120 protein-coding genes, 1 other RNA gene and 3 pseudogenes (1 of these 124 only partly in view) are annotated in these 110,244 nt (G+C 67.0%); 46 read left to right on the plus strand and 78 right to left on the minus strand.

All coding sequences use genetic code 11. The annotated features are described in order from the left end of the window. Positions 1–818 (minus strand): multicopper oxidase domain-containing protein (locus KF783_RS12270; RefSeq protein ID WP_294079775.1); only part of this gene is annotated, 818 nt, incomplete at its 3' end. A 303-nt stretch (positions 819–1,121) separates the two neighbouring features. Between KF783_RS12270 and KF783_RS12275 the strand changes: the two genes are divergently transcribed. Continuing rightward, a complete protein-coding gene (locus KF783_RS12275) occupies positions 1,122–2,243 on the plus strand; it encodes an acyltransferase family protein (protein ID WP_066660446.1) in 1,122 nt (373 codons plus the stop codon). On the opposite strand, the gene KF783_RS12280 is transcribed toward KF783_RS12275, so the two are convergent. Genes KF783_RS12280 through KF783_RS12290 form a run of 3 tightly spaced genes read right to left on the minus strand, consistent with a single transcriptional unit; the run spans position 2,240 to position 3,506 of the window. After that, complete coding sequence (locus KF783_RS12280) at positions 2,240–2,806, minus strand: RNA polymerase sigma factor (protein WP_066660444.1); 567 nt, start codon at positions 2,804–2,806, stop codon at positions 2,240–2,242. The two genes, KF783_RS12275 and KF783_RS12280, sit on opposite strands and share 4 nt — an antisense overlap. Beyond that, positions 2,803–3,240 carry a periplasmic heavy metal sensor gene (locus tag KF783_RS12285; protein WP_066660442.1) on the minus strand — a complete coding sequence of 146 codons (438 nt, stop codon included), beginning with the start codon at positions 3,238–3,240 and terminating at the stop codon, positions 2,803–2,805. Before KF783_RS12285 ends, KF783_RS12280 begins: the two co-directional genes overlap by 4 nt. Further along, positions 3,240–3,506, minus strand: coding sequence for a hypothetical protein (locus KF783_RS12290; RefSeq protein ID WP_066660440.1), 267 nt, complete (start codon positions 3,504–3,506; stop codon positions 3,240–3,242). Before KF783_RS12290 ends, KF783_RS12285 begins: the two co-directional genes overlap by 1 nt. Before the next feature lie 196 nt (positions 3,507–3,702). Here KF783_RS12290 and KF783_RS12295 point away from each other — a divergent pair, with 196 nt between their 5' ends. Beyond that, positions 3,703–6,057 (plus strand): heavy metal translocating P-type ATPase, encoded by a 2,355-nt coding sequence (locus KF783_RS12295; protein WP_294079784.1) that lies wholly within the window; start codon positions 3,703–3,705, stop codon positions 6,055–6,057. A gap of 16 nt (positions 6,058–6,073) precedes the next feature. After that, a complete protein-coding gene (gene cueR, locus KF783_RS12300) occupies positions 6,074–6,469 on the plus strand; it encodes a Cu(I)-responsive transcriptional regulator (RefSeq protein ID WP_066660434.1) in 396 nt (131 codons plus the stop codon). 7 nt (positions 6,470–6,476) lie between these two features. On the opposite strand, the gene KF783_RS12305 is transcribed toward cueR, so the two are convergent. Genes KF783_RS12305 through copC form a run of 3 tightly spaced genes read right to left on the minus strand, consistent with a single transcriptional unit; the run spans position 6,477 to position 8,431 of the window. Then, a complete protein-coding gene (locus tag KF783_RS12305) occupies positions 6,477–7,130 on the minus strand; it encodes a class I SAM-dependent methyltransferase (RefSeq protein WP_066660431.1) in 654 nt (217 codons plus the stop codon). Continuing rightward, positions 7,130–8,065 carry a copper homeostasis membrane protein CopD gene (gene copD, locus KF783_RS12310; RefSeq protein WP_294079788.1) on the minus strand — a complete coding sequence of 312 codons (936 nt, stop codon included), beginning with the start codon at positions 8,063–8,065 and terminating at the stop codon, positions 7,130–7,132. Before copD ends, KF783_RS12305 begins: the two co-directional genes overlap by 1 nt. A gap of 3 nt (positions 8,066–8,068) precedes the next feature. Beyond that, positions 8,069–8,431 carry a copper homeostasis periplasmic binding protein CopC gene (gene copC, locus KF783_RS12315; RefSeq protein ID WP_294079790.1) on the minus strand — a complete coding sequence of 121 codons (363 nt, stop codon included), beginning with the start codon at positions 8,429–8,431 and terminating at the stop codon, positions 8,069–8,071. A gap of 400 nt (positions 8,432–8,831) precedes the next feature. Between copC and KF783_RS12320 the strand changes: the two genes are divergently transcribed. Next, positions 8,832–9,404, plus strand: a complete 573-nt coding sequence (locus KF783_RS12320) for a cytochrome c (RefSeq protein WP_066658498.1) — start codon at positions 8,832–8,834, stop codon at positions 9,402–9,404. A gap of 318 nt (positions 9,405–9,722) precedes the next feature. Continuing rightward, positions 9,723–10,160, plus strand: a complete 438-nt coding sequence (locus tag KF783_RS12325) for an SRPBCC family protein (RefSeq protein ID WP_066658501.1) — start codon at positions 9,723–9,725, stop codon at positions 10,158–10,160. A 63-nt stretch (positions 10,161–10,223) separates the two neighbouring features. On the opposite strand, the gene KF783_RS12330 is transcribed toward KF783_RS12325, so the two are convergent. Beyond that, positions 10,224–11,522: a type II restriction endonuclease gene (locus KF783_RS12330; protein ID WP_294079797.1), complete on the minus strand. Its 1,299-nt coding sequence runs from the start codon at positions 11,520–11,522 to the stop codon at positions 10,224–10,226. A gap of 229 nt (positions 11,523–11,751) precedes the next feature. Between KF783_RS12330 and KF783_RS12335 the strand changes: the two genes are divergently transcribed. After that, a complete protein-coding gene (locus KF783_RS12335; protein ID WP_066658513.1) occupies positions 11,752–12,921 on the plus strand; it encodes an acyltransferase in 1,170 nt (389 codons plus the stop codon). A 20-nt stretch (positions 12,922–12,941) separates the two neighbouring features. Then, the gene (locus KF783_RS12340) at positions 12,942–13,415 is read left to right on the plus strand and encodes an SgcJ/EcaC family oxidoreductase (protein ID WP_066658532.1); all 474 of its coding nucleotides are present in this window, start codon (positions 12,942–12,944) and stop codon (positions 13,413–13,415) included. A gap of 101 nt (positions 13,416–13,516) precedes the next feature. Here the strand turns inward: KF783_RS12340 and KF783_RS12345 are convergent, their stop codons facing one another. Next, positions 13,517–15,040, minus strand: a complete 1,524-nt coding sequence (locus tag KF783_RS12345) for a tyrosine-type recombinase/integrase (RefSeq protein WP_294079801.1) — start codon at positions 15,038–15,040, stop codon at positions 13,517–13,519. 570 nt (positions 15,041–15,610) lie between these two features. On the opposite strand from KF783_RS12345, the gene KF783_RS12350 reads away from it, so the two are divergent. Further along, the gene (locus KF783_RS12350) at positions 15,611–15,985 is read left to right on the plus strand and encodes a helix-turn-helix transcriptional regulator (protein WP_294079803.1); all 375 of its coding nucleotides are present in this window, start codon (positions 15,611–15,613) and stop codon (positions 15,983–15,985) included. Next, the gene (locus KF783_RS12355) at positions 15,985–17,217 is read left to right on the plus strand and encodes a type II toxin-antitoxin system HipA family toxin (RefSeq protein ID WP_294079806.1); all 1,233 of its coding nucleotides are present in this window, start codon (positions 15,985–15,987) and stop codon (positions 17,215–17,217) included. The genes KF783_RS12350 and KF783_RS12355 overlap by 1 nt, the downstream gene beginning before the upstream one ends. On the opposite strand, the gene KF783_RS12360 is transcribed toward KF783_RS12355, so the two are convergent. Continuing rightward, the gene (locus KF783_RS12360) at positions 17,218–17,580 is read right to left on the minus strand and encodes a hypothetical protein (protein WP_294079808.1); all 363 of its coding nucleotides are present in this window, start codon (positions 17,578–17,580) and stop codon (positions 17,218–17,220) included. A 25-nt stretch (positions 17,581–17,605) separates the two neighbouring features. Here KF783_RS12360 and KF783_RS12365 point away from each other — a divergent pair, with 25 nt between their 5' ends. Further along, positions 17,606–17,902: a hypothetical protein gene (locus KF783_RS12365; protein ID WP_294079810.1), complete on the plus strand. Its 297-nt coding sequence runs from the start codon at positions 17,606–17,608 to the stop codon at positions 17,900–17,902. 12 nt (positions 17,903–17,914) lie between these two features. Here KF783_RS12365 and KF783_RS12370 read toward each other — a convergent pair whose 3' ends face one another. Next, on the minus strand, positions 17,915–19,324 hold the full coding sequence (locus KF783_RS12370; protein ID WP_294079811.1) for an L-serine ammonia-lyase: 1,410 nt from the start codon (positions 19,322–19,324) through the stop codon (positions 17,915–17,917). A 163-nt stretch (positions 19,325–19,487) separates the two neighbouring features. Here KF783_RS12370 and KF783_RS12375 point away from each other — a divergent pair, with 163 nt between their 5' ends. Next, entirely contained in the window at positions 19,488–21,029 is a 1,542-nt protein-coding gene (locus KF783_RS12375) for a sodium:solute symporter (protein ID WP_294079812.1), read from the plus strand. 57 nt (positions 21,030–21,086) lie between these two features. Beyond that, complete coding sequence (locus KF783_RS12380) at positions 21,087–21,998, plus strand: TraB/GumN family protein (protein WP_294079813.1); 912 nt, start codon at positions 21,087–21,089, stop codon at positions 21,996–21,998. Here KF783_RS12380 and KF783_RS12385 read toward each other — a convergent pair whose 3' ends face one another. The 5 genes from KF783_RS12385 to KF783_RS12405 are packed head-to-tail and all read right to left on the minus strand — an operon-like array spanning position 21,999 to position 25,787. Beyond that, a complete protein-coding gene (locus KF783_RS12385) occupies positions 21,999–22,757 on the minus strand; it encodes an exonuclease domain-containing protein (protein WP_294079815.1) in 759 nt (252 codons plus the stop codon). 50 nt (positions 22,758–22,807) lie between these two features. After that, positions 22,808–23,248, minus strand: coding sequence for a DUF1801 domain-containing protein (locus tag KF783_RS12390; RefSeq protein WP_294079816.1), 441 nt, complete (start codon positions 23,246–23,248; stop codon positions 22,808–22,810). Between the two features lie 3 nt (positions 23,249–23,251). After that, positions 23,252–24,634 (minus strand): phosphoglucomutase/phosphomannomutase PgmG, encoded by a 1,383-nt coding sequence (pgmG, locus tag KF783_RS12395; RefSeq protein WP_294079818.1) that lies wholly within the window; start codon positions 24,632–24,634, stop codon positions 23,252–23,254. Between the two features lie 51 nt (positions 24,635–24,685). Next, positions 24,686–24,985, minus strand: coding sequence for a DnaJ domain-containing protein (locus KF783_RS12400; RefSeq protein ID WP_294079820.1), 300 nt, complete (start codon positions 24,983–24,985; stop codon positions 24,686–24,688). A gap of 1 nt (position 24,986) precedes the next feature. Continuing rightward, positions 24,987–25,787: a division plane positioning ATPase MipZ gene (locus tag KF783_RS12405; RefSeq protein WP_294079822.1), complete on the minus strand. Its 801-nt coding sequence runs from the start codon at positions 25,785–25,787 to the stop codon at positions 24,987–24,989. A gap of 81 nt (positions 25,788–25,868) precedes the next feature. Between KF783_RS12405 and panC the strand changes: the two genes are divergently transcribed. Together panC and KF783_RS12415 are read left to right on the plus strand one after the other, a co-directional pair. After that, on the plus strand, positions 25,869–26,714 hold the full coding sequence (panC, locus tag KF783_RS12410; protein WP_294079824.1) for a pantoate--beta-alanine ligase: 846 nt from the start codon (positions 25,869–25,871) through the stop codon (positions 26,712–26,714). Positions 26,715–26,818: 104 nt separating this feature from the next. Continuing rightward, a complete protein-coding gene (locus tag KF783_RS12415) occupies positions 26,819–27,115 on the plus strand; it encodes a hypothetical protein (protein WP_294079826.1) in 297 nt (98 codons plus the stop codon). A gap of 24 nt (positions 27,116–27,139) precedes the next feature. Here KF783_RS12415 and KF783_RS12420 read toward each other — a convergent pair whose 3' ends face one another. Then, on the minus strand, positions 27,140–28,948 hold the full coding sequence (locus KF783_RS12420) for an ABC transporter ATP-binding protein/permease (RefSeq protein WP_294079828.1): 1,809 nt from the start codon (positions 28,946–28,948) through the stop codon (positions 27,140–27,142). A 79-nt stretch (positions 28,949–29,027) separates the two neighbouring features. Here KF783_RS12420 and KF783_RS12425 point away from each other — a divergent pair, with 79 nt between their 5' ends. Next, positions 29,028–29,255, plus strand: a complete 228-nt coding sequence (locus KF783_RS12425) for a hypothetical protein (RefSeq protein WP_294079831.1) — start codon at positions 29,028–29,030, stop codon at positions 29,253–29,255. A 26-nt stretch (positions 29,256–29,281) separates the two neighbouring features. On the opposite strand, the gene KF783_RS12430 is transcribed toward KF783_RS12425, so the two are convergent. Genes KF783_RS12430 through crtY form a run of 5 tightly spaced genes read right to left on the minus strand, consistent with a single transcriptional unit; the run spans position 29,282 to position 33,834 of the window. Next, positions 29,282–30,226, minus strand: coding sequence for a phytoene/squalene synthase family protein (locus KF783_RS12430; protein WP_294079832.1), 945 nt, complete (start codon positions 30,224–30,226; stop codon positions 29,282–29,284). Further along, a complete protein-coding gene (locus KF783_RS12435; protein ID WP_294079834.1) occupies positions 30,223–30,804 on the minus strand; it encodes a TIGR00730 family Rossman fold protein in 582 nt (193 codons plus the stop codon). Before KF783_RS12435 ends, KF783_RS12430 begins: the two co-directional genes overlap by 4 nt. After that, on the minus strand, positions 30,801–31,199 hold the full coding sequence (locus tag KF783_RS12440) for a surface-adhesin E family protein (RefSeq protein ID WP_294079836.1): 399 nt from the start codon (positions 31,197–31,199) through the stop codon (positions 30,801–30,803). The genes KF783_RS12435 and KF783_RS12440 overlap by 4 nt, the downstream gene beginning before the upstream one ends. Continuing rightward, positions 31,196–32,677 carry a phytoene desaturase gene (locus KF783_RS12445; protein WP_294079837.1) on the minus strand — a complete coding sequence of 494 codons (1,482 nt, stop codon included), beginning with the start codon at positions 32,675–32,677 and terminating at the stop codon, positions 31,196–31,198. Before KF783_RS12445 ends, KF783_RS12440 begins: the two co-directional genes overlap by 4 nt. After that, a complete protein-coding gene (gene crtY, locus KF783_RS12450) occupies positions 32,674–33,834 on the minus strand; it encodes a lycopene beta-cyclase CrtY (RefSeq protein WP_294079839.1) in 1,161 nt (386 codons plus the stop codon). The genes KF783_RS12445 and crtY overlap by 4 nt, the downstream gene beginning before the upstream one ends. A 101-nt stretch (positions 33,835–33,935) precedes the next feature. Here crtY and KF783_RS12455 point away from each other — a divergent pair, with 101 nt between their 5' ends. Further along, complete coding sequence (locus tag KF783_RS12455) at positions 33,936–34,703, plus strand: SDR family oxidoreductase (RefSeq protein ID WP_294079841.1); 768 nt, start codon at positions 33,936–33,938, stop codon at positions 34,701–34,703. Positions 34,704–34,730: 27 nt separating this feature from the next. On the opposite strand, the gene KF783_RS12460 is transcribed toward KF783_RS12455, so the two are convergent. After that, entirely contained in the window at positions 34,731–35,225 is a 495-nt protein-coding gene (locus KF783_RS12460; protein ID WP_294079843.1) for a TlpA disulfide reductase family protein, read from the minus strand. A 112-nt stretch (positions 35,226–35,337) separates the two neighbouring features. Between KF783_RS12460 and argH the strand changes: the two genes are divergently transcribed. Genes argH through KF783_RS12485 form a run of 5 tightly spaced genes read left to right on the plus strand, consistent with a single transcriptional unit; the run spans position 35,338 to position 39,927 of the window. Then, complete coding sequence (gene argH, locus KF783_RS12465; RefSeq protein WP_294079845.1) at positions 35,338–36,708, plus strand: argininosuccinate lyase; 1,371 nt, start codon at positions 35,338–35,340, stop codon at positions 36,706–36,708. A gap of 4 nt (positions 36,709–36,712) precedes the next feature. Beyond that, entirely contained in the window at positions 36,713–36,952 is a 240-nt protein-coding gene (locus KF783_RS12470) for a hypothetical protein (RefSeq protein ID WP_294079847.1), read from the plus strand. Between the two features lie 10 nt (positions 36,953–36,962). Continuing rightward, a complete protein-coding gene (gene lysA / locus KF783_RS12475; RefSeq protein ID WP_294079849.1) occupies positions 36,963–38,222 on the plus strand; it encodes a diaminopimelate decarboxylase in 1,260 nt (419 codons plus the stop codon). Between the two features lie 47 nt (positions 38,223–38,269). Then, entirely contained in the window at positions 38,270–38,977 is a 708-nt protein-coding gene (locus KF783_RS12480) for an NAD(P)-dependent oxidoreductase (RefSeq protein WP_294080031.1), read from the plus strand. Next, positions 38,974–39,927 (plus strand): CorA family divalent cation transporter, encoded by a 954-nt coding sequence (locus KF783_RS12485; RefSeq protein ID WP_294079851.1) that lies wholly within the window; start codon positions 38,974–38,976, stop codon positions 39,925–39,927. The genes KF783_RS12480 and KF783_RS12485 overlap by 4 nt, the downstream gene beginning before the upstream one ends. Here KF783_RS12485 and KF783_RS12490 read toward each other — a convergent pair. Next, positions 39,899–40,498 carry a response regulator gene (locus tag KF783_RS12490; protein ID WP_294079853.1) on the minus strand — a complete coding sequence of 200 codons (600 nt, stop codon included), beginning with the start codon at positions 40,496–40,498 and terminating at the stop codon, positions 39,899–39,901. The two genes, KF783_RS12485 and KF783_RS12490, sit on opposite strands and share 29 nt — an antisense overlap. Positions 40,499–40,617: 119 nt before the next feature. On the opposite strand from KF783_RS12490, the gene KF783_RS12495 reads away from it, so the two are divergent. Beyond that, the gene (locus KF783_RS12495; RefSeq protein ID WP_294079854.1) at positions 40,618–41,685 is read left to right on the plus strand and encodes a CaiB/BaiF CoA-transferase family protein; all 1,068 of its coding nucleotides are present in this window, start codon (positions 40,618–40,620) and stop codon (positions 41,683–41,685) included. A gap of 4 nt (positions 41,686–41,689) precedes the next feature. Here the strand turns inward: KF783_RS12495 and fliS are convergent, their stop codons facing one another. From fliS to KF783_RS12585, 18 genes are all read right to left on the minus strand, one after another. Then, the gene (fliS, locus tag KF783_RS12500) at positions 41,690–42,076 is read right to left on the minus strand and encodes a flagellar export chaperone FliS (protein WP_294079855.1); all 387 of its coding nucleotides are present in this window, start codon (positions 42,074–42,076) and stop codon (positions 41,690–41,692) included. A 16-nt stretch (positions 42,077–42,092) separates the two neighbouring features. Then, a complete protein-coding gene (fliD, locus tag KF783_RS12505; RefSeq protein WP_294079857.1) occupies positions 42,093–43,535 on the minus strand; it encodes a flagellar filament capping protein FliD in 1,443 nt (480 codons plus the stop codon). 30 nt (positions 43,536–43,565) lie between these two features. Then, on the minus strand, positions 43,566–44,708 hold the full coding sequence (locus KF783_RS12510) for a flagellar type III secretion system protein FlhB (protein WP_294079858.1): 1,143 nt from the start codon (positions 44,706–44,708) through the stop codon (positions 43,566–43,568). Beyond that, the gene (gene fliR / locus KF783_RS12515; protein WP_294079859.1) at positions 44,708–45,481 is read right to left on the minus strand and encodes a flagellar biosynthetic protein FliR; all 774 of its coding nucleotides are present in this window, start codon (positions 45,479–45,481) and stop codon (positions 44,708–44,710) included. The genes KF783_RS12510 and fliR overlap by 1 nt, the downstream gene beginning before the upstream one ends. Before the next feature lie 130 nt (positions 45,482–45,611). Continuing rightward, the gene (gene fliQ, locus KF783_RS12520; RefSeq protein WP_294079861.1) at positions 45,612–45,881 is read right to left on the minus strand and encodes a flagellar biosynthesis protein FliQ; all 270 of its coding nucleotides are present in this window, start codon (positions 45,879–45,881) and stop codon (positions 45,612–45,614) included. Between the two features lie 33 nt (positions 45,882–45,914). Then, on the minus strand, positions 45,915–46,727 hold the full coding sequence (fliP, locus tag KF783_RS12525) for a flagellar type III secretion system pore protein FliP (RefSeq protein ID WP_294079863.1): 813 nt from the start codon (positions 46,725–46,727) through the stop codon (positions 45,915–45,917). After that, positions 46,724–46,975, minus strand: a complete 252-nt coding sequence (locus KF783_RS12530; RefSeq protein WP_294079864.1) for a flagellar biosynthetic protein FliO — start codon at positions 46,973–46,975, stop codon at positions 46,724–46,726. The genes fliP and KF783_RS12530 overlap by 4 nt, the downstream gene beginning before the upstream one ends. Before the next feature lie 13 nt (positions 46,976–46,988). Continuing rightward, positions 46,989–47,279 carry a flagellar motor switch protein FliN gene (gene fliN / locus KF783_RS12535; RefSeq protein WP_294079865.1) on the minus strand — a complete coding sequence of 97 codons (291 nt, stop codon included), beginning with the start codon at positions 47,277–47,279 and terminating at the stop codon, positions 46,989–46,991. Beyond that, positions 47,276–48,238, minus strand: a complete 963-nt coding sequence (locus KF783_RS12540) for a flagellar motor switch protein FliM (RefSeq protein ID WP_294079867.1) — start codon at positions 48,236–48,238, stop codon at positions 47,276–47,278. The genes fliN and KF783_RS12540 overlap by 4 nt, the downstream gene beginning before the upstream one ends. Before the next feature lie 6 nt (positions 48,239–48,244). Then, a complete protein-coding gene (locus KF783_RS12545; protein WP_294079868.1) occupies positions 48,245–48,868 on the minus strand; it encodes a flagellar basal body-associated FliL family protein in 624 nt (207 codons plus the stop codon). A gap of 23 nt (positions 48,869–48,891) precedes the next feature. Next, a complete protein-coding gene (locus tag KF783_RS12550) occupies positions 48,892–50,889 on the minus strand; it encodes a flagellar hook-length control protein FliK (RefSeq protein ID WP_294079869.1) in 1,998 nt (665 codons plus the stop codon). A 28-nt stretch (positions 50,890–50,917) separates the two neighbouring features. Next, positions 50,918–51,349 (minus strand): hypothetical protein, encoded by a 432-nt coding sequence (locus tag KF783_RS12555; RefSeq protein ID WP_294079871.1) that lies wholly within the window; start codon positions 51,347–51,349, stop codon positions 50,918–50,920. Continuing rightward, a complete protein-coding gene (locus KF783_RS12560) occupies positions 51,342–52,670 on the minus strand; it encodes a FliI/YscN family ATPase (protein WP_294079872.1) in 1,329 nt (442 codons plus the stop codon). The genes KF783_RS12555 and KF783_RS12560 overlap by 8 nt, the downstream gene beginning before the upstream one ends. 6 nt (positions 52,671–52,676) lie before the next feature. Continuing rightward, positions 52,677–53,384, minus strand: a complete 708-nt coding sequence (locus KF783_RS12565; protein WP_294079873.1) for a FliH/SctL family protein — start codon at positions 53,382–53,384, stop codon at positions 52,677–52,679. Beyond that, positions 53,377–54,384, minus strand: a complete 1,008-nt coding sequence (gene fliG / locus KF783_RS12570; RefSeq protein ID WP_294079874.1) for a flagellar motor switch protein FliG — start codon at positions 54,382–54,384, stop codon at positions 53,377–53,379. Before fliG ends, KF783_RS12565 begins: the two co-directional genes overlap by 8 nt. Position 54,385: 1 nt before the next feature. Next, positions 54,386–56,050: a flagellar basal-body MS-ring/collar protein FliF gene (fliF, locus tag KF783_RS12575; RefSeq protein ID WP_294079875.1), complete on the minus strand. Its 1,665-nt coding sequence runs from the start codon at positions 56,048–56,050 to the stop codon at positions 54,386–54,388. A gap of 5 nt (positions 56,051–56,055) precedes the next feature. After that, the gene (gene fliE, locus KF783_RS12580) at positions 56,056–56,424 is read right to left on the minus strand and encodes a flagellar hook-basal body complex protein FliE (protein ID WP_294079876.1); all 369 of its coding nucleotides are present in this window, start codon (positions 56,422–56,424) and stop codon (positions 56,056–56,058) included. After that, a complete protein-coding gene (locus KF783_RS12585) occupies positions 56,421–57,665 on the minus strand; it encodes a sigma 54-interacting transcriptional regulator (protein WP_294079878.1) in 1,245 nt (414 codons plus the stop codon). Before KF783_RS12585 ends, fliE begins: the two co-directional genes overlap by 4 nt. 238 nt (positions 57,666–57,903) lie before the next feature. On the opposite strand from KF783_RS12585, the pseudogene KF783_RS12590 reads away from it, so the two are divergent. Together KF783_RS12590 and KF783_RS12595 are read left to right on the plus strand one after the other, a co-directional pair. Continuing rightward, positions 57,904–58,308, plus strand: a pseudogene (locus tag KF783_RS12590) (flagellin protein FlaA); the annotation flags it as partial. A 576-nt stretch (positions 58,309–58,884) separates the two neighbouring features. Beyond that, positions 58,885–59,184, plus strand: a pseudogene (locus KF783_RS12595) (flagellin); the annotation flags it as partial. A gap of 161 nt (positions 59,185–59,345) precedes the next feature. Here KF783_RS12595 and KF783_RS12600 read toward each other — a convergent pair. The 10 genes from KF783_RS12600 to KF783_RS12645 all read right to left on the minus strand — a co-directional run bounded on the left by KF783_RS12600 (position 59,346) and on the right by KF783_RS12645 (position 67,488). Next, positions 59,346–60,734 (minus strand): M28 family peptidase, encoded by a 1,389-nt coding sequence (locus KF783_RS12600; RefSeq protein ID WP_294079880.1) that lies wholly within the window; start codon positions 60,732–60,734, stop codon positions 59,346–59,348. Positions 60,735–60,783: 49 nt separating this feature from the next. Next, positions 60,784–61,137 carry a YbaN family protein gene (locus KF783_RS12605; protein WP_294079881.1) on the minus strand — a complete coding sequence of 118 codons (354 nt, stop codon included), beginning with the start codon at positions 61,135–61,137 and terminating at the stop codon, positions 60,784–60,786. Positions 61,138–61,278: 141 nt separating this feature from the next. Continuing rightward, positions 61,279–62,022 carry a FliA/WhiG family RNA polymerase sigma factor gene (locus tag KF783_RS12610; RefSeq protein WP_294079882.1) on the minus strand — a complete coding sequence of 248 codons (744 nt, stop codon included), beginning with the start codon at positions 62,020–62,022 and terminating at the stop codon, positions 61,279–61,281. Further along, on the minus strand, positions 62,019–64,109 hold the full coding sequence (gene flhA / locus KF783_RS12615; protein WP_294079883.1) for a flagellar biosynthesis protein FlhA: 2,091 nt from the start codon (positions 64,107–64,109) through the stop codon (positions 62,019–62,021). The genes KF783_RS12610 and flhA overlap by 4 nt, the downstream gene beginning before the upstream one ends. A gap of 5 nt (positions 64,110–64,114) precedes the next feature. Next, positions 64,115–64,990: a lytic transglycosylase domain-containing protein gene (locus KF783_RS12620; protein WP_294079884.1), complete on the minus strand. Its 876-nt coding sequence runs from the start codon at positions 64,988–64,990 to the stop codon at positions 64,115–64,117. A 93-nt stretch (positions 64,991–65,083) separates the two neighbouring features. Continuing rightward, positions 65,084–65,404 (minus strand): flagellar protein FlgN, encoded by a 321-nt coding sequence (locus tag KF783_RS12625; protein WP_294079885.1) that lies wholly within the window; start codon positions 65,402–65,404, stop codon positions 65,084–65,086. Continuing rightward, complete coding sequence (flgM, locus tag KF783_RS12630; protein WP_294080033.1) at positions 65,391–65,621, minus strand: flagellar biosynthesis anti-sigma factor FlgM; 231 nt, start codon at positions 65,619–65,621, stop codon at positions 65,391–65,393. The genes KF783_RS12625 and flgM overlap by 14 nt, the downstream gene beginning before the upstream one ends. A gap of 124 nt (positions 65,622–65,745) precedes the next feature. Then, entirely contained in the window at positions 65,746–66,276 is a 531-nt protein-coding gene (locus KF783_RS12635) for a flagella basal body P-ring formation protein FlgA (protein WP_294079886.1), read from the minus strand. Between the two features lie 13 nt (positions 66,277–66,289). Beyond that, complete coding sequence (locus tag KF783_RS12640; protein WP_294079887.1) at positions 66,290–66,796, minus strand: flagellar motor protein MotB; 507 nt, start codon at positions 66,794–66,796, stop codon at positions 66,290–66,292. Beyond that, positions 66,793–67,488, minus strand: a complete 696-nt coding sequence (locus KF783_RS12645) for a MotA/TolQ/ExbB proton channel family protein (protein ID WP_294079888.1) — start codon at positions 67,486–67,488, stop codon at positions 66,793–66,795. The genes KF783_RS12640 and KF783_RS12645 overlap by 4 nt, the downstream gene beginning before the upstream one ends. A gap of 224 nt (positions 67,489–67,712) precedes the next feature. Between KF783_RS12645 and KF783_RS12650 the strand changes: the two genes are divergently transcribed. The 13 genes from KF783_RS12650 (at position 67,713) to KF783_RS12710 (ending at position 78,480) form a co-directional block, all read left to right on the plus strand. After that, positions 67,713–68,066: a flagellar basal body protein gene (locus KF783_RS12650; protein WP_294079889.1), complete on the plus strand. Its 354-nt coding sequence runs from the start codon at positions 67,713–67,715 to the stop codon at positions 68,064–68,066. 2 nt (positions 68,067–68,068) lie between these two features. Next, on the plus strand, positions 68,069–68,482 hold the full coding sequence (gene flgC / locus KF783_RS12655; protein ID WP_294079890.1) for a flagellar basal body rod protein FlgC: 414 nt from the start codon (positions 68,069–68,071) through the stop codon (positions 68,480–68,482). Beyond that, entirely contained in the window at positions 68,482–69,171 is a 690-nt protein-coding gene (locus KF783_RS12660; RefSeq protein ID WP_294079891.1) for a flagellar hook capping FlgD N-terminal domain-containing protein, read from the plus strand. Before flgC ends, KF783_RS12660 begins: the two co-directional genes overlap by 1 nt. A gap of 21 nt (positions 69,172–69,192) precedes the next feature. Then, positions 69,193–70,482 (plus strand): flagellar hook protein FlgE, encoded by a 1,290-nt coding sequence (locus KF783_RS12665; RefSeq protein ID WP_294079892.1) that lies wholly within the window; start codon positions 69,193–69,195, stop codon positions 70,480–70,482. Positions 70,483–70,508: 26 nt separating this feature from the next. Continuing rightward, positions 70,509–71,252, plus strand: a complete 744-nt coding sequence (gene flgF, locus KF783_RS12670; protein ID WP_294079894.1) for a flagellar basal-body rod protein FlgF — start codon at positions 70,509–70,511, stop codon at positions 71,250–71,252. A gap of 56 nt (positions 71,253–71,308) precedes the next feature. Beyond that, on the plus strand, positions 71,309–72,097 hold the full coding sequence (gene flgG, locus KF783_RS12675) for a flagellar basal-body rod protein FlgG (RefSeq protein ID WP_294079896.1): 789 nt from the start codon (positions 71,309–71,311) through the stop codon (positions 72,095–72,097). Further along, complete coding sequence (locus KF783_RS12680; RefSeq protein WP_294079898.1) at positions 72,078–72,791, plus strand: flagellar basal body L-ring protein FlgH; 714 nt, start codon at positions 72,078–72,080, stop codon at positions 72,789–72,791. Before flgG ends, KF783_RS12680 begins: the two co-directional genes overlap by 20 nt. A gap of 11 nt (positions 72,792–72,802) precedes the next feature. Further along, positions 72,803–73,897: a flagellar basal body P-ring protein FlgI gene (locus tag KF783_RS12685; protein ID WP_294079900.1), complete on the plus strand. Its 1,095-nt coding sequence runs from the start codon at positions 72,803–72,805 to the stop codon at positions 73,895–73,897. Then, entirely contained in the window at positions 73,894–74,253 is a 360-nt protein-coding gene (locus KF783_RS12690; RefSeq protein WP_294079902.1) for a rod-binding protein, read from the plus strand. The genes KF783_RS12685 and KF783_RS12690 overlap by 4 nt, the downstream gene beginning before the upstream one ends. Then, entirely contained in the window at positions 74,250–75,584 is a 1,335-nt protein-coding gene (gene flgK / locus KF783_RS12695; protein ID WP_294079903.1) for a flagellar hook-associated protein FlgK, read from the plus strand. Before KF783_RS12690 ends, flgK begins: the two co-directional genes overlap by 4 nt. 5 nt (positions 75,585–75,589) lie before the next feature. Continuing rightward, a complete protein-coding gene (locus tag KF783_RS12700) occupies positions 75,590–76,495 on the plus strand; it encodes a flagellin (RefSeq protein ID WP_294080035.1) in 906 nt (301 codons plus the stop codon). Positions 76,496–76,598: 103 nt separating this feature from the next. Further along, positions 76,599–77,462, plus strand: a complete 864-nt coding sequence (motA, locus tag KF783_RS12705) for a flagellar motor stator protein MotA (protein WP_294079904.1) — start codon at positions 76,599–76,601, stop codon at positions 77,460–77,462. A 112-nt stretch (positions 77,463–77,574) separates the two neighbouring features. After that, the gene (locus KF783_RS12710) at positions 77,575–78,480 is read left to right on the plus strand and encodes a flagellar motor protein MotB (protein WP_294079906.1); all 906 of its coding nucleotides are present in this window, start codon (positions 77,575–77,577) and stop codon (positions 78,478–78,480) included. Positions 78,481–78,508: 28 nt separating this feature from the next. Here the strand turns inward: KF783_RS12710 and KF783_RS12715 are convergent, their stop codons facing one another. The 3 genes from KF783_RS12715 to KF783_RS12725 form a co-directional block, all read right to left on the minus strand. Next, entirely contained in the window at positions 78,509–81,331 is a 2,823-nt protein-coding gene (locus KF783_RS12715; protein WP_294079908.1) for a TonB-dependent receptor, read from the minus strand. Positions 81,332–81,448: 117 nt separating this feature from the next. After that, positions 81,449–82,564 carry a glycosidase gene (locus KF783_RS12720; protein WP_294079910.1) on the minus strand — a complete coding sequence of 372 codons (1,116 nt, stop codon included), beginning with the start codon at positions 82,562–82,564 and terminating at the stop codon, positions 81,449–81,451. Between the two features lie 47 nt (positions 82,565–82,611). Continuing rightward, a complete protein-coding gene (locus KF783_RS12725; protein WP_294079912.1) occupies positions 82,612–82,905 on the minus strand; it encodes a chorismate mutase in 294 nt (97 codons plus the stop codon). 121 nt (positions 82,906–83,026) lie between these two features. Here KF783_RS12725 and KF783_RS12730 point away from each other — a divergent pair, with 121 nt between their 5' ends. After that, positions 83,027–84,040: a polyprenyl synthetase family protein gene (locus KF783_RS12730; protein ID WP_294079914.1), complete on the plus strand. Its 1,014-nt coding sequence runs from the start codon at positions 83,027–83,029 to the stop codon at positions 84,038–84,040. Here the strand turns inward: KF783_RS12730 and KF783_RS12735 are convergent. Next, the gene (locus KF783_RS12735) at positions 84,037–84,249 is read right to left on the minus strand and encodes a hypothetical protein (RefSeq protein WP_294079916.1); all 213 of its coding nucleotides are present in this window, start codon (positions 84,247–84,249) and stop codon (positions 84,037–84,039) included. The genes KF783_RS12730 and KF783_RS12735 overlap by 4 nt on opposite strands. Positions 84,250–84,341: 92 nt before the next feature. On the opposite strand from KF783_RS12735, the gene hrpB reads away from it, so the two are divergent. Next, positions 84,342–86,825 (plus strand): ATP-dependent helicase HrpB, encoded by a 2,484-nt coding sequence (hrpB, locus tag KF783_RS12740; RefSeq protein ID WP_294079918.1) that lies wholly within the window; start codon positions 84,342–84,344, stop codon positions 86,823–86,825. Between the two features lie 11 nt (positions 86,826–86,836). Then, positions 86,837–87,118 carry an ETC complex I subunit gene (locus tag KF783_RS12745; protein WP_294079920.1) on the plus strand — a complete coding sequence of 94 codons (282 nt, stop codon included), beginning with the start codon at positions 86,837–86,839 and terminating at the stop codon, positions 87,116–87,118. Positions 87,119–87,124: 6 nt separating this feature from the next. Here KF783_RS12745 and KF783_RS12750 read toward each other — a convergent pair whose 3' ends face one another. Genes KF783_RS12750 through KF783_RS12770 form a run of 5 tightly spaced genes read right to left on the minus strand, consistent with a single transcriptional unit; the run spans position 87,125 to position 90,272 of the window. After that, entirely contained in the window at positions 87,125–87,661 is a 537-nt protein-coding gene (locus tag KF783_RS12750) for an NUDIX hydrolase (protein ID WP_294079922.1), read from the minus strand. Beyond that, complete coding sequence (locus KF783_RS12755; RefSeq protein WP_294079924.1) at positions 87,658–88,329, minus strand: hypothetical protein; 672 nt, start codon at positions 88,327–88,329, stop codon at positions 87,658–87,660. The genes KF783_RS12750 and KF783_RS12755 overlap by 4 nt, the downstream gene beginning before the upstream one ends. Then, the gene (locus KF783_RS12760; protein WP_294079926.1) at positions 88,329–89,138 is read right to left on the minus strand and encodes a TPM domain-containing protein; all 810 of its coding nucleotides are present in this window, start codon (positions 89,136–89,138) and stop codon (positions 88,329–88,331) included. Before KF783_RS12760 ends, KF783_RS12755 begins: the two co-directional genes overlap by 1 nt. Beyond that, positions 89,135–89,653, minus strand: a complete 519-nt coding sequence (locus KF783_RS12765) for a YgcG family protein (protein WP_294079928.1) — start codon at positions 89,651–89,653, stop codon at positions 89,135–89,137. Before KF783_RS12765 ends, KF783_RS12760 begins: the two co-directional genes overlap by 4 nt. Before the next feature lie 28 nt (positions 89,654–89,681). After that, positions 89,682–90,272, minus strand: a complete 591-nt coding sequence (locus KF783_RS12770) for a LemA family protein (protein ID WP_294079930.1) — start codon at positions 90,270–90,272, stop codon at positions 89,682–89,684. 141 nt (positions 90,273–90,413) lie between these two features. Here KF783_RS12770 and mscL point away from each other — a divergent pair, with 141 nt between their 5' ends. Together mscL and KF783_RS12780 are read left to right on the plus strand one after the other, a co-directional pair. After that, positions 90,414–90,878: a large conductance mechanosensitive channel protein MscL gene (gene mscL, locus KF783_RS12775; RefSeq protein WP_294079931.1), complete on the plus strand. Its 465-nt coding sequence runs from the start codon at positions 90,414–90,416 to the stop codon at positions 90,876–90,878. Continuing rightward, the gene (locus tag KF783_RS12780; RefSeq protein WP_294079932.1) at positions 90,862–91,344 is read left to right on the plus strand and encodes a GNAT family N-acetyltransferase; all 483 of its coding nucleotides are present in this window, start codon (positions 90,862–90,864) and stop codon (positions 91,342–91,344) included. The genes mscL and KF783_RS12780 overlap by 17 nt, the downstream gene beginning before the upstream one ends. A 13-nt stretch (positions 91,345–91,357) precedes the next feature. Here the strand turns inward: KF783_RS12780 and KF783_RS12785 are convergent, their stop codons facing one another. Then, positions 91,358–91,789 carry an Rrf2 family transcriptional regulator gene (locus KF783_RS12785; RefSeq protein ID WP_294079933.1) on the minus strand — a complete coding sequence of 144 codons (432 nt, stop codon included), beginning with the start codon at positions 91,787–91,789 and terminating at the stop codon, positions 91,358–91,360. 47 nt (positions 91,790–91,836) lie between these two features. On the opposite strand from KF783_RS12785, the gene ssrA reads away from it, so the two are divergent. Beyond that, positions 91,837–92,222: a transfer-messenger RNA gene (gene ssrA / locus KF783_RS12790) on the plus strand. Here ssrA and KF783_RS12795 read toward each other — a convergent pair. Further along, entirely contained in the window at positions 92,222–93,391 is a 1,170-nt protein-coding gene (locus KF783_RS12795; protein ID WP_294079935.1) for a serine hydrolase domain-containing protein, read from the minus strand. The two genes, ssrA and KF783_RS12795, sit on opposite strands and share 1 nt — an antisense overlap. A 400-nt stretch (positions 93,392–93,791) precedes the next feature. Between KF783_RS12795 and KF783_RS12800 the strand changes: the two are divergent. Continuing rightward, positions 93,792–93,941, plus strand: a pseudogene (locus KF783_RS12800) (transposase); the annotation flags it as partial. A gap of 55 nt (positions 93,942–93,996) precedes the next feature. Here KF783_RS12800 and KF783_RS12805 read toward each other — a convergent pair. The 13 genes from KF783_RS12805 to rimP all read right to left on the minus strand — a co-directional run bounded on the left by KF783_RS12805 (position 93,997) and on the right by rimP (position 107,891). Then, entirely contained in the window at positions 93,997–95,664 is a 1,668-nt protein-coding gene (locus tag KF783_RS12805) for a hypothetical protein (RefSeq protein ID WP_294079937.1), read from the minus strand. A 381-nt stretch (positions 95,665–96,045) separates the two neighbouring features. Continuing rightward, positions 96,046–98,361 carry a polyribonucleotide nucleotidyltransferase gene (pnp, locus tag KF783_RS12810; RefSeq protein WP_294079938.1) on the minus strand — a complete coding sequence of 772 codons (2,316 nt, stop codon included), beginning with the start codon at positions 98,359–98,361 and terminating at the stop codon, positions 96,046–96,048. Between the two features lie 215 nt (positions 98,362–98,576). Further along, complete coding sequence (rpsO, locus tag KF783_RS12815) at positions 98,577–98,846, minus strand: 30S ribosomal protein S15 (RefSeq protein WP_294079939.1); 270 nt, start codon at positions 98,844–98,846, stop codon at positions 98,577–98,579. 23 nt (positions 98,847–98,869) lie between these two features. Then, complete coding sequence (gene truB / locus KF783_RS12820; protein WP_294079941.1) at positions 98,870–99,778, minus strand: tRNA pseudouridine(55) synthase TruB; 909 nt, start codon at positions 99,776–99,778, stop codon at positions 98,870–98,872. Then, complete coding sequence (locus tag KF783_RS12825) at positions 99,778–100,470, minus strand: site-2 protease family protein (protein ID WP_294079943.1); 693 nt, start codon at positions 100,468–100,470, stop codon at positions 99,778–99,780. Before KF783_RS12825 ends, truB begins: the two co-directional genes overlap by 1 nt. Positions 100,471–100,511: 41 nt before the next feature. Next, complete coding sequence (locus KF783_RS12830; protein ID WP_294079944.1) at positions 100,512–101,096, minus strand: thymidine kinase; 585 nt, start codon at positions 101,094–101,096, stop codon at positions 100,512–100,514. Positions 101,097–101,130: 34 nt separating this feature from the next. Continuing rightward, entirely contained in the window at positions 101,131–101,547 is a 417-nt protein-coding gene (rbfA, locus tag KF783_RS12835; RefSeq protein ID WP_294079945.1) for a 30S ribosome-binding factor RbfA, read from the minus strand. Between the two features lie 2 nt (positions 101,548–101,549). After that, positions 101,550–101,933, minus strand: a complete 384-nt coding sequence (locus KF783_RS12840; protein WP_294079946.1) for a helix-turn-helix domain-containing protein — start codon at positions 101,931–101,933, stop codon at positions 101,550–101,552. Then, positions 101,926–102,168: a type II toxin-antitoxin system RelE/ParE family toxin gene (locus KF783_RS12845; RefSeq protein ID WP_294080037.1), complete on the minus strand. Its 243-nt coding sequence runs from the start codon at positions 102,166–102,168 to the stop codon at positions 101,926–101,928. The genes KF783_RS12840 and KF783_RS12845 overlap by 8 nt, the downstream gene beginning before the upstream one ends. Positions 102,169–102,221: 53 nt before the next feature. After that, complete coding sequence (infB, locus tag KF783_RS12850) at positions 102,222–104,792, minus strand: translation initiation factor IF-2 (protein WP_294080039.1); 2,571 nt, start codon at positions 104,790–104,792, stop codon at positions 102,222–102,224. Positions 104,793–104,832: 40 nt separating this feature from the next. Continuing rightward, complete coding sequence (locus tag KF783_RS12855; RefSeq protein WP_294079947.1) at positions 104,833–105,525, minus strand: DUF448 domain-containing protein; 693 nt, start codon at positions 105,523–105,525, stop codon at positions 104,833–104,835. Positions 105,526–105,705: 180 nt separating this feature from the next. Beyond that, on the minus strand, positions 105,706–107,349 hold the full coding sequence (nusA, locus tag KF783_RS12860) for a transcription termination factor NusA (protein WP_294079948.1): 1,644 nt from the start codon (positions 107,347–107,349) through the stop codon (positions 105,706–105,708). Continuing rightward, a complete protein-coding gene (gene rimP, locus KF783_RS12865) occupies positions 107,349–107,891 on the minus strand; it encodes a ribosome maturation protein RimP (RefSeq protein ID WP_294080040.1) in 543 nt (180 codons plus the stop codon). Before rimP ends, nusA begins: the two co-directional genes overlap by 1 nt. Positions 107,892–108,113: 222 nt before the next feature. On the opposite strand from rimP, the gene KF783_RS12870 reads away from it, so the two are divergent. Then, on the plus strand, positions 108,114–109,244 hold the full coding sequence (locus KF783_RS12870; RefSeq protein ID WP_294079949.1) for a PQQ-dependent sugar dehydrogenase: 1,131 nt from the start codon (positions 108,114–108,116) through the stop codon (positions 109,242–109,244). Between the two features lie 3 nt (positions 109,245–109,247). On the opposite strand, the gene KF783_RS12875 is transcribed toward KF783_RS12870, so the two are convergent. Continuing rightward, positions 109,248–109,628 (minus strand): PaaI family thioesterase, encoded by a 381-nt coding sequence (locus tag KF783_RS12875; protein WP_294079950.1) that lies wholly within the window; start codon positions 109,626–109,628, stop codon positions 109,248–109,250. After that, on the minus strand, positions 109,625–110,062 hold the full coding sequence (locus KF783_RS12880; RefSeq protein ID WP_294079951.1) for a PaaI family thioesterase: 438 nt from the start codon (positions 110,060–110,062) through the stop codon (positions 109,625–109,627). Before KF783_RS12880 ends, KF783_RS12875 begins: the two co-directional genes overlap by 4 nt. A gap of 59 nt (positions 110,063–110,121) precedes the next feature. On the opposite strand from KF783_RS12880, the gene KF783_RS12885 reads away from it, so the two are divergent. Beyond that, positions 110,122–110,244, plus strand: partial view of a winged helix-turn-helix domain-containing protein gene (locus KF783_RS12885; protein WP_294080042.1) — the 5' portion only. Its footprint extends 102 nt past the window's final position; 123 of the gene's 225 nt are visible here — the first part of the coding sequence; the start codon lies at positions 110,122–110,124; its stop codon lies off the right edge, out of view.

Consider the following 110,244-nt stretch of genomic DNA (forward strand, 5'->3'; position numbering starts at 1 on the left):
TTGACGAAGCGCAGGCGCACCCGTTCGCCGGGGCGGAACAGCGCGGTCCAATTGTCCTTCGGGCCGTGCCCGTTGATAAGATAGGTATAGGTCGATCCCGTGACGTCGGAAATGTCGGTCGGGTCCATCCGCATCCCGCCCCAATCGAGCCGGTCCTTGAGCGGCAGGTCCTCGCCCCGCAGCAATCCCGCCAGCGTCTGCTTTTGGCGATTGAAATAGCCGGCTTGCTGCTTGAGCTTCTTGAAGATCGTGTGCGGATGAAGCGGGCTGTGGTCCGACAGCACCACGACATGCTCGCGATCGTAGCCGACCGGGTCTGCGTCCTTCGGGTCGATCACGATCGGACCGTAGTGACCCATCTGCTCCTGCAGGCCGGAGTGACTATGATACCAATAGGTGCCCGCCTGAACGACCGGGAACTCATAGGTAAAGGTCGAGCGCGGCTTGATTCCGGGGAAGGAGATGCCCGGCACACCGTCCATCTGAAATGGCAGGATCAGTCCGTGCCAGTGGATCGAGCTGTCCTCGTCCAGCGTGTTCTCAACATGGAGCCGGACCTTCTGCCCCTCGCGCAAGCGGATAAGCGGCCCGGGAACGGTGCCGTTGATCCCGATCGCATGACTCTCGCGGCCGTCGACCGTCATCATCTGGTGCGCGATGCGCAGGCGGATGTCCTCGCCGGACACCTCGGGCAAGGGCGCCGCGATACCGCTGGAGTTGGTCTGGGCCCAGGCGGGCAGCCAAGCGGCGAGCGCCATCCCGCCCCCCGCCATCATCGAACCGCGCAGCAGCTGGCGGCGATCGAACATCCTTGTCATCTTGCTCCTCTGCGCGAGACCTGCGCTTTCAACTGTTACGCGCCGCTCCGGAAAATCCCTCTTCCACCGAGCCGAGCTTTTTTCACAATGCGGTGCGACCCTGGTCTTTCGGGGCAATGAAAACGCAGCCCGACCGGCCAACGCCGCCTACCCATGATGCGGTCACCTAACCCGAACCCCAAACTGCCCACTCACTCAATGCCTGACGGCGAGGGATGGCGAGCCGCGCAACGTAAGAACCTTGGAGCGGCGGGCGCGAAGGCGACAGGGAAGTCGCCCGCGTCCGCAGGCTTTGGGGGAGTCATGCACGATCAGTCCGAGAACGCCGCACACATCCATATGGATGCGATGCGGACGCTGCTGGCAGTCGCCGTGGCCTTCGGACATATCTGGGCGCTGCTGATCCGCGACTACCAACCCACGGCAAACATCGCCGTGAACTTCCTTTATTTCGCGGCGGGGTTCGGACACTCGAGCGTCATCCTGTTTTTCGTGTTGAGCGGCTATTGGATCACGCGAAGCGTGGTCGCCCGAACCCGCACAGGCTGGAGTTGGCGAGCCTATCTGAGCGACCGTCTGGTACGGCTTCTGCTGGTCCTCGTTCCGGCACTGGCGCTGACCGGCGTGTTCGACGGTATCGCCATTTTGCTGCTCGACTCGCCCACGCATCGGGGAGCGACCGGGACCTATGTCGTTGCCCGCGATATCCGCAGCGACCTGACGCTTGAGGTGCTGGTCGGGAATCTCTTCTTCCTGCAGGAAGTCCTCGTGCGGCCCTTCGGTTCGAACGGTCCCTTGTGGAGCATCGCTTTCGAATTCTGGTATTATCTCTGGTTCCCGGCGCTTTGGCTGCTGGTGTCGGGTCGGCGCGTCTCGCTTGCACTCGTCACCCTCGCCATCGGCCTGCTCAATCCGGAATTGCCGATGGGTTTCGTCTCCTGGCTCTGCGGCGCGCTGCTGGTCTTTGCGGATCGCTATCTTTCCGAGCGGTCCTCACGCCAGTTGCCAGGCGGCTCGCGCGCGACCGGTGCCGCAGCGCTGCTGTTTCTGGCCACATTGCTCTGGGCGCGCAGCGGCGACTACAGGCTGGAGGATCCCGCACTGGCGGCGATGTTCGCGCTCTTCCTGCTCGCGATGCTGCAGCACCCACCTCGCATTCCCGGGCCGGTCAATGCGCTTGCGCGCTACGGCGCAAGCGCCAGCTTCTCGCTTTACGCGACCCACTTCCCCTTGATGGCCCTGTGCACGGCTCTCATCATCACCACCGACCGGATCGCGCCAAGCGTGGGGGCGATCCTGCTGGCGCTGGCGATCCTTGCGTTCAGCATCGGGTTCGGTTGGGTGTTCGCAAGTGGGACCGAGAAACACACCATGATTGCGCGCCGGCACATTCGCCGCTTGATGGGGATCGGCGGAAGACGCTAGGCCTCAAGCTCCTGGGAAAGCTTGATCCGCGCGCGCCGCAGGCGCGTCTCGACCGCCTTCTCGCTGATCCTGAGCGTCGCCGCGGTTTCCGCCTGCGACAGCCCTTCGATGGTCCGTAGCAGGATCACTTCGCGCAATGATGCGGGAAGCGACGCAATCGCCTTGGATGTCCGCGCCAGCGCATCGCGATCCGCAAGCTCGACGTCATGCCCCGGCCGATCCTCGGCCACCCGCTCGGCGATATTGTCGATCGGCAATGCGAAAGCGATCAGCTTGCGAACCGCGCGCCGGCGCGCCCAGTCGCGGCATTTATTCATCGCGATCGCGGTGAGCCAGGCGCGCATCGAGCGCGCCGGATCGTACCGGCGAAGCGCGCCGTGCGCCGCAATGAAAGTCTCCTGAACCAGATCCAGCGCCTCGTCCGGGTCGCCGATCGAGCCCGCGACGATCCGGTAGATGGCATCGCGGTGCCGCTTGAGCAGTTCCGCGAACGCCGCGCTGCGCCCGACGAGGCTCAGCGCGGCCAGTTCGCCGTCTGACAGGCTAGCAAGATCGAAGGTCACCGGCTTTCGGCGGTCAGCGCCTTAACCACCGCTTGGTCGAACTTGGCAGCCTGGTCGGGACGGAGGATCGCGCGCATCGCAAAGACGTGCGCTAGCGTCTCCTTTTGAAGTTCGCCCATCGCGACGTGAATTCGATCGACCGCTTCTCGAACCCTCGGCCCGGCCGAATGCTCGGCCTCGATCGCCGCAGCGAGACGGGCATTGTCTGCGCGAAGCGCCATTTCCAGCGCTTTCTTGCGCAGCCCGAACTGGCGTTCGAGCTGATCGAGTTGTGCCTGCTGGCCAGCGTCGAGATCGAGCCCGTTGTGAAGCAGCGCATGGAGCTCGGCGCCAGGCTGGGGCGCTGCGGGCAGAAAATAGCGGCCAACCGCTACGCCGCCGACCGATGCGACGAATGCGATCAGGGCAATCAGCAGGATATGCTTGAGTTTCATCAACCGCCCCCGAGCAGCGTCGAAGGCGCCAACTGCCAGCTGTCGTCGAACGTCGCGACCTGAGCACGCGCGGCCGGAGACCAGCCGCCCGCCACGCCCATGCTCACTGCCACCACCGCAGCGAGCGCGCCGCTGAGCGCAAAGCCGTCACGTCGTGGCTGCGGCAAGGAAATCTGTTCCAGGACGGCTACCGAAACGGCGGCCAGCCCCGGGTGCGGCGGACGTGCAGCAAGCCGTCCAAGCATATCGTCCAAATCGTCGCGCATATATTGCCTCTATCCCCACCTATCTTACGCGCGCCGCCCGCTTTGCCCTCAAGGCGATGCAGATTCTCGCACGGTCGCAGATCCTGTGCCCGATCTTTCCGCCGAGGGACAATTGTCCCTGCTGCGTACATCGGAATGAGGGCCTTGACCTTGACACGATGTCAAGCCCTACATCGTGCCGCATCGGAGGAACATGATGACGACTCATTCCCATGACGATGCACCGCGGGGCCATGGCTGCTGCGCCGGAACGGACCACGCACCGGCCGCCGTGAAGGATCCGGTCTGCGGGATGATGGTCGATCCCGCGACCACCCCGCACCACGCTCTTCACCAGGGCACTGCGTATCATTTCTGCAGCGCCGGTTGCCGCTCGAAATTTCTGGGCGATCCCGAACGCTACCTCACGCCCGGTGCCCAAGCACCCGAAGCGCCGGCGGGAACGATCTATACCTGCCCGATGCACCCGGAGATCCGCCAGGTCGGTCCCGGCTCCTGCCCGATCTGCGGAATGGCGCTGGAGCCCGAGACGATCACGCTCGACAGCGGCCCCAATCCCGAGCTGGCCGATATGAGCCGGCGGTTCTGGATCGGACTTATCCTCGCTATCCCGGTCTTCGTCCTCGAGATGGGCGGCCATCTCACCGGCCTGACCATGGCAATCGGCCAGCCGCTCTCGAACTGGATCCAGTTCGCGCTGGCGACGCCCGTCGTCCTCTGGGCCGGCTGGCCCTTCTTCGAACGCGGCTGGGCCTCGCTCAAATCGCGCAACCTCAACATGTTCACGCTGATCGCAATGGGGGTGGGCGTGGCGTTCGCCTACAGCGTGGTGGCGGTGGTCATGCCGGAGATCTTCCCTGCGGCGTTTCGCGGCCATGACGGCGCGGTCGCGGTCTATTTCGAGGCCGCCGCCGTCATCACCGTCCTCGTGCTGCTTGGCCAGGTGCTGGAACTCAGGGCCCGTGAAAGAACTTCGGGAGCGATCAAGGCGCTGCTCGATCTCGCGCCGAAGACCGCACGGCGACTAGGCCCGGACGGCAGCGACGAAGAGGTGACGCTCGACCTTATCCAGGTCGGCGACCTCCTACGGGTACGTCCCGGTGAAAAGGTTCCGGTCGATGGCGAACTGACCGAGGGTCATGTCGCGATCGACGAATCTCTCGTGACCGGGGAGTCGATGCCGGTCACCAAGGAGCCGGGCGCCGCGGTGATCGCCGGTTCGCTCAACAGGACCGGAACATTCGTCATGCGCGCCGACAAGGTGGGGGCCGACACACTGCTCGCCCGCATCGTCCAGATGGTTGCCGAGGCGCAGCGCAGCCGCGCGCCGATCCAGCGGATGGCGGACAAAGTCTCCGCCTGGTTCGTTCCCAGCGTGATCGCCGTCGCCTTGACCGCAGCGATTGTCTGGGCGCTGGTCGGTCCCGAGCCGCGCTTCGCCTATGCGCTGGTCGCGGCCGTGTCGGTCCTGATCATCGCTTGCCCCTGCGCGCTCGGTCTCGCTACCCCGATGTCGATCATGGTGGGTGTCGGCCAGGGTGCCCAGGCCGGCGTGTTGATCAAGAATGCCGAGGCGCTGGAGCGGTTCGAGAAAATCGACACGCTGATCGTGGACAAGACCGGCACGCTCACCGAGGGCCGCCCCGCGGTCACGCTCGTCCTTCCGGCGCCCGGCCAGAACGAGGCCGAGCTGCTCCGCCTCGCTGCGAGTGTCGAGCGCGCCAGCGAGCATCCGCTCGGCGAAGCGATCGTCCGCGCCGCCGACGAACGCGGCCTCCGTCTCGCCGAGGTTGCGGCGTTCGACGCGCCCATCGGACGCGGCGTCACCGGCACAGTCGAGGGCCGCAAGCTCCTCCTCGGCGGCCCCCGCCTGATGCGCGAGAACGGCATCGACCTCGCCACGCTTGCCGAGCCGGCCGAGGCGCTGCGCGGCGAAGGCGGCACCGCAATCTTCGTGGTGATCGACGGCGCGCTCGCCGGGCTGATCGGCGTCTCCGATCCGATCAAGGCCAGCACCCCCGAAGCGGTCCGCGCCTTGAAGGCCGAGGGTATCCGCGTCGTGATGATGACCGGCGACAACCGCACCACCGCGCTGGCCGTCGCCGCGCGTATCGGCATCGACGAGGTCGAAGCCGAAGTCCTGCCCGAGGACAAGGCCGCGGTCGTGAAGAAGCTGCGCGCCCAGGGCCGCGCGGTTGCGATGGCCGGCGACGGGGTGAACGACGCGCCCGCACTTGCCGCGGCCGAAGTCGGGGTGGCGATGGGTGCCGGTTCCGACGTCGCCATCGAGAGCGCGGGCGTGACGCTCCTTCAGGGCGATCTGAACGGTCTGGTCCGCGCACGCCGTCTGTCGCGCGCGGTGATGCGCAACATCCGCCAGAACCTTGTATTTGCCTTTGCCTATAATGTCGCCGGCGTGCCGATTGCGGCGGGACTGCTCTACCCGCTCACCGGCATGCTGCTCTCGCCGGCGATCGCGGCGCTGGCGATGGCGCTGTCCTCGGTCAGCGTGATCAGCAATGCGCTTCGCCTGCGGCTGGTGCATTTGTGATCCGGAGATTCGCATCATGAACATCGGCCAGGCTGCGCAGGCGAGCGGCGTGTCGCAGCGTATGATCCGTCACTACGAGAAGATCGGCCTGATCCCGGCGGCGCTTCGCCGGGACAGCGGCTATCGCGACTATGCAGATGCCGACGTCCATCGGCTTCGCTTCATCGCAAACGCTCGCGACCTCGGCTTTCCGATCGGCGAAATCGGAACGCTCCTGGACCTCTGGCACGACCGGGCGCGCTCGAGCGCCGAGGTCAAGGCGCTTGCGACGTCGCGCGCGGAGGAGCTGCGCCAAAAGGCCGAAGCGATCGAGGCGATGCGGCGCGCGTTGCTCGATCTTGCCGGTCGCTGCCATGGTGATATGCGGCCGGACTGTCCGATCCTTGATTCACTTTCCGGAGATGCGAACTGACGGTCGGCTACACGCCGCGCCGCGCGGTGTAGAGCGACAGGGACCCGGTCAATGTCCTGATTACGGCCTGCTCGGCCACCGCCAGAAACCCGACATCGGCGAGGATCTGCGGCAGCACGCCGTCGGCATTGGGTTGGGTGAGCTCGACGCCGTCAAGCCGCTGGATAATGCCGAACAGGCGGCGCATGAGCCACCCGCGCTGCTCGCCATAGTCGAGCAGGACCAGGCGGCCGCCAGGGCGAAGGGCCGCATGCATCGCAGCGGCGATCGAGCGCTTTGCCGAAAGCGGGCATTGGTGCAGAACCAGGCTCGACACCACGATGGTGGCAACCGCCTCGCCAAGCTCGTCGCCCATGGCGCGGCGCCATTCGACCGCGACTGCGGCGCGCTCGGCTTTGGCGCGAGCGATCGCCAGCACCTCCGGATCAGGATCGACACCGATGACCTGCGTCTGTGCGCATGCTTCCTTGACCATCACTGCCAGCGTCCCCGTCCCGCAGCCGACATCCATGACGATGTCATCGGGGCCTGGGGCAAGCTTCCTAAGGACCTGTCCGCGCCAATACCGCTCGCGCGTAAGCAACGCTATCGCAAGGTCGTAGAAGCGCGTGAGTCTGGCGTTGCCGAGCGCGGGAACAAAGGCATCGCCCGCTGGCGCCATCACATCGCTCCAGAAGGATCGAGTGTACCAAGCCAGCCGACAAGCAGGAGGATCGCAACCACGCATCCGGTCTCGACGGCAAGACTTTGGCGCAGCACGGAGAGCGCGCCCGCCTCGTCGTCTGCGGCCATTGCGACTTCGAAGCGCGGCACGAGGCGGAACCGGTTGGAAGCCGCCAGGCCAAGCATGACGATGAACAGTACGAGCTTGGCGAGCAGCAGCTGGCCATAGAGACTGCCGGGAAGCGCAGCGATACCCGGCCAGCCGACGATAACGATCAAGTTGAGCAGGCCCGTCGCGACGAGCAGGCCAACCACGATCGTGCCGGTCACGGAGAAACCGTCGAGGACGCGGTGCGTCAGCTGCAAATGTTCACGATCGATTGTGGCTTGCGGACGCAGCACCAGCAAGAGCATCGCCCCCAGCGCGCCTACCCAGACGCCGGCCGCCAGCAAATGAACGATATCGCCGCCCAGTTGCAGCCAGCCGAGCGGACCTTCACCGATCGCACCGTGCCCGCCCCAGGCGAGGCTCGCCAGGCCGACCCCGCCCGCGAGGGTGACGACGATGGCCGACGCCGTCGCCCATTTGTGCCGGCGCAGCGGCCAGGCCGACAGAAGTGCAACAATCAGCACGGCGATCCGTATCTGCAAGGCGGTGCCGTTGCTCGTATCGAACAACAGCACCCCCAGCGTCTCGCCATCGATGGCTGACAAACCGGTTCCGCCAAGCGTGGCTGCGAGGATCGCCGTACCGAGGACCGATAGCAAAATGCCGCCGCTCGCCGCCGATAAAACCAAAGCGGCAAGCGGCAGCACCGTGCCGGAGACACGCTCCGACCCCCTCAGCGCATAGAGGGCGAATGCGCTGAAGCCGAACAGGGCCATCAGGTCTAGATAGAGCAGGAAGCGGCCTGCGACGGCGAGACTTTCCACGCTTTAGCGAACCTTGAATTCGAAGCTGCCCTCGATCTTGTGCGTGTCGGCGGAAACGACCGTGTAGCTCACCTTGTAGGTCCCAGTGGTGAGCGGCCGGGCGAAGGTCACGACCAGGCTCTTGCCGTCGGCGCCTGCGGCGACGCGGCCCTGGATCGGCATCGGCGCATGGCTGGCCATGCCGGGCATGCCGGTCATCACCACCTGAGCGGTCGAGAGGCGCGCCACCAGGCGCTCCGAGAAGGACAGTTGGACAGTCGCGGTCGGCTTAACGGTCGCATTGGCCGCGGGGGTCGACGAGACCAGCTTGGGGTGAGCCGCTGCGGGCACGGCGACGATAATGGCTGTGGCGGCAAGCGCGGACATGAAAGAACGCATGGAAAGGGAATCTCCAATAGGCCGGCATCAGCGCCGACATTCGCATTACGCAGATTAGCAGGCCGTCCCTCATTTCGAAGACCATGAAGCCAGTCCGGTCGTCAAATAGCGTTTTGGCCCGATGGAAAGACGTACCGCGACCATGCGCCATGCGCGGAAAGTCCGATCGCCGTGGCGATTCAGTGAGCGACGCTGGGGATCGGCATGATGATCCGATTTCCGCCGAAGCGAGGCAGGATCGGCACAGTTCGAGGGAAGCCCGGCCCAGGCGCGTATTCAGCGTGAGAGCCCGCGCTGCGGTCGAACGGCGCTCATCGAGCGCTTGACACGCAAGTGACGATCATCCGGTCGATCCGCAGCGCTGGCCCGCAATACCAGGGAGAGGGTCATGGACAGGGAAGGGATGCGACACCATCTGCCGAGCGTTCCGTTTATCGGCGTGGCGGCAGCGTTGATTTTGCTTCTCGCGGCAGGTTTCGTCTATTTCGGCGCCTATAATATCGCTGCCGATTCTCCTCATACTACGCCGGTTTATGCACTTCTCGAAACCGTGCGCGACCGGTCGATCGCGCTTCGCGCTGGAAACGTCGCGCCACCTCCGGATCTTGCATCTCCGGCGCGCATCGCCTCTGGGGGAGGTCTCTACGGAGAGATGTGCGCATCGTGCCATCTGGGGCCGGGGGTTGAACCTTCCGAGCTTAGCGTGGGCCTGTATCCCCAGGCGCCCCAGCTCGCGCGGAACGTCCATCTCGGCCCCGCGCAGCAATTCTGGGTAATCAAGCATGGGGTCAAGCTGAGTGCGATGCCGTCCTGGGGAAAAACTCACTCGGACGCGCTGATCTGGGACATGGTCGCGTTCGTGCGGGCAATGCCGCGAATGTCGGCCGAGGAGTATCGACGCCTGACCTCAGGCGCGCCGGAGAAGCACGACGCGATGATGGAGATGAACCATAAGCCCTAGGCGCTTCTGCCGCCCCGCCAGACCCGGTCGGCCAACCGGCCTCAAATGGAAGAACTCTGCAACGGCCGGCCGTGTCCGCCGACCGCCATGTCGCGCGGGATCGCCTTGCCCGGCCTCCTTCGCATTTCCGGGGACCCGGCCTCGGGATCGGCGGCCCATTGCCGCAAGCGATAGCAAGCTACCGAAAGAAGCGTTGCGGCTATCGCCTCCGGGACCAAATCGCCTTGTCTTAGATGAAACGTGCGCGCGCGAGCGTCATCGGCACTCACCTTGGTTTTCGTTCGTCCCCCCTTTCTTCGGCTCCGGGAGAGTATCGCGTTGACCCTGGTTGAAAACGAGCTCCTGCTAACCGCGAAGCCTGCACGGGTCTGGCAGACGCTGCTCGATTTCGAGCGCTACTCCCTCTGGCATCCCTATATCCGGCTAACAGGCGAACCGAAGCTTGGCGGCACGCTCGGATTTCACCATGGCAGCCCTCTGCGGCGGGGACGCCAGGTCAGGAACCGGGCCGTGATCAGCCGCCTCGAGGTGAACACTGCTTTCGAATGGCAAACCGGCGTGGCCCGCCTGTTCATCGTGGCTGAGGGCTTTGAGCTCAAAAGTCACCCGTCGGGCACGAGACTTCGCCACTGGCTGGCCTATCAAGGGCCGATAGCCCGGCTGCTCGGACAAGCTCCGGTCGACCATAGCAGCAATCGACTAAGTCTCACCGATGTGGCGCTGCGTGATTATCTGGCGAAGAAGCGGCGAGCCTGAGAGCGGGCTTCCGCGTTCAAGCGCTCGGACCGAACAGAGTGGGCCTGCTGGCATGGCGCATAGTCATGGAAGCTTGTGCGAGATTGCCTTGATCGCCTTCAAGCCGGAGCCAAAGCGGGCGATTGCCTCACGGTGCTTTTCAAGCTCTGCATAGGGCAGATAGGCAAAATCCAGATCGGCGACGCGGCTGAAAGCCGGCCGCCTGAGTTGGGCTCGCACATCGGCTTCGCGCGCGTCAGGGGCGACCAGGAAGAGCCCAGCGGTCGCCTGCAGATCTCCGCCCGACAGCGCCAGATCGAGCATGCGAACGATCCCCGAGTAGATCGATGTCGAATGCTCGACTTCGAACGCAGCCGCGACATGCTGGGTCTGGTCCAGCCACAGCACGTCGATCAACCTGATCGAGTCCGCGCCAGGGCTGACCGCGATCGCATCGGGCAGATGCTGCAGGCAGCCCTGCCCGAGCGGAACCCCAGCGTGGAGCCGTCCCCTATCATTGGCGGCAATCCAAACGTCATAGCCGAGCGCCAGCCCCAGGTCGCGCAGCCAAGCCTGGATCTCTGCATGCGTGCGGTCGCTTTCGCTTTGTTGCGACGCTACCTTGTCGAGCTTGCGGGCCTCGGCGCGCGCCTCTTCGAGCCGGGCCAGCCAGTCCTTGCCGCCCGCCAGGTCGAGCGGTGGCGCGGGATAGCGGCCCGAGCCGATGTCGAACAACAGCCCACCGATCGCGCCCAGGTCGTTCGACAACAGGTCGCGATACCGGTCGTTGAGGTCAAGGATGCCGGCGCGCATCGCCAGGAAATGGTCCCACGATCCGAGCTTCACCTTGGCGCCGGTCAGCGCGTTGTAGCCGTTGACGATCGCGGTGTTGAACGGCGGCACCAGAGTCGGATGCAGGAAATAGAGCAGGTTCGCGACCGCCGGCCCCAGGCCCTTGATCTTGAGCGCGTCGATCGCGCGGATGTGCGCGATGATTTCCTCCGCCGTGTCGCAGCACGAGCAATTGTCGAGCAGCTGACCGAACGCGCGCTGGTTGTCGGGATTCTCGTAGATGTCGGGTATGCGCAGCTTGGGCTTCCACAGGAACGCATGGTCCGCGCCTTTGAAGATCTGCCGCTGTTCGGCAACCGAATGGACGACGGTCTCAAGCGACGACCCACGATAGGCCACCCCGAAGGTTCCGGCCCTGATCTCCGTCACCACCTGACCCAAGCCCCTGCGGATCGACCGGAAGTTCTTGAGCCGCTCGTCCCAGAGGAACCAGCTGCGATAAGTGGCACCCGGGTCGTCCCGCCAGCGGCGGATAAGCTCGCGGGCCAGATCGACGCCAGTATCCGCTACGCCTACGTCCATCGATGCCATCCCCTATAGTATTGGACTATTTTGCCCATACGGTAGCGTGGCCCAGCCCATCGCGCAGCAGACAATATCCGTCGCCAACCGCGCGGGCGGCTTCGAAAACGCCTTGGACCGCAAGGGCTGCCGCCTGGCCGTGCGTATCTCCCGTTGAGCGATCGTCGTCCGGGCGACGCCAGCGGGGGGCAGGCATGCGGGACGTCGACGCGCTCGGATCGAAACATCTTCACACCCGATGGCGCGCGGGCGCGCGCAAACCGCTTTGATGGCGACGGTCCCGATCGATGATAGCAATACCGCCACCGGCCCGGCCCGGAACTATGTCCTCGCGCACAATGCGATAAGGGGGTTCGCCGCGCTTGGGGTCTTTGTCTACCATCTCCAGCTTGAGCGAGGCTATCTTGTGCCGCTGGGACTGTTCGAACCCGCCGTTCGCCGCGGCTATGTCTGGGTCGATCTGTTCTTCATCCTGAGCGGCTTCGTTGTCAGCCTCAGCTATCAGGAACGGCTGGCACGGCTGCACTGGCGCCCGTTCGCACGCTTCATGATCGCACGCATCGGACGGATTTTTCCCGTTCACCTGCTCGCGCTTCTCTACCTGGCCGCGTTGGTCATCGGCATCGAGGGCAGCTATTGGCTGCTCGGCTGGCCGTCCCACTGGCACCCATTGTCCTGGTCCCAGATCGGCGATCTCACATTGCAAGCGGCACTGTTACAAGTCTGGAGCCGGGAGGCGACGCTCAGCTGGAACATCCCCGCCTGGTCGATCAGCGCGGAGATGCACATCTACCTGCTGTTCCCGCTGCTCGCGGCGCTTCTCGCACACAAGCGACAAGCCGCAATCCTGTTGCTCGGCGCGGTTGCCGTCGCGGTCTATGGCTTCATCCTGCTGCGCTACCCCGATCTCGACATTCTCTCGGCCTTTGCGCTGCTTCGCTGCCTCGCCGGCTTCTCGCTCGGCATGGTGCTCCAGAACCTGAAAGGCGCAGTCCGGCTGGGCGCCCGTTGGGTGACCCTGGCCCAGCTCATCGCGATCGGCGCGATCGCTGCGATACTCCTGTCCGCGCTACACGACGTCCTGCTCGTGCCCGCATTCGCGCTTCTGGTGGCCTCAACCGCATCGGATCGAGGGCTCGTCGCGCGCGCCGCCCATGGCAGCGCGCTGCAATGGCTCGGTGACATTTCCTATTCGGTCTATCTGCTCAACTTCCCAGTACTCACCACCGCGGGCTTGTTCTGGCCGCGCATCGCTACGTTGATCCCGCCCGGCTTGGAGATTGGCGGGCGCTGGTTGTGGATGACCCTGCTGGTGCTCGTGCTCGTCGGCTGCGCGACGCTCACCTTCCGCCTCGTCGAATGGCCGCTGCGCGACCGGCTCCGCGGCGTTGCCGCGGCACTGGAGTGATTTACCCCAAGGAGAAGATGATGAAACGCTACGCCATCCTGCTTTTGCTCCTGCCGCTCGCGGCAGGGACCGCCCCCCTCTTGGCCCAGTCGGCGACGCCGGCAACGGAGGAGAAAGCAGTCGAAGACGTGCTCGGCCGGTACAAGGGTGCGGTCGAGAGGCTCGATGCAACAGGAACCGAAGCGCTGTTCGCGCCCGATTCGCAGATCTTCGAAAGCGGCGGCGCAGAGGGCAGCTACGCCAACTACCTGCGACATCATCTCGGCCCGGAGCTCGCAGAATTCAGGGCATTTCGCTTCGCCGATTACAAGGTGTCGGTTCGGTTCGAAGGGCCGGTTGCGATCGCGACCGAGACCTATCGCTACGTCATCACGCCTCGAGAAGGAGATCCGATCGAGCGGCAGGGCGTCGCGACAAGCGTGCTCGTCAAGCGCGATGGCCGCTGGCAAATCCTTACGCTGCACAGCTCCTCGCGCAGACCAAAGGCGTCCTGACGCGCTCGGCGGGCAATTGAGTTTTCCGATCGATCAGGAACTCGCGCATCGCCTAAGGCATGCGCGAGCCGATCGCGTGGTTCGAGGTTGTCAGCAATCGGCTAGGCTGCGAGCGACTCCGTTCGCTCGGCATGCACCCCTTGCCACGCCTCAAGCGCCTGGGCCGAGTAGACCACGCGACGACCGATCTTGCGGAACGCCGGGCCAGTGCCTTGCCAGCGGTACGTCTGCATCGTTCCGACCGTAAATCCCAGCTTTGCAGCCGCCGCGCGCGTGTCCAGCCACTGCGTTCGAATGACCGCACCCAGCACGGGGTCGGAGACCGGTGCGCCGCGATCCGGCGATTGCTCCCAGAAAGCAGCGAACGGGTCTGCATCTGCGGAGTCATTGGCAGCGAGGACTTCCACGGCCTCGCCAAGGCATCGCGCAATTTCCTCGGATATCCGCTCCGCAGCGCTTTTGAGCGGGTGATCGGAGAGATGCGTGTATCGCTCGGTCGTCTTGGCGCTGCGGTGCCCGAGCAGTGCGCCGATGATCAACATGCTGTCGCCGGTGGCGGCGCCGATCGAAGCGAAGCTGTGCCGCAGATCGTGAATCCGCACATCGTCCAGGCCTGCCGTCTTGCGAATACGAACCCAGACTGCCTGCAGGTCCGTCACATGTGTGCCGTCCTTCTTGCCTGGCAGCAGATAGGAGTTTCCTTCGACCGTAGGGACCATGGCGATAATCCGCATCGCCGGGGCACCCAGATGGACGACTTTGGCACCCGTCTTCGAATCAGGCAGGCGGAGGCATCGATGATAGCGGTCGATGTGGTTGTGCTTGAGTTTCAAAATCTCGTTCTTGCGGCACCCGGTCAGGATCAGCAGGCGCAACGCTGCGATTGCGAATTGGCTTTCTACTCCCAGGGACGCCGCCGCAGCCAGGGCCTCACCCAGCCGCGCCAGCTCGGCGGGTGAGAGGAACCGCTCCATCTTCCTGCCGGGGAATTTCCGCACGCCAATTGCGGGGTTGTCCGCGCGCAGCTTGCGCTCGACGGCGACCCCGAGCATCGCGCTGATCGTGGTCACACATTGATTGGCGGCGCCCTTGCCCGCCGCGCACCCGCGACGTACGATGTCCTTCTTGACGGTTCGGGCGGTCTTTCCGCCCGCGATGTCGCACAGCATCTGCTCGACGTCGCTGCGCTCGATCTTGGATACCCGCTTCTTGCCGAGCAGCGGGAGGATATGGTTCTCGATGTTGTTGCGAGCCTGCCGGACCGAGCTATCTTTCGCGGTGAACAAGGTCTCGTTCAGATAGATCTCGCTCAAATCTTCAAGCGTGAGTTCTTTGCGTTCTGCAATCTTTTCTTGCTGCGGATCGATTCCATCTACGATCTTGCCTAAGAGGCTCAGCGCTTCGGTGCGCGCTGATTCAGGTGTCCAAGGAGAGCCATGAGGTCCGATCTTGAACCGGCGCTGCCGGCCTTCGATGCGGTACTGGAGAACATAGACAAGCTTACCGGCAGGGGAAATTCTCAGCCCGAAACCAATGACATCACTATCCCACAGGAAGCGGTCGGTTCCGTCAGCTGAAAGGCCATCGACGATCCGCTTCGTGATTCGAACGCGCTCGGTGGACATGCTATATACTCCAACCCGACCTCAGCCTTCCGATGGCATCAAGAGGGCCCCGGAGCTGATCGAGCTAAGAGACGAATATGGCGGGTCAGGAAGTCAATAAGCGTTGTCTTCGATGAGTCAAGAAAAAATGGCCAAAATCGTAGGTTTGGATAGATTAGCGCAAGTAAAAAGGCGTCTTGGTAAGGCTGAGGTCGTGAGTTCAATCCTCACCGGCAGCACCATTTTCCCCGTTTCAGATCAATAACATAGCGAAGAATGCGACCCCGCCCCGCCGGGGCGCCCGCTTCCGGGTAGGTCATGGGTAGGCATCGGCAATTGGATTGCCCGAGGCGCGGCGTCGCCCCACAATCGAAGCCATGAACGAACACTTCGACGCAATCGCTGAGCGTCCTTCCTTCCCGAATCCTGTCGATCCGGAGGACCTCATCAAGGTGCGGAGTCATGACGTCCACTAAGGACTAGCAGGCCGCGCCGCGCCACGCGGCCTTTGCTGGGAGGCAAACGCGACATTTAGCTTATCACGTCATATATGATTGATTATTGACATTTGTGCTTTATATATGATGCATTATGTCCTCTCCTAAATCACGATCCTTATTGCGCCAGCTTGGCAATGACCTGCGTTCGGCAAGGCTTCGGCGGCGCATGTCGGTGGCCGATCTCGCGCTGCGGTCCGGGGCGTCGCCCAGCACCATAAGCCGGCTGGAGAAGGGCGAGCCGGGCATCGGTATCGGAACGCTCGCCGACGTCCTGATCGTGCTCGGCCTTGCCGAGCGCCTCGGCGAACTGATCGATATAAGGAACGATGAACTTGGCCTTGCCCTCGCCGATCACAGCCTGCCGCAACGAGGACGAAGCTCCCCGGCGGCGCGGCGGCACAGCCGCGGCGAAGGCGATGTCGGCAGCGTGGGCGACGTACCCGATGAAGATGGCGTCGCATTCTGATGGCGGACTATCGCGCAAAGGTCGCGCTGGGTGACTCGCTGGTCCCGGTCGGGCTGCTGCGGTTCACGCACGCCGGGCCGCGGCAATTCTCAAGCTTTGCTTATGATCAGGCGTGGGTCGACAACCCGCGCCATTTCGACCTTTCCCCGGACATGCCGCTCGACGGCGGGCCATTTCATGCGTCTGCCCAGCAAGGCGAGCAGCGCGATGCGCTCGGTGGCGCCTTTGCCGACGCGGCGCCGGACAGTTGGGGCCGGAGGCTGCTTGAGCGCAACTATGGCAATGGCCTGAGCGAGTTCGAGTACCTGACCCTGTCCGACGATGCCTGCCGCCAGGGCGCGCTGCGCTTTCTAGATATGGACGGTGCCGTGATCACCGGCAGCGCCGCAGACGCGGTGCCGCGCCTTATCGATCTCGAAGCGCTGACTGCGATCGCGCGCGCCTATGAACAGGGAGCCGAGCTTTCCGCCGAAGACTTGGCGGCGCTTGCCGGCGCGGGGGGGTCGGGCGGCGCCCGTCCCAAGGCCAATGTGCGCGACGGGGACCATCTCTGGCTCGCCAAATTCACTTCGGTGCTCGATCAGCAGCCGGTCGAGCGCGCCGAGGTTGCCGTTCTGCGGCTCGCGGCGAAATGCGGCATCACCGTGCCGGAGGTCCGGCTCGAGCTGGCCGACACTCCCTATCCGGTCGCACTGCTGCGGCGGTTCGACAGGCAAGGGCTGGGACGGATTCCATATATTTCCGCGCGGACCGCGCTTGCCAAGCGCGGCACTGCGCTGGGCTCCTACACCGAGATCGTGGACTTCATGCGCGGTCATTCCGCCGATCCCATGCGGGATTTTGTCGAGCTCTACCGCCGCCTGGTCTTCACCATTCTGGTGTCGAACAAGGACGACCATCTGAAGAACCACGGCTTCCTCTACGTCGGCCGGGGCCAGTGGCGGCTGTCGCCGATGTTCGACGTCAATCCGGCGCCCGATCGCAATCCCTATCTCGAGACGGCGATCCTGGAAGGAGGCGCCCATGACCGATCGATCAGGCTCGCCTTCGAGGCCTGCGAGTTCTTCGAGATCAAGCCGCCCGATGCCCGTTCGCTGATCCGCGAGATGGCGACCATAGTTGGGCAGAATTGGCGCAGTGCGATGCGCGACGCCGGCATCACCGGTGCGCAAGCGCGTAGCTTCGAGCCCGCCTTCGAACATGACGAAGCGGAGCTTTCCAGAGTTATATAGTCATATATGATATGATAACGGCCACAATCCGTCATATATGATAGGTATTTTGCGCCGCTTGCCCGAAATATCTATATATTTTTTGGGGCAGCTTGCCAGGCCTGCGCCCTTCGGCACCGCCATCGCGATCCTGAAGCCCTCTGGCTGCTGCGGCGACTCGCTCCGGACTATCGGGCGATAGCCACATTCCGACACGACAATCCCGAAGCGATCGTCGCCGAGAGTGCCTCGTTTGTTCATTCTTGCCGCAGCCATGGATTGATCGGAGGCCGGACTGTCGCCCTCGATGGCACGAAGATGCGTGCCATCACCCACCCGAAAAACATCGCGGGCGCGGAGCGATTGGCGCGAGACCTCGCGCATACCGGGCGCGAGATCAGCTGCTATCTTGAACGACTGCGCGGCGCTCGCGATCGTCCTGACGCACGGCATGACCGCCCGGATCGACCGGAGCGCGCCGTTCGACGTGTTGACCGAATCGATCGAGTTTCCGGTCCAGTCGCCGGAGGTGACCGACCTGCTCGCCGGCATGACGGCGGCGTTTCAGCGTAACTGGCCGGGCCGGACCGCGCTGGCGGTGAAGAAGATACTCAACAAGTTGCAGGTCGATCGTTCGATGGGCGGGCCGAAGGTCAGGGCGTTCCTGACCGTCGAGAAAGCGATGCGCCGGCTGCGCCCGGACTGATCGACCGCGCCCTCAACATTCGACGACGTTGACCGCGAGGCCGCCGAGCGAGGTTTCCTTGTAACGATCGCTCATGTCGAGGCCGGTGCGCCGCATCGTCTCGATCACCTCGTCCAGGCTGACGCGGTGAGTGCCGTCGCCCAGCATCGCCAGCCGCGCCGCCTCGATCGCCTTGACCGATCCGACCGCGTTGCGTTCGATGCACGGCACCTGGACCAGCCCGCCAACCGGATCGCAGGTGAGGCCAAGATTATGCTCCATACCGATTTCGGCGGCGTTCTCGATCTGGCCGGGGCTCGCGCCGAGCGCGGCCGCGAGGCCGGCGGCGGCCATCGAACAGGCGACGCCAACTTCGCCCTGACACCCCACCTCCGCGCCGGAGATCGAGGCGTTTTCCTTGAACAGCGCGCCGATCGCGGCGGCGGTGAGCAGGAAATCCTCGACCCCCTGCTGCGTGGCCGCCGGAGCGAAGCGCTCATAATAGCGCAGCACCGCCGGGATGATCCCCGCCGCGCCATTGGTGGGCGCGGTGACGACCCGCCCCCCGGCGGCATTCTCCTCGTTCACCGCGAGCGCCCAGAGGTTGATCCAGTCGATGACGGTCAGCGGATCGGCGAGCGCGCGCTCCTGCCGGGCGAGCAGGGTGCGGTGGATGCACGGCGCGCGCCGCTTGACCCGCAACCCGCCGGGCAGTTCGGACAGGTCCGACCGAATGCCGCGATCGATGCATGCCGACATCGCATCGCGGATCGCGCCGAGCCGGACCGACACCTCTGCCGGGGCCAGCGCCGCCTCCTCATTCTCGCGCATCATCCGCGCGATCGTCTTGCCGGTCTGCACCGCGCGGGCGAGCAGTTCAGCGCCCGAGCGAAAGGGGTGCGGGACGACCGCCGCGTCGTCGCCCAGCGGCGGGCCGGCATTTCCGCCGGACAGCGGCAGGTCGCGCGCCGCCTGCGCCGCGACCTGATCCTCGTCCAGCACCGCTCCGCCCCCGACCGAATAATAGGTACGGCGCAGGATCGCGACGCCATCGACGTCAAAGGCGATGCAGGTCATCGCGTTGGAATGGAAATCGAGCCGTTCGCGGGTGAGGTAGCGCAGGTCGCGTCCCTCATCGAACGCGATCGGATCGCCTCCGCCCAGCGGCAGGCACCCGCTCGCGCGGATTTCGCGCACCTGCGCGTCGGCGGCATCGGGATCGATATCGGCGGGAACGTTGCCGGCCAGGCCCAGCAGCACCGCGCGATCGGTCGCATGCCCACGACCGGTCAGCGCGAGCGACCCGAACAGATCGACCTCGACCCGAACGGCGCGACCGGCCGCGCGCGCCGCGAAATCCGCAGCGGCGGTCATCGGCCCCATCGTGTGCGAACTCGACGGGCCGACCCCGATCTTGAACAGGTCGAAACTGCTGGTGACCATGGCATGCCCTCACTGCGCCGGCCTGTCCCCGCCGGTCGCCGCCATCCTCTACAGATCGCGCGCGGCTTGTCGATGCACGGACAATCGGGGCGCGGACAGTCGGGGCGCGACGGATTGCCTTTGCCGCGCAAGGCGATAGCGTGGCGGCGGAGGGGGAAGCCGTTTGACGTCACCATTCGCGCCGCTCGACTGGACCGTGGTCGCGCTTTACCTCGCGCTGCTGGCGGCGACCGGCTGGGCCTCGTCGCGGCGCGCGGCGCGGAGCGCGGGTGACTATTTCCTGGCCGGGCGCAGCGTGCCGGCATGGCTGGCGGCGATTTCGGTGCTGGCGACCACCCAGTCCGCCGCCACCTTTCTGGGCGCGCCGGACAACAGCTTTCGCGGCGACCTGAGCTATCTGGGCGTCGTGCTGGCGTCGATCGCCGCGGCGCTGGTGGTCGCCCATATGCTGATACCGCGGTTCTACGCGATGCGGGTATCGACGGTGTACGAGCTGCTGGAGGCGCGGTTCGACCGGCGGGCCATGCGCAGCGCGGGGGCGATGTTCCTGATCGGCCGGGTGTTTTCCGATGGCGCGCGCGTGTATCTGGCGGGGATCGCGCTGTCGATGATCGCCTTTTCGCGGATCGATGCAGCATCGGTGCTGCTCGCCTGTGCGGGGCTGGTCGCCGCGAGCCTCGTCTTCACCTTTCGCGGTGGCCTCAAATCGGTGATCTGGAACGATTTCGTCCAGTTCGTGATCTATGCCGGATCGGCGGTCGCGGTGCTGGTGTTCCTGCGCGCATCGATCCCGCTCGACACCGGCGATCTGGTCGCGGCGCTGCGCACGGCGCCGGGCGGGGTCGATAAGCTGCGGCTGTTCGACGTCTCGACCGACCTCGCCCGGCCCTTCACCGTGCTGGCGATGATCAGCGGGCTGTTGCTGCTGAACATCGCCAATGCCGGGCTGGATCAGGACACGACCCAGCGCCTGCTCGCCAGCCCCGACGCAAGGACCGGCGCGCGCGGACTGATCCTTTCGGCACTGGTCAGCGTGCCGGTCATCGCGGTGTTCGTCGCGATCGGGCTGTTGCTGCACATCTATTACGAGCGGCCCGACCTGATGGGCGTGGACCGCGCCGCCGCGAGCAGTTTCGCCGGCGAGAAGGTGACGATCTTCATGCACTATATCCTGACGCAGTTGCCCGCCGGGCTGCGCGGGCTGGTCAGCGTGGGCGTGGCGGCGGCGGCGGTATCGACCGTCACCTCGTCGCTCAACTCGCTCTCGTCGGTGCTGGTCAGCGATTTCTACCGGCCCTGGCGGGAGAAGCGCGGCGCGGTGCCGGACCGGCATTTCGTGATGGCCGGCCGCTGGGGCATGGCCGGCTTCGCGCTCGCGCTGTTTGCCGCCGCGTCGGTAAGCCTGGTGTGGCAGCGGCACAGCGACATGCCGCTGCTGGAATTCGCGTTGCAGGTGATGATCTTTGCCTATGCCGGCCTGCTGGGCGTCTATTTCGTCGCGCTGTTCACGCGTCGCGGCACCGCGCCGTCGGCGATCGGCGGGATGATCGGCGGATTCGCGACCGTGCTGCTGCTCCAGCCCTTCCTGCTGGGGCCGGGCGGGTTCGCCTTTCCCTATCAGCTGGTGATCGGGACGATCGTGTCGGCGGCGATCACCGCGATCCCGCGCGGAAAGCACGTGACGGCGGCGCGCGCGCGCGATTAGGATATCGCCCGTCGGGCCACGGTTCGCGCCGCCCGTCGCATCATAAGTGGAGTATCCATGTTGCTTCGTCCGTTTCTTCAGGCCGCCGCGCTGGCGCTGTCCTTCCTCACCGTGCCGGCATTCGCGCAGGAGGCCGCCCCCGCCGCGCCGGCGACCCAGGACGCCGATCCCGCCTTGTGGGTGGTCAAGGATGCGGACACCACCATCTATCTGTTCGGGACCGTCCACGCGCTCAAACCCGGCCTCAGCTGGTTCGACGAGGCGGTGCGCAAGGCGTTCGACGCCAGCGGCGAGCTGGTGACCGAAATCGGCGCGACGCCCGATCCGGCGGAGATGCAGCCGCTGATCATCAAATATGGGCTGAACATGACCGGCCCGTCGCTGACCGAGCGGCTGCCCGAGGACAAGCGTGCGCTGTTTGCGAAGACGGTCGCCGATCTGGGCCTTCCCGCCGCGGTGATCGACCGGTTCGATCCGTGGCTGGCGGCGGTGCAGATGACGATGATGGCGATCCAGAAACACGGATATGACGGCAAGAACGGCGTCGAGGAGGCGCTGAATGCGGCGGCGAAGGCGGAGAACAAGCCGGTCAGCGGGCTGGAAACCGTCGATGAACAGCTGCGCATCTTTGATTCGCTGTCAGAGGATGCGCAGATCAAATATCTGATCGAGACGATGGAGACGATCGCCGACGCCGGCACGATGCTCGACAAGATGGTCGCCGAATGGGGTAAGGGCGATGCCGACGGACTGGCCGCGCTGATGAACGAGGATGTCGAAAGCTCGCCCGAAATCGCCAAGGCGCTGCTCGCCGATCGCAACGCCCGCTGGGCGGCGTGGATCGAAACGCGGCTGGCGAAGCCGGGCGTCGTGTTCCTGGCGGTGGGTGCCGGGCATCTGGCGGGACCGGAAAGCGTCCAGATGTTCCTCAAGCAGCGGAAGATCGAGACGAGCCGGATCGCCTATTGATCAGAAGAGCAGCGGTTCGCGGCTGGGGCGCAGCACCGGGCCGCGTCCGCGCCGCCGTTCCAGTTCGATCCCGGCAGTGTAGCGGATGTCGATGTCGCGATCCTGAAGGAAGGCGTCGAGCGCGTCGTCGTCGATCTCGCTCCATTCCTTGCCGCGATCGGGGCCGTAGCGCACGCGCGGCAGCAGGCCCGGCAGCTTCGACCATTCGATCAGCTGTTCCACGCTTGCTTCGTTGAGCATGTCGCGCAGGTGGAATGCGGTCACATAGGCGTCGGGAAAGGCGCGATGAACCGGCAGGCCGCGCGCATGCTCCAGCCCCTCGGGCATGCGGAAATAGCGCAGCATCTGGTTCGAAAAGCCCGGGCTTCCCGGCCAGAGCCGCATCGCGCATTTCCAGGTGCAGATCCAGTCGGCGCCCCGGGTCAGCGCAGGCGTGCAGAACTGTTCCTCGAACGTGGCGCGATGCGCGGCCAGGGCGATGCGGCGCGGCCAGGGGTCGAGGATCGGGCGGGCGACATCATGCCACCAGGGTGCGTCGGCGACATCGACATCGCGGATATGGTGGACCGCCATGGTGAGCGGCGGGATCGGGCGACCGGGATTGACCAGGCGGTTGCCCCCCTCCCCCATCAATTCCCAGCGTCCGTCCGGCCCGCGCGCGACATCCTGCCACCCGATTTCGCACACCGCATGCGCGGGCGGCGCGTTGCCGGTGGTTTCGAGGTCGATGACGCGGATGATCTGGGGCTGGTCGGCCATGCCCCCATGTGGGGAAGCGGGGCCGATTCGGCCACCCCTAATCCCCGGCCCTAATCCCCGGCCCTGATCCCCGGCCCTGATCCCCGGCCCTGATCCCCCGGTGCGGCCCGCGTCGCTGCGATCCAGCGGGCGACCAGCGCCACCAGCTGCCCACGCCGCGCCGCGATCGCTCCGGCATCGGCAACCTGAATCACGCCGCGATCGGGCGCCGGCCAGCTGGCCAGCCGGTCGGGATCGTCGAACGACCAGCCGTCGAGGCGCTTTGCACCGACCCCGCGATGCAGGACCATGCGGACCCCGCCCGTTCGTTCGAGGCCCAGCGTCACCCTGTGGTCGGCGCCGTCGCGAAAGCTGGGCGCGTTCCACTTGATCTCCTCGACCAGCTCGGGCGCGGCGGCACGGACGATCGCACGCAGGGCATCGACCGGCGCGCGCAGGTCCGGCGGGAGCGCCGCGAGCCAGCTATCGACCGGTCCGGCGCGCCCCGCCACGGCTCAGTGCGCCGCCTGTGGCCCGCGCTGAAGCCCGCTCGCGGCGAGCTGCGCATCGATCTGGGCGAGCAGCCGGTCGAGCCCCTCCTGGCTGCGCGCTTCGGCGCGGGCGACCAGGACGTCCTGGGTATTCGACGCGCGCAGCAGCCACCAGCCATCGGGCGTATTGACCCGCGCGCCATCGGTGTCGTTCACCGCGACGCCGTCGCCCTTAAGCCTTGCCAGCACCTCATCGATCACCGCGAACTTGCGGCTCTCATCGACCTGGAAGCGCATTTCCGGGGTGTTGACAAAGGCCGGCATGTCACCGCGAATCTCGCTCATCGACCGGCCGATGAGATGGACCGCGTTAATCAGCTGCACGGCGGCATATTGGGCGTCGTCAAAGCCGTAATAATCCTGTGCGAAGAAGATATGGCCGCTCATCTCGCCGGCGAGCGGCGATTGGGTTTCCTTCATCTTGGTCTTCACCAGGCTGTGGCCGGTCTTCCACATCAGCGGCTCGCCGCCCAGTTCGGCGACGCGATCGAACAGCATCTGCGATGCCTTCACATCGGCGATGATCGTCGCCCCCGGCTCCTTCCTGAGCACCGGTTCGGCCAGAATGGACAGAAGCTGATCGCCCCAGATCACACGGCCTTCCCCGTCGATCGCGCCGATCCGGTCGCCGTCGCCATCAAAGGCCAGTCCGAAATCGAGGCTCTTCTCCGCGACCAGCGCCTTCAGATCGGCCAGATTCTTCTCTTCGGTCGGATCGGGATGATGGTTGGGAAAATTGCCGTCCACATCGGTGAACAGCGTGTGGTGCTCACCCGGCAGCAGCTTGACCAGCTTCTCGATCACCGGGCCGGCGGCGCCGTTGCCGGTATCCCAGCCGATCCGGAAGCTGCCACCGGCATAGCCCGCGAGCAGCCGGCCGACATAATTGTCGAGGATGTCGGCATCGGTGACCGCACCGGTGCCGTCCTCCCAATCGCCTTCCGCCGCCAGCTTGCCGATCGTCTGAATGTCCTGGCCGAAAAACGGACGGTGCTGAAACACCATCTTGAAGCCATTGTAATTGCCGGGGTTATGGCTGCCGGTTATCTGGATGCCGCCGTCCACCTCCAGCGTCGCCTCGGCATAATAGAGCATCGGCGTGGGGCCGAGACCGACCCGCACGACGTCGCAGCCCGAAGCGGTCAGCCCCTCGATCAGCGCCGCCTCCAGCGCGGGCGAGGAAACGCGCCCGTCGCGCCCGACCGCGACCCGGTGGCCGCCGGCGCGGCGCAGCAGCGTCGCGAAACCGCGGCCGATCGCGCGCGCGTCGTCCGGCCCCAGCGTCTGGCCGACGATGCCGCGGATATCATACTCGCGAAGCGAGGTCGGATCGAAACGATGCGTCATGGGGCCTCCAGCAAATCAGTCGCGCCTTAAGTCGTCGGCGCGGCGAAAAGTTCAACCGTCGCGGTTTTTGAGCAGCGTATCGCGCGCCGCATTGACCTGTCGCGTCAGTTCGGGCGAGCCGCCGCGATCGGGGTGGACGCTGGCGATCAGCCGGCGATGGGCGGCGCGAATCTCGTCCGGGCCGGCATCGGCGGCCACGCCCAGCACCGCGCGCGCCTCTGCATCGCGCCCGCGCGGGGGCGCGGGGGGTGGCGCCGGCTTCGGCGTGCCGGGCATCGGTCGGCCCCAGCCATGCCACATCCGGAACCCGAGCCAGCCGACCGCGAGCGCGGCAAGGAATTTGAACAGCATGTCAGGCGAACAGCGGCAGGGCGCCGGCGGGTTCGGGCAGCGCCAGACCCGCCATCATCTCACGCAGTTCCTGACGCGCGGCGACATGGGCCAGCCCCATTTCCCCAAATTCGCGGCTGTCGAGCATCGTCAGCCCCTTGGGAAACAGTTCGCGATAGATGACGCGTTCGGACAGGCCGGGAATGACGCGGAAGCCGACCCGCTTGGCAAGCTGGTCGATCGCCTCCGACACGCGCTTCATGTTGCGCGCCTCGATATGCTGCATGCGGTTGCGCAGGACGACCCAGTCGATCGTCTGCCCGTCCGCCTTTGCCCGCCGCTTGCGCGAATCCCAGATCAGCTCGGAATAGAAGCTTGGCCGCACCACCTTGAACGTGTCGGGATCGACCTGGCCGATCAGGTCGAAATCGACGAAACTGTCGTTCATCGGGGTGACCAGCGTATCGGCGTTGGTGATCGCGATCCGCCCGAACTTGTCGTCGCGGCCCGGCGTGTCGATGATCAGATAATCGCTGCCCTCGCTCAACCGCTCGAGCGCGTCGGAAAAGCTCGCGACATTGTCGCCGTCATGGGTTTCGTATCGCGGCATCGGCAGGTCCCGCCCGCTCCGCCGCATCGTCGCGAGGCGATTGTCGAGATAGCGGCCCATGGTGCGCTGACGATGATCGAGATCGAGACAGGCGACGCGCGCGCCCTTCGACGCGAGTGCGATCGCGGTGTGGACCGCGGTGGTCGATTTGCCCGTTCCGCCCTTTTCATTGGCGAACACGATGACGTGCAACGGGTTTGGTGCTTCCGTCAAACCTGACTTCCTCGATTGATCACACGGCCCGCCCCCCATAGAAGGCCGCGCTTCCAAGTCCATATCCAAGGCCAATACCCAGTGCAAACCGTCCGTACCCTGTCCGAACTGCGCGATGCCATTTCGGGATTCCGCGCCGCAGGCGAGAGCGTGGCGCTGGTGCCGACGATGGGCGCGCTCCACGCCGGCCATATGGCGCTGGTCGCCGAGGCGAAGCTGGCGGCGCCGCGCGTCGTCGTGTCGATCTTCGTCAATCCCAGGCAGTTCGGCCCCAATGAGGATCTGGCCCGATACCCGCGCAAGGAGCAGGCGGATGCACGGATGCTGGCCGAGGCGGGGGTGGACGTGCTGTGGCTGCCCCCGGTCGAGGTGATGTATCCCGACGGCCACGCGACGACCATTTCGGTCTCCGGCGTCAGCGAGCCGCTGGACGGCGCCGCACGGCCCGGCCATTTCGACGGCGTCGCGACGGTGGTCGCCAAATTGTTCAACCAGGTCGCGCCCGACATCGCGCTGTTCGGCGAGAAGGATTTCCAGCAGCTCGCGGTGATCCGCCGGATGGTCGCCGATCTCGATTTTTCGATCGACATTCGCGGCGTACCGACCCAGCGCGACGATGACGGCCTCGCCTTGTCCTCGCGCAACGCCTATCTCGCGCCGGAGGACCGGGCGGCGGCGGTGGCACTTCCCCGCGCACTGGGCGTCGCGGCGCGCGCGATCGGCAAGGGTGAGGACGCGCGCACCGCGCTTGCGGCGGCACGCACGGCGCTGGAAAGCGCGGGATTCGACGTCGATTATGTCGAACTGGTCGATGCCGAAACGCTGGGCGACCCCATTCCCGGCCACGCCCGCCGGCTGCTCGCCGCCGCGCGGATCGGCGGCACGCGCCTGATCGACAACATCGCCGCCGACGAAAGCATCGGGTAACCGCGCCGGCCGGTTCGCACCCCAAAACGCCGTTAACGATTTGCTTACCATGTCTGCCCCACGTTGCGTCGCATGACGACACAGATCAAAAGTGGGGCAATGACATGGGCAACAGCATTAAGAGCGCACAGTTCCTGATCGACAGCCGGCTGGCCGACGCGGCCCGCGGCAATGCAGACGCGGCCTATGAACTGGGCATGGTCTATTCGAGCGGCGCGGCGGGGATCGACGTCGATCTGATCGAAGCGCACAAATGGTTCAACATCGCCGCCCTGAAGGGCAGCGACCGCGCGCCAGAGATGCGCGCCGAAGTGGCGGAAGAGATGACCGCCCGCGAAATCATCGAGGCACAGAAACAGGCCCGCGCCTGGTTGCAGATGACGATGCTGCGCGCCGCCTGATCGCGCGACGCACGCCTTTGGGGTTCAGGCCTCGACGGCTTCCCGCTCGGCCTGTTGCCGGGTCCACATTTCGGCATAGACGCCTTTCGCCGCGAGCAGGTCGCCATGCGACCCCTGCTCGGCGATGCGGCCATTTTCGAGCACGACGATGCGGTCGGCATGGACCACCGTCGACAGGCGATGCGCGATGACGATCGTCGTGCGCCCCCGCTCGATCGCCTCCAGCGTATCCAGGATCTCCGCTTCGGTACGGCTGTCGAGCGCGCTCGTCGCCTCGTCGAGGATCAGGATCGGCGGATCCTTCAGCAATGTCCGCGCGATCGCCACGCGCTGCTTCTCGCCGCCCGACAATTTCAGGCCGCGCTCGCCGACCCGCGTGTCATAGCCGTCGGGCAGGCTTTCGATGAAACCGGCGATGGCCGCGCCGCGCGCCGCCGCCCGGATCGCGTCCGGCCCCGCGCCCTCGCGGCCATAGGCGATGTTATAGCCGACCGTATCGTTGAACAGCACCGTATCCTGGGGGACGATGCCGATCGCACCGCGCAGGCTGGCCTGGGTGACGCGGGAAATGTCCTGCCCGTCGATCGTCACGCGCCCGCCGGTCAGATCGTAGAAGCGATAGAGGATGCGCGCGAGCGTGGACTTGCCCGCCCCCGACGGGCCGACGATGGCGACCGTCTGGCCCGGCGCGATCGTCAGGTCGATGCCCTTCAGAATGTCGCGCCCGTCCTCATATCCGAAGCGGACCCCCTCGAACCGTACCGCGCCGGCGGCGACATGCAGCGCGGGGGCGTCGGCCATGTCCTTTACCTCCGCATCGGTATCGATCAGGTCGAACATCGCGCCCATGTCGATGACCCCCTGGCGGATCGTGCGATAGACCCAGCCGAGCACGTCGAGCGGGCGGAACAGCTGGCTGAGCAGGGTCGAGACGAACACCACGTCGCCGGCGGTAAAGCGGCCGGTGGACCAGCCCCAGGCGACCACCGCCATCCCCGCGCCCAGCATCGTGTTGGTAATCAGCGCCTGCCCCATGTTGAGCCAGGCGAGCGAGTTTTCCGACTTCACCGCCGCCGTCGCATAGGCATCGACCGCGCGGGCATAGCGATCCGCCTCGCGCTTCTCGGCATTGAAATATTTGACCGTCTCGAAATTCAGCAGCGAATCGACCGCATGCGCGACCGCGCCGGTATCGAGGTCGTTCATCCGCTCGCGCAGCTTCGATCGCCAGTCGGTGACCCAGCGCGTGAACGCGATATAGATGACCACCATCGCGATCGTCGAGGCGACCAGCCACCATCCGAACTTGCTGCCGAAAATCTGGAGCACCAGCGCGAGTTCGAGGATCGTGGGGGCGATGTTGAACAGCAGGAAATAGAGCATCGTGTCGATGCTCTTCGTGCCGCGCTCCACCACCTTCGTCACCGCGCCGGTGCGCCGTTCGAGATGAAAGCGCAGCGACAGCTGGTGCAGGTGGCGGAACGTGATGACCGCAAGGCGCCGGGTCGCATCCTGCCCCACGCGCTCGAACACGGTGTTGCGCAGATTGTCGAACACGGTGGTGCCAAGCCGCGCGGCGGCATAGCCGACCGCCATCAGCACGACGAAGGTCACCGCGCCGCGATCGTTCAGCGCCATCGCGTCCACCGCCGCCTTCAGCGCATAGGCCGCGCCATAGACCTGAACCACTTTCGACAGCAGCACGAGAAACAGCGCGACGACGATGCGCAGCTTCAACCCCGGCGCGTTGGCGGGCCACATATAGGGGAGGAACCGCCGGAGCGTGGCGAACATCGGGCGTTCGCCGCCAGCGGGTGCGGTCTCAGGGGGCATGGGCCGCTATCTGGGGGGCCGGACGCGGCGATGCAACAAATCGCCTGCCCCAATCGTTAACGGGGCAAGGAGCGAGAGCATGGAACCGGTTTTCTACGTCATGGCAATTCTTGGTTGCAGCGACGGGCAGATGCAATGTCGCGAAGTGCGGACCGAGCCGACCCGTTACCAGAGCGCGGCGCAATGCCAGGCGGCGATGGTGCAGGTCCTGCCCCGGCACACCGACCTGATGTACCCCACCGTCGCCGCCGCCTGTCAGCAGCGCGGCCAGCAGATGGCGAAAGCGGACACGCGCGCGCGGGGCTGACCCGCCCGCCTATCTCCGCGAGATGTTCAGCGCGGACGCGTCCACAGTTCGGGCGCGCGCGTCCCTTCCCGATACCGCGAACGGCGCAGCGCCGCCTGGCCGAACGCCGTTGCGATCCAGCCCAGCTTCGCGATCGGCCCGGTGCCGGCGCGATGATCCCAGGCGTGATCGCCGCGCGCCGCCACCTCTTGCGCGATATCGCCATAGATTCCGGCGGCGGCGAGCACCGCCCATGCCGATCGGAAGCATAGGGCGGGCGTACCGAACCGCGCGCTCGCGGCATAGTCGCGCGCCATTTCCCCCAGCCATCGCGCCATGATGACAAGGCGCGGGCGAAAGGGCGGCTTCATATGCTGGCCGGGCGGAATATCCATCTCGACCAGCCATTCGACCGGCAGATAGCACCGGCCCATCCGGTCGTCCGCCTCGATATCGCGGGCGATGTTCGCGAGCTGAAACGCGATGCCAAGGTCGCAGGCGCGGTCCAGCGTCGCCTGGTCGTCGGGATCGATACCCATCACCACCGCCATCATGCACCCCACCGCACCCGCGACATGATAGCAGTAACGCAGCAGATCCGCCTCCGATCGCGGCCGCCAGTCGCGCGCGTCGAGCGCGAACCCGTCGATCAGATCCTGCGCAAAGCGATGCGGAAGCCGGGTCTCCGCCGCGACGATCTTCAACGCGTCGAATGCGGGGTCGCCGGTCCACTGGCCGGCCAGCGCCTGCGCGGTGCGCGAGCGGATCGTTTCGAGCCGGGCCGCCGGATCGGCGACCGGGCGCGCGTCATGCCCCAGCTCCTGTCCGTCGGCGAGATCGTCGCACGCCCTGCACCAGGCATAGAGCAGCCATGCGCGTTCGCGCGTCGCGCGATCGAACAACCGGCTGGCGGCGGCAAAACTGCGCGATCCGCGCGCGATGCTCGCCTGCGCGGCGGCGACGACCTCCGCGCGGGACGGGGCCGACGTCACAAATCCTTGCTGCCGATCTGTCCCACCGTCGTGGTCGGCACATGCGCGGCCATCCTGTCGAGCAGGCCGTTCAGCGTTTCATCGACGATCAGGATCGACTGATGCTGGGGGCGCAGGAAGCCGACATCGCCCATCGTCTTCACGAAAGTGATGAGGCCGTCGTAAAAGCCGGCGACGTTGAGCAGGCCCACCGGCTTGGCATGATAGCCGATCTGCGCCCAGCTCATCGCCTCCCACAATTCGTCCATCGTGCCGGTGCCGCCGGGCAGGGTGACGAAGCCGTCGGAAAGATCGGTGAACGCCTGTTTCCGCTCGTGCATCGTGCGCACGACGTGCAGTTCGGTACAGCCGCGATGCGCGACCTCGGCATCGACCAGTGCCTGGGGGATCACGCCGATCACCTCTCCGCCGGCCGCCAGCGCGCTGTCCGCCACCGCGCCCATCAGGCCCAGCCGGCCACCGCCATAGACGACGCCGATCCCGCGTTCGGCCAGCGCCCGCCCGACCGCGCGTGCGCTATCGACATAGACGGGGTCGCGCGGCGTTGCCGAACCGCAATAGATGGCGAGACGCTTCATTGCTTACACACCGTTTCCAGGACCCCGCTCAAAACGGTTTCCGGCGCGATCGGCTCGTAACTCGAATAGGATGGGGTGAACGAATTCATGACGGACCCGTCGGACCGATATTTGATTACGCTGATCAATTTATAGCTGTCCTGACTGCAATCGACGTAAATTAACTGCTTCACTTCTCGTTCGGGAACCGACTTTACAGCGCTGTAATCTGTTTTCACCCAAACCTTGATCACGTCCCTTTTATAGCCATCGCTCACCATCCGCATCGAATCGGTATCGATGTACCAAAGGCTTCCGTTCGAGCCGACGGATACAGCTTTCCACGTTGTCGCTTCCGCAGCGGAGCTGAACAGCAGTGACGGCGCGATCACGCTGAACATCGCGGCTCGATTCATCGCTCATTTCCCTCCAGCATCAGCGCGGCGGTGGCCTTGGCGCTGCCGACGACGCCGGGGATGCCGGCGCCCGGATGGGTGCCGGCACCGACGAAATACATGTTCGGGATCGATGGATCGCGGTTGTGCGCGCGGAAATAGGCGCTCTGGGTCAGGATCGGTTCGAGGCTGAACGCGCTGCCGAGATGAGCGTTGAGATCCTGTTCGAAATCGGCCGGCGCATAGCTGAATTTCGTGACGATGCGATCGTGAATGTCGGGAATCAGCCGCCGTCCGACCTCGTCCAGGATACGCTTTTCCAGGATCGGCGCGACTTCGTCCCAGTCGGCGGGGAACTTGCCGCGATGGGGGACGGGGGCGAGCGCGTAGAAGGTCGAATGCCCCTCCGGCGCCAGCGACGGATCGGTGACCGTCGGATGGTGGAGGTAGAGCGAGAAATCCTGGGAGAGCACGCCATGATCGTAGATGTCGGCGAGCAGCCCCTGATAGCGCGGGCCGAACAGGATCATGTGGTGCGGAATCCCGGGCCAGGTCCCCTTTACCCCGAAATGGACGAGGAAGAGCGAGGGCGAAAACCGCTTGCGCTCCAGCTTCGCGGCGGTGCGCTGGGCGCTGCGCGATCCCTTGAGCAGGTCGCGATAGCTGTGGACGATGTCGGCGTTGCTGGCGATCGCATCCGCTTCGAACCGGGTGCCGCTTTTGGTCACCACCGCCGTCGCCAGTTCGCCCAGCGTTTCGATCTGGACCACCGGATCGGCGAGGCGCAGCGTGCCGCCCAGCCGTTCGAACAGCGCGACCATGCCCGCGACCAGCCGGTTGGTGCCGCCCCGTGCGAACCAGACGCCGCCATCGCGCTCAAGCTTGTGGATCAGCGCATAGATCGAACTGGTGGTCATCGGATTGCCGCCGACCAGCAGCGTGTGGAAACTCAATGCCTCGCGCAGCTTCTCGTTCTTCACGAAGGTCGAAACCATCGAATAGACGCTGCGCCATGCCTGATATTTCGCCAGCGCCGGTGCCGCCTTCACCATTGATGCGAAGTCGAGGAAGGCGACATGGCCGAGCTTTTCATAGCCCTCGCGATAGACGCCCTCCGAATAGGCGAGGAAGCGGCGATAGCCGGCGATGTCCGACGGATCGAGCTTCGCGATCTCCCCCGAGAGCACCGCATCGTCATTGGTGTAATCGAAATTGGTGCCGTCGGCCCAGTTCAGCCGGTAGAAGGGATTGACCGGGATCAGCGTGACATCGTCGGCCATGTGATGGCCCGACAGCGTCCACAATTCCTCCAGCGCCTGGGGCGCGGTGATGACGGTGGGGCCGGCGTCGAAGGTGAAGCCGTCACGCTCCCACATATAGGCGCGCCCGCCCGGCCTGTCGCGCCCCTCCACCACCACGGTGTCGATGCCCGCCGACTGGAGCCGGATTGCGAGCGCAAGGCCGCCAAAGCCCGCGCCGATGACCACCGCCCGCTTCATGCCCGGCCCCGGATCGCGGCGATCGCCCGGCCAATCGGCACCGGCGGCCGCCCGGTGAGCACGCGCGCGCGATCGAGCAGGCTGGACTGGCCGGCATAGAAGCGCGCGATCAGCCCCGCATCAAGACGATAGAAACGTTCGAGGATGCGATAGCGTTCGGCGGGTTCGGCGGCGCGAAAAAGCATGGCCGACAGCATGCGATAGAAACCGCGCCGCCGCCACTGCCTGCGTGCATAGCCATGCGTCAGTTCGTGGAGCGCGGCGCCCGACAGGTCGCCCGCACCGGCGATCAGGCCGGCGAGCCGCACCGCATCGGGCAGCGAATAGCCGGTGACCGGGTGGAACAGGCCGGCGCGCATCCCGCCCTTGGCCACGCGATTGCCGCCCGAGCGCCAATATTCCTCGAAATCGCCGCCCATCGCGACCGGAAGCACGCCCGTTTCCTCACGCGTCACCACATCGACGGTGATTCCATGCGCCTGCGTCCACGCGTCGATCCGCCGCCCAAGCGCCGCCATGTCGATGTCGGGCGTATCGCTGTAATAGGTATCCTCGACGAACAGGCGGGTCGCGGCGAAGGGCAGCGCATAGACGAACCGATAGCCGTCCAGCTGGGTGACGGTGGCGTCCATCACCACCGGCCGCCGGAGCGCATGCGGTTCGGCGAGCGCGAGTTCGCGGCCCATGAATTTCTGCCAGCCCAGATCGAGCTTGGTCAGGTCGCCGGCGCCCCGGCAATCGATCACCCCGCCGGCCTCGATCCGGTCGCCATCGGCCAGCACCACCGCGCGCGCGCTGGCGCCCAGCACCTTGCGCCCCGTCATCAGCGCCTGGGGCGGCAGCGCGGCGCGGACGACCTGATCGAACCGTTCGGATTCGATCGAATAATAGGACGCCTTGAGCGTGCGGGCGTGATCGGGAAAGGCGACGTCGTAGCTGGTCCAGCCATAGGAGACGAGCGGGGCGACCAGCCAGCGATCGGCCTCCGCCACGTCGCTGGCGAAGAAGGACCACAGATGATTGCCGCCCAGCACCGGCGCGCCCTCGATCAGGCGCACGTCCAGTTCCGGCCGCTTCCGGCGCAGCGCGAGCGCGATCAGCCCGCCCGAAAGCCCTCCGCCGACGATGGCGACGTCGCAATGGATGATGGCTGGCATTCGCCGCCGCCTAGCGGATCGACGGGCATGGTTAAAGCCCCCTCGCCCCCGCGCGCGAACCTTTGCCGGCGCGCCGCGTTGGCGCGGTGAAGGAGCACGGCATGAAGGTGGCGGTGGTGACCGGCGGCGCACAGGGGATCGGGCGCGGGATCGTCGAACGGCTGATCGGCGAGCGATGGGCGGTCGCGGCGATCGATCTGGACCGGCAGGCGGTGAAGGAGCTGGCCGCCGCACACGCGCCGCAGCCGCTGCTGGCGCTGACCGCCGATGTCGGCGACGAGGACGCGGTGGCCGACGCCTTTGCGCGGATCGCGGCGTGGCGCGGCGATCTGAACGAAGACGGGATCGACCTGTTGGTCAGCAATGCCGGCATCGCCGATCCGGTGAGCGGCCCGATCGAGAAGCTGACCCTGGCCGGCTGGCGCGCATGGCAGGACAGCCATCTCACCGCCGGCTTCCTGATGACGCGCGGCGCGGTGCCGCTGCTGCGCGGGCGGCGGGGGGCGATCGTCTTCATCGCATCGACCCGCGCGATCCAGTCCGAGCCGGATTGCGAGGCCTATGCCGCCGCCAAGGGTGGCCTGTCCGCGCTGACCCATGCGCTGGCGATCAGCCTGGGGCCGGAGATTCGGGTCAATGCGGTTCTGCCCGGCTGGATCGAGACGGGGCCGTGGCAAAAGGCGTCGAAGCGCGAGGAGCCTGCACACCGCCCGGTCGATCGCGACCAGCATCCCGTCGGGCGCGTCGGCACGCCGGAGGATATCGCCGCGGCGGTCGCCTATCTGGCCGGTGCGGGCGCGGGGTTCGTCACCGGCCAGCAACTGGTGGTGGATGGCGGAATGACGCGCAGGATGATCTATGCCGAATGATCGGCGGCGATCGGTCGGGGTGGCGATTCAGCCAGCCTCGGCCAGCCAGGCCCTGGCCGTCTCACCGTCCCATTCCATGTCGCCCGACACCCGCCACACCTCCTTGCCCGCCGCATCGTAGAGGATGGTGGTGGGCAGATTGACGCCATAGCCGGTCGAAAAGCGCACTTCGGGATCGAGATAGGGTTTGAGCGCGGTGAACTTCGCCTTGTCGAAGAACGGGCCGACCTTGGCCGCGCCCTCCAGATCCTGGCTCAGCACCACGACCTGAAGCGCATCGCCCTGGCGCGCGGCGAGCCGGTCGAGCGTCGGCATTTCACGCACGCAGGGCGCACACCAGGTCGCCCACAGGTTGAGCAGCAGCGGCTTGCCGCGAAACGCCGCAAGCGTCACCGGCTTTCCCGCCGGATCGAGAAAGGCGTGATCGGGCGCGGCCTCCCCCCGGTGCGTGCGGTCGATCGTCCCGATTCGCTCGGGCGCATCGCTGGCATTGCCGGCATCAGCGTCGCTTTGCGCGGTCATGGTTTCGGTTGCTTGCCCGTCGGCCTGCTTGGGCCTATCGCAGCCCGCACATCCAAGGGCGAGCAAGGCAGGGAGAAGCGCGATCGTCGAGCGCAAGACAGGCTCCAATTCCATGTGGGGCGGGCGCTTCGCCGAAGGCCCGTCATCGGTGATGCGCGAGATTAACGCGTCGATCCCGTTCGACAAGCGAATGTGGCAGCAGGACATCGCGGGATCAAAGGCGCATGTCGCGATGCTCGGCGAACAGGGGATCGTTTCGGCGGCGGACGCGGAGACGATTTCGGCGGGGCTGGACGCGGTGGCGGCGGACTATGCGCGCGACGGCGTACCGGAGGACCTGACGCTCGAGGATATCCACATGCTCACCGAATCGCGGCTGGCGGAAAAGATCGGGCCGGTCGCCGGACGGCTGCACACCGCGCGCAGCCGCAACGATCAGGTCGCGACCGATTTCCGCCTGTGGGTGCGCGATGGCGTGGACCAGGTGCTGGCCGCGCTCGACGCGCTTCGCCTGGCGCTGCTCGATCGCGCGGAGGAGCATGCCGACAGCGTGATGCCGGGCTTCACCCATCTGCAAAGCGCGCAGCCGGTAACGCTCGGCCATCACCTGATGGCCTATTTCGAGATGGTCGGCCGCGACGTCTCGCGCTTCACCGACGCGCGGGCGCGGATGAACCTCTGCCCGCTCGGATCGGCGGCGCTGGCCGGGACGGGCTTTCCGCTCGACCGCGCGGCGACCGCCGCCGCGCTGGGCTTTGACGGCCCGACGCGCAATTCGCTGGACGCGGTCAGCGACCGGGATTTCGCGCTCGACTATCTGATGGCGGCGGCGCAGTGCAGCCTGCATCTGTCGCGCCTGGCCGAGGAATTCGTGATCTGGGCCAGCCAGCCCTTTGGCTTCGTGAAACTGTCCGACCAATGGTCGACCGGCAGTTCGATCATGCCGCAAAAGCGCAACCCCGACGCCGCCGAGCTGGTGCGCGGGCATAGCGGGCGGATCGTCGGATGCCTGACCGCGCTGATGATCACGATGAAGGGCCTGCCGCTCGCCTATTCGAAGGACATGCAGGACGACAAGCCACCGGTGTTCGAGGCGCACGACCTGCTGGCACTGTCGATCGCGGCGATGACCGGGATGGTCGAGAGCGCGACGTTCCGGATCGAGCGGATGCGCGCGCTGGCCGAATCGGGCTTTGCCACCGCCACCGACCTGGCCGACTGGCTGGTGCGCGAAGCGGGCATCCCGTTTCGCGAGGCGCACCATATCACCGGCCGCGCGGTCGCGACGGCGGAGGCGAAGGGTGTGCGGCTGGACCAGTTGGCGCTTGCGGACCTGACCGCGATCGACCAGCGTATCGACGACCGCGCGTTCGGCGTCCTGAGCGTTGATGCGTCGGTGGCGAGCCGCACCAGTTTCGGCGGCACCGCCCCGGCGCAGGTGCGCGCGGCGATCGCGGCGGCACGCGCCGCACGGGAGGCGTAAGAGCATGCGGAAGCTGTGGATAGTGGCACTGGCGATCGGGCTGGCGGCATGCGGCAACAAGGGCCAGCTGAAACCCGCCGAGGGTGCGTCGCTTCCGCCCAAACCCTATGGGTCGGTCGCGACCCCGGCGCCTGCCGACCTGCTGACCGCCCCGCCCCAAACCCGACCGACGCGCAGCGACGAAGTGCTGCGCAGCTCAGAGGAACGCCGCGGCGACGAATTCGACCTGCCGCCGCAAAGCTGAAAAGACCCCGATGGACCATTTCAATCGCAGGAACGGCGTGCTGCACGCCGAGGACGTGTCGATCGCGCGCATCGCGCGGGAGGTCGGCACGCCCGTCTATATCTATTCGACCGCGACGCTGGAGCGGCACGCCCAGGTGCTGAAGGCGGCGCTGGCCGATCTGCCCCGCGTGCATATCGCGTTCGCGATCAAGGCGAACCCCAACCTGGCGGTGCTCGGCGTGCTGGCGCGCAACGGCTATGGCGCCGATGTCGTGTCCGGCGGCGAGCTCAAGCGCGCGCTGGCGGCGGGGATGAAGGCGGAGGACATCGTCTTTTCGGGCGTCGGCAAGACGCGCAGGGAGCTTCAGCTGGGCCTGGATGAGGGGATCGGCCAGTTCAACCTGGAGCTGGAGGAGGAGGGCGAGGTGCTCGCCGACCTCGCTCACGCCCAGGGCAAGGTCGCGCCGGCGGTGCTGCGCGTGAACCCCGATGTCGATGCCGGCACCCACGCGAAGATTTCGACCGGCAAGGCCGAAAACAAGTTCGGCGTGGCGATCGACCGCGCGCCCGACATCTTCGCGCGGCTCGCCCGGCGCCCGGGGCTGAACCTGCGCGGGGTGGCGATCCATATCGGCAGCCAGCTGAAGGAACTGGCCCCGCTGGAGGCGGCGTACCGGCGCGTCGGGGAACTGGTCGCGCAATTGCGCGCGGCGGGCCACACGATCACCCATGTCGATCTGGGCGGCGGACTGGGTGTCCCCTATCATCCCGGCGAGCAGGTCTCCTCGGCCGAGGCGTTCGGCGCGATGGTGAAGCGGGTGACCGCCGGCTGGAACGTCACGTTGATGTTCGAACCGGGCCGTTTCATCTGTGGCAATGCCGGCGTGCTGGCGACCGAAGTGATCTGGGTGAAGCCGGCGACCGGCCACCCCTATGTCATCGTCGATGCGGCGATGAACGATCTTGCCCGCCCGGCACTGTACGACGCCTATCACGGGTTCGAGGCGGTCGAGCCGAGCGGGGAGCGGTTCGTCGCGAACATCGCCGGGCCAGTGTGCGAAACCGGCGACACCTTTGCGATGGGGCGCGAGATCGATCTGGTGAAATCGGGCGATCTGGCGGTGTTCCGCACCGCGGGCGCCTATGGCGCGACGATGGCTTCGACCTATAACAGCCGGCCGTTGGTGCCGGAGGTACTGGTATCGGGCGATCGCTACGCGGTGGTCGCCGATCGCATCCAGGCCGAAACGATCATGGGCGCCGAACGCGTGCCGGAGTGGGCGCGGTGAGGCAGTCCGGCCTGCCCGTCTTCCTTCGCGTCGACGGGCAGCCGGTGATGCTGGTCGGCGATGGCGACGCCGCAGATGCCAAGCGGGCGCTGCTCGATCGCGCGGGCGCCCGGATCGTCGATGAGGACGCATCCGATGCCCGGGTCGCGCTGATCGCCTGTCCGGAACCCGATGCGGTGGCGGCGCGGCTGAAGGCGCGCGGCATGCTCGTCAACGTCGCCGACCGGCCCGATCTGTGCGACTTCACCCTGCCCGCGATCGTCGAGCGCGCGCCGGTCACGATCGCGATCGGCACCGGCGGCGCGTCGGCGGGGCTGGCGGCGGCGCTGCGCCAGCGGCTGGAGGATCTGATCCCCCAATCGCTGGGGCAGCTGGCACAGGCGCTGGCGGCGGCGCGCGGGGCGATCCGCGCACGCTGGCCCGATGGCGGCACGCGGCGACGGGCGATCGGCGCGGCAATGGCCGGCCCGCTCGATCCGCTGCGCGATCAGCCGGAGGGTGCGGTGGATCGCTGGCTGGCGGGCGACGGCGCCGATCCCGCGCGCATCGTCCGTATCGCCCTGCGCTCGGCGGATCCCGACGATCTGACCCTGCGCGAAGCCCGCTGGCTGGCGCAGGCGGACCGGGTGAGCCATCGTGGCGACGTGCCGCCGGAGATCCTGACCCGCGCGCGCGCCGACGCCGCGCGCCTGACCTGCCCGGCCGCGCCGACGGGGCTGCCGGGCCTCACCGTCGATCTGGAGACACCCCGATGAGCGGTTTCGGCTATGTCGTGTCGGCGGGCGGAGTGCGCGCGCTCGAACCGCATGAGGCGGTCGCCGCGCACGGCGATTTCATCTGGATCCACCTCACCTCCCGCGACGAGGAGGTGCAGGCATGGCTGCGCGACCATGCCCGGCTCGACCGCTTCACCATCGACGCGCTCACCGCGCTGGAAACGCGCCCGCGGTGCGACCAGATCGGCAGCGCCGCGATCCTGAACCTGCGCGGCATGACGCGGGCGACGATGCAGAGTTCCGATCCGCTCGCGTCGATCCGGCTCCACGCCGACGGCCGGCGCGTCTATTCGGTGACGCGCCTGCCGCTCGACGCGATCGACGCGGCGCGCAAGGCGATCGAGGGCGGGTCGATCGAGGATGCCGGCGACCTGATCGCGAGGCTCGCCGAAGCGATTACCGAACAGCTCGATCCCGAGGTCGCCGATCTGGGCGACTCGCTCGACCTGTGCGAGCAGCAGCTGGACGCGCATCAGGCGTTCGAGCTGCGGCGTAACGTCAATATCGCGCGGCGCACCGCGATCGGCTATCGGCGCTTCCTCTATCCGCAGCGGATCGCGTTGGAAAAGCTGGCGGCGCTGGAGGTGGGGTGGCTGTCCGACGACGATCGGCTGCACATCGCCGCCGCGGCCGACCGCGCCGCGCGCATGGCCGAGGAGCTGGAGAGCATCCGCGAGCGCGCCGCGCTGATCCATGAAACGCTGACCGACCTGCGTGCCGAACTGATCGACCAGCGGTCGCTGCTGATTGCGGTGGTGGCGATGATCTTTCTGCCGCTCACCTTCATCACCGGGCTGTTCGGGATGAATGTCGATGGCATCCCCTATCAGCATCACGCCGGGTCGTTCTGGGCGATCACGATCTTCAGCCTGCTGATCGCCGCCGGCGTCGGCGGGTGGTTCATCCGGCGGCACTGGTTCCGCAACTGAGCCGTTCGACCTTTTCGTTGAGCGCGTGGATCGAGCTGACGAGCCGCGCGCGATCGGCGCGGGTGACGGCGAGTTCGGTTCGCGCCTCGCCCAGTTCGATGGCGCGCGCGGCGATTCGCGCGTCCAGCGAGGCGACCGCGCGCTTCAGTTCGGCGAGGCGGGCGGCACGATCGAGCGTGCGTTCGATGCGCGCGGCCAGCACGTCGAAATCGAACGGCTTGGCGACATGGTCGTCGGCACCGGCGGCCAGCGCCTCGACCGCACCGGCGGTGTCGCTGCGTGAGGTGACCATGATCACCGGCAGGTCGGCGGTATCGGGCGCTGTGCGAATCTCGGTCAGCACCTCTACCCCCGACATCCCCGGCATCATCATGTCGAGCAGGACGAGATCGAAACCGCGCCCGGCGATCAGGTCGAGCGCTTCGCGCCCATTGTCGCTGAGCACCGCCAGATAGCCCAGTCCGCCGAGGCGATGGCCGATGACGTGCAGATTGGTCCGGCTGTCGTCCACCACCAGGATCGAACAGGCGCCGCGCCGGCGCGCGAGAGCGGTTGAGGTCGCGATGCGCATGCCGCCACCCTAGCCCGGGACGGTCACGATCCGGTTAACGCGCCGCCAACCATGATCGCTCCGTGCATTGCGTCGCCGCGCCCGAGCGGGCAGCATCGCGGCATGCAGGAATCGCACGGATGACCGCCCCGCCGCCGTTGAAGGGCGTCCGCATCGTCGAGATCGACGCGATCGGCCCGGTGCCGTTCGCGGCCATGCTGCTCGCCGATCTGGGGTGCGAGGTGGTGCGGGTGACGCAACCGGAATCGAACGCGGATGCGATCGTGCCGGCGCTGTATCGCGGGCGCCGCAACGTGACGCTCGATTTCCGGCACCCCGCCGCAATCGCCGAACTGCTCGACCTCACCGCCCATGCCGACGGGCTGGTTGAGGGGATGCGGCCAGGCTTTATGGAATCGCTCGGCCTTGGCCCGGCGCAATGCCGCCGGCGCAACCCCAGGCTGGTCTATGGCCGCGCGAGCCAATGGGGGCAGGACGGACCGCTGTCGGGACGGCCGGGCGCGGACATCAACGTGCTGGCGCTGACCGGCGCGCTGCACGCGATCGGCGGGCCGGACGCCCCCTCCGTGCCGCTCAACCTGATCGGCGATCATGCCGGCTGCGCCCTGTTCCTGGCGCTGGGAATGGTCGCCGGCGTCCTGGGCGCGCAGGCGACCGGCCAGGGCCGGGTGGTGGACGCGGCGGCGCTGGACGGGGTGACGACGCTGATGGCGCTGACCCACAGCCTGTTCGCATCGGGCCGCTGGGCCGACCGGCGCGGCGCGAATGTCGTCGATGGCGGCGCGCCCTTCTACCGCACCTATGCCTGCGCCGACGACCGGCATGTCGCGGTCGGCGCGATCGAACCGGGCGCGTTCGCGAAACTGTGCGAGGGGCTCGCCATCGATCCGGCGAAGGTCCAGCAGTTCGATCGCGCCGGATGGCCGGCGATGGCGGCGGCGTTCGCCGCGCGCTTTGCCCGCGAACCGCGCGACGCATGGACCCGGCGCTTCGCCGACGGCACCGCATGCGTCACGCCGGTGCTGTCGCTGGGCGAGGCGGCGCGCGATCCCGGCGTGGTCGCGCGGCTTCCGGTCGCGGCGGGGCCGGGCGGGGCGGCGAGCGCGCCGCTGTTTCAGCCGCGCACGGGAATCGCGGGTCCGCCCCAATCGGCGGAGATTGCGGAAATCCTGGCGCGCTGGCGCTGAAGGTTCAGGCGGCGCGCGCCTGGTTCCAGGCGTCGGCGATCTCTTCAAGATCGTCGGCGACCGCGCGGAACGGCGCGGGATCGCTGCCCAGGCTGGAATTCACGATCTGCGATCGCAGGCCATGATACAGCGTCGCCAGCGTGCGCGACACCTCACCGCCGCGTTCGAAATCCAGCCCGGATTCCAGGCCGAACAGGATCGCCGTCGCGCGCGAGAGCCGCTCGCTCTTCACCGCCGTCTGCTTGCGTTCGGTGGCGAAGGCGGCAGAGCGGAGCGCGGCGATGCACTCCTTGTACATCAACTCGACCAGCTGGTGCGGATCGGCGGCGGCGGTGCGGCCCACCGCGTCGATCGTGCGATAGGTGGCGGCGGCGTCGGTGGTGAGGCGCATGGGAGCGGTCATGGCGTCAATTGCTCTCGCTGTTCCATGCCTTGATCTGGTTTTCGAGGAAGGTCATCGTCGACTTGTAGGCCGCGACCTTCGCATCCATCGCCGCGAATTGCTGGGTCATCCGGCTGCGCAGATTGTCCGCATCGGCCAGCGCCTTGGTCTTCTGATCGCCCAGATCCGCCTTCGCCTTGCTATAGGTGATCTCGCTCGCGCCCAGGCCGCGTACCGTGCTGACCGCATTGGTCGAGATCGAATCGACGGCGGCGGCAAGGCCGTTGCGCACGCCGAGCGCGCCGGCGCTGTGGGCGGCGAACATCTTTTCGATCGCTTCGGGATAGCTGGCCATCGCCGAATTGAGCGTCGCGGTATCGAGGCTGAGCGAGCCGTCGCGATTGGTCTTGACCCCGATCTCGGCAAGCGTTTTCGGCCCCGTGACCGAATCCGGCAGGAGCTGGGTCAGGGTCAGGCCCTGTAGCTGGCGGCGCAATGTCTGGGCCGCCATGTCACCACGCAGCGCGCCGGTCGTGGAATTCAGGTCGGTCTGAAGCGCGGTGTAGATCTGGTTATAGGTATCGACGACGTCCTGCACGGCCTGGATCAGTGCGGTGGACGACTGGGTCTTTCCGATCGTGACCACGGTCCCCGGCTGGGCGGAGGCCAGTTCGAGCTTCACGCCGGGGACGAGATCGGAAATCGTGTTCGTATCGCGCTTGATCTGCACCCCGTCGATCGCGACCAGCGCGTCGGCGGCAGCGCTGCCGATCGTGGTGCCGGACGCGCCGACCCCGATATTGAGCGCGGCGAGGCCGGCATGCCCCGGCGTTTCGGTCGCGGTGAGGGTAAAGGCGCGTTCGGCCCCGGTCGCACCCTTGACGACCAGCCGCGATCCGGCGCTGTCGGTCAGGATCGACGCGGTGACGCCGGCCCCCGCGCCGTTGATCTTCGCGACGATGCCCTCAAGCGAGGAATCGGCGGCGTCGATGGTGATGTCGATCGGGGCGTCCGATCCGGCGACGAAGCCGGTCATCGCGCCGTTCGATACCGTGGCGGTGCCAAAGGTGAGGGTGAGCTTTCCCTGCCCGATCGCCGCCGTCTTGCTGGCGACCGGCGCGGTCGAGGCGCTCTGGGCGGCGGCGATCTGGCGCACCTCGATCTGGGCGCCGAGCGCGGTGAGATTGGCCCCGGCGATCCGCGATACGCCCAGGATCGACGGGTTCGAGCTGGTCGGCTGGGTCGCCAGCGTCCCGCCACGGGTGAGCGTGTTGAGCGCGCTGGCGAACGTCGAGATGTTGCTCTTGTGCGTGGTGGCGGCGGTGATCTGCGCCGTCAGCGTTTCCTCACGCTTGGCGATGGTGTCGTTCTTGAGCTCGAATTGCGCATCGACCAGGCTCTGGACGAGTGCATTCGTGTCGATTCCCGACCCGGTCCCAAGCGTCTTGGCGATCGATTCAATGGTCATGCGCGTCCCCTGTACCTGGGTTAACGGCCGTCATCGCGCCGGCTTTAGCGCGGTTTGCACGCCATGTTCGTCGAACAGCGCGGTTTCCGGAACGGTGACGTTCGGCACGCGGCCGCCCGCGCGCCGATCGATTCCGAAGACGAAGGCAAGCACGGTCGCGACCGCCATGTACAGATCGTCGCGGATTTCCTGATTCTCGCGGCTGGTGAAGTAGATGGCACGCGCCAGCGGCGGCAGTTCCAGGCGCGGCACCGACAGTTCGTCGGCGAGTTCGCGGATCGCCAGCGCGATTTCGCCACGCCCCTTCGCGACGACCACCGGCACCTGATCCTTGCCGCTGTCATAGCGCAGCGCGACCGAGAAATGGGTCGGGTTGGTAAGCACGACATGCGCGCCTTCCAGCTTGGTGCGCAGCCCGCCCTTCGCCATTTCCCGCTGGCGCTGGCGCTGCGCCGACTTGGCCTCGGGCGAGCCTTCGGTCTGCTTGTGCTCGTCCTTCACCTCCTGAAGCGACATTTTGAGCCGCTGGAAGTGACGAAAGATCTGGATCGGCAGATCGACGCCGGCGATCAGCAGCAATCCGCCCGCCATCACGAAGATCAGCGTCGCGAACGTGTCGCCGAGCGCCTTCACCGCCTGGCCGATATCGGACGAGACAAGGCCGATGGTCGGCGCCGCCGACCCCCACAGCATCCACGCGCCCATCCCGCCGAGCAGGACGACCTTCAGCAGCGACTTGCCCAGTTCGATCCAGCCATTGGTGCCAAAGATCCGCTTGAGGCCCGAGCCGGGGTTGACGCGGCTGCCCTTGGGCGCGAGCAACTTGCCGTTGAAGTGCAGCGCGCCGAGCACCGCCTGGCTGGCGATCGCGCCGACAAAGGCGAGGGCGAGCAGCGCGGCAAGCGACGGGGCGAGCTTCCACCCCGCAATCTCAAGCGCCTTGAGCGGCTGAAAGCTCTCGATATCGTCGCGGCCGAAGGTGAAGCTGGCGGCCATCACCTCCTTGATCGCGCCCAGCAGCTGCGGCCCCATCAGCATCATCCAGCCACAGCCGAGCAGGACGATCAGTGCCGCGCCGAAGTCGCGCGATTTGAGAAGGTCGCCATCCTCAAGCGCCTTTTGCTTGCGCTTGGGTGTTGGTGCTTGTGTCTTTTCGCCCGCGCTCTCCGACATCAGCCGAGCACCAGCGTCCGGGCCGCATCGAGCGCCTCGCGCACGATCACCATCATGTAATCGCCCATCGCGGGCATGCCGACCAGCAGCGCCAGCACGCCCATGGCGAGGCTGGCGGGGATGCCGATCGCGAACAGGTTGAGCGCCGGCGCCGAACGCGAGAGCATGCCGACGACGATGTTGAGGCAGAGCAGCAGAAAACCGACCGGCAGCGCGAGCAGCAGCCCGGCAAGAAACGCATAGCCGCCGAACAGAACGATGTTCATGAGCTTGCCCGGCGCGAGCCACGCCTGTCCCGGCGGCAGCAGCTCATAGGAACGCACCACCAGATCGACCAGCACGAGATGCCCATCGACGGCCAGGAACAGCAAGGTGAGCAGCACGGTGAGGAACTGACCGAGCGCCGGGGTGGCCTGGCCGCTCTGGGGGTTGATCGCGGTGGCGAAGGACAGCCCCATCGACACGCCGATCACCTCACTGGCGACGAGCGGTGCCGCGAATGCGATCTGGACGATGAAACCGAGCGCGAGGCCGACCAGGAGTTCGCCGGCGATCGACACGAAGGTCGTGAAGGCAAAGATTTCGGCGGGCGCCTGGACCGGCGCCGCGTTCATCGACAGGATGCCGACCGCGGCGGTGAGCAGGATGCGCACGTTGAGCGGCACCGAGACGGCACCGAACACCGGCGCGGCGACGAACGCCGCCCCGACGCGCACCATCGTGAAGAGCAGCGCCCAGAGCTGTGGCTCGATCGAGAGGCCGAAGCCCATCATCGGCTATGGTCTGCGCTCGCGGGAGCGGGACCAGCCGACGCCACCACCCGGCCGTCGGCCAGGACATTCATATGGGTGACCGGGTGGGGGAGCGGGCTGGCACCGCTGTTCGGCAGAGCCGACTCACCGGTCATCTCACCAAATCCGGAATGCGTTCGAAAATGCCGGTCGTGAAATCGCCGAGCAACGTCATGATCATCCCGCCGAAGATGACCAGGCTGACGCCCACGATCATCAGCTTGGGAACGAAGGTGAGCGTCTGTTCCTGGATCGAGGTCGCCGCCTGCACCATGCCGAGGATCAGGCCCGACAGCAGCGCCGGGATCAGGATCGGCGCGGACGCGAGCGCAAGCACCCACAACGCTTCGCGCGCGACGGTCAGGAAATAGTCAGCGTCCATTTGTTTGATCCTTGTGCGGCACCGGCGCGCGGGTCACGTACTGAAACTCGATGCGAGGCTGCCCATCGTCAGCGCCCAGCCATCGACGAGCACGAACAGCAGCAGCTTGAACGGCATCGAGATGATGGTCGGCGACATCATCATCATGCCAAGGCTCATCAGCACGGTGGCGACGATGAGATCGATGACGATGAACGGCAGGAAGATCAGGAAACCGATCTGGAACGCGGTCTTCAACTCGCTGGTGACGAAGGCGGGCAGCAGGATCGAGAAGGGCGTATCCTTCGGATCGGCGATCGCGCCGGTCTTGGCGATGTCGGCGAACATGGTGACGTCCTTCACGCGCGTCTGCTTGAGCATGAAGGCGTGGAGCGGCTCGCCGGCCTTGGCGATCATTTCCGTCGCGCCGATGCGGCCGGCCGCATAGGGCTGGATCGCGGTGGCGTTCATCTGGTTGATCGTCGGCGCCATGATGAAGAAGGACAGGAACAGCGAGAGCCCGACCAGCACCTGGTTCGGCGGCGTCTGTTGCAGCCCCAGCGCCTGGCGCAGGATCGCCAGCACGATGATGATGCGGGTGAAGCTGGTCATCATCAGCAGGATGCCCGGCAGCACCGTGAGCAGGCCCATGATGATGAGGACCTGAAGCGACAGCGACAGCGGCGCATCGCCACCGCCCAGATCGCCGAGCGCGCGATCGACCGCATCGCCCATGCCGGGCGGCGGGGCGGCGGCGGGGGCGGCCACGGGCGGCGGCGCCGCCTGTGCGAACGCCGGCGCGACGAGGAACAGCGCGAGCGCGAGCGCCCCCAGGATCAGCGCGAAATGGCGCAGATTGGCGCTCATCCGTCGATCCGGTCGATCAGGCTGACGCCGTTGCGGCTGACCGAAACGAGCAGACGGCGCCCCTCGACCTCCAGCACCGCGATGCGGGTGCCGGTCGATACCATCATCGTTTCGCGAACCTTCAGCAGGCGGTCACCCTGGTTACCCGGCAGCCGTGCCTCCAGCTTGCGCCAGAGATAGAGGCAGCCGATCAGCAGGCCGCAGACCAGCGGCAGCAGCACCACCAGCTTGAGGATGTAGGACCACATCATCGGATCGGCCTCAGCCCCGCTTTTCGGGCGAGACCAGTTCGGTCATGCGCACGCCGAACTTGTCGCCGACGGTGACGACTTCGCCACGGCCGATCAGCGTGCCGTTCACGAATACGTCGAGCAGCTCGTCCGCCTCGCGATCCAGTTCGATGACGCTGGTTTCGCCCAGCGCGAGCAGTTCGCGCAGCGTCAGCGTCGTCGATCCGATTTCGACCGTCAGCTTGACGCCGACATCCTGGAGGAGGTGAAAGTTGCTCGCCGCAGCCGTTTCGGCGGCGAAGCTGCCGGTCATGTCGTTCATCGTGCGTCCTCGAGTGAAAGCGGTTCGAATGTGGTCATGCGGATCGCGGCGCGGCCGTTGGCGGTGCCGACGGTGCCGTTGCCGAGCTTCTGGTTACCGACCATCACCGGCACGTCGGGGCCGAACGCGATCGGGATGACGTCGCCCGGCTTGAGCGCGACGAGGGTCGGAAAGGGGACGACCGGTTCGGCCAGCACCGAGCGGACCTGGAGCTTGACGCCCAGCACCGCGCGGGTCAGTCCGTTGCGCCATTCCGGCTCGACCTCCGGCTCACCGCCGATCACCTTCGCCGTGAGCGAGGGGGTGTAGGGCTTGAGCGCGGAAACCGGGTACAGGATGTCGATCCAGTGCGGCTTCACGCTGTCGGACCCGACGCCGAGCCGGGTGACCACCATCGGCTCGCCCGCATCGAGTTCGGGCGCGACCGAGAACGGGGTTGCCGCGGGCGCGGGTTCGAACGCGATCCGCGCCAGCATTTCCCAGGCCGGGCCGAGCTGGCCGGCGATCGCGCCTGCGATGCGGTTGAGCAGCGTATCGGCCGATCCGGTGAATTCGGTGGGCAGCGGGTGCGGCGCCTCGCCATCGCCACCAAAGAAACGGTCGAGCATTTCGAGCGCGAACTTGCCATCGACGACGATCAGCGCGCGCCCGCGACCCGGCGTCATCGCCAGCGGGAGCCAGGCGGTGAGGCCATCGGGGCGTTCGCCGCGATAATCGCCGAACCGCTGGACCGCGAGCGGCTCTGCCCAGCAGCGCGCGCCCTCGCCGACCAGCGGCTCGAAGACCGATTTGAGCGTCTTGGCGATTCGCGCCGTCAGATGCTGCACCCCATGCAGATCGCCGAACGGATTGAGCGCGACCGCGCCCAGCGCGGGCGCGTGTTCCGCGCCCGCGCGGGCGCGTTCGCGCCGATCGGTGGCCTCTTGCTCGGTGGCAGGATCTGAAGGGCTGTTAACCATGCCCGTTCACTGAACAATGAAATTGGTAAAGTAGACGTTACTAACGCCGCCAAAGCCCTCTTTTTCTTTCAAAACGCCATTGATCGCGACCGCGAGCCGCTTTTGCAGCGCCTTTTTCCCATCGGCGCTGAAGACGTCATCCTCGCTGGTTTCGCCCAGCGCCATCAGCACGGCGGAGCGCACCGCCATTTCGTGCGTCTTCAGATTCTCGATCACGCGATTGTCATAGGGCGTGGAGATCGCGATCCCGATCTGGATGAAATGGACGCTTTCACGCAGGTTGGAGGTAAACTCCTTTTCCATGGCGTAGTAGGTCGAGGCGTATTTGTCGCCGCCCGACCCCTTGGGCGTGGGCAGGCCACCGCCCGCGCCGCCTTCGCCGCCCTCGCCCCCGCCTTCACCCTTGACCGAGGCGCGGACTTCCTCGCTCTTCGGCACCAGATGCGGCTGATCCGGGGCGGCGGCTTCGGCATGGGCGCCGCCGCCGCCGATCAGGCCGGAACTGGCCGCATAGAGGCCGCCGCCGACGCCGCCGCCCACCAGCACCACCAGACCGGTGCCGATCAGCACCCATTTCATCGCGCCGCCCTTTTTCTTTTTCGGCGCGGCTTCCGCCTTGTCGTCACTCATCGTTCAATCCCCCTCAGGAAGTTTCATGCAATTCGATCATCGGCCGGCGCGCCCTCATCGCTGACGGCGGCGCTCACGGTGCGGGGCCGTGCCGGTGCGCCGGGTTCGCCCTGTTGTCGCGCGTGCGATTGGCCGCCCTCTCCGCCGACGCTGGTCTGACCCAGTTTCACCCCGCGCGCGTCGGCCAGTTCGGTCAGGCGCGGCGCGGCCTCGGCGAGCAGCTGGCGGGTCGCGGCGTTTTCGGCGTTGAAGTGGACGTGCAGGCGATCGCCATCGCGCCGGATCGACACATCGACATTGCCGAGATTTTCGGGCGCGAGACGGATGCGCGTATCCGCCGCCTCGGCTGCGTCGCGCAGCGCGGCGATCCGGTCGATCATCTTGCCCCCCCAATCGTCGCGCGTCAGATCGAGCGGAGCCTGATCGACGCCGGCCTTGGCCTGGACGGTGGTGCGCAACTGATCGCTGGCGACCATTTCCGCCGCGCGCAGCGAAGGTTCGACGAACCCGGGCGTGTCGGTATCGCCATCGCGCTGCGCCGCGAGGATCGCGGCGGCGAAGGCATGGACTGCGGCGACCGGCGCCGCCGGCATCGCCGGTGCGATGGCGGGCGCAATGGCCGGAGTCGGCAGGGGCTGGGCCTGCGCAGCGGTCACTCCCGCGCGTTCGACGGGGGTGGTCGCCAGCCCGTCATCGGTCGCGGCAGTTGGCGCGGTCGCAGGGGTTGCGGCGTCATGGCCCCGCGCCGGCAACGACACCGGCGCGGATCCCGCATCGACGGCGTCGCCCGACGGTAGCGTCGGCGCGGCAACGGGTGCCGGGGCAACCGGGCCATGCGAAGCGGTCGCGGCCCGCGCGCCGGCCAGTCCGCCCTCGACGGGCGCCGATGGTTCGGCGAGCGGGTGCGTAACGGGCAGCGCGCGACTGTCGGCGGCTCCGGCGATGCGAATCAGGGCTGCGCTACCTGGCTCCGCGCGATCGGACGGTGGCGCCACCACACCCGTCGGCACGGATGGGATCGCGGCAACGGACATCGCGTCCGCCGCGATCGCCGCGTGCGGAGCGCGGCTGGTCGCGGTATCGCTGCGTTTCGGGGTGCTCGCGACCGGCGCGTCGGCGGCGATCTCGTCGGGTTGAACCGGACCGATCGGGTCCGGCATCTCGGACGCGAGCGACAAGGTCGGGAAGGCGGCCTGCGACGCCGGCGCGGACCGCTCACGCGGATCGATCTTCGTCCGTGGCGCATCGATCGACAAAGGGGGTGCGGACGGGATCGAAGGGGCGGCCTGCGCCGGCACCACCGTCGAAATGCCTGCGTCAGACACAACCCCGACACGCGCGACGGCGACAGGGACGTCGGTCGGCGCCGCCGCAACTGCGCGAACGCCCCCTATCGGTTCAGGCGCGCGCTTCACATCATCCGGGGCGGTGGTCGCAGGCGACAATGCGTCCCGCCCGTCCGGCGCCGCATACGGAACCGTCCGGCCCGCACCAGGAATCGCGATCGGTGCCGTCGGTGCCGGATCGCCCGTCCCCATTGTGCGCGGCGCGACCTCGACCGAAGACGCGGGCGTCGTTGTCTCGGGGATCACGCCGGTCGCGCCTGGCATGGCTTCGACAACGGCAGCATCAGCGGCCGGGGTGGCCATAACCGGGCGGCGCGCGTGCGCGCCCGGCGGCGTATCGGGCAACACGGCGCCGTCGCCGGCGGCGATGTCCGGACTCGCGGGATCGACGGGCAACGCGACGCCGCCCGGCATCCAGGCAAGCAGCGGTTCGCCATCCCCGCCGTCGTCGCCCTCAGCCTCGCCTTCGCCATCCCGCGCCGCGGCCGGCAACATCTTGCCGGTTGCGGCAGCTTCCTTCCGCCCCGACGGCGTCACGACATCGGTCGCGGGCGCGGTCAGGCCGATCAGCGCGCGCGCGAAATCGGCAGCGCCCGGCAGCGCGCCAGGCGCGCCACGCGGCGGAAAAGCCGGCATCAGCGATGGCAAGGCGGTGGTGGAGAGCAAATCTGGCACGTGCGGCGAAACTCCTTCGCCGGTCAGTTCAGCAAGGATCGTGCCGTTTTCTCGGAATGGCGGGCATATCCTCCAGCGCACGCATCGCGCGGCGCGCGGCGCTCGCTTCGGCGCGCTCGACCAGCTTCTCGATCGCGGTCTGGTCGCGCTTCGCCTCCTGCGTCGCGGCGCGCGCGGTGTCGAGGCCGCGCTGGGCCTGTTCGACGCGCCGCTCGGCGGCAAAGGCGGACTGGTGCAGCCGCTCGCGATAATGCGCTGCGGCGATCAGCGTCGTCGCGCTGCCGGGAGCCGGCGCCGGTGACGGCGCGACGCCGGCGGCCAGCTGGGCGATGCGCAGGCGCAGCGCCTCCTCATTGGCGACCTTCGCCTGTGCCTCTGCCTCGCTCGCGCGGACCATGTCGAGCTGAAGCGTGCGGACGCGCAGGATGCGGTCGAGCTTTTTCGCGTGGCGGTCAGCCATCGCCAAAGACGCCGGTCAGCTCGGCCACGGCGTCATCGAGGGTTACCGTCTCGTCATAGGCCTGACGGATATAGTCGAGGACGGAATCATGGCATGCGATCGCCGCGTCGATCGCCGGATCGGCGCCGGCGCGATAGGCGCCCATCAGCACCAGATCACGGTTTTCCTCATAGGTCGCGAGATGCCGGCGCAGCACCCGCGCGGCGGCGACATGCTCCTTGCCGGCGATATCGGTCATGACGCGGCTGACCGACGGCCCCAGATCGATGGCCGGATAGACCCCGCGCTCGGCAAGCGCGCGGCTGAGCACGATATGCCCGTCAAGGATCGACCGCGCCGAATCGACCACCGGATCATTGCCGTCATCGCCATCGGCCAGCACGGTGTAGATGGCGGTGATCGACCCGCCGGTGTGGACATCGGTCCCCGCGCGCTCGATCAGGCTGGGCAGCATCGCGATGGCGCTGGGCGGATAGCCGCGCGCCGACGCCGGTTCGCCGAGCGCCAGGCCGATCTCGCGGCCGGCATGCGCGACGCGGGTGAGCGAATCCATGATCAGCAGCACCTTCTTGCCCTCGGCGCGAAAGGCTTCGGCGATCGCGGTGGCGCGCAGCGCGCCGCGGATACGGAGCACGGGCGAATGGTTCGCCGGCACCGCGACCACCACCGATCGCGCGCGCGCCTCCCCCGCGACCTTCGTTTCGAGAAAGTCGGAAACCTCACGCGAGCGTTCGCCGATCAGGCCGATCACGATCACGTCCGCCTTTGCCGCGCGGACCATCATGCCGAGCAGGACCGATTTGCCCACCCCCGACCCCGCCATGATGCCGACGCGCTGACCCTGGCCGATGGTGAGCAGCCCGTTGATCGCGCGCACCCCGACATCGAGCGGCTGGAGCACGCGTCCGCGATCCAGCGGCGATTGAATCTTGCCGGCGAGCGGCCATTTGTCCGCACCGCGGATCGGACCCAGACCGTCGATCGGCTTGCCCGCGCCATCGACCACCCGGCCAAGCAGCGCCGCCCCAACCTCCGCCTCGCCCGGCGGACCGACGGGACGCACCGGCGCGTTCGGCAGCAGGGCCGCGGGACCGCCAAGGTTCATCAGCAGCGTCTTGCCCCCGCGAAAGCCGATCACTTCGGCCTCGACGCGCTGCGCGCCCTCGCCGATCGCGCAGACAGTGCCGACCGGAAGCGACAGGCCGACCGCCTCCATCAACAGGCCGTCATAGGATGACAGCCGCCCGGACACTTTGGGTTTCGGGCGGAAATCGTCGCAGGACAGGCCGTCGAGATAGTCGGCGGTAAAGCGGTTCAGCATGGGGCCTCAGAGCACCGGCGGGATCGGCACGCGATCGATCGCGGCGGCGAGTTGTTCGAGCCACAGATCGGGTCCGTCCTCGACGATGGTCGAGGCGCTTTCGATCACGAATCCGCCGCGTGCGATTTCCGCATCGCCAATGGGAAACACGGTCTTTGGCAAATGTTCCTGGACCAGCGGCAGATCATTTGGATTGAGCCGCAGCATCGCTGATTCGGCACTGTCGGCGAGCATGTCGGTCGCCGCGTCGATCCGCGCGGCGAGGATGTCGGGGGCGACCCCGGCCTCCCCGATCATCTGCGTCACCAGGTGCAGCACCGTCTGGCGCAGATGGGCGGCCATGCGATCGCGATCGAAATGCGCGCCGCCGGACAGCGACTGGCTGACCTGTTCCAGCAGTGCCGCCTGCTGCTGCGCGACGGCCTCCACCTCGGCGCGGCCGGCGGCCAGCCCCTCGGCATAGCCGGCCGCGCGCGCGGCGGCGACGGGATCGACGAATTCCTTTGCCGGATGTTCGGCATTGGGATCGAACGGATCCCATCCCTCGGTCGACCGGTGGCCCGGTTCGGCCGGGTTAAAATGGCGCGGCCGGGGCGCCGGATCGCGTGGGCGGATGTCGCGCGCGGCGAAGTCCTCCGGCGGCGCAAAGGCGCGCTGCAAGGCTTCGGCGATCCCGGCGCTGCGGGCGGCAAGGCCTGGCACGAAATCAGACATAATCGTCGTCCCCGCTGCCCGGCATGGTGATCGTTCCGTCCTTCACCAGCTGGCGGGCGATCGCGATCATCACCTTCTGCGCTTCCAGCACTTCGGCCATCTTCATCGGACCGCGTGCTTCCATCTCGTCGCGGATCGTATCGGCGGCGCGGCTGGACATGCACGAGAGGAACCGGTCGCGATTCGCCTCGTCCGTCCCCTTCAGGCTGCGCACCAGCACATCGCTTTCGATGTTGCGGAGCAACGTCCCCATATTCTTGTCGTCGAGTTCGAGCAGATTGTCGAAGACGAACATCGCCTCCTCGATCGCGCGCGCGACCTCTCGGTCGAGCTTCGCGAGCTTCGGCATCACCTTTTGCTCGGTGATCTTGCGCGCGGAGGACATGATCTTCGCGGCCTCACGCGTGCCGCCCATCTGAACCCCCGCGATCCGCTTGGGCTGGCTGGCGTGCCGCTCGATCAACTGGCGCAGCGTCGCCACCGCGTCCGGGGTCACCGGGCCAAGCTTCGCGACCCGGCGCAGCACCTGGGGCTGAACCGCCTCGGGCAGCATTTCCAGCACCTGCGCCGCGACGGTGGAATCGAGATGCGCGAGCATCACGGCCGCGATCTGGGGGTGCTCGTCCTCCAGCATCGCGGCGATTTCGGTCGCTTCCATCCAGGCCAGGCCGGCGATCGATTCGTCGGGCGTGGGCGGCAGGATACGGGCGAGGACGTTGCCGGCCCGATCGGGACCCAGCGCCTTCGTCACCACCGATTCGAGTTTCGGGCGCGGATCGAACTGGATCGAGCTGCGCTCCTGCGCGCGCCCGGTGAAATCGTCGAGCACCTGCGCCATTTCGAACTCGCTGACATCGGCGACGTTCATCATCGCGCTCCCCAGCTGGCGGACTTCCTCCGGATCCAGCTTCTGAAGGATCGCCGCCGCCTCTTCGTCGCCGACGATCATCATCAGCACCGCGGCCCGTTCGACACCGGTAAAGTTGCGGGGGGCGTTCACCTCAATGGCCCTCCGTCTTGATCATGTCGCGCACCGCCAGGGCGGCGCGCGCCGGATTTTCGCGGGTGAAATCGCGGACCAGCCCGACCCGGTCGCCCAACGAGACCCCACCGCCGGCCAGCATCGCGGCGCTCATCGGCTGGGGAATGCCCGCGCCATCGGCGGCACCCATCGGCAGGGCCGGCTTGGCGACATCCTCGCGCCGCTTGAGCAGCGCCTTGGCGAGCGGACGAACCCCGAGCAGCAGGACCAGCAGCGCGATCAGCACCGCCGTGACGTTGCGGGCGACCATCGCGAACCAGCCGCTTTCATAGAAGGGGGTCGCGTCCTCGGCATCCTGCGAGGTGGTGAATTTGCGGCTGACCACGGTGACCTGATCCTGGCGCGTGGCGTTGAAGCCGACCGCCGCCTTCACCAGATCGTCGATCTGCTTGATCTCGACCTGGCCGCGCGGCTTGCCCGGCTCCTCGCGCAGCAGGACCGCGACCGACAACCGCTTGATCTCGCCCGGCGCAGCGCGGGTGACGGAAATCTCCTTGCCGGTGTCATAGGTGCGGGCAAAGCTGTCGCTCTGCTTCATCCCCGGTGCGGCTGCCGGCGCACCCGGCTGGCCCGGAGCGGTCGCGGTGGCCGCGCCGGCGGCAGGCGTCTCCGCCTTGGCCGGCGGCGGCGGCACGTTCGACAGCGCGCCGGGAATACCGCCGGGCGCGGCCGATCCGTCGCGCGGCGATCCGGTCCAGCTGCCCTGTTCGGCACGCATCACCGCGCCCTGCTTGTCATAGCTTTCGCGCGTCGCCTGGCTCTCGTCCAGATCCACCTCGGCCTGAACCTCGGCGGTGAAATTCCCCGCCCCAAGCAGCGGCGTGAGCAGTTGAACCAGCTGCTGGCGATATTTGTCCTCGACCCGGCGCTGGAAATCGATCCGGGCGTCGCCGGCCGACCCTTCGGTCCCCGACTTGCTGAGCAGCGCGCCCATCTGATCGACGATCGTGACCGCTTCCGGCTTCATCCCCGGCACCGACGAGGCGACGAGGTTGACGATCGAGCGGACCTGCGCGTCGGCAAGGGTGCGGCCCGGCTGGAGCTTGACGATGACCGAGGCCGACGGTTCGGCCTTGTCGCGCACGAACACGCTGGCTTCGGGCGTGGCGAGATGCACGCGCGCCTCCGCGACGGTGTCGATTTCCGCAATCGAGCGCGCAAGTTCGGTCTCGCGCGCCTGGCGCAGCCTTTCCCCCTCGACCGCGCGGCTGACGCCCATCGGCAACTGGTCGAGCAGCGCATAGCCGCCGGGTGCCGCCTTGGGCAGGTCCTGCCCGGCGAGCAGCATCCGCGCCTTGTGATAATCATCCTCGTTGACGGTGATCGAACCGGCATTGTCGATGCGGTTGGCGATGCTGGCGGCGTCGAGCGCCTGCGCCACCGCCGCCTTGTCCGATTCCGGCAGGTTCGCGAACAACACCCGCTGCGGCGGGGTCGCGAAGCTCATCCACGCCAGCGCGGCGGCGCCGATCAGGCCGAACATCAGGACCATCGGCAGGCTGCGCTTGACGGCGGGCTGGGCGAGCAGCGACCCCATCTGCTTCACCGGATTGGCGAAGCCGGCGGTGGCCGGGGTGGCGAGTGCCTCGGTCGAGGCGGGCGCGGTGGCGATTGCGTTTTCCATATGCGTCAGACCGGCATGCTCATGATGTCACGATAGGCGGTCAGGAGCTTGTTCCTGACCTGAAGCGTCGCTTCGAACCCGACCGACGCCTGCTGGCGGGCGAGCATCACCTTGGCGATGTCCACCGTCTCGCCGCGTTCATATGCGGCGGACAGGTCGCTGGCCTGGTTCTGCGCGCCATTGACCTGCTTGAGCGCGGTCTGGAGCGTGTCGGCAAAGCTGGACGCCCCCGCCGGCTGCTGCGTCTGGACCGGGGAGGCCCCGCCCCCGCTGGTGGCGCGCTGAAGCGCTTCGTTGCGTTCGAGGATCTGGGCGCGCAGCTGCATGACGCGGTCGATCCCGCCAGCGCCGCCGATGCCGCTGACGCCGCTCATGCCCGGGCGCTCCGGATGATGTCCTCACCCTGTTCGCGCGCCTTGGCAAGGCGATAGCGCAGGGTGCGTTCGGAAATGCCGAGCCGCCGGGCGGTTTCGATCCGGCTGCCGCCACAGGCCGCCAGCGTCTCGCGGATGGCCGCGAACTCGCTGAGCTGGACGATGTTGCTGAGCGTTCCCTCGGCCTGGACCGCGATTTCGGCGGGACGGTCGAAAATCAGATGATCGGGGGTGATTTCGTCCCCGGGGCAGAGCAGCAGCGCGCGCTGGATCACATTCTCAAGCTCGCGGACATTGCCCGGCCAGTCGTGCGACTGGAGCACCGACAGCGCCTCCTGGCTGACCCAGGGCAGGCGGCCGCGCGGACCCGCGTGGCGCAGCACCATCGCCGAGGCGAGCGCGGCGACGTCGCCGGGACGTTCCGCCAGCGCCTTGGTCGTCAGCGGAAAGACCGACAGCCGATAGTAAAGGTCGGCGCGGAACCGGCCTTCCGCCACCTCGGTCTGGAGATCGCGGTTGGCGCAGGCGATGACGCGGACGTCGATCTTTTCCGGGCTGGTCGCGCCGATCGGCACCACTTCCCGTTCCTGCAACGCGCGGAGCAGCTTGGCCTGAAGCGCGAGTGGCATTTCGGCGACTTCGTCGAGCAGCAGCGTCCCGCCATTGGCGGCGCGGAAAAAGCCCTCGCCGGCAGCGTTGGCGCCGGTGAACGCGCCCTTCTGATGCCCGAACAACAGCGCTTCCAGCATGGTTTCGGGCAGGGCCGCACAGTTGACCGCGATGAACGGACCGTCGCGACGCGCGCTGCCCATATGGATCGCCTTGGCCAGCACTTCCTTGCCGGTGCCGGTCGGGCCGTTGACCAGCACGGTGATGTCGGCGGCGGCGACCCGCTCGGCGAGCGCGTAGAGCGCCAGGCTTTCGGGATCGGAGGCAACCGGCGCATGGGCGCCGCGCAGCATCGCGCTGGCGAACCCCGCCGCGACCGCCGCATCATCGGGTCCGAAGGTGAGCCGCGCGGGATTGCCGTCATGAAACGGGATCGCCGCAACCGGCCCTTCGCCCAGCACCAGCGTGCGGGCCGATACCGGCGGCGCCTCACCATCGACGATCATGAACAGATCGCCCGGCATCGGCTTCACCTTGTCGGCGGCGCCGATCGTGAATCCCTGCGCCCGGAGCGTGGAAACCAGCGCGTAATTCTGGCGAAGCACTGCGGCTGACGGAAAGATCGTCTGCATTGAAACCCCCTGTTGAGCCTCAAATGCGCGATCGTTGGTAAACGACCGGTAAATTTGCCGGCAAAAATCAGCCGATCCGGCTCCAGATTGCCGCGCGCGCCCTCGTATACGCGCGAGGGGCGGTCGATTTTTTTGCTTAATGCGCCGGTCGCGCTGCCGTTCACCCCATTGGCGGCTCGAGCTCTCTCGCATTTTCAGGGGGGGAACGCGGGGACGCCAGACCGAACGGAGACAAGACATGACTGTTATCGGAACGAACATCGCGAGCCTCCGCGCCGCGAACGCGTCGAAGATGGCGTCCCAGTCGCTGCAGACCGCCATGGAGCGTCTGTCGACCGGCAAGCGCATCAACAGCGCGAAGGACGATGCCGCCGGCCTCGCGATTGCGAGCCGCATGACCAGCCAGATCAAGTCGATGACCGTTGCGATCCGCAACGCGAACGACGGCATCTCGCTCGCCCAGACCGCCGAAGGCGCGCTGAGCGAGGTGACCAACATGCTTCAGCGCATGAAGGAACTGGCGACCCAGGCGTCGTCGGGTACCTATTCGGACGACGACCGCAAGAACATGCAGACCGAAGTCACCGAACTTTCGGCGCAGGTCGATGACATCCTGCGCAACACGAAGTTCAACAAGGTCCAGCTCTTTGCGAGCGACGCCGACATCACCAAGTCGATCCAGGTCGGCAGCAGCTCGGGCCAGACGGTCGATCTGAAGATCACCAAGCTCGACCTGTCGTCGATCACCGGCAAGACGATCGCGGCCCCGGTCGAAGCGAGCACGGGAACCGACGGCACCGACGGTACCGATGGCACGACCGACCCGACCTATTCGTTGCAGACGATCGCGTCGGGTGACGACCGCATCGGCACCGAATATACGGTGACGCAGGACGACGTCGACAACAACGCGTCCTTCGCGATCGCGGCGGGCCGTGAGGTCCAGCTGAAGGCCGGCGACAAGATCTGGGATGCCAGCGCCAACTCGGGTGCCGGCGGTCTCAAGACGCTCGCCAGCGGCGACTCCGAACTGACCGGTCTCTACACCGTGACGCAGGACGACGTCGACAACAGCGCCGAGATCAGCGCGTTCGACAGCCCGGCTGCCGGCGACGTGATCAAGCTCGTCGAAGGCGACAAGGTGTGGGTTGCGTCCGACACCGGCACCGACACGGGTACGGATACCGGCACCGACACGGGTGGCGCAGCCGCGACCGGCCTCCAGATCACGTCGCGGACGCTGGCTTCCGCCGCGCTCGACACGATCGAAACCGCGCTGGACTCCGTCGCGACGACGCGCGCCAGCCTGGGTGCGGCGCAGAGCCGGCTTGAATCGGTGGTCAACAACCTGACCACCAACACGACCAACCTGACCGAAGCGCGCAGCCGCATCGAAGACGCCGACTATTCGTCGGAGACTGCGGCGCTCGCCAAGGCGCAGATCCTGAGCCAGGCATCGACCGCGATGCTGGCGCAGGCCAACCAGTCGCAGCAGAACGTACTGACGCTGCTTCGCTAAGCGTGTGCCGGTCGGGGTGTCACCCCCCTGACAGGCACCACGGCCGGTCACCCTTCCCTGTTGGAAGGGCATGCGAGGAAGCCCCGGTGGTCGAAAGACCGCCGGGGCTTTTCCTTTTCCCGCGCGCGGTGCCGGCCCGCTCCCGCCTTTGATCTGGCGCGTTACTTCCCCGGCCGGCCGCCCGGCGTCCATTCCGGCCGGAAGTCGCCATCGGCGAGCCAGCGCGCCGGACCGATCAGCGACTGAATCGCGCGGGTCATGAACGGGATGTCGAGATTGGCGATCGTATCGCGGGGCGAATGATAGGTTGGGGTGACCGCCCAGCCGGAGATCGTGTGCGCCACCACCCCGCGCAGCGCGAGCGAATAATTGTCCGACCGTTCGAAGAAGTTCTGATCCGGATAGGGATCCTTCGCGATCAACGCGCCGCGCGCGACCAGCGCGGGGCCAAGCGTCGAGCGTTCGAACCCGGTCATCATCATCGTCCCCGCCGGCAATTTCGGATCCTGTGCGCCGATCATCTCGATCGAGATATTGGCGACGATGTCCGCCAGCGGCACCGGCGGGCTGGCGGTGAACGCACGCGAGCCGAACCCGCCCGCCTCTTCGCTGCCGAACGCGGCGAACAGGATGCCGCGACGATGCGGCCCGCCCGTGGCAAGCGCGTGCGCCAGTTCGAGTACGGCGGCGGTGCCGGACGCGTCGTCATTGGCGCCCGGCATCACCGTCCCATCGGGCCGGACGCCGAGATGGTCGAGATGCGCGGACAGCAGGATGACGCCCGCGCGCGGATCGGTTCCGGGAAGATAGCCGATCGCATTCGTCGTCTCGACCTCCTCCGGGACCAGCCCCGCCAGGGTCAGCACCACCGGCGTTCCCGCAGCGGCGCGGCGCGCGCGATCGAATGCGGCGGCGGGCAGCACCACCACCGACACCCCCTCGGGCGCCGCCTCACCCGCAAGATAGGACTCGATCCGGGGTCGCCTGCCGAGCCGGTCCCACAGCGCCTTCGTCTCGTCACTCTCACGCAGAACCAGCAGGCGAATCCCCTTGGTGTGCGCCGCCCGCAGTGCCGTCATCGCCGAGAGTTTGCCGCCACCCGCGAACACGACCTCACCCGCCGGCATCGCCGCCGCGTCATCCCCGGCATAAAATATGGCGCGTCCCTCGACCCGCGCCGCACCGCCGAGCAGGAGCGTGGCACCGGCAAGCGCCTTTCCGCCAAGCGTCAGTTCGGGTGCGCCGTCCAGGCGAGGGCGGATCACCTTCACCTTTTGCAGGAAGCCCGCGGCACCCGGTGCCGGGCGAAGACCGAACCCCTGAAAGCGCGCGGCGACATAGGCGGCGGCGATCGCTTCGTCCCGGGTCATGCTGCCGCGCCCCCGAAGCTCGGGGCCGGCCAGGAAATTGACATGCGCGGCGATCCATTCGGGCTTCACGGTCCACTCGCGCGCCGGCGCGGCGGCGGTCGCCGGTACAGTCGCGCTCTGGGCGAGTGCGACCGGGGCGAGAGCGGCAAGGAGAAGGGCAAGCGCGAGCGGGGTCTTCATGTGGACGTTCCTTTCGTTCGGCGCGACCCTAGCCGAGCGCGTCCGCAACTCAATCCTCCGGCCGGGTCCAGATCCATCCGCCGATCACCGCCGCCGCGCCGATGGTCACCAGCGGCCATGGCATCGGCGTCAATGCCAGGGTTACCGCGATGCTGACCGCGAAGGCGATGCTCGCCGCGACCTTGCCCGCACGGCTGATCGCGCCGCCGTTGCGCCAGCGCAGGATATGCGGGCCGAAGCGGGGGTGGTCGAGCAGGCGCCGCTCAAGCCGGGGTGAACTGCGCGCAAAGCAATAGGCGGCCATGATGACGAACACCGTGGTCGGCATCACCGGCAACAGCGCCCCGATCACCGCCAGCGCGAGGCAGAGAAAACCGGCGGCGAGGAAGAGTGAACGGCGCACCAGTGCCGCCTACCATGTCCGCGCGGACGCCGCGCGCTGAAAACCGGTCCGGAAACGAAGAAGGGACGGAGACGGCCCCCCGGCACGCCCCCGTCCCTGCCCCCTGCCGAACGGACACCCCCCGGCATCCGTCCGGGCTTTCTATCCCAGCCGGCGCATCAGATTCTTCTTGAGCCGGTCGTGCGCGCTCTTCTTGATCTGGCACACGCGCGCGGCACCGACGCCGAGCACCTGGCCGATCTCTTCGAGGTTGAGTTCCTCGACATAATAGAGCTGGATGACGAGCTGTTCCTTTTCCGGCAGTTCGGCGATCGAGGCGATCAGCGCCTCGCGCTGGTCGGCATCGGCGAGCTGATCGAAGGGCGATGGCTCGTCGGACATGAACCAGGGGCCTTCGTCCGAATAGACGTCGTCGATCGAATCGAAGCGGACCGCCTCGGCGCTTGCATAGTCGCTGCGCAGCTTATCGACGGTGATGCCCAGTTTCGATGCGACCGCCGCTTCGTCGGGACGGCTGCCCCGCGCGTCGGTCAGCGCCGCGACGGCATCATTATAGGCGCGCCGCCGCTTCATCGCGCCGCGGGTCAGCGTCGCCTGTCGCCGCAATTCATCGATCATCGCACCGCGCACGCGCGTCACCAGATACTGGTCGAAACTGACCAGGCCGCGATCCTCGAAACTGGCCGCCGCCTCGACCAGCGCGACCAGGCCGATCTGCACCAGATCCTCGACATCGACGATGCTGCTCATCGAACCATGGATGTGCCAGGCCAGCCGCCGCACGAGCGGCATGTGCCGGGCGACCAGCGCGTTCATGTCGCGCCGGGTATCGCCGCTGCGGCCATAGGTGAGCGCGAACTCGTTCGGTTTGGGCTGAAAGGTCATGCCGCCAGCGCCTCCGGCGCGCCGATCACGGCGACCACCTCGACCGACTTGTCCTCAGGGACTTCGAAGAAGCTCATGACCGGGGTATCCGGCAGGCAGGTGCGAACCAGCTTGCGGATCGCGATGCGGATCGACGGCTGGACGACCAGGGCGAACGGCTTTGCTTCCGCGACCAGCGGCGCGGCGGCCCGCTGGAGCGCATCGACGATGCGGCGGCCCAGATCGGGTTCGATGGTGTGGCGCTTGGCCGGGTCCGATCGGATCGCCTGGCCGAGCAGTGCCTCCAGCTGGCCTTCGAGCGTCATCACCCGCAGCGGTTCGCGCACGCTGCACAGGCGCTGGATGATGAGCGGACCAAGTTCGGGGCGGATGAGTTCGATGATCTCGTCGGCATCCAGCGTCTTTTGCGCGGCCATCGCGATCGCGGCGGCGATGCGGCGGAATTCCTTGAGCGGGATATTCTCCGCCAGCAACCCGCGCAGCACCTGGGTCAGCGTCGTGATCGGCAGCGGATTGGGCGAAAGCGCCGACACCAGCTGCGCCGCGCGTTCGCGCAGCCCGTCGAGCAGCGCCTGAACCTCGTCCGGACCCAGCAGATCCGACGCATTCTGGATCAGCGCCTGGTTGAGGTGCGTCGCCATCACCGTGCCGGGATCGACCACCAGATAGCCCTGGCCGGTCGCCGCATCGGCATCGGCGGGCGAAATCCACATCGCGTCGAGACCGAAGGTCGGATCCTTGACCGGCTTGCCGTGCAGACGACCCGTCGCCTGTCCGGTGTCGAGCGCCAGCACCTCGTCGGGCGAAACGCTGTCCTCCCCGATCACCACGCCGCCGACGACGACGCGATAGGTGAAGGGCGGCATATTGATGTCGTCGCGGACCCGCACCTGCGGCACCACGAAGCCCAGTTCCTTCGACAGCTGGCGGCGGACGCCGGTGATGCGGCCCATCAGCGCGCCGCCGCGGCGTTCATCGACCATCGGCACCAGCCCGTAGCCGATATCGATCATCACCTGCATGTTGTCGGTCACCTCGTCCCAGCCGATCCGCGAGGGATCGACCGGCTCGGCGGACTCGATTGCGGTGGCGGGCGGCGGCAGCTTCGACGTCTTCCACATCTTCCACGCCATGAAGCCGGAGGCGCCGGCGGCGGGCAGGATGATGAAATAGGGCATGCCGGGCAGCAGGCCGAGCAGGCCGACGATCACCGCGACCGGGGTCCAGGTCTTGTGGCTGCCGAACTGGCTGCCGATCTGGCCGGTCAGGTCCTGATCCTTGGTCGATGCGACGCGGGTGACGATCGCGGCAGCGGCGATCGAGAGCAACAGCGCGGGAATCTGCGCGACGAGCGCATCGCCGATCGCCAGCAGCACATAGTTCTGGGCCGAGGCGCTGAGCGACAGGCCGTGACTGACCGATCCCAGGATCAGGCCGCCGATGACGTTGATCGCCAGGATCAGCAGGCCGGCGACCGCGTCGCCCTTCACGAATTTGGACGAACCGTCCATCGCGCCGTAGAAATCCGCTTCGGTCGCCACCTCGACGCGACGCGCCTTGGCTTCGTCCGGGGTGATCAGGCCGGCGTTCAGATCGGCGTCGATCGCCATCTGCTTGCCGGGCAACGCGTCGAGGGTGAAGCGCGCGGACACTTCCGACACGCGCCCCGCGCCCTTGGTCACCACGATCAGGTTGATGATGATCAGGATCGCAAAGACGAACAGGCCGACGACATAATCGCCGCCGATCATGAAGGTGCCGAACGCCTCGATCACATGGCCGGCGGCGGCCTCGCCCTCATGCCCATGACCCAGCACCACGCGGGTGGACGCCACGTTGAGGCCGAGGCGGAACAGCGTCGCGAACAGCAGCACCGTGGGAAAGGCCGAGAAATCGAGCGGCTTCTGCGCGTTGAGCGCCACCATCAGCACCGCGAGGCTGATGACGATATTCATGATGAAGAAGGCGTCGAGCAGGAAGGTCGGCACCGGGACGACCATCATCGAGACGAGCACCAGAATGGCGATCGGCAGCGCAAAGCCCTTGAGCGTGGGGAGGACGTTCCCCTTGAGCGTCAGCGTGTTCACGTGGGTCAGGCTCCCAGCCGGGCGAGCATCAGATAGGCGAGCTTGGCGGTTTCAGGCGTCGGCCGCAGCGGATTGACCGTGGGCAGCGCGCTCGCCTTCAACCGGCCGGCGGTTTCCAGCCGGTCGATCGTCGCGAGCCAGGTACGATCCTGAGATTCGGCGTCATTGCCCAGCACCACCTCGACATCGCTGCCCAGCGACTGGACGAGTTGCTGATACTTCGCCTCCATCGTGCCGGAGGCCGAACCGGTGGCGCCGACGGCTGCGGCGCCCTTGTCGAGCTTTCCGGCGAACCGCTCATAGATCTGGCCGAGCGAGCGTTGCGACCCGTCCGATGCGTAGAAGATGCTGCGATTGGCGCGCGCCGCCGCCGGGAACAGGCTGGCGGCGCCCTGGCCCGGATTGGCGTCCATCGCGCGCAGGAACTTGCGCGCGCCACCGATGCCGAGGAAGTGCGCCATGTAAAGATCGGTGCCGGTCGCGTCGCGGCCCAGCGAGGCTTCGAGCGCGTCCTTGTTGTCGCTGGCATGTTCCGCCGCCATCAGCGACGCGGTTTCGGGATCGTTGCGCAGCGCCAGAATCGCCTGTCGGGTCGCGCCGTCGGCCACGACGTAGCGGCCGCTGGACGTCCGGCGGATGCTGTCCGCAGCCCAGCCCAGCCCATGTTCCTCGCCATGTTCCTTGACGACGCCGAGCCAGCTCTGCTCGATGAACTGATAGAGGCCGGTCGCGCTGGAGGTGGAGGCGCGCGCGTCGGCGCGCAGCCCGCTTTCGACCTGCGCCTGGCCAAGCAGATAATTGAAGTCGATGCCGGTCTTCTGGCTTGCCGCCGCGATCGCCGTCGTGACGTTCGCCTTGGCTCCGATCGAAGGTACGCTCATCAGCCCCTGCTCTTGATACCCCTGTTCGGGACTATCTTAGCAAGGTGCGTGCCAAATCCTGGTAAGTCGCGTTCCGACGCGATCTGTCGGGGTTCAGGCGTAGGCGCCGGCAATGCCGGGCCGGTAGGCCGGCAAATTATTGCCGGTCAGTACCTGCAACCGCCGCCGGACATTCGCCGCCATCAGGTTGACATAGATGCGGCAGGTTTCGTTGAGGCGATGTGCCTCCTCCGCCAGCGCCCGCAATTCGGGCGAGAGGTCCGGATTGTCGTCATTCGCGGCCCCCACCGCGTCGATTCCGGCCAGCTTTTCCTGCGTCGCGCGCTCCAGCGCGGCGACGTCGTTCGCCTTCAACGCCGCGATTTCGGCGTGAAGCGCGTCGATCACCCGAACCAGGGCGTCACGCCTGTTCATGCGGATCCCACTGGAATTTGAGCGCCAGCAGCCGGTCCGCGACCGTCGATGGGACGAGCGGGAAACGCCCCTCCTGCACCGCCTTCTTGATCCGGGCGACGCGTTCGACGTCCACCGGCGCGCTGGCCGCAGCGCTCTGGGTCAGTGCAGACGCGGCGCTGGTCTGCGCGGCCTGCGTTGCGCCGTCCGTCGCCTTTACGGGCGCGGCCGGGGCCACCGGCGTCAAGCGCCGGTCAGCTATAGATGCAGGCTTGAAGCCGACTGGATCCACCATGTCTGCAACCCTTTTTCTGCGGACACCTGCGGAAACGACCGTTTGCGCAGAAGCTTTAGAAAAAAATTCAGTCCCCGAATCCGGGCAGGCGCGCCCGCCCCGGTTCGACCGCGATCGCGGCGATCGGCGGCCGCTTGTCATCGACCTTTACCAGCACGCGTCCCCCGGCGCTGGCATCGGCCATCGCCACCCCGTCGCTGGTGATGGAAAAGCCGGCCGATCCCGCCTCGATCAGGATCGGGTCGCCGCGCTTGATGACGATTTCGGGCTTTGCCTGAACCGGCGCGGGTGCGACGGCGAGCGTGGGCGCGGCCACCGGCTTGGGCAGCGCATCGATCGCAACGAACAGGCGCCACTGTTTCGGCCCCTGGCACCGGATCACCACCGCATCCTCGGCCGACGAGCGCCAGCTCAGTTCCGGCGCGTCGCACGCGGCGAGCTTCAGCCGCTTGTCGACCGCGGCCCGAGCGCCCCCTTCCGCGCCGATCGGCGCGCCGACGAAACGTTCGACCAGCTTGTCGAGCGCCTCGGTCGATTGAAAGCCGCCGGTCTCGCCGCCGGCGGCGGCAAGGGCGATGGGAAGAAGAATGGCGATCATGACGGTCTCCGCTTCATTTGTCCTGGCCGGCAAAGCCGACCGATAGGGTGACGGCGCGGCGCTGGGCCGGCGCGATGGAAATGACGATGCGCGCGGGATCGACGGCGCCGCTGCGCGCCAGTGCCGACGCGACCATGCGGGCGCGATCGGCGGCCAGGATCGCGGCGCTGCCGGTCGCGGGATCGACATCGGCGGCATCGCCCGTCGATGCGGTAATCGTGACATGGGTTCGCGGATCGCGCGCGGCGTCGCGCGCCCAGGCGACGATGCCGCCCAGATCGGCGCGCGCCGAACCGGAGGCGAAGCCGTCGATCCGCGCGGTCGCCACTGACATCGGCGCGGGTGCTGGCGCCTCGATCCCGAAGCCGGAGCGCAGCCCGGCGAGCAGCGTCGCGCGATCGAGCGAGCGGTTGGCGTGCAGCAGCACGAAGAAGCCGACCAGCAACAGCGACAGATCGGCGAGCGTGATGAGCCACACCGACCGCGCGGGCGCGATATCGTCCCAGCTATCGGCGGTCATGCCGCGATCTCCCGCGTGGACGCGCGCGCGCGTTCGAGGGTGGCGAGCACTGCGAGGGGCGCCGCGAGCCGAAGCCGCTCCGCCGCCTCGACCCGCGCGAGCCGCTTAAGGCGCGCGACGATCGGCATGGCGACCAGGTTCGCGAGCAGCGCGCCATAGAGCGTCGCCAGCAGCGCGACCGCCATCGCGGCGCCGATCGTGTCCGGATCCTGCATCGCGGCGAACATCCGCACGAGTCCAAAGACGGTGCCGATCAGCCCCATTGCCGGCGCCGCTTCCGCGATGCCGGCCCACATTTCGATCGCGACCCGATGCCGCTCCGCGCGTGCGGCCGCGCGTTCGGAAACGATCGCCGCCACCCGTTCGGGCGCGGCGCCATCGACCGCCGCCTCGACCGCCGCCGCGACATCCGGATCCTCGATCACCGACCGGTCGAGCGCCAGCACCCCATGGCGCCGCGCGATCCGGTCGAGCGATGCGGCCTGATCGATCAGGGGCGCGACGTCGAACGGCCGGCGCGCCAGCACCCGAAGCGCCGACAAGCCGCGACCGATATCGGCCACGCGGTTGCGCAGCGCGACGCTGATCGCGGTCCCGCCAAGCACGATCCCGATCGCCAGCGGATCGAGGAACGTGCCGGGATCGATCTGAGCCGCCGCGGCGGCGGACTGGGTGACGATGGCCATGTTCATGCGCGAGTCTTTGCAAGCGCCGGGCCAAATCGATTTCACGCCCCCGCACCCGCGAACGGCCGTCCAGACCCGGCAAAAGCGGCAAGATGCGTTGCCGCCGACCGGCAAGATGTTGCCGCCGCCACCGCGCAATCCGGCAATTCGACCGATTTTTGCGGCCCCCGGCGAAATTGGCACGCCCATTGCTAGGCTGGGTTCGAACAGTTGTGCGGAGGACGCATCACATGGGTCAGGACAGTCTTTTCGGGGTGCATGGCGCGGCGCTACAGGTGCGTTCGCAGCGCATGGGCGTGCTCGCGTCGAACATCGCGAACGCCTCGACCCCCGGCTACAAGGCGAAGGACATCGACTTTCGCGAGGCGCTCGATGCGATCGAGACGCCGGGGATGGCGGGAACCGATCCGATCGGCGGCGCCACCAAATATCGCGTGCCGCTTCAGCCCAGCCTGGACGGCAATACCGTCGAGCTGGCGACCGAACAGACCGCGTTCGCCGAAAACGCCGTCGCCTATCAGACGACGCTCGCGTTTCTGAACGGCCGCATCTCCACCATCACCCGCGCGCTGAAGGGAGAATAACGATGCCGGACCAGCCGCTCAACATCTTCCAGGTCGCCGGCCGCGCCATGTCGGCGCAGCTGGTACGGATGAACACCACCGCGTCGAACCTGGCCAATGCCGGTCAGGTCGCGTCCAATCCGGGCGACGCCTATCGCACGGTCAAGCCGGTGTTCCGCGCCGCCTTCGACGAGGCGACGGGCATGTCGACGGTGGACGTCGAGAAGGTCGTGACCGCCGGCGCCGAGCCGACCAAGCGGTACGATCCGGGCAACCCCATGGCCGACAAGGACGGCAATGTCTGGGAGAGCGCGGTCGATGAGACACGCGAACTGGTCGACATGATGGAGACCGCCCGCACCTATCAGAACAATGTCGAGGTGATGCAGACGGCGAAGACGCTGATCACCCAGACTCTCAACCTGGGACGCAGCTAATGGCCAGCAGTTTCGACACCACCCTCGCCAATCTCGGTATCGGGCGCACGGGTGCCAGCACCACGACGACGGTCACGTCCAAGTCGAGCACGACGATGGGCCAGTCCGATTTCCTGACGCTGATGACCGCGCAGATGAAGAATCAGGATCCGTTCGACCCGGTCGATAACACCCAGATGGTTGCCCAGATGGCGCAATTCTCGTCGCTCGCCGGCATTACCGAGATGAATTCGACGCTACAGACGATCGCCGCGAAACTCGGCGCGACGTCGGCGTCGGACATGATGGCATGGGTCGGCCGCACGGTGCTGACCGAAGGCAGCGTCGCCTATCCGCGCACCGACGGCTCGCTGGGCGGAATGATCGAACTCGGATCCGACGCCGCGGCGGTCAATGTCGTGATCGAGGGGCCGAACGGCGAAATCCTCAAGAACGTCTCGCTCGGCGCGATGAAGGCCGGCGAGAATGCGTTCGAATGGGACGGCACGACCGACACCGGCGAGTCCGCCGGGTCCGGACCCTTTACCATTCGCGTCGCCGCGCAGGATGCGTCCGGCGATTCCGTCACGGCCACGCCGCTCGTCTGGGCTCCCGTCACTTCGGTGGCGCTGGGTTCCGACGGCAGTCCCGTCCTCACCCTGCCCGGCATCGGTCAGGTTTCCACCTCCGCGGTCCGCAAGATCGGCTGAGTCCTTCCAGGAGTAACTGAAATGTCCTTCTTTACCTCGCTCTCGGGTCTTCAGGCGGCGCAGACCGACATGTCGACCATTTCGCACAACCTGTCGAACGTCTCGACCAACGGCTTCAAGAAGAGCCGCACCGAATTCGCCGACGTGATCGCGTCGAGCGTGTCGCTCAACCCGAACCAGATGGTCGGATCCGGCACGGTGGTGAAGGCGATCCGCCAGCAGTTTGGCCAGGGCGGCCTGCAACAGTCCGCGTCGAGCCTCGACGTGGCGATCGCGGGCGACGGCTTCTTCGCGGTGAAGCCGAGCCTGGAGGCGGCGAGCGTCAACTTCACCCGCAACGGCAGCTTCCTGGTCGATAGCGACCGCTATGTCACCGATTCGCAGGGCGGCTATCTCCAGGTCTATCCGGTGGACGGTTCGGGCGCGGTCGTGGCGACCGGCCTCGGCTCCACCGTCAACCTGCGCCTGCCGCAGACCAGTGGCGTGCCGGAAGCGACCAAGAATGTCGCCCTGGCGCTGAACCTGTCCGCCTATTCGTCGGTGCCGAGCGAGGCGACCCGCTTCACCGCCGCGACGCCCTATGCGTTCGACCGGTTCGATCCGGGTACCTACAACAACTCGACCCAGACCACCATCTACGACGCCAGCGGCAACCCGCTGACGATGACCAACTATTTCGTGCGTGAGACGACGACGACGCCGAGCACCTGGTCGGTCTATTCCTTCGTCGGTGACAAGCAGCTGGCGGTCGATAATGCCAATCCGGCGCCGGTCACCCTGACCTTCGACGCGAACGGGGCGATGACGTCGCCGACCAGCGCGACCCAGTTCGCCCCGGTCACCGTCGGCACCAGCACGTCGGAGCAGACGATCTCGCTCGATTTCGGCACCGCGACGACGCAGCTCGGCGCGCCGTTCAGCATCAATGCGCGGACCCAGGACGGCAAGGCCGTCGGCCAACTGGACGGCGTGACGGTCGGCGAGGACGGCATCGTCCGCGCCAGCTTCTCGAACGGCGACAGCCAGGCGCTGGGCAAGGTGGCACTGGCGAACTTCGCCAACCCGTCGGGCCTGCGCCAGCTGGGCAATTCGACCTGGGCGGCGACCGGCCTGTCCGGCGAACCGCGCCTGGGCGAGGCGGGCGTCAACGGCTTTGGCGGCCTGATGGCCGGCGCGATCGAGCGGTCGAACGTCGATATCACCGAAGAACTGGTCGGCCTGATCGCGGCGCAGCGCAATTTCCAGGCGAACGCCAAGGCGCTCGATACCGCGAGCCAGATCTCGCAGACCATCTTCAACATCCGCAGCTGATTTCAGCAGGTTAGGAGGCACCAGCGATGGACAGACTCGTCTATACCGCACTGTCGGGGCTCAAGGGCCAGATGGATGCGCAGGCGACGATCGCGAACAACATCGCGAACGCCTCCACGATTGGCTACCGCGCCGACCGGGTCAATTTCGACCGGCTGATCGTGAAGGGCGACGGGTTCGATTCCCGCCAGCCCAACGCCGAATCGGTCGTCGATATGGACCGGCGCGCGGGCGCCATCGTCCAGACCGGCCGCGGGCTGGACGTCGCCATCACCGGCGACAACTGGCTTGCGGTCCAGGCTGCCGACGGCAGCGAAGCCTATACGAGGCGCGGCGATCTCCGTGTCGCGCCGAGTGGTGTGTTGGAAACCGGCGACGGTTTCCCGGTGATGGGGTCGGGGGGCCCCATCACCGTGCCACCCCATGACAAGATCATGATCGCCGAGGACGGCACCGTCTCGATCGTGCCGCCCGGAGCGGACCCGAGCCAGCCGCCGCAGGTGATCGATCGGCTGAAGCTGACCAGCGACAAGGGCAGTGACACGGTGAAGGGACTGGACAATCTGCTCCATGTCCGGGGCGGCGGCGTGCTGCCCGACGATCTCGACGCGAAGGTGATGAGCGGGGCGCTCGAACAGTCGAACGTCAACCTCACCCAGGCGCTGGTCGATATGATCGAAAACCAGCGCAGCTACGAGGTTCAGGCCAACCTCCTGAAAGAGGCCAAGAATATGGACGAGAGCTCCGCATCCCTGATGCGCGTTGGCTGAAACATCAGCCCGCGTTGATGCGCGTTGGCTGAGCGAGTTGAAGAAGGAATAGACCGATGGGTTCTGCGGCAATGCACATCGCGCGCACCGGGCTTGACGCCCAGGACATGCGCATGCGGGTGATCTCGAACAACCTGGCCAACGTCAACACGACCGGGTTCAAGCGCGATCGCGCGAGTTTCGAGGCGCTGGCCTATCAGGTGGTCACCGCGCCGGGATCGTCCAGCACGTCCGAAACCAAATATGCGACGGGCCTCAATCTCGGCACCGGCGTGCGCGTTCAGGGGACCGCGCGGATCGATACCCAGGGGTCGCTTCAGACGACGGGCAATTCGCTAGACCTGGCGCTCGACGGCAATGGCTATTTCCAGGTGCAGATGCCGGGCGGGCAACTTGGATACACCCGCGCGGGCAACTTCTCCCGCTCGCCCGAAGGCCTGCTGGTGACCAGCGAGGGCTATCAGGTCATGCCCGGGATCACGATTCCCGAAGGCGCGACGTCGATCACGATCGGCAGCGACGGCACCGTCAGCGCGACGATCCCCGGCCAGACCGAGGCGAGCCAGATCGGCCAGATCCAGATCGCGGCCTTTCCGAACGCCGCCGGGCTTCAGGCGGTCGGCGACAATTATCTGGTCGAGACCGCAGCGAGCGGCGCCGTCAATCTGGGCGTCGCGGGGCAGGACGGTCGCGGCAACATCCGCCAGGGCATGCTGGAGGGGTCGAACGTGAATGTCGTCGAGGAACTGGTCGACATGATCGAGACCCAGCGCGCGTATGAGGTCAATTCCAAGATGATCTCCGCGACCGACGAAATGCTCAAATATGTCAACCAGAACATCTGAGGGGCGGATCGTGAAGTTCATCGCAGGCCTGCTGACCGGAGCCGCCGTCGTCGCGGTGATCGCCGTCGCCGCACCCGGCACGGCCGACGCGCGCAAGCGCGTGAAGGAGGATTTCTCCGTCACGCTGCCGACCCCCGCCCCCGCCGCACCGGCGGCCGCCACCGGATCGATCTTTCAGGCAGGCGAAGGCTATGCCGCGCTGTACGAGGGGACCCGCGCGCGCCGTGTCGGCGATCCGCTGACGATCGTGCTGGTCGAAAAGACGAGCGCGTCCAAATCCTCCGGATCGCAGCTGGACAGCAGCGGCGGCTTTTCGATCACGCCGCCGACCACCGGCGCGCTCAACCTCTTCAACCAGAGCGACGCGAGCATTTCCGGCAAGCGCGGGTTCAAGGGCAGCGGCGCCGCCGACCAGTCCAACGCGCTGTCGGGCGAGATCAGCGTGACCGTTGCCGAAGTCTATCCCAACGGCACCATGCTGGTGCAGGGACAGAAGCGCGTGACGCTCAACCGCGGCGACGAATTCATCCAGATCAAGGGCATCGTCCGCTCCACCGACATCACGGCGGACAACCGCATCGCATCGACCCGCGTGGCCGATGCCCGCATCGCCTATACCGGCAAGGGCGATGTCGCCCGCGCCGGCCGCCAGGGGTGGCTCAGCCGCTTCTTCCAGGTCATCAGCCCTTTCTGAGGATGCTTCCCATGATCCGCTTTCTGATCGCACTCCTCGCGACGCTGATCCTCGCCCAGCCGGTTTCGGCCGAGCGCATCAAGGATCTCGGCGCGTTTCAGGGCATCCGCTCGAACCAGCTGACCGGCTATGGCATCGTCGTAGGCCTGCCCGGCACGGGCGACGACAATCTGGAATATACCGTCCAGTCGATGAAGGGCGTGACCGCGCGGTTCGGCCTGGCGCTGCCGCCGGGCGTCAATCCCGGGCTGAAGAACGCGGCGGTGGTGCTGGTCACCGCCGAACTGCCGCCCTTCGCCAAGCCGGGCCAGAAGCTCGACATCACCGTCTCGTCGATGGGCAAGGCGAAGAGCCTGCGCGGCGGCACGCTGGTGCTCACCCCGCTGATCGGTGCCGACGGACAGATCTATGCGATGGCGCAGGGCAATCTGGCGGTCGGCGGCCTGGGTGCCGAAGGCGCCGACGGGTCCAAGATCGTCGTCAACATCCCTTCGTCGGGCCGCATTCCGGAAGGGGCGACGGTCGAGCGCGCGGTCGAAACCGGCTTCGCCACCGCGCCGACGCTGACGTTCAACCTCGCCCGTGCCGATTTCACCACGGCGCAGCGCGTCGCCGACGCGATCAACGGCCGTTTCGGCTTTGGCACGGCGCGCGCGCTCGACGCGGTATCGATCGCGGTCACCGCGCGCCCCGGCGCCGACCTGCGCGCGCAGGTGATGAGCGAGATCGAAAATCTGATGGTCGATGCCGCCGAGGCGCCGGCAAAGGTGATCGTCAACGCCCGCACCGGCACCGTCGTCATCAATTCCGCGGTCCGCGTCAGCGCAGCGGCGGTAACACATGGTAAACTAACGGTGCGTATTGATGAAAGCCAGCGCGTCAGCCAGCCGCTTCCGTTCAGCCAGGGTAAGACCGCGGTCGAACAGAAAAGCGGGGTGGGCGTCGAGGAGGAAAAGCGCCCGATGTTCCTGCTGGATCCCGGTCCCAAGCTGGCCGACGTGGTCAAGGCGGTGAACGCGATCGGCGCGTCGCCGGCCGATCTGGTCGCCATTCTCGAAGCCCTGAAGCAGGCCGGCGCACTCAAAGCGGAGCTCATCGTCCTGTGACCCAGATTGCGGCGCCCGGTTCGACCACGATCGACGGCAGTGTCTCCACCGACACGGCCCGCCTCGGCACGCGCGCCAATCTGGAGGCCGCCGGCCAGAAGTTCGAGGCGATCTTCACCAAGATGATGCTGTCGTCGATGCGCAAGGCGAAGCTGGCGGACAGCCTGTTCGAAAGCCAGGCGCTCGACCAGTTTCGCGACATGCAGGACGACCAGCTCGCCCGCAACATGGCGGTGCATGCGCCGATGGGCATCGGCAAGGCGATGACCGATTTCCTCGCCAAATCGGCTGCCGTCACCGAAAGCCCCGCGGGCGCGGCGGCGAACGATGCCGCCAGCCCGGATGATCGGTCATGAGCGACATCCTTTCGATCGGCGCCAGCGGCGTCCGCGCCTATCAGTCGGCGCTGACGACGACGTCTGAGAATATCGCGAACGCGGCGACCGACGGCTATTCGCGCCGCGTCGCCGTCACGCGCGAGGTGATTGCGCCATCGACCGGCACCAACCGGATCGTCAACGGGATCGGCGTCAGCATCGCCGGCGTCACCCGCAGCGGCAGCGATCTGAAGAGCGCCGAGGTGCGTAGCGCCGGATCGGACCTGGCCCGCACCCAGGCCGGGACCGTGTGGCTGAGCCGGATCGAAAGCGCGCTGACCGGGAACAAGCTCGACGAACAGCTCACCAGCTTCTTCAACGCCGCAACCGCGCTTGCCGCCGATCCGTCGGCGAGCGCGCCGCGCGCGACGATGCTGCAAAGCGCCGCCAGTCTGTCCAACGGGTTCGCCGCGACCGCCAATGCGCTGGACGGCGCGCTCGCCGATCTCGACGCGAGCGCCGACGGGATGGCGGATCAGCTCAATTCGTTCACAGCCAGCCTGGCGCGGGTCAATTCGGGGCTGGGTCGCACCGCGGCCGGCACCAGCGCCCAGGCGGCGCTGCTGGACGAACGCGATCGCCTGCTCGAATCGATGAGCGCGCTGGTCGATGTCTCGGCGACGTTCGACGAGAGCGGGCGAGCGACGGTAAAGGCCGGCGCCGGCGGCCCTCTGCTGGTGCAGGGGGATCGCGCCGCGGTCGCGACCTATGCACGCGGACCCGATGGCTCGACCTCGTTCGCCGTGTACGGGATCGAGGGGGTCCAGTCGCTCAATCCGGCGGGCGGCGCGATCGCCGGCATCGCCGAAGGCGCCGCGCGGATCAGCGATGCGCGCGCCGCGCTCGACGCGCTCGCCGTCGATTTCGCGAACGGCGTGAACAGTGTTCAGGCGGCCGGCGCGGACCTTGACGGCAATGCCGGCGCGCCGATGTTCGCGGCGACGGGCGCGAAGGATTTCAAGCTGGTCCTCAACGATCCGCGCGGCATCGCCGCCGCATCGCCCGGGACCGGTGCCTATGACAATGGCAACCTGACCGCGCTGGCCACGCTGCGCAGCGACGGCAAGTTCGAATCGCGCGTGACCACGCTGGTCACCGACAATGCGGCGGCGCTGTCCGCGCGGCGATCGGTCGCCGACGTGCAATCGACGATCCGCGACAATGCGGTCGCCGCGCGCAACGCCGAAAGCGGCGTCAATATCGATGAGGAAGCGGTCGATCTGATCCGTTTCCAGCAGGCCTATCAGGCGTCGAGCCGCGTGATCCAGGTGGCGCGCGAGACGCTCGAAACCCTCTTCAACATCCGGTGACCGTGATGCGCGTGACGACCAGCCAGACCTTTGACCGGCCGAGCCTGTTGATGGCAAACCTCAACCGCGAGGCGGATCGGTTGCAGACCCAGGTGGCGACCGGCAAGAAGATCCAGGCCCCGTCCGACAGCGCTCCGGACTGGCAGCGGCTATCGACGCTCAGCCGGGCGGCGGCGGACGACACCGCCTATACCAGCAACGCGAAACTCGCCCAGTCGCTGCTGGCGGACAGCGACGCGTCGATGTCGTCGATCGAGACCCAGCTCCAGCGCGCCAAGGAAATCGCGGTTCAGGCGAACAGCGACACGCTGTCCCCGGAGGCACGCAGCCAGCTGAAGGATCAGGTCGATGCGATCATCACCGACATCCTGAACCTTGCCAATGCCAAGGATACGCGCGGCCAGCCGCTGTTCGCCGGCGCGTCCGGCGACACCGCCTATGCGCGGCAGGGCGATGGCAGCATCGCCTATGTCGGCGGCGGCGAAGCCTCCACCATCCCGATCGCCAACGGCGTTTCGGTTCAGGCGACCCAGAGCGGGGCGCGCGTGTTCGCGGTCAAGACCGACAGCGGCGACAGCGACGTCTTCGCCATCCTCTCCGCCTTTTCGGCGGCGCTGGCGACCGACGCACCGCAGGGCGGCATCGACAAGGCGCTCGGCGAGCTGGATTCGGCGCTCGACAGCGTCGGCACCGTCCGCTCCTCGATCGGCGCGCGCGCCTATGGCGTCGATCTGGAACTCAACCGCCTGTCCGACGCGAATGTCGCGCGGGAAACCGAGCGTTCGGGGATCGAGGACGCCGACACCACCGAATCGATCGCCCAGCTGCAAAAGACGCTGACCATTCTTCAGGCGACCCAGGCCAGCTTCACCAAGCTGACCAGCCTGTCGCTGTTCGACTATCTGCGCTGACGTCTCAATCCGCCGGTAACCATATCGTTAGGGTTTGGCGGCAAGACTGTCGGAAGGCGCCCGCACCGGATCCTGCGGGCGCGATACGGGGGTTCACGCACGCATGTTTCCGATCATCGGCCTTGTCGTCCTGATTGCGATGGTCTTCGGCGGCTTCGTCTTTACCGGCGGCGCGCTCGAACCCGTGCTTCATGCGATCCCGCACGAAATGCTGATCATCGGCGGCGCCGCCATGGGCGCGTTGATCATCGGCAATTCGGGGCGCGAGCTGAAGGCGCTGGGCGGCGGATTCGCCAAGGTGCTGAAAGGGCCGAAATACAAGAAGCAGGACTATCTCGACGTCATCTTCCTCGTCAGCAAGCTGATGAAGATGCTGCGCGTCGATGGGCCGATCGCGCTTGAACCGCATGTCGAGGATCCCAAATCGTCCGCCATTTTCGCGGAATATCCGCGCCTGCTCGCCGACCACACGCTCGTCAACCTGATCGCCGACACGCTGCGCCTGGTCGTGGTTTCGTCCGGCACGCTGGACGTCAATGCGGTTGAGGACGTGATGGACAATGCCATCAAGACCCACCACCACGAGGTCGAGGAGCCGCAGCACGCGATCCAGAACCTGGCCGATGCGCTGCCCGCGCTGGGCATCGTCGCGGCGGTGCTGGGCGTGGTCAAGACGATGGGATCGATCGACAAGCCGCCCAGCATCCTGGGCGCGATGATCGGATCGGCGCTGGTCGGCACGTTCCTGGGCGTGCTGCTCGCCTATGGCATGATCGGCCCGATGGCGAGCCGCCTCAAGCAGATCATCGACGCCGACGCCGCGATCTATCACACGGTCAAGCAGATCATCATCGCCTCGCTCCACGGACACCCGCAGCCGCTGGTGATCGAGGCGGCGCGCAGCGGCATCGCCCATCACAATCAGCCCGGCTTTGCCGAGGTGTTCGACGGCCTGCGCGGAAGGTAGTGTTTTTCGTGCGTCCCGGCACCGCCCTCCGCAGCCTGTCCGTCGATACTGCGCATCACCGGAGCCCGGGGGTGCGGGCTGGTGCCGCCTCGCGCCGTGAGGCGTCGGACAAATGACCGCGCGCGCGCCACATGCGGCCAAGCAGCCGCCCAAGATCATCGTCAAAAAGGTCTTCATCGAAGGCGGCGGCGGCCATCACGGTGGCGCATGGAAGGTCGCCTATGCCGATTTCGTGACGGCGATGATGGCGTTCTTCCTGCTGATGTGGCTGCTGGGCGCGACCAACGAGAAGCAGCGCAAGGCGCTGGCCGACTATTTCGCGCCGACCCTGATCGAGTTCAAGCAGAACAGCGCCGGATCCAACGGGCTGCTGGGCGGCAACGCGATGCAGGGCAAGGACAATTACCCGACCATGGCCAAACAGACCGGAACCCGGTCGATGACCATTCCCGCCGGCGCGACCGGCGGTGACAATGTCGGCACCGGCGAGAAGGGCAGCCTGAAGAACAAGGAGGCGATGGACGCCGCCGATCGCAAGAGCTTTGCGAAGATGAAGCAGGAGATCGAGGGCAAGATCCGTTCGACCCCGGGCCTGGCCAAGCTGGGCAAGCAGGTGCGGTTCGTGCCGACGCGCGATGGCATGCGGATCGACCTGATGGACGACGCGGACTATTCGATGTTCGCGCTGGGGACGACCAATTTCGTGCCGGAAGCGGCCAAGCTGGTCGCGCTGGTCGCGCAATCGATCGCCGAAACCGACAACCCGCTGATGATTCGCGGCCACACCGACAGCCTGCGCTATGGCGATCCGACCAACATGAACAACTGGATGCTCTCCAGCGCCCGATCCGAAGAGACGCGCCGTCGGCTGACCGCAAACGGCGTACCGGAAAGCCGGTTCGAACGGATCGAGGGCGTCGCCGATCGCGAGCCGCTGATCAAGGAAAACCCGGCCGATCCGCGCAACCGCCGGGTCGCGATCACCCTGCTCTACAACAAGAGCCGGTTCGAGCGCTGACCCCGCATTCGGCGGGGGGCGCCGGACTTTAGAAAAACATCTTGCGGATGCTGATCCGCACCGTGCGCCCGACCGGATCGAGCAGCCCCGGCTGATAGCTGAGCGGCGTCGCGCCGGATTTGTCGGTCACCTTCAACCGGCTGTCGAACAGGTTATCGACCGCCAGCGTCACCCGCGTGCCGACCAGCCAGCGATTGTCGCGCACGAATTTGAACTGCGGGCCGAGCGTGGCGAAGGCGCGCAGCCCGACCGTCGTCTGGTCGCCGAACCGCAGTTCGTCGCTGCTGGTCGCGCCGCCGACCACGCGGGTCGCGCTCTTCCAGTCGGCGTTGAGGCGGATGCCAATCCCGTCGCGTACCACGCCTGCGCGCAATTCGACCTGGTGCCGCGGCGAACCACCGCGGCTTCCCGTCGCCGACCCGTTGAGCAGGTCGAGATCGGGCAGGCCGTCGCGAATCACGATCCGGTCGGTCAGCGCGATCGTGTGATATAGCGACAGCTGGATCCGCCCGCTCTGCCCCGGCCCGCCGCCGCCGCGCCCGCCGCCAAAGCCGCCGCCACGCCCGCCAAAGCCGCCACCGCCACCGGGCCGCCCGCCCGCGCCCTGGCGCGGGCCGTCGGGGCGGTTGCCCGGCCCGCCCTGGGCCTGACCAGTCTGCGGCTGACCGCTTTGGGGCTGACCACCCTGCGCATCTCCGGCCTGCTGGCGTGCGGCCTGCCGCGCGGCGCGCTGGGCCATGAACTGTTCCATCGCCTTACGGGTCAGGGGCGAGCTGATCGGCTTCGAGAAATTGATGCCCCAGCGAATTTCCTGCCGCTCGCTGCGTTCGAAATTGACCGGGCGATTGTCGATGCGCAGCAACTGCCCGCTGCCATCGCGGACGAACCGGCTGGGGAATGCCGCTTCCAGTTCCGCGGTGGCGGTCGGGAACGCGGCGATCGGATTGTGGATGACGCTGCGATTATAATCGACGTTGAAGGTAAGATCGGTGTCCTTGAACGGCCGGCCGTACAGACCGATCTTCATCACCCGGCGATTGTCGGCCGACAGACCCGGATTACCGCCGTCGATGCGGGTGATGTCCACCGTTTCGCCGCGTACGAAATCGAACACCCGCACATTCGGCGTCGCGATTACCGGGTTGCCGAGCTGCTGCGCGGTCGGCGCGCCCTCTTCCCGCGTGGTCGAGGCGATGACGAAGATCCCGTCGATCGGGCTCCAATTGGCGCCATAGCCATAGGTGAACAGCGTGCCGAAATCGGAAAGCTGCTCGACCTCTGCATTGGCGTTGAGCGAGAAATTACCGAGCGCCGAGAGCACCGCCCGGCCGCGACTGGCGATCGGCAGGTCGATATTCGCACGCACACTGCCGCTGTCGCGCCCGATCCTGCCGGTCGCGGTCACGCCGTTGCGAAAGGATTCGCTTTCCAGATCGCTGGTCTGTCCGGCGATCTTGAAACTGGTCATCACGTCGCCCGCCGGCAGCTTTGCGATCGGGCCGTTGAGCAGCAGGTCGAGCGACCCGGCATTGGATACCGACCGCGCACGATCGGCGGGCCGGATGACGATCGCGTCCGACGCCAGCGGGCCGAACGGATTGAAGGTGACATCCCCGGCGTCGAGCCGCGCCTGGAGGATCGTCGCGTCGATCCCGGTTTCGTTGACGGAGCGGGTTTCGGCGCGGTCCCAATTGCCGGTCACCGACCAGCGCCAGCGCCCGATATCGCTGTTGAGCGCAAAGCCGCCATGCAGCGTCTGATTGTTGCTGCTGCGCGTCAGCGGGCCGAACTGGTCGTAATAACGGAACAGGCGGGTGTCGGCGCCGAACGGCGAAAAGGGGTTTCCGGCCGGAAGCGTCAGGCTGGCGCTGGGCAGGCCGTTCAGCGATTCGTTCTGAACCTGTTCGAGCGAGAGGTTGATCGTCGCGGCGACCTTGCCAAGGTTGCGGGCGAGGACGCCGTTGATCTTGAGATCGACCGTATCGGGCGCGAGCGTACGATAGGGTGACAGATCGGTCGAATTGGGATTGTTGGCCGCGGCGAGGAACCCGTTGAGCGGCACCGCGCCGCTCGCCGCCGCCGTCGGGGCGCCCGCGACGGTCACGGTGGTTCCGGCCAGCGCGCTCAGACGCGGGTCGATCTCGCCACCGGCGAGCAGGCCGGTGACGTTGCCGATCCGGTCCCATGGCTGGGCCGGGGCGCTGGTGATGATGTCGCGCTGGCTTTCCAGCAGGCGGTTGTCGCGCTCCAGCTCGACATTCAGGTTGATCCGGCCATTGTTACTGAGGCGCAGGATGCCGAGTTCGAGATCGGCGCCGGTGCGCCCGCCGGCGGTCGCAAAGGTTCCCGTCGCCTCCCCGGTGATCGCGCGAAAACGCCGGCGGAGCACGATGTTCACGACCCGCTGATCGGCGCTGTAGCCGAGCTTGAGCGCGGCCTCTTCGGGAAGGATGTCGATGCGTTCGATCGCTTCGGGCGGAATGTCGCGGATTTCGGAGAAGCTGGAAATGCGCCGCCCGCTCAGCAACAGGACGGGCCGGCCGCTGCTGCGCCCCCGGCCGCTGCGCGTCTGGGGTTCCAGTTCGGTGAGCAGCTCGGCGATCGACCCCGCGCCATAAGCGCGGATGTCGGCGGGATTGAGCACCTTTTCGGGCTTCACGTCGCCCTGCACCGCGCCGCGCAGTTCACCGGTGACGACGATGTCGTCGCCATAGTCGTCGGTCGGGGCGGGTTGCTCCTGTGAAGGCGGCGTGGCGGGCGCGGGCGGCGCGGGCGCATCCTGTGCGGCGGCCATCGCCGTCTGGGCGGACGTCGCCATCAATCCCGCCATCACCCACGATATACGCCGCATCGATTTCTCCATCCCGGACGCACGCACATGGCGCCGGAGCCTGGCGGCCCTAGTGCGCAATTGTCGCAAAATTGTGCCGGTGCGAAAAAGTTGCGCACCGGCGGACGATTCGCCGCGCTACCCGAACCGGTCGCGGGGAAGGTGGGTGATGCGGCAGGCGAGATCCGCTTCGCCCGAGGCGACGATCCAGCTGTCCCCGCCATCGGCGATGCCGGTGGTGAAGACCACCTGGCCCGGCAGATACAGGCGATCGGCGATCGGCGCGGTCAGCCGCTCGTCCGCTTCGATCAGCGGCGCATCATCCTCGATCCGCAGCGCCGTTGCCGGATCGTCGCGATCGAGCAACGCCCAGAAGGTACGATAGACGCCGATCGCCCCGCGCTGTTCGACGCCATGATACAGCATCAGCCATCCGTGCGGTGTCAGCACCGGCGGAGTCCCGCCGCCCATGCGCAGGTCGATCGCCGTCCCCCGGCGGGCGCGAAGACCCGGCGCATCGAGCGGCTTCCAGTGCAGCGCGTCGGGCGACTGGGCGAGATGGATCGCCGGACCGCCGACGAAATCGCCATCCGGCGGGGGCGCGAAATAAACCTCCCCCAGCGGTCGGGTGAGCGCCATGAAGCGCCCGCCGACCTTACCCTCGAACAGGCACATGTCCTTGTTCTGGTGATCGAGGACGATGCCTTCGCATTTATAGTCCAGCCCGTTGAGCGAGCGGTAGAGCACGCTGCACTGCCGCTCGTCCGACACCGCGCAGACCGTCATGTACCACGATCCGCCGATGACGCTGATCCGCGGATCCTCGATCCCATAGGCCATGAACGGCCCCGATGGCTCGATCGCCTTGTCGTAATGGACCTTCACCACGGCGCGCGCGTCCGGCGTCAGTTCGACCGGCAGCAGCCAGGACAGCGAGGTGAGCCCGAGCAGCGGCGGCCGGCGCCCACGCAGGGCGAAGGTGCGCGGATCGGTCATCTCGATCGCGTCGAGCGGATAGGCGTCGAGCGCATATCCGCTTGCGGTCCAGCGGATCGCACGCGCATGGCCGGCGACCACCGGTTCGGTCAGCGCCTCGGCAACGCGCACCATCAGCAGCAGGTTGCCGCCCGGCAGCCGGGTAAGCCCCGGGTTGAACGCGCCGAGCACATAGGTCCCCGCGTCGAGCGAGCGGCGCAGCGGCGAACGGGAAAGATCGACATCGTCGGGCGTGAAGATCAGGGCGTCGTCGGACATGCGGCGCGCTCCGCAGCGAGAGAAAAGAGAAAGGGGCGGCGGCCGGATCAGGCCGCGGCGGGCGGCCCTTGCAGCCGGGCATGGTGGCGGATCACCTCGTCGATGATGAACCGCAGGAATTTCTCGGAAAATTCCGGATCCAGATCGGCCTGCGCCGCCAGCGCACGCAGGCGCGCGATCTGCCGCTCCTCCCGCCCCGGATCGGCGGGCGGCAGCCCGGTCTCGGCCTTGTAATGGCCGACCGCCTGGGTGATCTGGAACCGCTCGGCCAGCAGGAAGACCAGAGCGGCGTCGATCCGGTCGATGCTCTGGCGATAGCGTTGCAGCGTCTCGTCGCTCATCGGCGCGTCTTTCCCTCCGGGGCTGTTTCGCGGCCCGCGCGCCTTCTCGCGCCGCTTTCCGTCATGCGCAAGCCCCGCGGGGTTGCCTTTGTCACCGGTTGCCGCCACATCGCGGTCAGCCATGAGCGCGACCATCCACCGCATCGGCCGCAACGCGGACCCTTCGCTCGATCCGATAATCGCGCTGGTCGCGGCGGACATGAACCTGGTCAACGCGGTGATTCTCGACCGGATGCAGTCGCAGATTCCGCTGATCCCCGAACTGGCCGGCCACCTGATCGCCGGCGGGGGCAAACGGATGCGCCCGATGCTGACGCTGGCGAGCGCGCGACTGCTCGATTATTCCGGCGCGCGCCATCACCGGCTGGCGGCGGCGGTGGAGTTCATCCACACCGCCACCTTGCTCCACGACGATGTCGTCGATGGCTCCGACATGCGGCGGGGCAAGCGCGCGGCCAATCTGATCTGGGGGAATCCGGCCAGCGTGCTGGTCGGCGATTTCCTGTTCAGCCGCAGCTTCGAACTGATGGTCGAGGACGGCAGCCTGAAGGTGCTGAAGATCCTGTCCAATGCCAGCGCGGTGATCGCCGAGGGCGAGGTGAACCAGCTGACCGCCGCGCGGCGCATCGACCTGGGCGAGGAACCTTATCTCGACATCATCGGCGCGAAGACCGCCGCGCTGTTCGCCGCCGCGTGCCGGATCGCCGCCGTGGTCGCCGAACGGTCGGAAGGGGATGAGGCCGCGCTCGACGCCTATGGCCGCAATCTCGGCATCGCCTTTCAGCTGGTGGACGACGCGATCGACTATATTTCCGACGCCGGCACGATGGGCAAGGATGCGGGCGACGACTTCCGCGAGGGCAAGATGACGTTGCCGGTCATCCTCGCCTATGCGCGCGGCACCGACGCGGATCGCGGGTTCTGGCGCGAGGCGGTGCTGGGCCGGCGCGTCTCCGACGAAGATTTCGCGCACGCGGTCGATCTCGTCCGCTCCAGCCGCGCGGTGGACGACACGCTGGCCCGCGCGCGCCATTACGGCCAGCGCGCGATCGACGCGCTGGGCGGCTTTCCGGGCAGCGCGGCAAAGGACGCGATGATCGAAGCGGTCGAGTTCGCGGTCGCCCGCGCCTATTAGACCTCTTCTTCGGCGTCGGTATCGTCGTCGATCCCCAGCGCATCCTCCTCGTCGGCGTCCAGCGCGTCGCCGATCGCCTCGCTCATCATGTCGAGCTGGTCGAAGGTCGCGGTGAATTCGGTGGTGTCCCCATCCTCATCCTCGATCCCGATCAGATAGTCGCCATTGCCGTCGGCGGTGACGGTGAAGCTGGCAATTCCCTTCGCCATGAAGCGTCTCCTTTCAACGCGCCGAACGCGCGTCGCGAGCTTCGGTGCCATGCCGCTTCAAGCCGGGCGCCGAATTGCGTAGAGATCGCGGGGTGAGCGCCCTGCCCATCCACAACGTCCTGCCCGACCTGCTCGACGCACTGCGCGCGGGGGCGGGCGCGGTGCTGGTCGCGCCGCCCGGCGCGGGCAAGACGACGGCGGTCGCCCCCGCCCTGCTCACCCAGGACTGGTGCGATGGCGAGGTGCTGCTGCTCTCACCCCGCCGGCTGGCCGCGCGTGCGGCGGCGGAGCGGATGGCGGCGCTGGCGGGCGAGCGGGTCGGCGCGACCTATGGCTATGCCACCCGGATGGACACGCGTCGGTCGGCGGCGACGCGCGTGACCGTGGTGACCGAAGGGATTTTCGTGAACCGGATCCAGGCCGATCCGGAACTGGCCGGCGTGTCCGCCGTGCTGTTCGACGAGGTGCATGAGCGCAGCCTGGACAGCGATTTCGGCCTGGCGCTGGCGCTCGACGCGCAGGCCGCGCTGCGCCCCGACCTGCGGCTGGTGGCGATGTCGGCGACGCTGGACGGCGCGCGTTTCGCCGCACTGCTGGGCGAGGCGACGCCAGTGATCGAGAGCGAGGGGCGCAGCCATCCGCTCGATATCGTCCATCTGGGCCGAACTGCCGAGGCGCGGATCGAGGAGTCGGTCGCCGCCGCGATCCGCCGCGCGCTCGCCGAACGCGCGGGCGGGGTGCTCGCCTTTCTCCCCGGCGTCGCGGAGATCGAGCGGACGGCCGACCGGCTGGCCGACCTGCCCGGCGTGGCGCTGCACCGGCTGCACGGCAGCCTGGACCCGGCGGCGCAGCGGGCGGCGATCGCGCCCGATCCGGAGGGACGGCGCAAGCTGGTGCTGGCGACATCGATCGCCGAGACCTCGCTCACGCTCGACGGTATCCGGATCGTCGTCGATTCGGGGCTGGCGCGGCGCCCGCGCTACGATCGCGCCGCCGGCATGACCCGGCTGGTGACCGAACGCGCGAGTCAGGCGGCGGTGACGCAGCGCGCGGGACGCGCCGCGCGGCAGGGGCCGGGGACCGCCTACCGCCTGTGGGAAGCGGCGGCGACCGCCGGGCTGCCGCGGTTCGATCCGCCGGAGATTCGCGAAGCCGATCTGTCCGCCCTGACGCTCGATTGCGCGCTGTGGGGTGTGGCGGATCCGCGCACATTGCGCTGGATCGACCCCCCGCCCGATGCGGCGGTCGAGGAGGCGCGGGCGCGGCTGTCGATGCTTGAGGCGATCGATACGGACGGGCGCCCGACCGCGCATGGCAAGGCGATCGCGCGCCTGCCCGTGTCGCCGCGATTGGGGCATATGCTGGTCCGCGCCGGCGACCTGGGGCTGGCCGGGACGGCCGCGCGGGTCGCGGTCCTGCTGGGCGAGCGCGGGCTGGGCGGCACCGAGGCCGATCTGGAGCATCGTCTGCGGCGCTGGGATGGCGAGCGCGGGCAGCGTGCCACCGCCGCGCGGCGGCTCGCGGAGCGCTGGGCCGGCCTGGTCCCCGCTGGGGCTGGGGCTGGGGTGGGGACTGGGGCCGGGGTGGAGTTCGACCCCGCCAATGGATCCGATGTCGCGCGGTGCGTCGCGCTCGCCTTTCCCGATCGCATCGCCCGGCGACGCGATGCCAGCGGAGAGACATGGGCATCGGCGGGCGGGCGCGGATTCCGGCTCGACCCCGCATCGCCGCTGGCCCGCCACGCATGGCTGGCCGTCGCCGAAACCCAGGGCATGGCGGCGGGCGCACGCATCCTGTCCGCCGCGCCGATCGCACCGGACGCGGTCGAGCAGATGTTCGCCGACCGGATCGAAACGCGGCGCGCGGTCCGGTTCGACCCGGCAACGGGCCGGGTGGAAGCGTCTCGTGAACGGCGGCTGGGGGCGATCCGCCTGTCTACGGGTCCCGATGCGGACGCCGATCCCGCCGCGGTGGCGGCCGCGCTGGTCGCTGGGGTGCGCGACCATGGCCTCGACCTGCTCCCCTGGCCCGATGCCGCGCGCGCGCTGCGTACCCGCGCCGCCTATGCCGGGATCGATTTGCTGGACGATGCCGCATTGCGCGCCGACCTCGCCGACTGGCTGGCGCCGATGGTCGCCGGCAAGCGGCGGCTCGACGCGATCGCTCCCGACCTGCTGATCCAGATGTTGCACAACCGACTCGGCTGGGACGGGCAGCGCGCGATCGATCGGCGCGCGCCGGCGCGGTTCGAAACGCCCGCCGGATCGAGCCATGCTATCGACTATGCCGCCGATGGCGGGCCGACGGTGGAGCTGCGCGTACAGGCACTGTTCGGCCTGGCCACCCATCCGGTGGTGGGCGACGGCGTGCCGCTGATCCTGTCGCTGACCTCGCCCGCCGGGCGCCCGATCCAGACGACGCGCGACCTGCCCGGTTTCTGGGCCGGAAGCTGGGCCGATGTCGCGAAGGAAATGCGCGGCCGCTATCCCCGCCATCCCTGGCCCGACGATCCCGCCGGGTCGCATGCGACGCTTCGCACCAAAAAAGCCGATGCGCGCGCCGCCGGTTCGCGATAAGGAGCGATCCCATGTCGACCGCACGCATCTATCAGCGCCCGAAAAACGCCATGCAGTCGGGCCGGTTTCGCACCGACCGCTGGGTTCTGGAATTCGATCCCGCCGAGCGTCAGCGGCCCGATCCGCTGACCGGATGGGCCGGATCGGGCGATACGCGCGCGCAACTGCGGCTGAACTTTCCGACGCTGGACGCGGCGCGGGAATATGCCGAGCGTGAGGGCATCGCCTATCATGTCGTGCCGGCGCCGACCCGCACGCTGAAGCTCCAGGCCTACGCCGACAATTTCCGCTAAGGCGGATCAGCCGGCGAGCAGGGCCGGCGCCAGCACCAGCAGCAGTTTGACGTCGATCGCCATGCCGCGCGCGCGACAGGTTTCGACGAACGCCGGCACCTGTTCGCGCGGAACGCGGTGGACGGTGATTCCCTCCCCCTCGACGCCGCCGCCCTCGCCCATCCGGGTCAGATCGTGCGCGCGAACCAGCGTGAAGCTCTCACTGACCATGCCGGGCGAGGAATAATAGTCGCCAAGCGAGGTGACGCGCCCGGGGCGATAGCCGGTCTCTTCCTCCAGCTCGCGCGCGGCGGCGGCTTCGGCGGGTTCATCGACATCCTCGTCACCGACCAGACCTGCGGGCAGTTCAAGGCAGGCGCGACCCAGCGGCACGCGATATTGTTCGACCAGGATCAGCCGATCCTCAGCGTCGAAGGCGACGATCACCGCCGCGCGAATGCCGCGCGCGCGCGCGACATATTCCCACCGGCCCTGTTTCTTCGCGGTGATGAAACGGCCCTGCCACACGGTTTCGACCGGCGCGTCGCGATCCGGCACGCTCACAGTTCGATCAGCCGGTCGGGCAGCTCGTTGGGATTGTCGCGCGTCTTGGGAAAGTGCAGCGCCAGGATCGCGCCCATGCGTGCGACCGCCTCGGCCATGCCGCCCGCCGGGTCGCCGGCGCGCACGCGATCGACCAGCGCGACCATCGCCTCACCCCATACACGATCCTCGACCCTGGCGGTGATCGCCGCATCCGCGACGATCTCTGCCCGGCGTTCGACGAGGCTGAGATAGAGGAGGATGCCGACCCGGCCGAGCGTGCGCTTCTCTGCGCTGGTCTTGAAGAATTGCACCGCGCGCCGCCGCACCCGCCGCGCGCGTACCGCAGCGGGGATCAGCGCCCCGCGAAACGGCAACGCCTCAAACCCGAAGCGCACCGCGAGGAAGACCCCCGCCTGCGTCACCGCGATCACCGCCAGTTCCACGACGCGGCGTGCCTCGCCCCAGCCGCCGGTGAACAGCGCGACCTTCGCGTCGAGGATCGCGGGAAAGGCGGCGTACAGCCCCAGTACCAGCAGCATCGCCGCCCCGGCATAATAGAGCGATACGTCGTGATAATGATCGGACCAGTCGGCGACGATCGTCACGATCTCTCCGTCCGTGTCCAGTTCGGCGGCGGTCACCGCCGTCGTCACGCGATCATGTTCGGATGCCGTGAACCGCTTCATCACCACCCCCCCGATGCGCCGCCGCCGCCGAACGATCCGCCGCCGCCGGAAAAGCCACCACCGCCACCGCCGCCCCAGGACGATCCCCCGCCCCAGCCGCCGCCCGACGACCCGCCGCCATCGCCCCAGCCGGAACCCCAGATCACCACCGGCGCGCGGCCACGGCGATATCGGCGGCCGCGGGCATTGCCGAACACCACCGGCAGGACGAAGAAGAACAGGATCGCGAGCCAGAAGACGATGAAGATCCAGTCCCCGTCATCACCGCTCTTTTTCTTCTTCGCGCCCGCATCCAGCAGCTGCTTGGCGCGCGCCTCGGCAGCTTCCAGCGGGAGCTTGAGCTGCTCGTTGATCGCCGCCGCGCCGGCGACGATGCCGCCGCCCATATCCCCCGCCTTGAACCGGGGAAGGATATCGTCATTGACGATCTGGCTGGCCAGCGCGTCGGTCACGATCGGCTCAAGGCCATAGCCGACCTCGATCCGCACCTTTCGTTCGTTGGGGGCGACCAGCAGGATGATGCCGTTATTGGCCTCGCTTTGCCCGATTTCCCATGCGCGGCCCAGGCGATAGCCATAATCCTCGATCGGATAGCCTTGCAGGTCGGTGACCGTGGCGACCACCAGCTGTCGCCCGGTCGCCTGCTCGGTCGCCTCCGACATCTGGGTGATCTGCGCCACCTGTTCGGGGGACAGCAGGCCCGCGGCGTCCGCCACCCGGCCGGTGAGCTTGGGAAAACTCTGCGCATGCGCCGCCGTGACGGCGAGCGTGGCGAGCATCAGGGCGAGGAACAGGCGCGCGACCCTCATGGCGTGGCTCCCGGTACGTTGATTTCACGGATGATCGCGGCGCTGCCGGCCAGGATGCCGCCAGCCATGTTTCCGGCGCGGAAGCGCGGCAGTATCCGGGTGTCGATAATCGCCCTGGCCTCCTCGTCCCTCAATATTTGCTCGAGGCCATAGCCAACCTCGATCCGTACCTTTCGTTCCGACGGGGCGACGATCAGCAGCACGCCATCGTCGATGCCCTTGCGTCCGATTTGCCAGCTGCGGCCCAGATCGACACCGAACCGCTCGATCGAGCGCCCCCGCAGCGACGGCACCGTCACCACGACGAACTGATGCCGGGTGGCACCCTCGGTCATCGCGAGCGCGTCCGTGAGTATCGCCTCCTGCGCGGGCGAAAGCAGCCCGGCATCGTCCACGACCCGCCCGGTCAGGACCGGAAGGTCGCCCACCTCATCCGCCGGCGCCCGCGACGGCGGGGCGGTCGGCCCGCATGCCGATATCGCGAGCAGCAGCGGCAAGGCCAGTGCGCGTCGCATGTCCGGCCTGCGGATCGCTCGCGACCCGTCAGTTGCCGTTGCCGAAGTCCACCGTCGGGGCGGTATCGGCGCCGGCCTTTGCCTGGAACGGCGTCATCGGCTTGGCACCATAGAAGACCTTGGCGCCGATCGCGTCGGGGAAGGTGCGGATCGTCGTGTTGTAGCTCTGCACCGCCGAATTATAGTCGCGGATCGCGATGGTGATGCGGTTTTCCGTCCCCTCGAGCTGGCTCATCAGGTTGGTGAAATTCGCCTGGCTCTTCAGTTCGGGATAGGCCTCCACCGTGGCGAGCAGCCGGCCGAGCGAGCTGGACAGCGCGCCCTGCGCCGCCTGGAATTGCTGTACCTTGGCCGGATCGGTCAGGTCGTCGGCGCTGACCTGCACCGATGTCGCGCGGGCGCGCGCCTCGGTCACCTGGGTCAGGATCTGCTGTTCGGACTTGGCCGCGCCCTTCACGGTCGCGACAAGATTGGGGATCAGGTCGGCGCGGCGCTGATACGTCGCCTGGACGTCGGCCCATTTCGCCTTCGCATTTTCCTCGGCGGTTGGAACGCTGTTGAGGCCGCAGGCGGACAGCAGGGCCGCAGCGACGAACGCGGCGGCGAGACGAAGCTTCATGTCGAAACATCCCTCCATGTGTGTCGCATCGATACGACACCTCTTCATTAGGGACCCGCACGCGCCAGCGCAACGGAAACCGGAAATTGCCGGGCGGGGCGGCGTGCGATAAGGCGGGCCGGCCACCAACCGGGAGGACCCATGCTCAAGGAATTCCGCACCTTCATCGCGCGCGGCAACGTGCTCGACCTTGCCGTCGGCGTGATCATCGGCGCCGCTTTCGGAACGATCACCAAATCGCTGACCGACGACATCATCATGCCGGTGGTGGGGTGGATTTTCGGCGGTTTCGACTTTTCCAGCTACTTTATCCGGCTGGGTCCGATCCCCGCGACCTATAGCGGATCGGCGTCCAACTATGCCGCGCTGAAGGCGGCGGGCGTTCCGCTGTTCGGCTATGGCGAATTCGTGACGGTGGTGATCAATTTCCTGATCCTCGCCTTCATCGTGTTCCTGCTGGTGCGCAGCGTGAACAAGCTGATCGCCGACCTGGAGGACCAGAAGAAGCAGGGGACCGCACCGCCCGCCGCCGACCCGGCCGACATCGTCCTGCTGCGCGAGATTCGCGACGAACTGCGCAGCGGACGCGGTGGCGACGCCGGCTGACGCCCCACGCCTGCGGACCGCGCGCGCGGCGGATTTCGACCCGCTGGGCCGGGTCATGTTCGACGCGGTGCATGGCGGCGACAGCCCCTATGACGCGGGCCAGCGCGCGGCGTGGGTGGCCGAACCGCGGCGTGGCGAACCGTGGCACGCGCGGCTCGCCGCCCAGCATGTCGTGCTGGCTGAGGACGCGCACGGCGCGCCCGTCGGCTTCATGTCCTTGGCCGCGGGAGGGTATATTGATTTCGCCTATATCCTGCCCGGTGCGCGCGGCACGGGCCTGTTCCGGCGGCTGCTAACCGCGATCGAGGAGGTCGCGCAGCACGCGGGCGCGCGGCGGCTGTGGGTTCATGCCAGCCTGATGGCGGAACCCGCCTTCGCCGCATCGGGGTTCGTGGTGCTGGACCGCGAGGAGGTGACGATCGGGGATCAGCGACTCGCCCGCTGCACGATGGAGCGGGCCGGTTAGCCGGAACGGCGGATCAGGCCGCCTCCAGATCCCGGGCGTTGGTATCGGCCAGGCTGGTGCCGTCGAGGATCCGGGCGGTTTCGTCGCGCACCCGCGCCATCGCGTGGCGGATCGCACAGCTCGCCTCGTCCTGACAGTCGCCACAGGCGCGATAGGCGGTGCGGCTGACGCAGGACACCAGCGCCAGCGGCCCTTCGATCACGCGGATGATCTCACCCAGCGAGATGAGGTGCGCCGGACGGGACAGGCGATAACCGCCCATCTTGCCCCGCGTCGAATCGATGAAGCCGGCTTCGCGCAGATCGGCCAGGATCAGTTCCAGAAACTTGCGCGGCACGTTCGCACTGTCGGCGATCCGCGTCATCGGCGTCGGCGGCCCATGCAATGGCTGTCCGGCCAGATAGATCATGGCGCGCATCGCATAGCGGGACCGCTGGGTAAGCATGGCACGCTCTTTGCTCTGCCTTTGTGGCGATGTGAAGGCCAAATCCCACTCTTTTCATTCGGATTTCGCCGCCTATATTGGCGAGTGCCGGGTTCGCCCGGCTATGACGATAAATTGTGGCGTGCAATAGACGCAGCGGACCCGGGGGCAGTACCCGGCGGCTCCACCAGAAATGGTGGTGGAACTGGACACCGTTTCTGACGGGGCCGAACCAGGATCGACGTGTGTTGAAAAGCGCTGTTTTCGTTCGGAATGGGACCACCGCGACGGCCCATACACACAAGTGCCAACGATAACGAAGCACTCGCTATTGCGGCGTAATCCCAAGGCCTAGCGGCCTAAGATTACTCTAAAATGCGCGGTTGGACCGCACCGGGCAACAGAAGCGGATTCCAGCGGTACGGGAGGCACCGGGCAACAGAAGCCTCCCACTCACCTGCCTCTTGCCAGCCGCTCCTCCTCAGCGCTGAACGCGCCGACTCCCTTGCTGTCGGGCGGGGTCGCGGTGGCGAAAAAGGCGACGCCGGTGCCGGCCGCGCGGTCGATCCACAGGCCCGAACGCAGGCCATAGGCCTCACCCGCATGGCCGATCCGGGTGCGGCCATCGCCGAACAGGTCGTCATGGCAATCCGTCCCGGCGGTCGGGATCGTCGTCACCGCCAGCCCATATTGGCAGTAGAATCCGCCGACGCTCTCTCCATTCGATCCGTCGAACCGCCACGCCATCCGTTCGAGTTCGGCGATCGATGCGCGTTTGAGGAAACTGCCATCGTCGCGCAGCAACATGCGCCCGATCACCGCCAGATCGCGCATCGACGCGCGCAGCCCTCCCTGGGGAGAGAACAGCGCACCATTTTCGCCGAGGCGATAGCCCGCCAGATCGCATCCCGCAGCGGCGATGACCGGACAGGCCGGCCGCTTGCCGCCCAGATCGTCCAGCGCCACCTCCCCGCTCGCACGGTAGAGCACGACGTGCCGCGCAACCTTTGCGTCGGAGCAGGTGGACCAGTTATAACAGGCGTCGAGCCGGAGCGGCGCGAGCACCAGCCGCTGCATGAGCAGGTCGAATCGCTGTCCCCCCGCCCGCTCCATCACGCTGGCGATCACCGGAAAGGCGATATTGGCGTACCGGAAATAGCTGCCCGGCGCATGCCGCGAATCCCACAATGCGGGCCGATCGACCACGTCGCGCAGCCGTTCGCCCAGCGGAACGCGATATTCTTCCGGATCGATCAGCCCGGAGCGGTGGGACAGCAACAGGCGCAGCGTCACCGGCGCATCGGGAAAGGCCGGGTTGCGCAGCCGCCAGCCGAGCCAGTCCGACACGTCGCGATCCAGGTCGAGCTGCCCCGCCTCGACCATCCGCATCACCCCCAGCGCCACCACCAGTTTGGAGATGCTGGCGATCCGCACCGGATCGTCCGCCGTAACGCGGCGGCCGGTGGCACGATCGGCGATGCCGGTCGCGCGAACCGCCGTCACGCCGCGCGCATCGAACGCGACGCGAACCTCGGCAGGGGCGGTCATGGGAAGCGGCGCGGGCGGCGGCGTGGCGGCGCAGCCGGTGGCGAGCAGGAGCAGGGCGGGGGAAAGCGGACGCATCGCGCGATCATGGCGCGTCACCCACAAATGAAAAGGGGGTCCGGCCTGGCCGAACCCCCTTCACCATCGTTTCAGGCAGAGGCGATCACTCGTCGCCGGTCAGGAATGCGGGCAGGCCGATATCCTCGCCGCCCTCGTCCTTCGACTCGCTGCGCTCACGACGGGGGCGGTCGCCGCCGCGCTCGCCGCGCTCGCCACGGTCGCGGCGCGGGCCGCGATCGTCACCGCTGGCCAGGTCGGCGATGTCACACCGCGGCAGCCCTGCTCGACGGCTTGTCCGCGAATGCTGTGCTCGCCGACAAAGCCTATGACAGCATTGCCTTTACGCAAGATCATCGCCGGCATGGGCGCCGAGGCGGTGATCCCGTCCAATCGCTGTCGCAAGATCGCCATCCCCCACGACATCGCCATCTACAAGCACCGAAATCAGATCGAGCGATGCTTCAACAAGCTCAAACACTACCGCCGCTTCGCCACCAGATACGAACGCCGAACCGCTCACTACCTCGGCTTCGTTCACCTCGCCGCCGCAATCATCTGGCTACGGTAAATGTCGATCCGACCTAGAGAGCTGCCGTTCAACGCGCTGGTGTCCAATGTCGGCTCTACTTTCCGCTCGCATCGCCTAGCTGCCAGGCTAATCGGACCTGCGCGGTAAAGATCGGCCGGTAGCGGATCAGCGTCTGTTGCGCCTCCCGGCCGAAGTCGGAATAGGTCGCCACCCGTGCCAGCACGCCATCACCGGCAATGCGATACAGAGAGCGCGCCGCGTCGTGTTCGGCCGCCGGACCGGCCAGCAGATCAGCGAGATTCGCGTCGCCGTCGATCCGCCTCTCGGCGCCTTCAGGATAGGCTGCCGTCCAGATCCGACGTGCCCGCGCCAGTAATTGCCTGGCCTGCGCCACATCGCCCCGCGTCCGAAATTGTTGGCCGAGTTCGGTTACCAGATCGCCCGTATCGGGATTGTCGGCATATGGTGTCCGATCGATGTCGGCGAGCAGGCTACGCAAGGATGCAATGCTGTCGCGTGTGCCGTCCTCGCGATGGAACCGCGCGAGCATGGCGATACCGCGAACGCCGCCGCCAAAATGCCATGGCAGATAGCCGGGTGTATTGCCCGCTCGGTCCAGCCATTCCTTCGCCTTCGCGCGCTGTCCCCGCGACAGGTAGATGCGGGCGCCACGATACGCTGTCAGTCGATGAAATTCATCTGATCCCGGCTTTTCAGCGGCGATATCCGTCTGCCCCAGACGCAATATCAGGTCGGCTTCGGCCAGGGCGCCCCGTTCAACGAGGATTTCGGCAAGTGCGGTGATATCGCGATACTTGCCGAAGGACTGCACTCGTTCCTTCTCTTCGATAATCGATCGAAGCAGCACCTCCGCCTCGGCAAAGCGGCGTTTGCGAACGAGAGCCTCGGCCCGTGCGCTCTCCGCCTCCAGGCGCTCGGCCCCCGCCCCTGCGGATCTCGAGCGGGATGACACGGATACTTCCAGCGCCCCATCGAGGTCGCTGACACCCAGCAGCGCCTCGATCAGCTTGGCTCGGTTCGCCCACAAAGCAGCTTCCTGCTGGACGGTTCGAATCCGCTTCGCCTTGCGCATGCGCTGATCGAGCGCATAGCGATAATTTGCAATAGCCTGTTCAAACCGCAGTTGAGCCATATCGAAATCGGCGCGGATTACGGCAATCTCCGCCAAATCCACGTCGGCGACCGTCGCTCGCCTGTTCCAGAACGCAGCCGCGCGGTCGATCCAGCGCGTGTCGAGATATATTTTTTCGGGATCGCGCTCTCCTGGTCGCGGCATCGGCCCCACAATCGTGCGGAAGAAATCGGCGAGAAAGAAGCGTGGCTGGGGTCGCCTCAGCACCGCCAACTGATAAAGCGCTACGCCCATCATGGGGTGGTCAGGATCACGTCTCTCGAAGATCTGTAGCGCGAACTCGAGCATTTCCTCGCGCTGGGTGCCGTCTGTGGATTGCTTGGCGAGGTGTACGAGGAACATCGCGAACTGTGGGTCGTCGAGTCCCCAATATTCGCGTGCGAACGCGATCGCCTCGGTTCTCGCCGGTAGCCGCCTGGCGATGACGCTGGAGCAATCGAGCTTCGCACAGCCGCGCAGGCGCCTCGCCAGCACTGCGCGCGCCGACGCATACTGGTCCGGCTCGATCTTCGCCTCGTATAGCCACCGCAGAGAGCGAGGAATGCCGGCAGCGGCGTCACGCGCGCCCGCCGCCGTCAGCAACGCCCCGATCACGGCGAACAAGGTCAAGCGAGACGCGTTCATGGGCAGCATCCTGCCGGCAAGCAGCCGGAGCGGCAAGCACCACATTCTGACAGGATCGGCCGAATCGAACGCGGACGCCGCTTCCCGACGCGCGTAACGTCTCGATCGCTCGACTTCTCGCTGCAGCCCGGAAAGGTCTGCAACGACGACGACTATCCACTGCCGAGCGATGCGGACTGACCTGCCGCAATCCGGCGCGAAATCGAGGCTTTAAGACAATGTCGAACCTTGGGTCACCACCGCGCAGCGGGCCGGAATTGCCGGCTGAGAGCGGTCAATCGGCTATCGGCCCACTTTCGGCCCTCTGTTCAAAACGAAAAGGACCCCGGTCTCCCGGAGCCCTCTTCGTCAGCCTGAGCGCCGGTCTCAGTCGCGGTCGCCGGTCAGGAACGCGGGCGGCGAGAATTCCTCGGACCCTTCGTCCTTGCCGCTTTCCGAACGCTCGCGGCGCGGCCCACGGCCTTCGCGGCGCGGGCCGCGATCGTCACGGCCGCCCCGATCACCCCGGTCGCGGCGCGGGCCGCGATCGTTACGATCACCCCGGTCGCCGCGCGGTTCGCGCGCCGGACGGGTATCCTCCAGCTCTTCGCCGGTTTCCTGATCGACCACGCGCATCGACAGGCGGACCTTGCCGCGCTGGTCGATCTCGAGCACCTTGACCTTGACCTCCTGGCCTTCGCTCAGGACGTCGCTGACCTTCTCGACGCGCTCATTCTTGATCTCGGAGACGTGGACGAGGCCGTCCTTGCCGCCCATGAAGTTCACGAACGCGCCGAAATCGACCAGGTTGACGACCTTGCCGTTGTAGATCTTGCCGACCTCCGGCTCCTCGACGATGCCCTTGATCCAGTTCATCGCCGCTTCGATCTGCGCGGTGTCGGACGAGCTGATCTTGATGACCCCCTCATCGTCGATATCGACCTTGGCGCCGGTGGTGGCGACGATCTCGCGGATCACCTTGCCGCCGGTGCCGATGACGTCGCGGATCTTCGACTTGTCGATCTGCATCGTCTCGATGCGCGGGGCATGGGCGGACAATTCGGTGCGGGTTTCGCCCAGCGCCTTGTTCATTTCGCCCAGGATATGCGCGCGGCCTTCCTTGGCCTGCGCCAGTGCGGCCTCGAAGATCTCCTTGGTGATGCCGGCGATCTTGATGTCCATCTGCATCGTGGTGATGCCTTCGGACGTGCCGGCCACCTTGAAGTCCATGTCGCCGAGATGATCCTCGTCGCCCAGGATGTCGGACAGGATCGCATAATCCTTGCCTTCAAGGATCAGGCCCATGGCGATGCCCGAAACCGGCCGCTTGATCGGCACGCCGGCGTCCATCATCGCCAGGCTGCCGCCGCAGACCGACGCCATCGACGACGAGCCGTTCGACTCGGTGATGTCGCTGGTCAGGCGGATCGTGTACGGGAACTCGTCCTTGGTCGGCAGCACCGGGTGCAGCGCGCGCCACGCCAGCTTGCCATGACCGACTTCGCGACGGCCCGGCGCGCCGAAGCGGCCGACTTCACCGACCGAATAGGGCGGGAAGTTATAGTGCAGCATGAAATGCTCGTAGCGCAGGCCGTTCAGGCCATCGATCATCTGCTCGCTGTCCTTGGTGCCGAGCGTGCAGGTCGCGATCGTCTGGGTTTCGCCGCGGGTGAACAGCGCCGAACCGTGCGCGCGCGGCAGGAAGTGGGTTTCCGCCACGATCGGACGGATCTGGGTGGTGGTCCGGCCGTCGATGCGCTTGCCGTCCTTCAGGATCGCGCCACGGACGATTTCCGCTTCCAGCTTCTTGGTCAGCTTGATGCCGGCCATGACGTCCTGCGGGCTGAGGCCGTCGGCGGCGAAGCTCTCCTTCGCCTTCGCGCGCGCTTCGTTGAGCGCGTTCGAACGGGCCGACTTGTCGGTCAGCTTGTAGGCGGCGGCGATGTCCTTGCCGATCAGCTTCTTCAGCTTGTCCTTGAGCGCGGCATTGTCGTCCGACGACGCCATTTCCCAGGGTTCCTTGGCGGCCTGCTCGGCAAGCTTGATGATCGCCTTGATCACCTCGCGGCAGGCGTCGTGCGCGAACAGGACCGCGCCCAGCATGACCTCTTCCGACAGCTCATTGGCTTCGGATTCGACCATCATCACCGCGTCATAGGTCGCGGCGACGACCAGATCCAGGTCGCCCTCGGCCACCTGTTCGTCGGTCGGATTCAGGATATATTCGCCATCGACGTAACCGACGCGCGCGGCGCCGATCGGGCCCATGAACGGCACGCCCGAAATGGTGAGCGCAGCCGACGCGGCGACCATCGCCAGCACGTCCGGCTCATTCTCGCCATCATAGGACAGGACCTGGGCGATCGCGTTGATCTCGTTGTAGAACCCTTCCGGGAACAGCGGGCGGATCGGACGGTCGATCAGGCGGGAAACCAGCGTTTCCTTTTCCGTCGCGCCGCGCTCACGCTTGAAGAAGCCGCCCGGGATGCGCCCGGCGGCCGAATATTTTTCCTGGTAATGGACGGTGAGCGGGAAGAAGTCCTGCCCGTCCTTCACGCTCTTTGCGGCCGTGACGGCGCAGAGCACGACGGTTTCGCCCAGGCTCGCCATGATGGCGCCATCGGCCTGGCGGGCAACCTTGCCCGTTTCGAGTGTCAGGGTTTGTCCGCCCCACTCGATCGATACGGTTTTCTTGTCGAACATTTGATTTCCTTTACGCCCGTCGCCCAGTGCGACGGGGGCCTTTGAGTGAGCCAGTGTCGGCTCAAAGAGGCTGCCGGATTGCGGCCTCCATGTGCGCTCCTGCGAAGGCAGGAGCCCAGGGTCACGTGCGAACCGCCTGTTTCCCTGGATCCCGGATCAAGTCCGGGATGACGCAATACGTAAACGGCCCGCCGAGGCGGGCCGTAACGATTGCGTCACTTGCGAAGGCCGAGCTTCGCGATGAGTGCGGTGTAGCGATCGCCGTCCTTCTTGCGAAGGTAATCCAGCAGGCTGCGACGCTTGTTGACCAGCATCAGCAGGCCGCGGCGCGAATGATTGTCCTTCGCATGGCCCTTGAAATGCTGGGTCAGGTTCTGGATGCGCTCGGTCAGGATCGCGACCTGGACCTCGGGGCTGCCGGTGTCGCCTTCGACGCGGGCATGTTCCTTGATCAGCGCTTCCTTGCGCTCGACGGTGATCGACATATGATTTCCTTCGACATCGTGACTTACAGGTTGAAGCCGCGCACGACCCGGACGATCCCGTCCGAAACCTCGACCAGCGCGACGGGCGTGTCGCCCGCGATCGCAAAGTGTTGGCCGTCGCTCGCAGCGATCCCGGTCAATGTCTGCCCCATGCGGAGCGCCCCTGCCTGACCGGGGGAGAGGGGTAGAGCCGGGATGTCGTCCAGCCCCGCCCTCAACGGCAGGAGGCAGTGTTCAAGGTTGCGCCCCTTAGCGGCCTCAGCCAGTTTGTCCAGTGAAATCGCGGAGTCGAGCGTGAAGAGACCGGCCCTGGTACGGCGCAGCGCGGTGACATGGCCAACGGTGCCGAGCGCCAGCGCGATGTCGCGCGCGAGGCTGCGGATATAGGTCCCCTTCGACACGGTCGCCACACAGTCCAGCGCGTCGATCGGCCCCTCGTGCGGCATGGCGTCCACCGAGATCGAGTGAATCGTCACCGAACGGCTCGCCAGCGAGACTTCGGCGCCCGCCCGCGCCAGATCATAGGCGCGCTCCCCGTCCACTTTCAAAGCGCTGAACGCAGGCGGCACCTGATCGATCGGCCCGGTGAAGCGCGAAAGAACGTGCGACACCCCGTCCCCCGTCGGACGGTTGGGACTGGTCGCGATCACGCGCCCCTCCGCGTCGAGCGTGTCGGTCTGGGTGCCGAACGCGATCGTGAAGCGATAGGTCTTGTCGCTGTCGAGCATCCGGCCGGCCAGCTTCGTCGCCTCACCCACCGCGATCGGCAGCACGCCGGTCGCCAGCGGATCGAGCGTACCGCCATGGCCGACCTTGGGCAGGTCGCGCAGCTTCGGCCCGTATCCGGCGTCGCGCAGCGCCCGCTTGACCGCGCTCACCCCCTGGGTCGATCCGAGGCCCAGCGGCTTGTCGAGAATGATCCAGCCGTGCATCAGCCGGCGATCATCGCCGCGATCGAGAGATACCAGTCGGTCACCGCCGCGACCGGGGGCAACACCACCCGCTCGACGATGTCCGCATCGGGCCAGATCGCCGGAACGACGAGCAGCAGGATGAACAGCAGCGGAAATCCGAACCGGGCGAGCGCGGCCCAGCGCTCGGCGAGCGGCGGCGGCAACAGCCCCTGCACCACATGCCCGCCGTCGAACGGCGGCACCGGCAACAGGTTGAACAGCGCGAGAAAGATGTTCACCGCGACGAAGTTGAACAGATTGGCCGCCACGAACGCGCTCGGCCCGGAAAGATCCCCCTCCCCGACCATCGCGAGCAACAGGCCCAGCAGCACCGCCCCCACCAGCGCGAGGACAAGGTTCATGCCCGGCCCCGCCAGCGCCACCCACATCATGTCGCGTCGCGGATTGCGCAGGCGGCGATAATCGACCGGCACCGGCTTTGCCCAGCCGAACACCGGCATCTTCGCCAGCGCGAGGATCAGTGGCAGAACGACCGTGCCGACCGGATCGACATGGCGCAATGGATTGAACGACAGGCGCCTGCGCTCCGCCGCCGTCGGGTCGCCCAGCGCGCGGGCGGCCAGTCCGTGCGCGACCTCGTGAAAGACGATCGCGATCACCAGCGGGATGATCCAGATGGCGGCGCGGTAGACGATCGAATCGGGGTTCATGGATGCGATCTAGGGTCGCCGCGCACGATCCGCCAGCCAGCTCACCCCACCGCGCCGATCGCTTCGGTGAAATGGCGGCGGCACAGCGCGACATAGCGATCGTTCCCGCCGATCTCGGTCTGCGCGCCCTCGGCCACCGCGCGCCCCTCGGCATCGACGCGCAGGTTCATCGTCGCCTTCCGGCCGCACCGGCATACCGACTTGATCTCGACAAGCGCGTCGGCGAGCGCGAGCAGGCGCGCCGATCCCTCGAACAGCGCGCCACGAAAATCGGTGCGCAACCCATAAGCGAGGACCGGAATACCCAACACGTCGGCGACCACCGCCAGCTGATCGACCTGTGTCGCGGTCAGGAACTGCGCCTCGTCCACGAGCACGCAATGCACTGGTCCGTCATCGGCCGCGCGCTCGACATGCAGGCGCAGGTCGCAGCTCCGCTCGAACGCGATCGCCTCCGCCGCCAGACCGATGCGCGACGCGATCCTGCCCGCCCCGGCGCGATCGTCGATCGCCGCGGTGAACAGCAATGTGCGCATGCCGCGCTCGCGATAGTTGAAATCGGCCTGCAACAACGTGGTCGATTTGCCGGCGTTCATGCTGGCATAGTAGAAATAGAGCTTGGCCATTGCCGCTTCCTAGCGCGGAGCGCGGGAAATGCGATCAGCTTTCGGCGTCGCCACCGGCATCCTCGCCCAGATCGCGCGCGACCTTGGGATCGCGGAGCAGCGCGTCGATATGGCTGCCCTCGTCAAAGCTCTCGTCCGCCAGGAATTTGAGCCGCGCCGCATATTTCATCTTCACCCGGTGCGCGACCTCGCGCTGGAGATAGGCGGTGTTGGTGCGCAGCGCCTTCAGCACCGCCTCCTCGTCCTTGCCCAGCAACGGCTTCACGAACACCGTCGCGTGGCGCAGGTCGGGCGACATGCGCACTTCGGTGACGCTGACCATGTGGCTGGCCAGCACCTCGTCATGCACCTCGCCGCGCGCAAGGATATCCGACAGGATGTGCCGCACCTGCTCCCCCACCCGTAGCAGGCGGACGGAGCGGGTTTCGGGGGTGTCGTTGGGTCGATTCAAGCCTATTCGTCCGGCAACAAATCTTCCAACGACACGCGAAGTTCGTTGGCGATCGAACGGAATAGCTTGAGGCTACCACTCCGCCCCCTTTCCAGCCCCGAAATCGCCATGTTGGACACGCCAATACGGGAAGCCAATTCCGCTTGCGTCAGACCGCGATATTGACGCCAGACCCGAACTGGGTTTTCGCCATCGATAAGGCGATCGACGATTTCGAGCGGAATATATTCTTCCCCCGCCAGCCTCCGCTGCTCGGCACGTTCGGCTGCAAGCACATCCTCGCGATCTTCGAGCATGTCCAGAAGCTGGCGATAATCAGCTTCCGGCAAGACCGCCATTCGGTGTCCGCTCACTTCGATGATCTGAGCTCTGACAGCGTCATTCATATCCCGATCCTCGAGGCATGATCTCGTCAACCCAAAGAACATCACCCTCCAGGCGAAAGATCACGCGCCAATTCTGCACGCGCAACCGATAATCCGAACGGTCTTGCAACTTTTTCACGTTGGCGCTGAGCGCCAGCGGCTCCGCCGCCAGCTGCCGCAGCTTGTCTCTAATCAAATCTCGCTTGTCACTCTTTGCCAGCGTTCTCGCCGCAGTTTTGGACAATCGAATATCCACAGCCAAAACTAAGCCAAAAGTTTAGCCATGGCAAGGATGGCAAACCATATGCCTTACAACGTCCGCTCGCGCATCTCGACCTCGAAGGTTTCGAGATAGTCGCCCGGCTTGATGTCGGTGAAGTTCTGGCTGAACGTCACGCCGCATTCCAGGCCCGCGCGCACTTCGGCGACGTCGTCCTTGAACCGGCGCAGCGAAGCGATTTCACCCTGGTAGATGATGACGTCGTCCCGCGTGATGCGCGCCTTGAGCGCCTTGCGGATAAAGCCTTCGACCACCAGCAGACCCGCCGCCTTGCCGTGCTTGCCGGCCGAGAAGACCTCGCGGATTTCGGCACGGCCGACGACCGTCTCGAACGCTTCGGGACCCAGTTCGCCCGCCATGCCGGCGCGGATTTCGTCGGTCAGATCGTAGATCACGTCATAATATTTGAGCGCGACCTTCTGCCGCTCGGCGATTTCGCGCGCCTTGGCGTTGGGGCGGACGTTAAAGCCGATGATCGGCGCGCCCGATGCCGCCGCCAGCGTCACGTCGCTTTCGGTGATGCCGCCGACGCCCGAATGCAGGATGCGCACCTTGATCTCGTCGGTCGAGATCTTGTTGAGCGATCCCACGATCGCCTCGACCGATCCTTGCGTATCGGCCTTGACCACCAGCGGGTATTCGATCGCCTGCTTGGCCTGTAGCGCCGAGAACATGCTCTCGAGGCTGGCCGGCGCCTGGGTCGTGCGCTTTTCGAGCAGCACGCCCTGACGATATTCGGCGACTTCGCGCGCGCGCGTCTCGTTCTCGACCACCTGGAGCAGGTCGCCCGCCATCGGCACGCCCGACAGGCCCAGCACCTCGACCGGGACCGAGGGGCCGGCTTCCTTTACCTGGCGCCCCTTGTCATCGACCAGCGCGCGGACCTTGCCGCTCTCCGCCCCGACGACGAAACTGTCGCCGACACGCAGCGTGCCGCGGCTGACGAGGATCGTCGCCACCGGGCCACGGCCCTTGTCCAGCTTCGCCTCGACCACATGGCCTTCGGCGGCGCGATCCGGATTGGCGGTAAGTTCGAGCAGTTCGGCCTGAAGCTGGATCTTCTCGATCAGGTCGTCCAGGCCGGTCTTCTTGAGCGCGGACACTTCGACATCCTGCGTCTCGCCGCCCATGTCCTCGACGATCACCTCATGCTCCAGCAGGCGCTCGCGCACCCGCTTCGGATTCGCCTCTGGCTTGTCGATCTTGTTGATCGCGACGATCATCGGCACGCCGGCCGCCTTGGTATGATTGATCGCCTCGATCGTCTGGGGCATCAGCCCGTCGTCGGCGGCGACCACCAGCACGACGATATCGGTGACGTTCGCGCCGCGCGCGCGCATCTCCGTAAACGCCTCGTGGCCCGGCGTGTCGAGGAAGGTGATCTTCGACTTGTCCTTCTGCGCGACCTGATAGGCGCCGATATGCTGGGTGATGCCGCCGGCCTCGCCGCGCACCACATCGGTGCCGCGCAGCGCGTCAAGCAGGCTGGTCTTGCCGTGATCGACATGGCCCATGATCGTGACGACGGGCGGACGCGGCTTGAGCGAGTCCTCGGCATCGGTTTCGGTGTCGAGCGTCAGGTCGATGTCGCTGTCGCTGACGCGCACGATGTTATGGCCGAATTCGGTCACCAGCAGCTCGGCCGTATCCTGGTCGATCGACTGGGTCAGGGTGACCGGCATGCCCATCTTGAACAGCGCCTTCACCAGATCCGCGCCCTTTTCGGCCATGCGGTTGGCAAGTTCCTGCACGGTGATCGTCTCGGGAACCTTGACGTCGCGGACCTGCTTGGCCTGCGGCTCGCGCGGGCCGGAATGGCGACGCTGCTCCTTTTCACGTGCGCGCTTCAGCGCGGCGAGGCTGCGCGCGCGCGCACCTTCGTCGCCGCCCAGCGCGCGGTTGACGGTCAGCTTGCCGCCACGGCGTTCGTCGCCCTTCCGGTCGCGCTGCTGCGGCTTGGACGGTTCGGCCCGCTTGGGCGCACCGGCGCCGCCGGCTCCACCGCCGCCGCCGGTCTTGGGCGCGGCCAGATTGGGTTCGGGGCGCGGCGCGGCCGGGCGCGGAATTTCGGGGCGCTGCACCGGCGTGAACTGGCGCGGCGCCGGCCGACCCGGATCGAGCTGAAGACCGACCGGTTCGGGTGCGGACGGCGCCGGCGCGGCGGGCGCGGGCGCCGGTTCCGGCTCGGGCGCCTTCTTCGCGCTTTCCTTGGGCGCCTTGGCGGCTTCCGCCTCGGCCTTCGCGCGCTCCTCGGCGCGGCGCTTCTCTTCCTCGGCGGCCTCGGCGCGCTCGCGTTCCTCGCGGCGGCGCGCTTCCTCGGCGAGCTGGAGGCGCTGCTCCTCGGCCTCGCGCAGCAGGCGTGCCTGGCGCTCCTGCGCGGTTTCACCGGCGGGCGCGGCCGGACGCGGCTTGGCGGCCGGAGCGGGCGGCGGCGGCGGGGGAGGCGGCGGCGCGGCCTCTTCCTGCGGTGCTGCGGTCTGCGGACCCAGTACGCGGCGGCGCTTCACCTCGACCACGACGGTGTTCGAGCGCCCGTGGCTGAAGCTCTGCTTCACCTTGCCGGTCTCGACCGTGCGCTTCAGCCCCAGCGGCTGGCGCATCCCGAGTTTCGGCTTTTCGTTTTCGGTATCGCTCAAGTCTCTATCCCGTTCGTTCGTCGTTTTCGTGTCGCGTGCCGCCGGAAGCGCCCGATGCGCCTTGCGAGCCTGTTGCGCAAGGCTTGGAGGGCGAATCGGGTCCGATAAATCGCAGCCAACGGTCGAGCGCATCGCGCACCCGGGCAGCTGCTCTGGCGTCGGTCAGGCCAACATGTACCACATTTTCGCGGCCAAGGGCCAAGGACAATATGGTGCGATCGACCGGCAATGTGAAGCCCGTCTCCCCGCTTCCCTCGCGGTCGGCGCCGACCCGCATCGCCTGGGCGAGCTTGCGGCTGCCGTCCGCGCCCGCATCGGCGGCGTGGAGAAGCAGATGGAGCTTGCCCGCGCGCGCGGCGGTTTCGATCCGTTCGCCCCCGACGATCAGATGCCCCGCCTTTGCCTCCAGCCCCAGCCGGTCGAGCGCCGCGCGCCGCAGATGTTCCGCGATCCGGTCGCCCAGATCGTCGGGAATGCGCAGGTCCTGCGTTTTGAACGCCCGCGCCAGCGCGCCGCGCAGCTTTTTGGCGCTGGCGTCGAGCTCGGCGCGATCGACACCGATCCACGCGCCACGGCCCGGCGCCTTGGCACGGACATCGGGCAGCACCTCGCCGTCGGGGGACAGGGCCAGGCGGATCAGCCCCTCGCGCGGGGCCTCCTCACGCGAAAGGATACAGGTGCGGATCGCGTCGCTCATCTGCGCGCCTCCCGCCCGGTTCCGTCATGCCGGAGATATTCGGGCGCCCGCAGCGCGGCGCGCGGCGACGGACGCGACCGCGCGGAACGGGTCCACGCAATCGCTCCGTCGATGCGACGCGGCGGGGCGCCCCCCGGAGCACGTCCGGGGTGACGGCCGATGAGCTTCAGTCGGCGCGGTTCATTGTTCGGAGTCCGCAACAGCGTCCTCCCCACCGGCCGAACCGGCTTCTGCGTCCGCGGCCGGCTCGTCGTCGAACCAGTGGGCGCGGGCGGCCATGATGATCTCGTTGCCCTGCTCCTCGCTCAGGCCATATTCGCCCAGAACGCCGCCCTTGTCCGCCTCGCGCACCGGCGCGGCGGGGCCGTCGCCACGGCGGCGCGGCTCGGGACGCTTCTTGGCGATCAGCTCGTCGGTCGCCAGATCGGCGAGATCGTCGAGCGTGCGGATCCCCGCCTTGCCCAGCGTGACCAGCATCGCTTCGGTCATGTACGGCATGGTCGCCAGATCGTCCTCGACGCCGAGCGAGCGACGCAGTTCGCGATTGGCCTCCTCGCGACGTTCCAGCGCTTCGGCGGCGCGATTCTGAAGCTCCTGACCCAGATCCTCGTCGAACCCCTCGATCGAGGCGATCTCGTCGAGCTCGACATAGGCCACTTCCTCAAGCGTGCTGAAGCCTTCGGCGACCAGCAGCTGCGCCAGCGTCTCGTCCACGTCCAGCTCGTTCTGGAACATCTCGCTGTTGGCGACGAATTCCGCCTGACGCTTCTCGCTCGAATCGGTTTCGGTCAGGATATCGATCGCCTTGCCGGTCAGCTGGCTGGCTAGGCGGACATTCTGGCCGCGACGACCGATGGCCAGGCTCAACTGGTCGTCGGGGACCACCACCTCGATGCGATCGTCCTCCTCGTCGATCACCACGCGCGCGACATTGGCCGGCTGCAACGCGTTGACGACGAAGGTCGCGGTGTCCGGCGACCAGGGGATGATGTCGATCTTTTCGCCCTGCATCTCCTGCACGACCGCCTGGACGCGGCTGCCCTTCATGCCGACGCACGCGCCGACCGGATCGATCGATCCGTCATGGCTGATGACGCCGATCTTCGCACGGCTGCCCGGATCGCGGGCGGCGGCCTTGATCTCGATGATGCCGTCGTAGATTTCGGGGACTTCCTGCGCGAACAGCTTCTTCATGAAATCGGGATGCGCGCGGCTCAGGAATATCTGCGGGCCGCGCGTTTCGCGCACCACCTTCAGGATCAGGCTGCGGATGCGGTCGCCGACGCGCACCACTTCGCGCGGGATCTGCGCGTCGCGGCGGATGACGCCTTCGGCACGGCCCAGATCGACGACGACATGGCCGAACTCGACCCGCTTGACGACGCCGGTGATGATCTCGCCCTGGCGATCCTTGAACTCTTCATATTGCCGCTCGCGCTCGGCATCGCGGACCTTCTGGAAGATGATCTGCTTGCTGGCCTGCGCCTGGATACGGCCGAATTCGATCGGCGGCAGCGGATCGACGATGAAGTCGCCGACGCCGGCGCCCGCCTGGAGCTTCTGGGCGTCCTTGACGCTCACCTGCTTGAAATAATCATCGACCGCCTCGACCACCTCGACGACGCGCCACAGGCGCAGGTCGCCGGTATTGGGATCGAGCTTCGCGCGGATATCGTTCTCGACACCATAGCGGTTCTTGGCGGCACGCTCGATCGCGTCCTCCATCGCCTCGATCACGATCGCCTTGTCGATCATCTTCTCAGATGCCACCGAATTGGCGATGGCGATCAGCTCGGCCTTGTTGGCGGAAATGGCGGTGGCCATCAGTCCTGTTCCTCTGCTTCGAATTCGTCTGCGCCCTCGGTAGAGAGGGGCTTGGTTGCGGCGATCAGCCGATCGGTAATCACGAGCTTGGCATCCTCGATCCTGTCGAACGGCACAAAATGGGTGACGCCCTGCGCGTCGGTGATCGAGACCAAATTGCCCTTGGGTTCAATGCCGGCCAGATCGCCCTTGAACTGTTTGCGCCCGTCGATCTTCTCGACCAGCGTGATGCGGGCCTCATGCCCCTTCCAGTCCTCGAAATCCTGAAGACGGGTCAGCGGCCGGTCGATCCCGGGCGAGCTGACCTCCAGCCGATAGGCATGGTCGATCGGGTCCTTGCCCGCCGCCTCCAGCTCGTCCATCCGGTCCGAGATGCGGCGCGAGAGATCGGCGCAATCGTCGATCGTCAGCTGACGCGTGTCCGGGCGCTCCGCCATCACCTGTAGTGTCCGATCGCTGGCACCGCCGAACATCTTCACCCGCACCAGATCGAAGCCGAGCGCGCGCGCCTCCGGCTCGACGATATGGGTAAGGGCAGCCATGTCGGCCAACGGCAAAACTCCACAAGGACACCGGATACGCCTCATCGCCGCCGAACCCCTGGGGGCCGGCCTCGGCAAGGTTTCCAATGTCGAGAACAATGTTCCTATAGGCGCTCCGCAACGTCACGGCAAGCCGTTAAGCGGCGGGCTTTGCCCGTTGTGCATCGGCGTGCAACATCCCGCATGCCGGCGCGTTGCCCCGCCATGTTCACGGAGACCCTCATGCGACTGTTCCCCGCCGCCCTCGCCTGCGCCACCCTGATCGCCTGCACCGGCGCCGCGCCCGGCACCCCGCCCCGGGGCGAGACGCGCGAGGGGGCGCCGTTCAGGGTGACCCCGGTCGCGGATTTCGATTCGCCCTGGGCGATGACCTTCCTGCCCGACCGGCGGATGCTGGTGACCGAAAAGGACGGGCGGCTGTTGCTGCTGGGCGCCGATGGAAAGACCCGCCACGTCCTGGCGACGGTGGACGTCATGGCGGACGGACAGGGCGGGCTGATGGACGTCGTTCTCCATCCCGGTTTCGCGACGAATCACCTGGTCTATTTCAGCTATTCCGCGACCGATAGCGACGGGCGGAAGGGCGTGGTGCTGGCGCGCGGGACATTCGAGGACGGTCCCCGGCCGAAACTCGGTGCCATCAAGCAAGTGTTCCGCGCCGATCCCTTTGTCGAGGGGAACGGCCATTTTTCCGGCCGGATCGCCTTTTCGCCGGACGGCCGATATCTGTTCTTCACCAATGGCGAGCGGCAGAAATTCGATCCGGCGCAGGACCCGAAGGCGACGCTGGGCAAGGTGCTGCGGCTGACCCCCGACGGAAAGCCGGCGGGCGATCCCGGCCTGACCGCCAGGGGCTTTCACCCGGCCATCTGGTCCTATGGCCATCGCAACCTGCTCGGCATCGCGTTCGACCGTGCCGGCAATCTGTGGGAGCAGGAGATGGGGCCGAAGGGCGGCGACGAGGTGAACCTCATCCTGCCGGGGCGCAATTACGGCTATCCGCTGGTGTCGGACGGCGACCATTATGACGGCCGCCCGATCCCGCGGCACAGCACCCGCCCCGATCTGGAGGCGCCGAAACTATCCTGGAACCCGGTGATCTCGCCCGGCGGGCTGATCGTCTATTCGGGCGACATGTTTCCGCAATGGAAGGGCGACCTGTTCATCGGCGGGCTTTCCAGCCAGTCGCTGGTCCGCGTCGATCTCGACGGCACCACCGCGAGGAAGGGGGACCAATGGCCGATGGGCGCGCGAATCCGCGAGGTCGAACAGGGGCCGGACGGCGCGCTGTGGCTGCTGGAGGATGGCGGGCGCGGGTCGCAGGGGCGCCTGCTGAAGCTGACCCCGCCCTGACGTTCAGGCGAGCAGGAAGTGCATCCGCGCCGCCGCGACCGGACGATCGCGATCGTCCTGCCATGCCACCGCCTCCACATTGGCGATGCGCGTTCCCAGCCGGGTGACGTGGCCCTGCGCGCGCGTCACCTTTTCCCGGCCGCCGCGCATGAAATCGACGGTGACGTTGACCGGCTTGACCACCGCCTCGTCCCGCGCCTCTCCCGCCAGCGCGTGGCGCAGCGCGCTGATCGCCGCGATCTCCAGCAATCCGGCCAGCGCCCCGCCATGCACGAACCCGGGCCGGCCCAGCACCCGCGGGCCGAACGGCATCGCCAGCACCGGCGCGCCCGGGCCGGCCTCCAGCTCGATCCCCAGAATCTGCGCATAGGGCGGCAGGATCATGCCGGCGCCCCGGTGTACATGAAGGTGCCGGCAACGTTGGCGATCGGGTCCTGCGCATCGCCATCATGGGCGATGCCGCGCACGAACCCGATCGATCGGGTGACGCGATAGCATTCACCGCGCCCGAACACGTCGCATCCCGCCCGTGCCGGGCGAAGATAATCGACCCGCAGATCGAGCGTCGCATGCGGCAGGAAGCTGCCCCGTTTCAGCCACACCGACACACTGGTCGCCATGTCGAGCAACGCGACGATCGGCCCCGACGCCAGGACGCCGCGCGCGGGATCGCCGATCAGGTCCGACCGAAAGGGAAGCCGCAATTCGCACCAGTCAGGCCCGTGGGCGACATAGCCGATGTTCAGCAGACCGGCATGCCCGCCCGTGGCGTGCGTGAAAAAGCGTTGGGGGTCAAAGGACAGGGGCGTGGCGACCATCGCGGGAGGCGGTAGCGGGCGGCGCCGCGCTTCGCAATCGGCGCGTTGGCGCGATTCCCCTGCGCAACCGCGAGTTCGAACTGCTCAGCCATCTTGCCGCGCACCCGGGCCGCTTCGTCAGCCGATCCCGGCTGCTCGCCGATATCTGGGGGCTGGCCTTCGATCCCGGCACCAATGTGGTG

The organism is Sphingomonas sp., from assembly GCF_019635455.1.
GTDB lineage: Bacteria > Pseudomonadota > Alphaproteobacteria > Sphingomonadales > Sphingomonadaceae > Sphingomonas.

What these genes read in the sequence shown, in the direction of transcription:
- KF783_RS12275 (WP_066660446.1), top strand. Translation starts at nt 1,122, where the DNA reads ATGCACGATCAGTCCGAGAACGCCGCACACATCCATATGGATGCGATG.
- KF783_RS12285 (WP_066660442.1), bottom strand. Translation starts at nt 3,240, where the DNA reads ATGAAACTCAAGCATATCCTGCTGATTGCCCTGATCGCATTCGTCGCA.
- KF783_RS12290 (WP_066660440.1), bottom strand. Translation starts at nt 3,506, where the DNA reads ATGCGCGACGATTTGGACGATATGCTTGGACGGCTTGCTGCACGTCCG.
- KF783_RS12295 (WP_294079784.1), top strand. Translation starts at nt 3,703, where the DNA reads ATGACGACTCATTCCCATGACGATGCACCGCGGGGCCATGGCTGCTGC.
- cueR (WP_066660434.1), top strand. Translation starts at nt 6,074, where the DNA reads ATGAACATCGGCCAGGCTGCGCAGGCGAGCGGCGTGTCGCAGCGTATG.
- KF783_RS12305 (WP_066660431.1), bottom strand. Translation starts at nt 7,130, where the DNA reads ATGGCGCCAGCGGGCGATGCCTTTGTTCCCGCGCTCGGCAACGCCAGA.
- copC (WP_294079790.1), bottom strand. Translation starts at nt 8,431, where the DNA reads ATGTCCGCGCTTGCCGCCACAGCCATTATCGTCGCCGTGCCCGCAGCG.
- KF783_RS12320 (WP_066658498.1), top strand. Translation starts at nt 8,832, where the DNA reads ATGGACAGGGAAGGGATGCGACACCATCTGCCGAGCGTTCCGTTTATC.
- KF783_RS12330 (WP_294079797.1), bottom strand. Translation starts at nt 11,522, where the DNA reads ATGGCATCGATGGACGTAGGCGTAGCGGATACTGGCGTCGATCTGGCC.
- KF783_RS12335 (WP_066658513.1), top strand. Translation starts at nt 11,752, where the DNA reads ATGGCGCGCGGGCGCGCGCAAACCGCTTTGATGGCGACGGTCCCGATC.
- KF783_RS12340 (WP_066658532.1), top strand. Translation starts at nt 12,942, where the DNA reads ATGAAACGCTACGCCATCCTGCTTTTGCTCCTGCCGCTCGCGGCAGGG.
- KF783_RS12345 (WP_294079801.1), bottom strand. Translation starts at nt 15,040, where the DNA reads ATGTCCACCGAGCGCGTTCGAATCACGAAGCGGATCGTCGATGGCCTT.
- KF783_RS12350 (WP_294079803.1), top strand. Translation starts at nt 15,611, where the DNA reads ATGTCCTCTCCTAAATCACGATCCTTATTGCGCCAGCTTGGCAATGAC.
- KF783_RS12355 (WP_294079806.1), top strand. Translation starts at nt 15,985, where the DNA reads ATGGCGGACTATCGCGCAAAGGTCGCGCTGGGTGACTCGCTGGTCCCG.
- KF783_RS12360 (WP_294079808.1), bottom strand. Translation starts at nt 17,580, where the DNA reads ATGCGCGAGGTCTCGCGCCAATCGCTCCGCGCCCGCGATGTTTTTCGG.
- KF783_RS12370 (WP_294079811.1), bottom strand. Translation starts at nt 19,324, where the DNA reads ATGGTCACCAGCAGTTTCGACCTGTTCAAGATCGGGGTCGGCCCGTCG.
- KF783_RS12380 (WP_294079813.1), top strand. Translation starts at nt 21,087, where the DNA reads ATGTTGCTTCGTCCGTTTCTTCAGGCCGCCGCGCTGGCGCTGTCCTTC.
- KF783_RS12385 (WP_294079815.1), bottom strand. Translation starts at nt 22,757, where the DNA reads ATGGCCGACCAGCCCCAGATCATCCGCGTCATCGACCTCGAAACCACC.
- pgmG (WP_294079818.1), bottom strand. Translation starts at nt 24,634, where the DNA reads ATGACGCATCGTTTCGATCCGACCTCGCTTCGCGAGTATGATATCCGC.
- KF783_RS12400 (WP_294079820.1), bottom strand. Translation starts at nt 24,985, where the DNA reads ATGCTGTTCAAATTCCTTGCCGCGCTCGCGGTCGGCTGGCTCGGGTTC.
- KF783_RS12415 (WP_294079826.1), top strand. Translation starts at nt 26,819, where the DNA reads ATGGGCAACAGCATTAAGAGCGCACAGTTCCTGATCGACAGCCGGCTG.
- KF783_RS12420 (WP_294079828.1), bottom strand. Translation starts at nt 28,948, where the DNA reads ATGCCCCCTGAGACCGCACCCGCTGGCGGCGAACGCCCGATGTTCGCC.
- KF783_RS12425 (WP_294079831.1), top strand. Translation starts at nt 29,028, where the DNA reads ATGGAACCGGTTTTCTACGTCATGGCAATTCTTGGTTGCAGCGACGGG.
- KF783_RS12435 (WP_294079834.1), bottom strand. Translation starts at nt 30,804, where the DNA reads ATGAAGCGTCTCGCCATCTATTGCGGTTCGGCAACGCCGCGCGACCCC.
- KF783_RS12440 (WP_294079836.1), bottom strand. Translation starts at nt 31,199, where the DNA reads ATGAATCGAGCCGCGATGTTCAGCGTGATCGCGCCGTCACTGCTGTTC.
- KF783_RS12445 (WP_294079837.1), bottom strand. Translation starts at nt 32,677, where the DNA reads ATGAAGCGGGCGGTGGTCATCGGCGCGGGCTTTGGCGGCCTTGCGCTC.
- crtY (WP_294079839.1), bottom strand. Translation starts at nt 33,834, where the DNA reads ATGCCAGCCATCATCCATTGCGACGTCGCCATCGTCGGCGGAGGGCTT.
- KF783_RS12455 (WP_294079841.1), top strand. Translation starts at nt 33,936, where the DNA reads ATGAAGGTGGCGGTGGTGACCGGCGGCGCACAGGGGATCGGGCGCGGG.
- KF783_RS12460 (WP_294079843.1), bottom strand. Translation starts at nt 35,225, where the DNA reads ATGACCGCGCAAAGCGACGCTGATGCCGGCAATGCCAGCGATGCGCCC.
- argH (WP_294079845.1), top strand. Translation starts at nt 35,338, where the DNA reads ATGTGGGGCGGGCGCTTCGCCGAAGGCCCGTCATCGGTGATGCGCGAG.
- KF783_RS12470 (WP_294079847.1), top strand. Translation starts at nt 36,713, where the DNA reads ATGCGGAAGCTGTGGATAGTGGCACTGGCGATCGGGCTGGCGGCATGC.
- lysA (WP_294079849.1), top strand. Translation starts at nt 36,963, where the DNA reads ATGGACCATTTCAATCGCAGGAACGGCGTGCTGCACGCCGAGGACGTG.
- KF783_RS12480 (WP_294080031.1), top strand. Translation starts at nt 38,270, where the DNA reads ATGCTGGTCGGCGATGGCGACGCCGCAGATGCCAAGCGGGCGCTGCTC.
- KF783_RS12485 (WP_294079851.1), top strand. Translation starts at nt 38,974, where the DNA reads ATGAGCGGTTTCGGCTATGTCGTGTCGGCGGGCGGAGTGCGCGCGCTC.
- KF783_RS12490 (WP_294079853.1), bottom strand. Translation starts at nt 40,498, where the DNA reads ATGCGCATCGCGACCTCAACCGCTCTCGCGCGCCGGCGCGGCGCCTGT.
- KF783_RS12495 (WP_294079854.1), top strand. Translation starts at nt 40,618, where the DNA reads ATGACCGCCCCGCCGCCGTTGAAGGGCGTCCGCATCGTCGAGATCGAC.
- fliS (WP_294079855.1), bottom strand. Translation starts at nt 42,076, where the DNA reads ATGCGCCTCACCACCGACGCCGCCGCCACCTATCGCACGATCGACGCG.
- fliD (WP_294079857.1), bottom strand. Translation starts at nt 43,535, where the DNA reads ATGACCATTGAATCGATCGCCAAGACGCTTGGGACCGGGTCGGGAATC.
- KF783_RS12510 (WP_294079858.1), bottom strand. Translation starts at nt 44,708, where the DNA reads ATGTCGGAGAGCGCGGGCGAAAAGACACAAGCACCAACACCCAAGCGC.
- fliR (WP_294079859.1), bottom strand. Translation starts at nt 45,481, where the DNA reads ATGATGGGCTTCGGCCTCTCGATCGAGCCACAGCTCTGGGCGCTGCTC.
- fliQ (WP_294079861.1), bottom strand. Translation starts at nt 45,881, where the DNA reads ATGGACGCTGACTATTTCCTGACCGTCGCGCGCGAAGCGTTGTGGGTG.
- fliP (WP_294079863.1), bottom strand. Translation starts at nt 46,727, where the DNA reads ATGAGCGCCAATCTGCGCCATTTCGCGCTGATCCTGGGGGCGCTCGCG.
- KF783_RS12530 (WP_294079864.1), bottom strand. Translation starts at nt 46,975, where the DNA reads ATGTGGTCCTACATCCTCAAGCTGGTGGTGCTGCTGCCGCTGGTCTGC.
- fliN (WP_294079865.1), bottom strand. Translation starts at nt 47,279, where the DNA reads ATGAACGACATGACCGGCAGCTTCGCCGCCGAAACGGCTGCGGCGAGC.
- KF783_RS12540 (WP_294079867.1), bottom strand. Translation starts at nt 48,238, where the DNA reads ATGGTTAACAGCCCTTCAGATCCTGCCACCGAGCAAGAGGCCACCGAT.
- KF783_RS12545 (WP_294079868.1), bottom strand. Translation starts at nt 48,868, where the DNA reads ATGAGTGACGACAAGGCGGAAGCCGCGCCGAAAAAGAAAAAGGGCGGC.
- KF783_RS12555 (WP_294079871.1), bottom strand. Translation starts at nt 51,349, where the DNA reads ATGGCTGACCGCCACGCGAAAAAGCTCGACCGCATCCTGCGCGTCCGC.
- KF783_RS12560 (WP_294079872.1), bottom strand. Translation starts at nt 52,670, where the DNA reads ATGCTGAACCGCTTTACCGCCGACTATCTCGACGGCCTGTCCTGCGAC.
- KF783_RS12565 (WP_294079873.1), bottom strand. Translation starts at nt 53,384, where the DNA reads ATGTCTGATTTCGTGCCAGGCCTTGCCGCCCGCAGCGCCGGGATCGCC.
- fliF (WP_294079875.1), bottom strand. Translation starts at nt 56,050, where the DNA reads ATGGAAAACGCAATCGCCACCGCGCCCGCCTCGACCGAGGCACTCGCC.
- fliE (WP_294079876.1), bottom strand. Translation starts at nt 56,424, where the DNA reads ATGAGCGGCGTCAGCGGCATCGGCGGCGCTGGCGGGATCGACCGCGTC.
- KF783_RS12585 (WP_294079878.1), bottom strand. Translation starts at nt 57,665, where the DNA reads ATGCAGACGATCTTTCCGTCAGCCGCAGTGCTTCGCCAGAATTACGCG.
- KF783_RS12600 (WP_294079880.1), bottom strand. Translation starts at nt 60,734, where the DNA reads ATGAAGACCCCGCTCGCGCTTGCCCTTCTCCTTGCCGCTCTCGCCCCG.
- KF783_RS12610 (WP_294079882.1), bottom strand. Translation starts at nt 62,022, where the DNA reads ATGACCTTTCAGCCCAAACCGAACGAGTTCGCGCTCACCTATGGCCGC.
- KF783_RS12620 (WP_294079884.1), bottom strand. Translation starts at nt 64,990, where the DNA reads ATGAGCGTACCTTCGATCGGAGCCAAGGCGAACGTCACGACGGCGATC.
- KF783_RS12625 (WP_294079885.1), bottom strand. Translation starts at nt 65,404, where the DNA reads ATGAACAGGCGTGACGCCCTGGTTCGGGTGATCGACGCGCTTCACGCC.
- KF783_RS12635 (WP_294079886.1), bottom strand. Translation starts at nt 66,276, where the DNA reads ATGATCGCCATTCTTCTTCCCATCGCCCTTGCCGCCGCCGGCGGCGAG.
- KF783_RS12640 (WP_294079887.1), bottom strand. Translation starts at nt 66,796, where the DNA reads ATGACCGCCGATAGCTGGGACGATATCGCGCCCGCGCGGTCGGTGTGG.
- KF783_RS12645 (WP_294079888.1), bottom strand. Translation starts at nt 67,488, where the DNA reads ATGAACATGGCCATCGTCACCCAGTCCGCCGCCGCGGCGGCTCAGATC.
- KF783_RS12650 (WP_294079889.1), top strand. Translation starts at nt 67,713, where the DNA reads ATGGGTCAGGACAGTCTTTTCGGGGTGCATGGCGCGGCGCTACAGGTG.
- flgC (WP_294079890.1), top strand. Translation starts at nt 68,069, where the DNA reads ATGCCGGACCAGCCGCTCAACATCTTCCAGGTCGCCGGCCGCGCCATG.
- KF783_RS12660 (WP_294079891.1), top strand. Translation starts at nt 68,482, where the DNA reads ATGGCCAGCAGTTTCGACACCACCCTCGCCAATCTCGGTATCGGGCGC.
- KF783_RS12665 (WP_294079892.1), top strand. Translation starts at nt 69,193, where the DNA reads ATGTCCTTCTTTACCTCGCTCTCGGGTCTTCAGGCGGCGCAGACCGAC.
- flgF (WP_294079894.1), top strand. Translation starts at nt 70,509, where the DNA reads ATGGACAGACTCGTCTATACCGCACTGTCGGGGCTCAAGGGCCAGATG.
- flgG (WP_294079896.1), top strand. Translation starts at nt 71,309, where the DNA reads ATGGGTTCTGCGGCAATGCACATCGCGCGCACCGGGCTTGACGCCCAG.
- KF783_RS12680 (WP_294079898.1), top strand. Translation starts at nt 72,078, where the DNA reads ATGTCAACCAGAACATCTGAGGGGCGGATCGTGAAGTTCATCGCAGGC.
- KF783_RS12685 (WP_294079900.1), top strand. Translation starts at nt 72,803, where the DNA reads ATGATCCGCTTTCTGATCGCACTCCTCGCGACGCTGATCCTCGCCCAG.
- flgK (WP_294079903.1), top strand. Translation starts at nt 74,250, where the DNA reads ATGAGCGACATCCTTTCGATCGGCGCCAGCGGCGTCCGCGCCTATCAG.
- KF783_RS12700 (WP_294080035.1), top strand. Translation starts at nt 75,590, where the DNA reads ATGCGCGTGACGACCAGCCAGACCTTTGACCGGCCGAGCCTGTTGATG.
- motA (WP_294079904.1), top strand. Translation starts at nt 76,599, where the DNA reads ATGTTTCCGATCATCGGCCTTGTCGTCCTGATTGCGATGGTCTTCGGC.
- KF783_RS12710 (WP_294079906.1), top strand. Translation starts at nt 77,575, where the DNA reads ATGACCGCGCGCGCGCCACATGCGGCCAAGCAGCCGCCCAAGATCATC.
- KF783_RS12715 (WP_294079908.1), bottom strand. Translation starts at nt 81,331, where the DNA reads ATGCGGCGTATATCGTGGGTGATGGCGGGATTGATGGCGACGTCCGCC.
- KF783_RS12720 (WP_294079910.1), bottom strand. Translation starts at nt 82,564, where the DNA reads ATGTCCGACGACGCCCTGATCTTCACGCCCGACGATGTCGATCTTTCC.
- KF783_RS12725 (WP_294079912.1), bottom strand. Translation starts at nt 82,905, where the DNA reads ATGAGCGACGAGACGCTGCAACGCTATCGCCAGAGCATCGACCGGATC.
- KF783_RS12730 (WP_294079914.1), top strand. Translation starts at nt 83,027, where the DNA reads ATGAGCGCGACCATCCACCGCATCGGCCGCAACGCGGACCCTTCGCTC.
- KF783_RS12735 (WP_294079916.1), bottom strand. Translation starts at nt 84,249, where the DNA reads ATGGCGAAGGGAATTGCCAGCTTCACCGTCACCGCCGACGGCAATGGC.
- KF783_RS12745 (WP_294079920.1), top strand. Translation starts at nt 86,837, where the DNA reads ATGTCGACCGCACGCATCTATCAGCGCCCGAAAAACGCCATGCAGTCG.
- KF783_RS12755 (WP_294079924.1), bottom strand. Translation starts at nt 88,329, where the DNA reads ATGAAGCGGTTCACGGCATCCGAACATGATCGCGTGACGACGGCGGTG.
- KF783_RS12760 (WP_294079926.1), bottom strand. Translation starts at nt 89,138, where the DNA reads ATGAGGGTCGCGCGCCTGTTCCTCGCCCTGATGCTCGCCACGCTCGCC.
- KF783_RS12765 (WP_294079928.1), bottom strand. Translation starts at nt 89,653, where the DNA reads ATGCGACGCGCACTGGCCTTGCCGCTGCTGCTCGCGATATCGGCATGC.
- KF783_RS12770 (WP_294079930.1), bottom strand. Translation starts at nt 90,272, where the DNA reads ATGAAGCTTCGTCTCGCCGCCGCGTTCGTCGCTGCGGCCCTGCTGTCC.
- mscL (WP_294079931.1), top strand. Translation starts at nt 90,414, where the DNA reads ATGCTCAAGGAATTCCGCACCTTCATCGCGCGCGGCAACGTGCTCGAC.
- KF783_RS12785 (WP_294079933.1), bottom strand. Translation starts at nt 91,789, where the DNA reads ATGCTTACCCAGCGGTCCCGCTATGCGATGCGCGCCATGATCTATCTG.
- KF783_RS12795 (WP_294079935.1), bottom strand. Translation starts at nt 93,391, where the DNA reads ATGCGTCCGCTTTCCCCCGCCCTGCTCCTGCTCGCCACCGGCTGCGCC.
- pnp (WP_294079938.1), bottom strand. Translation starts at nt 98,361, where the DNA reads ATGTTCGACAAGAAAACCGTATCGATCGAGTGGGGCGGACAAACCCTG.
- rpsO (WP_294079939.1), bottom strand. Translation starts at nt 98,846, where the DNA reads ATGTCGATCACCGTCGAGCGCAAGGAAGCGCTGATCAAGGAACATGCC.
- truB (WP_294079941.1), bottom strand. Translation starts at nt 99,778, where the DNA reads ATGCACGGCTGGATCATTCTCGACAAGCCGCTGGGCCTCGGATCGACC.
- KF783_RS12825 (WP_294079943.1), bottom strand. Translation starts at nt 100,470, where the DNA reads ATGAACCCCGATTCGATCGTCTACCGCGCCGCCATCTGGATCATCCCG.
- KF783_RS12830 (WP_294079944.1), bottom strand. Translation starts at nt 101,096, where the DNA reads ATGGCCAAGCTCTATTTCTACTATGCCAGCATGAACGCCGGCAAATCG.
- KF783_RS12840 (WP_294079946.1), bottom strand. Translation starts at nt 101,933, where the DNA reads ATGAATGACGCTGTCAGAGCTCAGATCATCGAAGTGAGCGGACACCGA.
- infB (WP_294080039.1), bottom strand. Translation starts at nt 104,792, where the DNA reads ATGCGCCAGCCGCTGGGGCTGAAGCGCACGGTCGAGACCGGCAAGGTG.
- KF783_RS12855 (WP_294079947.1), bottom strand. Translation starts at nt 105,525, where the DNA reads ATGAGCGACGCGATCCGCACCTGTATCCTTTCGCGTGAGGAGGCCCCG.
- nusA (WP_294079948.1), bottom strand. Translation starts at nt 107,349, where the DNA reads ATGGCCACCGCCATTTCCGCCAACAAGGCCGAGCTGATCGCCATCGCC.
- rimP (WP_294080040.1), bottom strand. Translation starts at nt 107,891, where the DNA reads ATGGCTGCCCTTACCCATATCGTCGAGCCGGAGGCGCGCGCGCTCGGC.
- KF783_RS12870 (WP_294079949.1), top strand. Translation starts at nt 108,114, where the DNA reads ATGCGACTGTTCCCCGCCGCCCTCGCCTGCGCCACCCTGATCGCCTGC.
- KF783_RS12875 (WP_294079950.1), bottom strand. Translation starts at nt 109,628, where the DNA reads ATGATCCTGCCGCCCTATGCGCAGATTCTGGGGATCGAGCTGGAGGCC.
- KF783_RS12880 (WP_294079951.1), bottom strand. Translation starts at nt 110,062, where the DNA reads ATGGTCGCCACGCCCCTGTCCTTTGACCCCCAACGCTTTTTCACGCAC.